This window comes from Enterobacter sp. I4, assembly GCF_022669095.1.
Classification (GTDB): domain Bacteria; phylum Pseudomonadota; class Gammaproteobacteria; order Enterobacterales; family Enterobacteriaceae; genus Enterobacter; species Enterobacter pasteurii.
In genome coordinates, this window is record NZ_JALBUO010000002.1 from 402,758 (window position 1) to 518,100 (window position 115,343).

The 115,343-nt window shown below is 56.7% G+C and carries 106 protein-coding genes, 3 tRNA genes, 2 pseudogenes, 1 riboswitch and 1 other annotated feature (2 of these 113 running past the window's edge); of the genes and pseudogenes, 53 read left to right on the forward strand and 58 right to left on the reverse strand.

The genetic code is table 11. The features are described 5' to 3' along the window. From sgrR to thiQ, 4 genes are all read left to right on the forward strand, one after another. On the forward strand, positions 1–525 hold the final stretch of the coding sequence (sgrR, locus tag MOQ06_RS14205; RefSeq protein ID WP_242173628.1) for an HTH-type transcriptional regulator SgrR. The gene continues 1,131 nt to the left of window position 1, outside the view; only the last 525 of its 1,656 coding nucleotides appear in the window; its start codon lies beyond the left edge, outside the window; it ends in the stop codon at positions 523–525. Positions 526–561: 36 nt separating this feature from the next. Next, positions 562–662, forward strand: a riboswitch (TPP riboswitch). A 31-nt stretch (positions 663–693) separates the two neighbouring features. After that, positions 694–1,677, forward strand: a complete 984-nt coding sequence (gene thiB / locus MOQ06_RS14210; RefSeq protein ID WP_242173630.1) for a thiamine ABC transporter substrate binding subunit — start codon at positions 694–696, stop codon at positions 1,675–1,677. Continuing rightward, positions 1,653–3,263, forward strand: a complete 1,611-nt coding sequence (thiP, locus tag MOQ06_RS14215; protein ID WP_242173632.1) for a thiamine/thiamine pyrophosphate ABC transporter permease ThiP — start codon at positions 1,653–1,655, stop codon at positions 3,261–3,263. The genes thiB and thiP overlap by 25 nt, the downstream gene beginning before the upstream one ends. Further along, positions 3,247–3,948 carry a thiamine ABC transporter ATP-binding protein ThiQ gene (gene thiQ, locus MOQ06_RS14220; RefSeq protein ID WP_242173634.1) on the forward strand — a complete coding sequence of 234 codons (702 nt, stop codon included), beginning with the start codon at positions 3,247–3,249 and terminating at the stop codon, positions 3,946–3,948. The genes thiP and thiQ overlap by 17 nt, the downstream gene beginning before the upstream one ends. Before the next feature lie 31 nt (positions 3,949–3,979). Here thiQ and MOQ06_RS14225 read toward each other — a convergent pair whose 3' ends face one another. Together MOQ06_RS14225 and araC are read right to left on the reverse strand one after the other, a co-directional pair. Continuing rightward, positions 3,980–4,747 (reverse strand): DedA family protein, encoded by a 768-nt coding sequence (locus MOQ06_RS14225; RefSeq protein ID WP_242173635.1) that lies wholly within the window; start codon positions 4,745–4,747, stop codon positions 3,980–3,982. A 128-nt stretch (positions 4,748–4,875) separates the two neighbouring features. Then, entirely contained in the window at positions 4,876–5,721 is an 846-nt protein-coding gene (gene araC, locus MOQ06_RS14230) for an arabinose operon transcriptional regulator AraC (RefSeq protein ID WP_176608722.1), read from the reverse strand. 337 nt (positions 5,722–6,058) lie between these two features. Here araC and araB point away from each other — a divergent pair, with 337 nt between their 5' ends. The 6 genes from araB (at position 6,059) to rluA (ending at position 16,161) form a co-directional block, all read left to right on the forward strand. Continuing rightward, complete coding sequence (gene araB, locus MOQ06_RS14235) at positions 6,059–7,768, forward strand: ribulokinase (protein WP_242173638.1); 1,710 nt, start codon at positions 6,059–6,061, stop codon at positions 7,766–7,768. 10 nt (positions 7,769–7,778) lie between these two features. Beyond that, the gene (gene araA / locus MOQ06_RS14240; protein ID WP_242174434.1) at positions 7,779–9,281 is read left to right on the forward strand and encodes an L-arabinose isomerase; all 1,503 of its coding nucleotides are present in this window, start codon (positions 7,779–7,781) and stop codon (positions 9,279–9,281) included. Positions 9,282–9,328: 47 nt separating this feature from the next. After that, positions 9,329–10,024 (forward strand): L-ribulose-5-phosphate 4-epimerase, encoded by a 696-nt coding sequence (araD, locus tag MOQ06_RS14245; RefSeq protein WP_242173640.1) that lies wholly within the window; start codon positions 9,329–9,331, stop codon positions 10,022–10,024. Between the two features lie 73 nt (positions 10,025–10,097). Beyond that, entirely contained in the window at positions 10,098–12,455 is a 2,358-nt protein-coding gene (polB, locus tag MOQ06_RS14250; protein ID WP_242173642.1) for a DNA polymerase II, read from the forward strand. A 127-nt stretch (positions 12,456–12,582) separates the two neighbouring features. Further along, on the forward strand, positions 12,583–15,489 hold the full coding sequence (gene rapA, locus MOQ06_RS14255; protein WP_176608726.1) for an RNA polymerase-associated protein RapA: 2,907 nt from the start codon (positions 12,583–12,585) through the stop codon (positions 15,487–15,489). A gap of 12 nt (positions 15,490–15,501) precedes the next feature. Beyond that, the gene (gene rluA, locus MOQ06_RS14260; protein ID WP_242173645.1) at positions 15,502–16,161 is read left to right on the forward strand and encodes a bifunctional tRNA pseudouridine(32) synthase/23S rRNA pseudouridine(746) synthase RluA; all 660 of its coding nucleotides are present in this window, start codon (positions 15,502–15,504) and stop codon (positions 16,159–16,161) included. 31 nt (positions 16,162–16,192) lie between these two features. Here rluA and djlA read toward each other — a convergent pair whose 3' ends face one another. Further along, positions 16,193–17,008: a co-chaperone DjlA gene (gene djlA, locus MOQ06_RS14265; RefSeq protein ID WP_176608728.1), complete on the reverse strand. Its 816-nt coding sequence runs from the start codon at positions 17,006–17,008 to the stop codon at positions 16,193–16,195. A 239-nt stretch (positions 17,009–17,247) separates the two neighbouring features. Between djlA and lptD the strand changes: the two genes are divergently transcribed. The 6 genes from lptD to apaH are packed head-to-tail and all read left to right on the forward strand — an operon-like array spanning position 17,248 to position 23,992. Next, positions 17,248–19,614 (forward strand): LPS assembly protein LptD, encoded by a 2,367-nt coding sequence (lptD, locus tag MOQ06_RS14270; RefSeq protein ID WP_242173647.1) that lies wholly within the window; start codon positions 17,248–17,250, stop codon positions 19,612–19,614. Positions 19,615–19,667: 53 nt separating this feature from the next. Next, the gene (surA, locus tag MOQ06_RS14275) at positions 19,668–20,954 is read left to right on the forward strand and encodes a peptidylprolyl isomerase SurA (protein ID WP_148420052.1); all 1,287 of its coding nucleotides are present in this window, start codon (positions 19,668–19,670) and stop codon (positions 20,952–20,954) included. Further along, a complete protein-coding gene (pdxA, locus tag MOQ06_RS14280) occupies positions 20,951–21,940 on the forward strand; it encodes a 4-hydroxythreonine-4-phosphate dehydrogenase PdxA (RefSeq protein ID WP_176611137.1) in 990 nt (329 codons plus the stop codon). Before surA ends, pdxA begins: the two co-directional genes overlap by 4 nt. Beyond that, entirely contained in the window at positions 21,937–22,758 is an 822-nt protein-coding gene (gene rsmA / locus MOQ06_RS14285) for a 16S rRNA (adenine(1518)-N(6)/adenine(1519)-N(6))-dimethyltransferase RsmA (protein ID WP_148420050.1), read from the forward strand. The genes pdxA and rsmA overlap by 4 nt, the downstream gene beginning before the upstream one ends. A gap of 3 nt (positions 22,759–22,761) precedes the next feature. Continuing rightward, positions 22,762–23,139, forward strand: coding sequence for a Co2+/Mg2+ efflux protein ApaG (apaG, locus tag MOQ06_RS14290; protein WP_003856425.1), 378 nt, complete (start codon positions 22,762–22,764; stop codon positions 23,137–23,139). A 4-nt stretch (positions 23,140–23,143) separates the two neighbouring features. After that, positions 23,144–23,992 (forward strand): bis(5'-nucleosyl)-tetraphosphatase (symmetrical) ApaH, encoded by an 849-nt coding sequence (gene apaH, locus MOQ06_RS14295; protein ID WP_148420049.1) that lies wholly within the window; start codon positions 23,144–23,146, stop codon positions 23,990–23,992. A gap of 47 nt (positions 23,993–24,039) precedes the next feature. Here the strand turns inward: apaH and folA are convergent, their stop codons facing one another. The 3 genes from folA to kefF all read right to left on the reverse strand — a co-directional run bounded on the left by folA (position 24,040) and on the right by kefF (position 27,022). After that, complete coding sequence (gene folA, locus MOQ06_RS14300) at positions 24,040–24,519, reverse strand: type 3 dihydrofolate reductase (protein WP_242173649.1); 480 nt, start codon at positions 24,517–24,519, stop codon at positions 24,040–24,042. 114 nt (positions 24,520–24,633) lie between these two features. Then, positions 24,634–26,499, reverse strand: coding sequence for a glutathione-regulated potassium-efflux system protein KefC (gene kefC, locus MOQ06_RS14305; protein WP_193354753.1), 1,866 nt, complete (start codon positions 26,497–26,499; stop codon positions 24,634–24,636). Beyond that, on the reverse strand, positions 26,492–27,022 hold the full coding sequence (kefF, locus tag MOQ06_RS14310) for a glutathione-regulated potassium-efflux system oxidoreductase KefF (protein WP_148420046.1): 531 nt from the start codon (positions 27,020–27,022) through the stop codon (positions 26,492–26,494). The genes kefC and kefF overlap by 8 nt, the downstream gene beginning before the upstream one ends. A gap of 372 nt (positions 27,023–27,394) precedes the next feature. Between kefF and MOQ06_RS14315 the strand changes: the two genes are divergently transcribed. Next, on the forward strand, positions 27,395–30,304 hold the full coding sequence (locus MOQ06_RS14315) for an autotransporter outer membrane beta-barrel domain-containing protein (protein ID WP_242173651.1): 2,910 nt from the start codon (positions 27,395–27,397) through the stop codon (positions 30,302–30,304). 48 nt (positions 30,305–30,352) lie between these two features. Here MOQ06_RS14315 and MOQ06_RS14320 read toward each other — a convergent pair whose 3' ends face one another. The 5 genes from MOQ06_RS14320 to MOQ06_RS14340 all read right to left on the reverse strand — a co-directional run bounded on the left by MOQ06_RS14320 (position 30,353) and on the right by MOQ06_RS14340 (position 37,533). Further along, positions 30,353–30,586: a YgdI/YgdR family lipoprotein gene (locus MOQ06_RS14320; protein WP_003856439.1), complete on the reverse strand. Its 234-nt coding sequence runs from the start codon at positions 30,584–30,586 to the stop codon at positions 30,353–30,355. A 139-nt stretch (positions 30,587–30,725) separates the two neighbouring features. Beyond that, positions 30,726–33,950: a carbamoyl-phosphate synthase large subunit gene (gene carB / locus MOQ06_RS14325; protein WP_193354755.1), complete on the reverse strand. Its 3,225-nt coding sequence runs from the start codon at positions 33,948–33,950 to the stop codon at positions 30,726–30,728. Positions 33,951–33,968: 18 nt separating this feature from the next. Next, the gene (gene carA / locus MOQ06_RS14330) at positions 33,969–35,117 is read right to left on the reverse strand and encodes a glutamine-hydrolyzing carbamoyl-phosphate synthase small subunit (protein WP_148420044.1); all 1,149 of its coding nucleotides are present in this window, start codon (positions 35,115–35,117) and stop codon (positions 33,969–33,971) included. Between the two features lie 454 nt (positions 35,118–35,571). After that, positions 35,572–36,393, reverse strand: coding sequence for a 4-hydroxy-tetrahydrodipicolinate reductase (dapB, locus tag MOQ06_RS14335; RefSeq protein WP_242173653.1), 822 nt, complete (start codon positions 36,391–36,393; stop codon positions 35,572–35,574). Positions 36,394–36,525: 132 nt separating this feature from the next. Then, on the reverse strand, positions 36,526–37,533 hold the full coding sequence (locus MOQ06_RS14340) for a LacI family DNA-binding transcriptional regulator (RefSeq protein WP_242173655.1): 1,008 nt from the start codon (positions 37,531–37,533) through the stop codon (positions 36,526–36,528). 187 nt (positions 37,534–37,720) lie between these two features. Between MOQ06_RS14340 and MOQ06_RS14345 the strand changes: the two genes are divergently transcribed. The 5 genes from MOQ06_RS14345 to MOQ06_RS14365 are packed head-to-tail and all read left to right on the forward strand — an operon-like array spanning position 37,721 to position 42,025. Continuing rightward, positions 37,721–39,463 carry a class I mannose-6-phosphate isomerase gene (locus MOQ06_RS14345; protein WP_242173657.1) on the forward strand — a complete coding sequence of 581 codons (1,743 nt, stop codon included), beginning with the start codon at positions 37,721–37,723 and terminating at the stop codon, positions 39,461–39,463. A gap of 2 nt (positions 39,464–39,465) precedes the next feature. Beyond that, the gene (locus tag MOQ06_RS14350) at positions 39,466–39,894 is read left to right on the forward strand and encodes a PTS fructose transporter subunit IIA (RefSeq protein WP_242173659.1); all 429 of its coding nucleotides are present in this window, start codon (positions 39,466–39,468) and stop codon (positions 39,892–39,894) included. A 10-nt stretch (positions 39,895–39,904) separates the two neighbouring features. Beyond that, complete coding sequence (locus MOQ06_RS14355; RefSeq protein ID WP_242173661.1) at positions 39,905–40,399, forward strand: PTS sugar transporter subunit IIB; 495 nt, start codon at positions 39,905–39,907, stop codon at positions 40,397–40,399. Between the two features lie 10 nt (positions 40,400–40,409). Next, positions 40,410–41,207, forward strand: coding sequence for a PTS sugar transporter subunit IIC (locus tag MOQ06_RS14360; RefSeq protein ID WP_242173663.1), 798 nt, complete (start codon positions 40,410–40,412; stop codon positions 41,205–41,207). Continuing rightward, positions 41,207–42,025: a PTS system mannose/fructose/sorbose family transporter subunit IID gene (locus MOQ06_RS14365; RefSeq protein WP_242173665.1), complete on the forward strand. Its 819-nt coding sequence runs from the start codon at positions 41,207–41,209 to the stop codon at positions 42,023–42,025. The genes MOQ06_RS14360 and MOQ06_RS14365 overlap by 1 nt, the downstream gene beginning before the upstream one ends. Positions 42,026–42,052: 27 nt before the next feature. Here the strand turns inward: MOQ06_RS14365 and MOQ06_RS14370 are convergent, their stop codons facing one another. Together MOQ06_RS14370 and MOQ06_RS14375 are read right to left on the reverse strand one after the other, a co-directional pair. Continuing rightward, the gene (locus MOQ06_RS14370) at positions 42,053–42,823 is read right to left on the reverse strand and encodes a glucose-6-phosphate isomerase family protein (protein ID WP_242173666.1); all 771 of its coding nucleotides are present in this window, start codon (positions 42,821–42,823) and stop codon (positions 42,053–42,055) included. A 179-nt stretch (positions 42,824–43,002) separates the two neighbouring features. After that, a complete protein-coding gene (locus MOQ06_RS14375; protein WP_242173668.1) occupies positions 43,003–43,644 on the reverse strand; it encodes an alanyl-tRNA editing protein in 642 nt (213 codons plus the stop codon). Positions 43,645–43,736: 92 nt separating this feature from the next. On the opposite strand from MOQ06_RS14375, the gene MOQ06_RS14380 reads away from it, so the two are divergent. Next, on the forward strand, positions 43,737–44,639 hold the full coding sequence (locus tag MOQ06_RS14380; protein WP_242173670.1) for a LysR family transcriptional regulator: 903 nt from the start codon (positions 43,737–43,739) through the stop codon (positions 44,637–44,639). 20 nt (positions 44,640–44,659) lie between these two features. Here MOQ06_RS14380 and ispH read toward each other — a convergent pair whose 3' ends face one another. The 6 genes and pseudogenes from ispH to MOQ06_RS14410 form a co-directional block, all read right to left on the reverse strand. Beyond that, positions 44,660–45,610: a 4-hydroxy-3-methylbut-2-enyl diphosphate reductase gene (ispH, locus tag MOQ06_RS14385; RefSeq protein ID WP_148420040.1), complete on the reverse strand. Its 951-nt coding sequence runs from the start codon at positions 45,608–45,610 to the stop codon at positions 44,660–44,662. A 1-nt stretch (position 45,611) separates the two neighbouring features. Further along, the gene (fkpB, locus tag MOQ06_RS14390; RefSeq protein WP_242173672.1) at positions 45,612–46,061 is read right to left on the reverse strand and encodes an FKBP-type peptidyl-prolyl cis-trans isomerase; all 450 of its coding nucleotides are present in this window, start codon (positions 46,059–46,061) and stop codon (positions 45,612–45,614) included. 96 nt (positions 46,062–46,157) lie between these two features. Further along, positions 46,158–46,658 (reverse strand): signal peptidase II, encoded by a 501-nt coding sequence (gene lspA / locus MOQ06_RS14395; RefSeq protein WP_063867426.1) that lies wholly within the window; start codon positions 46,656–46,658, stop codon positions 46,158–46,160. After that, the gene (gene ileS / locus MOQ06_RS14400; RefSeq protein ID WP_242173674.1) at positions 46,658–49,474 is read right to left on the reverse strand and encodes an isoleucine--tRNA ligase; all 2,817 of its coding nucleotides are present in this window, start codon (positions 49,472–49,474) and stop codon (positions 46,658–46,660) included. The genes lspA and ileS overlap by 1 nt, the downstream gene beginning before the upstream one ends. Before the next feature lie 45 nt (positions 49,475–49,519). Continuing rightward, on the reverse strand, positions 49,520–50,446 hold the full coding sequence (ribF, locus tag MOQ06_RS14405) for a bifunctional riboflavin kinase/FAD synthetase (RefSeq protein WP_148420037.1): 927 nt from the start codon (positions 50,444–50,446) through the stop codon (positions 49,520–49,522). 7 nt (positions 50,447–50,453) lie between these two features. Continuing rightward, positions 50,454–50,659 (reverse strand): annotated as a pseudogene (locus tag MOQ06_RS14410) (DUF2575 domain-containing protein); the annotation flags it as partial. A gap of 115 nt (positions 50,660–50,774) precedes the next feature. Between MOQ06_RS14410 and rpsT the strand changes: the two are divergent. After that, complete coding sequence (rpsT, locus tag MOQ06_RS14415; RefSeq protein WP_003856458.1) at positions 50,775–51,038, forward strand: 30S ribosomal protein S20; 264 nt, start codon at positions 50,775–50,777, stop codon at positions 51,036–51,038. Between the two features lie 58 nt (positions 51,039–51,096). On the opposite strand, the gene nhaR is transcribed toward rpsT, so the two are convergent. From nhaR to MOQ06_RS14440, 5 genes are all read right to left on the reverse strand, one after another. After that, the gene (gene nhaR, locus MOQ06_RS14420) at positions 51,097–51,996 is read right to left on the reverse strand and encodes a transcriptional activator NhaR (RefSeq protein WP_080328999.1); all 900 of its coding nucleotides are present in this window, start codon (positions 51,994–51,996) and stop codon (positions 51,097–51,099) included. Between the two features lie 57 nt (positions 51,997–52,053). Beyond that, complete coding sequence (gene nhaA / locus MOQ06_RS14425; RefSeq protein ID WP_176608740.1) at positions 52,054–53,229, reverse strand: Na+/H+ antiporter NhaA; 1,176 nt, start codon at positions 53,227–53,229, stop codon at positions 52,054–52,056. Positions 53,230–53,402: 173 nt separating this feature from the next. Then, entirely contained in the window at positions 53,403–54,548 is a 1,146-nt protein-coding gene (gene dnaJ, locus MOQ06_RS14430; RefSeq protein WP_148420034.1) for a molecular chaperone DnaJ, read from the reverse strand. A gap of 87 nt (positions 54,549–54,635) precedes the next feature. Continuing rightward, positions 54,636–56,549 (reverse strand): molecular chaperone DnaK, encoded by a 1,914-nt coding sequence (dnaK, locus tag MOQ06_RS14435; protein WP_006810169.1) that lies wholly within the window; start codon positions 56,547–56,549, stop codon positions 54,636–54,638. Continuing rightward, complete coding sequence (locus tag MOQ06_RS14440; protein ID WP_176678613.1) at positions 56,501–56,899, reverse strand: hypothetical protein; 399 nt, start codon at positions 56,897–56,899, stop codon at positions 56,501–56,503. The genes dnaK and MOQ06_RS14440 overlap by 49 nt, the downstream gene beginning before the upstream one ends. On the opposite strand from MOQ06_RS14440, the gene satP reads away from it, so the two are divergent. Beyond that, positions 56,844–57,410: an acetate uptake transporter gene (gene satP, locus MOQ06_RS14445; RefSeq protein WP_148420032.1), complete on the forward strand. Its 567-nt coding sequence runs from the start codon at positions 56,844–56,846 to the stop codon at positions 57,408–57,410. The two genes, MOQ06_RS14440 and satP, sit on opposite strands and share 56 nt — an antisense overlap. Here the strand turns inward: satP and MOQ06_RS14450 are convergent. From MOQ06_RS14450 to tal, 3 genes are all read right to left on the reverse strand, one after another. After that, the gene (locus MOQ06_RS14450) at positions 57,387–58,709 is read right to left on the reverse strand and encodes an MFS transporter (RefSeq protein ID WP_242173676.1); all 1,323 of its coding nucleotides are present in this window, start codon (positions 58,707–58,709) and stop codon (positions 57,387–57,389) included. The two genes, satP and MOQ06_RS14450, sit on opposite strands and share 24 nt — an antisense overlap. A gap of 122 nt (positions 58,710–58,831) precedes the next feature. Continuing rightward, entirely contained in the window at positions 58,832–59,419 is a 588-nt protein-coding gene (gene mog / locus MOQ06_RS14455; protein ID WP_176608742.1) for a molybdopterin adenylyltransferase, read from the reverse strand. A gap of 112 nt (positions 59,420–59,531) precedes the next feature. After that, entirely contained in the window at positions 59,532–60,485 is a 954-nt protein-coding gene (gene tal / locus MOQ06_RS14460; protein WP_148420029.1) for a transaldolase, read from the reverse strand. A gap of 262 nt (positions 60,486–60,747) precedes the next feature. Between tal and MOQ06_RS14465 the strand changes: the two genes are divergently transcribed. Further along, entirely contained in the window at positions 60,748–62,178 is a 1,431-nt protein-coding gene (locus tag MOQ06_RS14465; RefSeq protein ID WP_242173679.1) for a sodium:alanine symporter family protein, read from the forward strand. Between the two features lie 66 nt (positions 62,179–62,244). Next, entirely contained in the window at positions 62,245–63,018 is a 774-nt protein-coding gene (gene yaaA, locus MOQ06_RS14470; RefSeq protein ID WP_242173681.1) for a peroxide stress protein YaaA, read from the forward strand. A 31-nt stretch (positions 63,019–63,049) separates the two neighbouring features. Here the strand turns inward: yaaA and MOQ06_RS14475 are convergent, their stop codons facing one another. From MOQ06_RS14475 to yjjY, 7 genes are all read right to left on the reverse strand, one after another. Continuing rightward, positions 63,050–63,337, reverse strand: coding sequence for a DUF2502 domain-containing protein (locus MOQ06_RS14475; RefSeq protein WP_242173685.1), 288 nt, complete (start codon positions 63,335–63,337; stop codon positions 63,050–63,052). Positions 63,338–63,581: 244 nt separating this feature from the next. Then, complete coding sequence (thrC, locus tag MOQ06_RS14480; protein WP_242173686.1) at positions 63,582–64,868, reverse strand: threonine synthase; 1,287 nt, start codon at positions 64,866–64,868, stop codon at positions 63,582–63,584. 3 nt (positions 64,869–64,871) lie between these two features. Next, positions 64,872–65,801, reverse strand: coding sequence for a homoserine kinase (gene thrB, locus MOQ06_RS14485; RefSeq protein WP_242173688.1), 930 nt, complete (start codon positions 65,799–65,801; stop codon positions 64,872–64,874). A gap of 1 nt (position 65,802) precedes the next feature. After that, a complete protein-coding gene (gene thrA / locus MOQ06_RS14490; protein WP_242173690.1) occupies positions 65,803–68,265 on the reverse strand; it encodes a bifunctional aspartate kinase/homoserine dehydrogenase I in 2,463 nt (820 codons plus the stop codon). Positions 68,266–68,290: 25 nt separating this feature from the next. Beyond that, positions 68,291–68,408: a sequence feature (Thr leader region), on the reverse strand. After that, a complete protein-coding gene (thrL, locus tag MOQ06_RS14495) occupies positions 68,347–68,415 on the reverse strand; it encodes a thr operon leader peptide (RefSeq protein ID WP_015572623.1) in 69 nt (22 codons plus the stop codon). It overlaps the preceding feature by 62 nt. A 211-nt stretch (positions 68,416–68,626) precedes the next feature. Continuing rightward, on the reverse strand, positions 68,627–69,313 hold the full coding sequence (locus tag MOQ06_RS14500; protein ID WP_148420022.1) for a tRNA/rRNA methyltransferase: 687 nt from the start codon (positions 69,311–69,313) through the stop codon (positions 68,627–68,629). Between the two features lie 399 nt (positions 69,314–69,712). Beyond that, a complete protein-coding gene (gene yjjY / locus MOQ06_RS14505) occupies positions 69,713–69,853 on the reverse strand; it encodes a protein YjjY (RefSeq protein WP_001303782.1) in 141 nt (46 codons plus the stop codon). Between the two features lie 95 nt (positions 69,854–69,948). On the opposite strand from yjjY, the gene arcA reads away from it, so the two are divergent. Next, positions 69,949–70,665, forward strand: coding sequence for a two-component system response regulator ArcA (gene arcA, locus MOQ06_RS14510; protein WP_013367683.1), 717 nt, complete (start codon positions 69,949–69,951; stop codon positions 70,663–70,665). A 49-nt stretch (positions 70,666–70,714) separates the two neighbouring features. Here arcA and creA read toward each other — a convergent pair whose 3' ends face one another. Beyond that, entirely contained in the window at positions 70,715–71,185 is a 471-nt protein-coding gene (creA, locus tag MOQ06_RS14515) for a protein CreA (RefSeq protein ID WP_148420021.1), read from the reverse strand. Positions 71,186–71,399: 214 nt separating this feature from the next. On the opposite strand from creA, the gene robA reads away from it, so the two are divergent. Then, positions 71,400–72,269 (forward strand): MDR efflux pump AcrAB transcriptional activator RobA, encoded by an 870-nt coding sequence (gene robA / locus MOQ06_RS14520; protein ID WP_148420020.1) that lies wholly within the window; start codon positions 71,400–71,402, stop codon positions 72,267–72,269. On the opposite strand, the gene gpmB is transcribed toward robA, so the two are convergent. Then, entirely contained in the window at positions 72,266–72,913 is a 648-nt protein-coding gene (gene gpmB, locus MOQ06_RS14525) for a 2,3-diphosphoglycerate-dependent phosphoglycerate mutase GpmB (protein WP_242173692.1), read from the reverse strand. The genes robA and gpmB overlap by 4 nt on opposite strands. A 49-nt stretch (positions 72,914–72,962) precedes the next feature. Between gpmB and yjjX the strand changes: the two genes are divergently transcribed. Continuing rightward, complete coding sequence (yjjX, locus tag MOQ06_RS14530) at positions 72,963–73,478, forward strand: inosine/xanthosine triphosphatase (RefSeq protein ID WP_242173693.1); 516 nt, start codon at positions 72,963–72,965, stop codon at positions 73,476–73,478. Here yjjX and trpR read toward each other — a convergent pair. Then, the gene (trpR, locus tag MOQ06_RS14535) at positions 73,469–73,798 is read right to left on the reverse strand and encodes a trp operon repressor (RefSeq protein ID WP_176608751.1); all 330 of its coding nucleotides are present in this window, start codon (positions 73,796–73,798) and stop codon (positions 73,469–73,471) included. The two genes, yjjX and trpR, sit on opposite strands and share 10 nt — an antisense overlap. 55 nt (positions 73,799–73,853) lie before the next feature. Continuing rightward, positions 73,854–75,791, reverse strand: a complete 1,938-nt coding sequence (gene sltY, locus MOQ06_RS14540) for a murein transglycosylase (protein ID WP_242173695.1) — start codon at positions 75,789–75,791, stop codon at positions 73,854–73,856. A gap of 226 nt (positions 75,792–76,017) precedes the next feature. Between sltY and ettA the strand changes: the two genes are divergently transcribed. Then, the gene (ettA, locus tag MOQ06_RS14545; protein ID WP_006810191.1) at positions 76,018–77,685 is read left to right on the forward strand and encodes an energy-dependent translational throttle protein EttA; all 1,668 of its coding nucleotides are present in this window, start codon (positions 76,018–76,020) and stop codon (positions 77,683–77,685) included. A gap of 91 nt (positions 77,686–77,776) precedes the next feature. Here ettA and MOQ06_RS14550 read toward each other — a convergent pair whose 3' ends face one another. Beyond that, a complete protein-coding gene (locus MOQ06_RS14550; protein WP_242173697.1) occupies positions 77,777–78,676 on the reverse strand; it encodes a LysR family transcriptional regulator in 900 nt (299 codons plus the stop codon). Positions 78,677–78,784: 108 nt separating this feature from the next. Between MOQ06_RS14550 and MOQ06_RS14555 the strand changes: the two genes are divergently transcribed. Together MOQ06_RS14555 and MOQ06_RS14560 are read left to right on the forward strand one after the other, a co-directional pair. Beyond that, positions 78,785–79,786, forward strand: a complete 1,002-nt coding sequence (locus tag MOQ06_RS14555) for a zinc-binding alcohol dehydrogenase family protein (protein ID WP_242173701.1) — start codon at positions 78,785–78,787, stop codon at positions 79,784–79,786. Between the two features lie 162 nt (positions 79,787–79,948). Then, a pseudogene (locus MOQ06_RS14560) lies at positions 79,949–81,100 on the forward strand (IS481 family transposase); the annotation flags it as partial. 86 nt (positions 81,101–81,186) lie between these two features. On the opposite strand, the gene nadR reads toward MOQ06_RS14560, so the two are convergent. The 3 genes from nadR to serB are packed head-to-tail and all read right to left on the reverse strand — an operon-like array spanning position 81,187 to position 84,820. Next, positions 81,187–82,419: a multifunctional transcriptional regulator/nicotinamide-nucleotide adenylyltransferase/ribosylnicotinamide kinase NadR gene (gene nadR, locus MOQ06_RS14565; protein WP_148421962.1), complete on the reverse strand. Its 1,233-nt coding sequence runs from the start codon at positions 82,417–82,419 to the stop codon at positions 81,187–81,189. Positions 82,420–82,454: 35 nt separating this feature from the next. Next, positions 82,455–83,840, reverse strand: coding sequence for a DNA repair protein RadA (gene radA, locus MOQ06_RS14570; RefSeq protein WP_014882467.1), 1,386 nt, complete (start codon positions 83,838–83,840; stop codon positions 82,455–82,457). A gap of 11 nt (positions 83,841–83,851) precedes the next feature. Then, positions 83,852–84,820 carry a phosphoserine phosphatase gene (gene serB, locus MOQ06_RS14575; RefSeq protein ID WP_148421964.1) on the reverse strand — a complete coding sequence of 323 codons (969 nt, stop codon included), beginning with the start codon at positions 84,818–84,820 and terminating at the stop codon, positions 83,852–83,854. A 117-nt stretch (positions 84,821–84,937) separates the two neighbouring features. On the opposite strand from serB, the gene MOQ06_RS14580 reads away from it, so the two are divergent. From MOQ06_RS14580 to MOQ06_RS14590, 3 genes are all read left to right on the forward strand, one after another. Beyond that, positions 84,938–85,582: a YtjB family periplasmic protein gene (locus MOQ06_RS14580; RefSeq protein WP_148421965.1), complete on the forward strand. Its 645-nt coding sequence runs from the start codon at positions 84,938–84,940 to the stop codon at positions 85,580–85,582. Positions 85,583–85,621: 39 nt separating this feature from the next. After that, entirely contained in the window at positions 85,622–86,638 is a 1,017-nt protein-coding gene (gene lplA, locus MOQ06_RS14585; RefSeq protein ID WP_242173702.1) for a lipoate--protein ligase LplA, read from the forward strand. 152 nt (positions 86,639–86,790) lie between these two features. Next, positions 86,791–87,480, forward strand: a complete 690-nt coding sequence (locus tag MOQ06_RS14590; protein ID WP_176608757.1) for a DUF1120 domain-containing protein — start codon at positions 86,791–86,793, stop codon at positions 87,478–87,480. Between the two features lie 51 nt (positions 87,481–87,531). Here the strand turns inward: MOQ06_RS14590 and deoD are convergent, their stop codons facing one another. From deoD to deoC, 4 genes are all read right to left on the reverse strand, one after another. Continuing rightward, complete coding sequence (deoD, locus tag MOQ06_RS14595; RefSeq protein WP_032643987.1) at positions 87,532–88,254, reverse strand: purine-nucleoside phosphorylase; 723 nt, start codon at positions 88,252–88,254, stop codon at positions 87,532–87,534. 129 nt (positions 88,255–88,383) lie between these two features. Continuing rightward, the gene (gene deoB, locus MOQ06_RS14600; protein ID WP_148421971.1) at positions 88,384–89,607 is read right to left on the reverse strand and encodes a phosphopentomutase; all 1,224 of its coding nucleotides are present in this window, start codon (positions 89,605–89,607) and stop codon (positions 88,384–88,386) included. Between the two features lie 53 nt (positions 89,608–89,660). Then, the gene (deoA, locus tag MOQ06_RS14605) at positions 89,661–90,983 is read right to left on the reverse strand and encodes a thymidine phosphorylase (protein WP_242173705.1); all 1,323 of its coding nucleotides are present in this window, start codon (positions 90,981–90,983) and stop codon (positions 89,661–89,663) included. A 100-nt stretch (positions 90,984–91,083) separates the two neighbouring features. Continuing rightward, positions 91,084–91,863: a deoxyribose-phosphate aldolase gene (gene deoC, locus MOQ06_RS14610; protein ID WP_032644972.1), complete on the reverse strand. Its 780-nt coding sequence runs from the start codon at positions 91,861–91,863 to the stop codon at positions 91,084–91,086. A gap of 261 nt (positions 91,864–92,124) precedes the next feature. Here deoC and MOQ06_RS14615 point away from each other — a divergent pair, with 261 nt between their 5' ends. Further along, entirely contained in the window at positions 92,125–93,660 is a 1,536-nt protein-coding gene (locus MOQ06_RS14615; RefSeq protein WP_176608759.1) for a YjjI family glycine radical enzyme, read from the forward strand. Beyond that, complete coding sequence (locus MOQ06_RS14620) at positions 93,635–94,495, forward strand: YjjW family glycine radical enzyme activase (protein ID WP_176608760.1); 861 nt, start codon at positions 93,635–93,637, stop codon at positions 94,493–94,495. The genes MOQ06_RS14615 and MOQ06_RS14620 overlap by 26 nt, the downstream gene beginning before the upstream one ends. On the opposite strand, the gene MOQ06_RS14625 is transcribed toward MOQ06_RS14620, so the two are convergent. The 8 genes from MOQ06_RS14625 to MOQ06_RS14660 all read right to left on the reverse strand — a co-directional run bounded on the left by MOQ06_RS14625 (position 94,490) and on the right by MOQ06_RS14660 (position 100,860). Beyond that, entirely contained in the window at positions 94,490–95,272 is a 783-nt protein-coding gene (locus tag MOQ06_RS14625) for a TatD family hydrolase (protein WP_176608761.1), read from the reverse strand. The two genes, MOQ06_RS14620 and MOQ06_RS14625, sit on opposite strands and share 6 nt — an antisense overlap. Beyond that, the gene (locus tag MOQ06_RS14630; RefSeq protein WP_176608762.1) at positions 95,269–96,321 is read right to left on the reverse strand and encodes a patatin family protein; all 1,053 of its coding nucleotides are present in this window, start codon (positions 96,319–96,321) and stop codon (positions 95,269–95,271) included. Before MOQ06_RS14630 ends, MOQ06_RS14625 begins: the two co-directional genes overlap by 4 nt. A 122-nt stretch (positions 96,322–96,443) precedes the next feature. Beyond that, complete coding sequence (locus tag MOQ06_RS14635; RefSeq protein WP_003856556.1) at positions 96,444–96,605, reverse strand: DUF1328 domain-containing protein; 162 nt, start codon at positions 96,603–96,605, stop codon at positions 96,444–96,446. A 127-nt stretch (positions 96,606–96,732) separates the two neighbouring features. Beyond that, on the reverse strand, positions 96,733–97,350 hold the full coding sequence (osmY, locus tag MOQ06_RS14640) for a molecular chaperone OsmY (RefSeq protein WP_148421982.1): 618 nt from the start codon (positions 97,348–97,350) through the stop codon (positions 96,733–96,735). A 304-nt stretch (positions 97,351–97,654) separates the two neighbouring features. After that, positions 97,655–99,244: a peptide chain release factor 3 gene (gene prfC, locus MOQ06_RS14645; RefSeq protein WP_148421984.1), complete on the reverse strand. Its 1,590-nt coding sequence runs from the start codon at positions 99,242–99,244 to the stop codon at positions 97,655–97,657. A gap of 92 nt (positions 99,245–99,336) precedes the next feature. Then, the gene (yjjG, locus tag MOQ06_RS14650) at positions 99,337–100,014 is read right to left on the reverse strand and encodes a pyrimidine 5'-nucleotidase (RefSeq protein ID WP_176608764.1); all 678 of its coding nucleotides are present in this window, start codon (positions 100,012–100,014) and stop codon (positions 99,337–99,339) included. A 20-nt stretch (positions 100,015–100,034) separates the two neighbouring features. Beyond that, a complete protein-coding gene (gene rimI, locus MOQ06_RS14655) occupies positions 100,035–100,478 on the reverse strand; it encodes a ribosomal protein S18-alanine N-acetyltransferase (RefSeq protein WP_242173707.1) in 444 nt (147 codons plus the stop codon). Continuing rightward, complete coding sequence (locus MOQ06_RS14660) at positions 100,447–100,860, reverse strand: DNA polymerase III subunit psi (protein ID WP_148421989.1); 414 nt, start codon at positions 100,858–100,860, stop codon at positions 100,447–100,449. Before MOQ06_RS14660 ends, rimI begins: the two co-directional genes overlap by 32 nt. Positions 100,861–100,962: 102 nt before the next feature. Here MOQ06_RS14660 and rsmC point away from each other — a divergent pair, with 102 nt between their 5' ends. The 4 genes from rsmC to MOQ06_RS14680 all read left to right on the forward strand — a co-directional run bounded on the left by rsmC (position 100,963) and on the right by MOQ06_RS14680 (position 102,459). Then, entirely contained in the window at positions 100,963–101,991 is a 1,029-nt protein-coding gene (gene rsmC / locus MOQ06_RS14665; RefSeq protein WP_176608766.1) for a 16S rRNA (guanine(1207)-N(2))-methyltransferase RsmC, read from the forward strand. A gap of 148 nt (positions 101,992–102,139) precedes the next feature. Further along, positions 102,140–102,226: transfer RNA gene (locus MOQ06_RS14670), tRNA-Leu, on the forward strand. 28 nt (positions 102,227–102,254) lie between these two features. Then, positions 102,255–102,340 (forward strand) — tRNA-Leu (locus MOQ06_RS14675). A 32-nt stretch (positions 102,341–102,372) separates the two neighbouring features. Then, positions 102,373–102,459: transfer RNA gene (locus MOQ06_RS14680), tRNA-Leu, on the forward strand. 41 nt (positions 102,460–102,500) lie between these two features. On the opposite strand, the gene MOQ06_RS14685 is transcribed toward MOQ06_RS14680, so the two are convergent. Next, the gene (locus tag MOQ06_RS14685; RefSeq protein ID WP_176608767.1) at positions 102,501–102,731 is read right to left on the reverse strand and encodes a DUF1435 domain-containing protein; all 231 of its coding nucleotides are present in this window, start codon (positions 102,729–102,731) and stop codon (positions 102,501–102,503) included. 256 nt (positions 102,732–102,987) lie between these two features. Here MOQ06_RS14685 and MOQ06_RS14690 point away from each other — a divergent pair, with 256 nt between their 5' ends. Together MOQ06_RS14690 and fhuF are read left to right on the forward strand one after the other, a co-directional pair. Then, entirely contained in the window at positions 102,988–104,052 is a 1,065-nt protein-coding gene (locus tag MOQ06_RS14690; protein WP_193354775.1) for a GGDEF domain-containing protein, read from the forward strand. Between the two features lie 95 nt (positions 104,053–104,147). Next, complete coding sequence (fhuF, locus tag MOQ06_RS14695; RefSeq protein ID WP_176608769.1) at positions 104,148–104,936, forward strand: siderophore-iron reductase FhuF; 789 nt, start codon at positions 104,148–104,150, stop codon at positions 104,934–104,936. A 72-nt stretch (positions 104,937–105,008) separates the two neighbouring features. On the opposite strand, the gene MOQ06_RS14700 is transcribed toward fhuF, so the two are convergent. Next, positions 105,009–106,355: a PTS sugar transporter subunit IIC gene (locus MOQ06_RS14700; protein ID WP_148421998.1), complete on the reverse strand. Its 1,347-nt coding sequence runs from the start codon at positions 106,353–106,355 to the stop codon at positions 105,009–105,011. A gap of 328 nt (positions 106,356–106,683) precedes the next feature. Here MOQ06_RS14700 and MOQ06_RS14705 point away from each other — a divergent pair, with 328 nt between their 5' ends. Beyond that, a complete protein-coding gene (locus MOQ06_RS14705; RefSeq protein ID WP_242173709.1) occupies positions 106,684–107,142 on the forward strand; it encodes a YbaK/EbsC family protein in 459 nt (152 codons plus the stop codon). A 37-nt stretch (positions 107,143–107,179) separates the two neighbouring features. Here the strand turns inward: MOQ06_RS14705 and bglJ are convergent, their stop codons facing one another. Next, positions 107,180–107,815 (reverse strand): DNA-binding transcriptional activator BglJ, encoded by a 636-nt coding sequence (bglJ, locus tag MOQ06_RS14710; RefSeq protein WP_242174436.1) that lies wholly within the window; start codon positions 107,813–107,815, stop codon positions 107,180–107,182. Further along, positions 107,812–108,549 carry a LuxR C-terminal-related transcriptional regulator gene (locus MOQ06_RS14715; RefSeq protein WP_148422001.1) on the reverse strand — a complete coding sequence of 246 codons (738 nt, stop codon included), beginning with the start codon at positions 108,547–108,549 and terminating at the stop codon, positions 107,812–107,814. The genes bglJ and MOQ06_RS14715 overlap by 4 nt, the downstream gene beginning before the upstream one ends. A 389-nt stretch (positions 108,550–108,938) precedes the next feature. Here MOQ06_RS14715 and MOQ06_RS14720 point away from each other — a divergent pair, with 389 nt between their 5' ends. The 8 genes from MOQ06_RS14720 to opgB form a co-directional block, all read left to right on the forward strand. Then, positions 108,939–109,715 carry a threonine/serine exporter ThrE family protein gene (locus MOQ06_RS14720; protein ID WP_148422002.1) on the forward strand — a complete coding sequence of 259 codons (777 nt, stop codon included), beginning with the start codon at positions 108,939–108,941 and terminating at the stop codon, positions 109,713–109,715. Continuing rightward, positions 109,706–110,179 (forward strand): threonine/serine exporter, encoded by a 474-nt coding sequence (locus MOQ06_RS14725; RefSeq protein ID WP_176608772.1) that lies wholly within the window; start codon positions 109,706–109,708, stop codon positions 110,177–110,179. The genes MOQ06_RS14720 and MOQ06_RS14725 overlap by 10 nt, the downstream gene beginning before the upstream one ends. Before the next feature lie 44 nt (positions 110,180–110,223). After that, positions 110,224–110,676 carry a MarR family transcriptional regulator gene (locus tag MOQ06_RS14730; protein WP_242173711.1) on the forward strand — a complete coding sequence of 151 codons (453 nt, stop codon included), beginning with the start codon at positions 110,224–110,226 and terminating at the stop codon, positions 110,674–110,676. A gap of 84 nt (positions 110,677–110,760) precedes the next feature. Then, positions 110,761–111,189, forward strand: a complete 429-nt coding sequence (locus MOQ06_RS14735) for an organic hydroperoxide resistance protein (RefSeq protein ID WP_242173713.1) — start codon at positions 110,761–110,763, stop codon at positions 111,187–111,189. Positions 111,190–111,313: 124 nt separating this feature from the next. Next, positions 111,314–111,859, forward strand: coding sequence for a primosomal protein DnaT (gene dnaT / locus MOQ06_RS14740; RefSeq protein WP_193354779.1), 546 nt, complete (start codon positions 111,314–111,316; stop codon positions 111,857–111,859). Further along, positions 111,856–112,593, forward strand: coding sequence for a DNA replication protein DnaC (gene dnaC, locus MOQ06_RS14745; RefSeq protein ID WP_148422010.1), 738 nt, complete (start codon positions 111,856–111,858; stop codon positions 112,591–112,593). The genes dnaT and dnaC overlap by 4 nt, the downstream gene beginning before the upstream one ends. Positions 112,594–112,677: 84 nt before the next feature. Continuing rightward, complete coding sequence (locus MOQ06_RS14750; protein WP_242173715.1) at positions 112,678–113,160, forward strand: DUF2501 domain-containing protein; 483 nt, start codon at positions 112,678–112,680, stop codon at positions 113,158–113,160. A 271-nt stretch (positions 113,161–113,431) separates the two neighbouring features. Then, positions 113,432–115,343: the 5' portion of a phosphatidylglycerol--membrane-oligosaccharide glycerophosphotransferase gene (gene opgB, locus MOQ06_RS14755; RefSeq protein ID WP_242173717.1), read on the forward strand. The gene runs 380 nt beyond the window's last position; only the first 1,912 of its 2,292 coding nucleotides appear in the window; the start codon lies at positions 113,432–113,434; its stop codon lies off the right edge, out of view.

The following is a 115,343-nucleotide window of genomic DNA, read 5'->3' on the forward strand; positions in this document are numbered from 1 at the left end:
TTCCCGGCCTATGGCCTGCTCCCGCGCTGGCACCATGCTCAGCCGGTACGCAGTGAAAAACCTGCCGGGCTTGAGACCATCACCCTCAGCTACTACCGCGATCACATTGAGCACCGGTTTATCGCAAGGATCATGAGTAAGCTGCTGGCGGCCGAGGGCGTGACGCTGGCGATACAGGAAGTGGACTATGATGAATGGCACCGCGGTGACGTCGTCAGCGATATCTGGCTCAACAGCGCAAACTTCACGCTGCCGCTTGATTTCTCACTCTTTTCTCACCTGTATGAAGTGCCGCTCATTCAGCACTGCATCAACCGGGACTGGCAGCAGGACGCCGCGCGGTGGCGGGCAGGAGAAATGGATCTGGCCGCCTGGTGTCAGGAGCTGTTGGCCAGGCAGACGATCGTACCGCTGATCCACCACTGGCTGCTGATCCAGGGGCAGCGCAGCATGCGCGGCCTGCGGATGAATACCCTGGGCTGGTTTGATTTTAAATCCGCCTGGTTTGCGCCGCCGGAGCCATAACGCTTTCGTAATATTCACCAAATCATTACAATAGCGCCGTTCTCAACGGGGTGCTGCATCACTGATGTGCGCTGAGATAATACCCGTCGAACCTGATCCGGATAACGCCGGCGAAGGGATTTGAGGCTGTCTCTCAAAATCCTTTGCCACTCAACCCTGAGGTGCAAAGTGTTAAAAAACGTTCTTCCTCTGCTGGCGCTGTTTGCGCTGCCTGTTTTTGCCAAGCCCGTGCTCACGGTTTACACCTATGACTCTTTCTCCGCCGACTGGGGCCCCGGCCCGGCGGTAAAAAAAGCCTTTGAGGCCGACTGCGGCTGCGAGCTGAAGTTCGTGGCGCTGGAAGATGGCGTGTCGCTGCTTAACCGTCTGCGCATGGAAGGGAAAAACAGCAAAGCCGACGTGGTGCTCGGGCTGGATAACAACCTGCTGGAAGCCGCCACGCAAACCCGATTGTTTGCTAAAAGCGGCGTTGCGGCAGAGGCCGTTAAGGTGCCTGGCGGCTGGAAAAACGAGACTTTCGTTCCCTTTGATTACGGGTACTTTGCTTTCGTCTACGACAAAAACAAGCTGAAAAACCCGCCGAAAAGCCTGAAAGAGCTGGTCGAAAGCGACCAGAAATGGCGCGTGATTTATGAAGATCCGCGAACCAGCACCCCGGGCCTTGGCCTGCTGCTGTGGATGCAAAAGGTCTATGGGGATAAAACGGCGGAAGCGTGGCAGAAACTGGCCGCCAAAACCGTGACAGTCACCAAAGGCTGGAGCGAGGCCTACGGCCTGTTCCTGAAAGGGGAAAGCGATCTTGTACTGAGCTACACCACCTCCCCGGCCTACCACATTATTGCCGAGAAGAAAGACAATTACGCTGCCGCGAACTTTGCTGAAGGGCATTATCTGCAGGTGGAAGTGGCGGCGCGCACCGCCGCCAGCAAACAGCCGGAGCTGGCCGAAAAATTCCTGAAATTTATGGTCTCACCGGCATTCCAGAACGCCATTCCGACAGGCAACTGGATGTACCCGGTGACTGACGTTGCGCTGCCGGCGGGCTTTGAGAAGCTGAGCAAACCGCAAACCTCGCTGGAGTTTACGCCGCAGCAGGTTGCTGCCCAGCGCGCCGCATGGATAAGTGAATGGCAACGCGCCGTCAGCCGCTGATCCCCGGCTGGTTACTCCCGGGGCTGCTCGCCGCCATGCTGATGGTGGCGGTCAGCCTGGGCGCATTCCTTGCGCTGTGGTTTAACGCGCCGGAGAGCGATCTGCTCGCGCTCTGGCACGACGGCTATCTCTGGCACGTTATCCGCTTCTCCTTCTGGCAGGCGTTTCTCTCCGCGCTGCTGTCGACGATCCCGGCAATTTTTCTCGCGCGCGCCCTGTATCGACGGCGTTTTCCCGGCAGGCAGGCCCTGCTGCGCCTGTGCGCCATGACGCTGATCCTCCCCGTGCTGGTCGCGGTGTTTGGCATCCTGAGCGTATACGGCAGGCAGGGCTGGCTGGCATCCCTGTTCAGCCTGCTTGGCCTGGAGTGGACCTTCTCTCCCTACGGGCTGCAGGGCATTCTGCTGGCGCACGTTTTCTTCAACATGCCGATGGCAACGCGCCTCTTTTTGCAGGCCCTGGAAAACATTCCCGGCGAGCAGCGCCAGATTGCCGCCCAGCTCGGCATGCGCGGCTGGTCGTTCTTCCGCTTTGTCGAATGGCCCTGGCTGCGACGCCAGATTGCCCCGGTTGCCGCGCTAATCTTTATGCTCTGCTTCGCCAGCTTTGCGACCGTGCTCTCTCTCGGCGGCGGGCCGCAGGCCACCACGATTGAGCTGGCTATCTATCAGGCGTTAAGTTACGACTACGATCCTGGCCGCGCCGCGCTGCTGGCCCTCGTACAGATGATTTGCTGTCTGGCGCTGGTGTTATTGAGCCAGCGTCTGAGCAAAGCGATCCCCGCAGGAAGCAATAATATTACCGGCTGGCGCGATCCGCAGGACAGCCTGCACAGCCGCATCACGGATGTGATGCTGATCGCACTGGCCCTCCTGCTTCTGCTCCCGCCGCTGCTGGCCGTCATCTTTGATGGGCTGAATAGCAATGTGCTTTCGGTATTGCAACAGCCTGTCCTGTGGCAGGCTACGTGGACCTCGTTGCGCATCGCGCTGGCAGCCGGGCTGGTCTGCGTGCTCCTGACCATGATGCTGCTCTGGAGCAGCCGCGAGCTTTACGCGCGCCATGCCCGCAAGGCCGGACACGCGCTGGAGCTGACGGGCATGCTGATTCTGGCAATGCCCGGCATCGTGCTGGCGACCGGTTTCTTTTTACTGTTTAACAGCACCATCGGCCTGCCGGAAAGCGCCGACGGGATCGTTATCTTTACCAACGCCCTCATGGCTATCCCGTATGCGCTTAAGGTGCTGGAAAACCCGATGCGGGATGTGAACAGCCGGTATAGCGTCCTGTGTCAGTCCCTTGGGATAGCGGGCTGGCGGCGTTTGAAGGTGGTCGAGCTACGCGCCCTGAAGCGCCCGCTCGCCCAGGCGCTGGCCTTCGCCTGCGTGCTGTCGATTGGCGATTTTGGCGTAGTGGCCCTCTTTGGCAACGAAGATTTCCGCACGCTGCCGTTCTGGCTTTATCAGCAAATTGGCTCTTACCGCAGCCAGGACGGTGCCGTCACGGCGCTGCTGCTGCTGATCCTGTGCTTTGCCTTATTTACCGTTATCGAAAAACTTCCGGGGCGTGATGCTAAAACTGACTGATGTAACCTGGCTTTACGAGCACCTGCCTATGCGCTTTACCCTCTCCGTTCGCCAGGGTGAGCGAATTGCGGTGCTTGGCCCAAGCGGTGCCGGAAAAAGTACCCTGCTCAATTTAATTGCCGGTTTCTTGCAGCCTGCCAGCGGATCGATAGCAATCGATAATCGTGATTTTACCCACGCCCCTCCGGCTAAACGTCCGGTGTCGATGCTGTTTCAGGAAAACAACCTGTTCAATCACCTCACGGTGTGGCAGAACATCGCGCTGGGGATGGATCCGGGGCTGAAGCTCAATACCGCGCAGCGGCAGAAGCTGGGAGCAATCGCTGAACAAATGGGCCTGTCCACGCTTGTCGACAGGCTGCCCGGCGAACTCTCCGGCGGCCAGCGCCAGCGGGTGGCGCTGGCGCGTTGCCTGGTGCGCGAACGGCCGCTGCTGCTGCTAGACGAACCTTTCTCTGCGCTCGACCCGGCCCTGCGCCAGGAGATGCTCTCGCTGGTGGAGGAGGTTTGCCAGCGCCAGCAGATCGCGATGCTGATGGTCTCGCACAGCATTGAGGATGCCGCGCGCATCGCGCCGCGATCGGTGGTGATCGCGGAGGGGCGCATACTCTGGGATGGCAAAACGGAAGAGCTTCTTAGCGGGAAGGCAGGGGCGTCTTCACTGCTGGGCATTTCTGCGCTCTGATACCCTCTCCCCGTGGGAGAGGGAAAACACGCTAACGGCTCACCACCTTCAACAGGATCTCGCCGTACACCGGCATCAGCGGATGGCGAATCAATGCTACCAGCGCCACCACCACAACGCCCAGCGTCAGCGGGGCCAGCCACATCAGGCGAGCGCGCGGGAGATAGCGCGTCAGGCGATCGACGCTGGCTTTTGCGCTGCGCCACAGCCGCCAGCAGAGCCAGGCCGCCAGCCAGAGCAGCACCGCCGTTGCCAGCAGCAGCCACTTAAACTCACCGCTTTGCATACCGTCAGGAATATCAATGGCCGCGCCCGCGAGGATCCCCGGCAGGAAGTAGAACGGCGGCCAGAAGACGCAGCCGATGATGTTCGGCACCACGAATTTCGCGACGGGCAGATCCAGCATGCCGGCAACCATCGGCACCAGCGGACGCGTTGGCCCGACAAAACGCCCCACGAGGATAGTAAACATGCTGTGCTGGTGCAGGGCGTGCTCGGTCTTATCCAGCAGCGCTTTGTGTTTTTTCAAAAACGACCAGCGGTGGAGCGGCTTCTTAAAGCGCCAGCCCAGCCAGAAGGAGATCCAGTCCCCCAGAAAACAGCCGATCGTACCGGCCAGCCACGCCTGCCAGAAATTGACCTCACCGCTGCCAATCAGCGCTCCAAGCCCCGCCATCAGTACGGTGCCGGGCAGGATCAGCCCGACCAGCGCCAGCGATTCGAGAAACGCCACCAGAGTTACCGCGATGAGCGAATACATAACGGACTGGGTAATAAAATGTTCCAGCAATGCCTGCATAACTATTCCGGTCAGAAAACGAATCAGCGATTCTGCTTAGCGCCCTGCACCGCGTCAAGGCAACAATTGTCTGAATAGTTTACAGGGTGCTTTCTGAGTTCACCTGTATGTTTAGCTTTTTTTACCGATTATTCACATCCAGCGCGAAATTCACTGGGGCTGGCGCCGGTGCATTTTTTAAACACGCGGGAAAAATAGAGCTGATCTTCAAAGCCCACGTTGCGCCCAACGGTAGCAATCGGCATTCGGGTTGTGCTGAGCAGCAGTTTCGCCTGGCTGATGCGCTGATCCTCACGCCAGCTCAGCACGCTGACGCCAAGCTGCTGGCGAAACAGATGCGACAGGCGTGACGGCGACAGGCAGACGTGCTGGGCGACGCTGGCGATATCAAACTGGCTGTCGGCCAGGTGGTCGCTGATGTACTGACAGGCGTCACGCACGCGGTTGTCCAGCGGCGGGTTAAGCGACTCGTTGATGGCCTCCATGCGCCGCAGCAGCACCTGCTCCAGCAGGTTAATGGCCAGCAGTTCGGCATAGCGCCCGCCCGCCTGCCCCGCCTCTATAATCTGCGCGAAAAGTTCACGGAACTGTGCCAGATGCGCTTCATCCGGACGATAAAAGCCGGTATGGGCGAAAATGGCCGGCCACGACAGCCACTCCTGCCAGTAGGCGCGCGGACGGAAATAGACCCACTGGTGATACCACTCTTTGGCGTCCGGGTGTCGGCCGTAGTGGTGGATCTCCCCAGGCGGGAACAGCAGCATATCGCCGGGACGGCAGACGAATTGCCGATCGCCGTTTTTGATCACCCCCTCCCCGCGTACGGTAAGGTTCAAAATATACCCTTTCATGCCGAGCGGTCGATCGACGTAAAAATCGAGATAACCCTCGGCCTCAATTGGCGTCAGCCCCGCCACCAGATGGGCGTTAAATGAGTAGCCCGGCAGTAAGGGATCGTTTTGCGGTTCGGCCATAGATTCAGTTCTCCCAAGGGTCCTGAAGGAAACCAATTGTCCATATCGTTAAAAGCAGTATAAAAAGGGGCCGCGAAAAGATCCAAAAAGCATCACGCTTCTTTTACCTCCGCCATGTTTCAGCCTTTTCCCTTGATTTATCTGCCGACAGGGACAGATAAGCAGTAACAAAAGTGTCTATAAGTACGGCAGAAATGTCCACATTGAATATTTGCACGGCGTCACACTTTCCGTTGCTACAGCAATTTTATCCATAAGATTAGCGGATCCTGCCTGACGATTTTTGTCCCCAGTCTCTAATGTTCTTCCATACCTGTTTTCTGGATGGAGCAACACCATGGCAATTGCAATTGGCCTCGATTTTGGCAGCGACTCGGTTCGCGCGCTGGCAGTGGACTGTACGACTGGCCAGGAGATAGCAACCAGCGTTGAGTGGTACCCGCGCTGGCAAGAGGGGCGCTACTGCGATGCGCCGAATAACCAGTTCCGCCACCACCCGCGTGATTACATTGAATCTATGGAAGCGGCGATGAAAGCCGTGCTGGCTGAACTGACGGATGCCCAGCGGGCCGACGTGGTGGGGATTGGCGTCGACAGCACCGGTTCAACGCCGGCCCCGGTTGATGCCGAAGGCCGCGTGCTGGCGCTGCGCCCGGAGTTTGCCGACAACCCGAACGCCATGTTCGTGCTGTGGAAAGACCATACCGCCGTGGAAGAGGCGGAAGCCATCACCCGCCTGTGCCATCAGCCAGGCCACACCGACTACTCCCGCTACATCGGTGGGATTTACTCCAGCGAATGGTTCTGGGCCAAGATCCTTCACGTTACCCGCGCGGACGCTTCGGTTGCGCAGGCGGCGGCATCATGGATTGAGCTGTGCGACTGGGTGCCTGCCCTGCTCTCCGGCACCACCCGCCCGCAGGATATCCGCCGCGGCCGCTGTAGCGCCGGGCATAAATCCCTGTGGCATGAAAGCTGGGGCGGCCTGCCTCCAGCCGCGTTCTTCGACGAGCTCGACCCGATTATCAACAAGAACCTGACATATCCGCTGTTTACCGACACCTTCACCGCCGATATTCTGGTCGGCACGCTCTGCGAAGAGTGGGCAAAGCGCCTCGGCCTGCCGCAAAACGTGGCGATCTCCGGCGGCGCGTTTGACTGCCACATGGGCGCCGTGGGCGCGGGTGCGCAGCCCAATACGCTGGTGAAAGTGATCGGCACCTCTACATGCGACATTCTGACGGCGGATAAAACCACCGTTGGCGACCGCGCGGTGAAGGGTATCTGCGGCCAGGTTGACGGCAGCGTGGTGCCGGACTTCATCGGCCTCGAAGCCGGTCAGTCCGCTTTCGGCGACATCTACGCCTGGTTTGGCCGCGTGCTCGGCTGGCCGCTGGATCGCCTGGCGGCGGCGCATCCTGAGCTGAAAACCCAGATTGACGAGAGCAAAAAACAGCTTCTGCCGCAGCTCACGGAGGCCTGGGCAAAAAATCCGTCTCTCGACCACCTGCCGGTGGTGCTGGACTGGTTTAACGGTCGCCGCACGCCGTTTGCGAACCAGCGTCTGAAAGGGGTGATTACCGACCTCAACCTGGCGACCGACGCGCCGGCGCTGTTTGGTGGCCTGATTGCAGCCACCGCATTCGGCGCGCGCGCCATCATGGAGTGCTTCACCGAACAGGGCATCGACGTAAACAACGTGATGGCTCTGGGCGGTATCGCCCGTAAAAACCCGGTGATCATGCAGGCCTGCTGCGACGTGCTCAACCGTCCGCTGCAGATTGTGGCCTCCGATCAGTGCTGTGCGCTGGGCGCAGCGATTTTCGCGGCCGTAGCCGCAGGCGTGCATGCCGATATTCCGACCGCGCAACGGCATATGGCGAGCGCCGTCGAAACCACGCTCCAGCCGCGTGCCGGACAGGCACAACGCTTCGAACAGCTTTATCAGCGCTACCAGCAATGGGCAAAAAGCGCCGAACTTCACTATCTCCCTGTCGCCGCCCCGGCCAAACGCACCGCGGACACTACGGCAACCCTGACCCATTAAGGACACGATGATGACCATTTTTAATAATTATGAAGTGTGGTTTGTGATTGGCAGCCAGCATCTGTACGGACCGGAAGCGTTACAGCAGGTGACGAAACACGCGGAGCACGTGGTTAACGCCATGAACGCCGAAGCCAAACTGCCGTGCAAACTGGTGTTAAAGCCGCTGGGGACCACCCCGGATGAAATCACCAACATCTGCCGTGACGCCAACTACGACGACAAATGCGCCGGTCTGGTGGTGTGGCTTCACACCTTCTCACCGGCCAAAATGTGGATCAACGGCCTGGCCATCCTCAACAAGCCGCTGCTGCAGTTCCACACCCAGTTCAATGCCTCCCTGCCGTGGGACAGCATCGACATGGACTTTATGAACCTGAACCAGACCGCGCACGGCGGCCGCGAGTTCGGCTTCATCGGCGCGCGTATGCGTCAGCAGCATGCCGTCGTGACCGGCCACTGGCAGGACGGTCAGGCGCAGCAGCGTATCGGCGCCTGGATGCGTCAGGCGGTCTCTAAGCAGGATACCCGTCACCTTAAAGTGGTGCGTTTCGGCGACAACATGCGTGAAGTTGCCGTAACCGACGGCGACAAAGTGGCCGCGCAGATCAAGTTCGGCTTCTCCGTGAATACCTGGGCGGTGGGCGACCTGGTGCAGGTGGTGAATGACATCAGCGATGGCGACGTGAACGCGCTGGTAGACGAATACGAAAGCAGCTACCGCCTGACGCCTGCGGCACAAATTAACGGCGACAAGCGCCAGAACGTGCTGGACGCGGCGCGTATTGAGCTGGGCATGAAGCGCTTCCTGGAACAGGGCGGCTTCCACGCCTTTACCACAACCTTTGAAGATCTCCACGGCCTGAAGCAGCTACCGGGCCTGGCGGTACAACGCCTGATGCAGCAGGGCTACGGCTTTGCGGGCGAAGGCGACTGGAAAACTGCCGCTCTGCTTCGCATCATGAAGGTGATGTCGACCGGTCTGCAGGGCGGCACCTCCTTTATGGAGGACTATACCTACCACTTCGAGAACGGTAACGATCTGGTGCTCGGCTCGCACATGCTGGAAGTGTGCCCCTCCATCGCGGTTGAAGAGAAGCCGATCCTCGACGTACAGCACCTCGGCATCGGCGGCAAGGCGGACCCGGCTCGTCTGATCTTCAATACCCGTACCGGCCCGGCCATCAACGCCAGCCTGATCGACCTCGGCGATCGTTTCCGCCTGCTGGTGAACTGCGTCGATGCGGTTGAAACCCCGCACTCCCTGCCAAAACTGCCGGTCGCGAACGCCCTGTGGAAAGCACAGCCTGACCTGCCGACCGCGTCAGAAGCGTGGATCGTGGCGGGCGGCGCGCACCACACCGTCTTCAGCCACGCGCTGGATCTTAACGACATGCGTCAGTTCGCCGAGCTGCACGATATCGAGCTGACCGTTATCGATAACGATACCCGCCTGCCTGCCTTTAAGGACGCGCTGCGCTGGAACGAAGTCTATTACGGTTCAAAACGTTAAGTACGGAGAGCCCGGCGGCGCAGCGCTTGCCGGGCCTGGAGACAGCAATGCTAGAAGATCTTAAACGTCAGGTTCTCGAAGCCAACCTGGCGCTGCCAAAACATAACCTGGTGACGCTTACCTGGGGGAACGTCAGCGCCGTCGATCGCGAAAAAGGCGTGTTCGTGATCAAGCCTTCGGGCGTGGATTACACGGTGATGACCGAGGAAGATATGGTGGTGGTCAGCATCGAAACGGGCGAAGTGGTTGAAGGCAACAAAAAGCCCTCCTCCGATACGCCCACGCATCGCCTGCTGTACCAGTCATTCCCGACCATCGGCGGCATCGTGCATACCCATTCGCGTCACGCAACCATCTGGGCGCAGGCCGGCCAGTCCATTCCGGCCACCGGCACCACCCACGCGGACTACTTTTACGGCACCATTCCGTGCACGCGGCTGATGACCGACGCGGAGATCGGCGGCGAGTATGAATGGGAAACCGGCAACGTGATTGTCGAAACCTTCGAAAAACAGGGTATCGACGCGGCGCAAATGCCCGGCGTGCTGGTGCACTCCCACGGCCCGTTTGCCTGGGGCAAAAACGCGGAAGATGCGGTACATAACGCGATAGTGCTGGAAGAGGTCGCCTATATGGGGATCTTCTGTCGCCAGCTGGCGCCGCAGCTGCCGGATATGCAGCAGACCCTGCTAGATAAACACTACCTGCGCAAGCACGGCGCGAAGGCCTATTACGGGCAATAAACTGTATATAAACCCAGCATAAAAACGTTAACCAGGCTATAATCAGGCCTGGTTTGTTTTATGGGATAACGGCGTGGCACAGGCGCAAGAAGGCTTTTTACTGACCCGACACTGGCGGGACACCCCTCAGGGTACCGAGGTCGCGTTCTGGCTGGCCACGGATAACGGCCCGCTGCACGTTACCCTGCCGCCCCAGGAGTCCGTGGCGTTTATCCCTGAACACCACGCCGAGAAAGTAAAGCAGCTCCTGCACGGTGAAAACGGCTGGCGCCTTACTCCCCTTGAGCTGAAAGACTTCCACCGCCAGCCGGTTTATGGCCTCTACTGTCGCGCCCATCGCCAGCTGATGCGCTATGAAAAACTGCTCCGCGAAGCGGGCGTGACGCTCTATGAAGCCGACATCCGCCCGCCGGAACGTTTTCTGATGGAGCGGTTTATTACCGCCCCCGTCTGGGTGGACGGCGCTGAGCAGAACGGTGGTCTCGTGAACGCGCGCCTTAAACCTAACCCGCACTATCGCCCGCCGCTGAAGTGGGTCTCGCTGGATATCGAAACCACCCGCCACGGTGAACTGTACTGTATCGGCCTGGAGGGCTGCGGGCAGCGGGTTGTCTATATGCTCGGCCCGCCAAACGGCGACGCGTCTGCGCTGGATTTTCATCTGGAATACGTTACCAGCCGATCACAGCTCCTGGAGAAGCTTAACCTGTGGTTTGCCGAGCACGACCCGGACGTGCTGATCGGCTGGAACGTGGTGCAGTTTGACCTGCGCGTGCTGCAAAAGCATGCCGAGCGGTACCGCATTCCCCTGACGTTAGGGCGCGGGAACACGGAGCTGGAGTGGCGTGAGCACGGTTTCAAAAACGGCGTTTTCTTCGCGCAGGCCAGTGGCCGCCTGATAATTGACGGCATCGAGGCGCTGAAATCCGCCTTCTGGAACTTCTCCTCCTTCTCGCTGGAAGCGGTGGCGCAGGAGCTGCTCGATGAAGGTAAATCCATCGATAACCCCTGGGACCGGATGGACGAGATCGAGCGGCGCTTTAACGAGGATAAGCCGGCGCTCGCCACCTACAACCTGAAGGACTGCGAGCTGGTAACGCAGATTTTCCACAAAACCGAGATCATGCCGTTCCTGCTGGAGCGCGCGACGGTGAACGGTCTGGCGGTCGACAGGCACGGCGGCTCGGTAGCGGCCTTCAGCCACCTCTATTTTCCACGAATGCACCGTGCGGGCTACGTCGCCCCTAACCTCGGCGACGTGCCGCCGCAGGCCAGCCCCGGCGGTTACGTGATGGATTCACGGCCCGGGCTGTATGACTCGGTTCTGGTGCTGGACTATAAAAGCCTGTACCCGTCCATTATCCGCACGTTCCTGATCGACCCGGTGGGGCTGGTAGAGGGGATGGCGCAGCCAGACGACGCCCACAGCACCGAAGGTTTTCTTGGCGCCCGTTTTTCGCGCGAGAAACACTGCCTGCCAGAGATCGTGGGCAACATCTGGCACGGCCGCGACGAGGCAAAACGCCACGGCAACAAGCCGCTCTCGCAGGCGCTGAAGATCATTATGAACGCCTTTTACGGCGTGCTGGGAACCAGCGCCTGCCGCTTCTTTGATCCTCGCCTGGCGTCATCCATCACCATGCGCGGGCACGACATCATGCGTCAGACCAAAGCGCTGATTGAGTCCCGGGGCTATGACGTCATTTACGGCGATACCGACTCCACCTTTGTCTGGCTGAAAGCCGCCCATTCGGAAGACGACGCCGCGCGAATCGGCCGCGAGCTGGTCGCCTTCGTGAACGGCTGGTGGCGTGAAAATTTGCAAAAAGAGCGGTTAACCAGCGCGTTAGAGCTGGAGTTTGAAACCCATTTCGCCCGTTTTTTAATGCCTACCATTCGCGGCACCGACCAGGGCAGCAAGAAGCGCTACGCCGGGCTCATTCAGGAGGGCGAAACGCAGCGGATGGTCTTTAAGGGGCTGGAGACGGTGCGCACCGACTGGACGCCGCTGGCGCAGCAGTTCCAGCAGTCGCTCTACCTGCGGGTATTCCGCAACGAGCCTTACCAGGATTACGTGCGCGAGACCATCGCCAGCCTGATGGCGGGGGAGCTGGACGATCGGCTGGTCTACCGCAAGCGCCTGCGCCGCCCGCTGGCGGAATACCAGCGTAACGTGCCGCCCCACGTGCGCGCCGCGCGGCTGGCGGACGAAGAGAACGTTCGTCGGGGCCGCGCGCCGCAGTATCAGAACCGGGGGACCATCAAATACGTCTGGACAATTAACGGTCCGGAACCGGTTGATTACCAGCAGTCTCCGCTCGATTACGATCACTACCTGACGCGCCAGCTTCAGCCGGTTGCGGAGGGAATATTACCGTTCATCGACGATGACTTTGCTACACTAGTGACAGGACAACTGGGGCTATTTTGACGCGTGACGAAACCGTTGCCATCCAGTACCATAGCGCCCTTTCCATTCCCGGACCCATTTTTCGATGACCGTCTTTTTTGACGGGGTCGAACTATTGCCTGCAATTAGAGATTAGAGCCGAACAACTATGCCTTTTACACTTGGTCAACGCTGGATCAGCGATACAGAAAGCGAACTTGGATTAGGAACCGTCGTTGCCGTTGATGCGCGCATGGTTACCCTCCTTTTCCCTGCTACCGGTGAAAACCGCCTGTACGCTCGCAATGACTCCCCTGTTACCCGCGTGATGTTCAATCCGGGTGACACCGTGACCAGCCACGACGGCTGGCAACTGAAGGTTGAAGACGTAAAAGAAGAGAATGGACTGCTCGCCTACATTGGTACTCGTCTTGATACGGATGAAGCCAATGTCGTCCTGCGTGAAGTGCTGCTCGACAGCAAGCTGGTCTTCAGCAAGCCGCAGGATCGCCTGTTTGCCGGGCAAATCGACCGTATGGACCGCTTCTCCCTGCGCTACCGCGCGCGTAAGTTCCAGAGCGAACAGTACCGCATGCCGTGGAGCGGACTGCGCGGTCAGCGTACCAGCCTGATCCCCCACCAGCTGAACATCGCCCATGACGTGGGCCGTCGCCATGCGCCTCGCGTGCTGCTGGCTGACGAGGTGGGCCTGGGTAAAACCATCGAAGCAGGCATGATCCTGCACCAGCAGCTGCTCTCTGGCGCCGCCGAGCGCGTGCTGATTGTGGTTCCAGAAACGCTGCAGCATCAGTGGCTGGTTGAAATGCTGCGCCGCTTCAACCTGCGCTTCTCCCTGTTCGACGATGAGCGCTATGCCGAAGCCCAGCACGACGCGGACAACCCGTTTGAAACCGAACAGCTGGTCATCTGCTCGCTGGACTTTGTGCGCCGCAGCAAGCAGCGCCTGGAGCACCTGTGCGACGCCGAATGGGATCTGATGGTGGTCGATGAAGCGCACCATCTCGTCTGGAGCGAGGACGCGCCGAGCCGTGAATACATGGCGATTGAGCAGCTTGCCGAACGCGTGCCCGGCGTCCTGCTGCTGACCGCCACGCCGGAGCAGCTGGGGCTGGAGAGCCACTTCGCCCGTCTGCGCCTGCTCGATCCGAACCGTTTCCATGATTTTGAGCAGTTCGTTGAGGAGCAGCAAAACTACCGTCCGGTTGCGGACGCCGTCGCGCTACTGCTGGCGGGCAATCGTCTCTCTGACGAAGAGCTCAATACCCTGAGCGACCTGATCGGCGAGCAGGACATCGAGCCGCTGCTTCAGGCTGCAAACAGCGACAGCGATGACGCGGGTTCCGCGCGTAAAGAGCTGATTGACATGCTGATGGATCGCCACGGCACCAGCCGCGTGCTGTTCAGAAATACCCGCAACGGCGTAAAAGGGTTCCCGAAACGCGAACTCCACACCATCAAGCTGCCGCTGCCGACCCAGTATCAGACGGCGATTAAAGTCTCCGGCATCATGGGTGCGCGTAAAACTCAGGAAGAGCGTGCTCGCGACATGCTTTACCCGGAGCAAATTTATCAGGAATTTGAAGGCGACACCGGCACCTGGTGGAACTTCGATCCGCGCGTGGAGTGGCTGATGGGCTACCTGACCGCGCATCGTTCCCAGAAGGTGCTGGTGATCTGCGCCAAAGCCGCCACCGCGCTGCAGCTGGAACAGGTTCTGCGCGAGCGTGAAGGTATTCGCGCAGCCGTGTTCCACGAAGGCATGTCCATTGTCGAACGCGACCGCGCTGCGGCATGGTTTGGCGAAGAAGACAGCGGCGCACAGGTTCTGCTGTGTTCCGAAATCGGCTCAGAAGGCCGTAACTTCCAGTTCGCCAGCAATCTGGTGATGTTCGATCTGCCGTTTAACCCGGATCTGCTGGAGCAGCGTATCGGGCGTCTGGATCGTATCGGCCAGGCGCACGATATTCAGATCCACGTTCCGTATCTGGAAAAAACCGCCCAGTCCGTTCTGGTTCGCTGGTACCACGAAGGTCTGGATGCGTTTGAGCATACCTGCCCGACGGGCCGCACCATTTACGATCGGGTACATACGGATCTGATCGCTTATCTCGCCGCTCCGGAAAACACCGACGGTTTTGATGAGCTGATCAAATCCTGCCGCGAGAAGCACGACGCGCTAAAAGCCCAGCTGGAACAGGGCCGCGACCGTCTGCTGGAGATCCACTCCAACGGCGGCGAAAAAGCGCAGCAGCTTGCTGAAAGCATTGAAGAGCAGGATGACGATACCAGCCTGATTAGCTTCTCCATGAACCTGTTCGACATCGTCGGCATTAACCAGGACGATCGCGGCGAGAACCTGATTGTGTTGACCCCGTCCGATCACATGCTGGTTCCGGATTTCCCGGGCCTGCCGGAAGACGGCTGCACCATCACCTTTGAGCGTGATGTGGCGCTGTCCCGCGAAGACGCACAGTTCATCACCTGGGAGCACCCGCTGATCCGCAACGGTCTGGATCTGATCCTCTCCGGCGATACCGGCAGCAGCACCATCTCCCTGCTGAAGAACAAAGCGCTGCCGGTGGGGACCCTGCTGGTGGAGCTGATCTACGTTGTGGAAGCTCAGGCGCCGAAACAGCTTCAGCTTAACCGCTTCCTGCCGCCAACGCCGGTGCGTCTGCTGCTGGATAAAAACGGTACGAATCTGGCCGGTCAGGTGGAGTTTGAAAGCTTTAACCGTCAGCTGAGTGCGGTAAACCGTCACACCGGCAGCAAGCTGGTGAATGCGGTGCAGCAGGACGTGCATGCCATTCTGCAACTGGGCGAAGCCCAGGCCGAGAAAGCGGCCAGAGCGCTGATCGACGCGGCGCGCGGCGAAGCCGATGAGAAGCTCTCAGCCGAGCTGTCGCGTCTGGAAGCGCTGAAGGCGGTGAACCCGAACATTCGTGACGATGAACTGGCCGCGATTGAGAGCAACCGCCAGCAGGTGCTGGAAAGCCTGAATCAGGCGGGATGGCGTCTCGACGCCCTGCGTCTTATCGTTGTGACGCATCAGTAAGCGGAGCGCAAGATGGTAATGGAGCCCTACAATCCCCCGACGGATCCCTGGCTGGTCATTCTCTATCAGGATGAGCACATTATGGTGGTCAACAAGCCGAGCGGCCTGTTGTCCGTGCCCGGGCGCCTGGATGAGCATAAAGACAGCGTGATGACGCGTATCCAGCGTGATTATCCGCAGGCCGAGTCCGTCCATCGCCTGGATATGGCGACCAGCGGCGTGATTGTGGTGGCTCTGAATAAGCCGGCGGAACGCGAGCTGAAACGCCAGTTCCGCGAGCGTGAACCGAAAAAGCAGTACGTCGCCCGCGTGTGGGGCCATCCGGCGCAGGCGGAAGGGCTGGTGGATTTACCGCTGATTTGCGACTGGCCGAACCGGCCTAAGCAGAAGGTGTGTTATGAAACCGGCAAGGCCGCACAAACCGAGTATGAAGTGCTGGAGTACGCGCCGGATAACACCGCGCGCGTTCTCCTGAAGCCGATTACCGGGCGCTCCCACCAGCTGCGCGTGCATATGCTGGCGATGGGTCACCCTATTCTGGGCGACAGATTCTATGCGCCGGCGGAAGCGCTGGCACTCGCGCCGCGCCTGCAGCTGCATGCGCAGACGCTCACCATCACCCACCCCGCGTTTGGCAACGCGATGACGTTTAAAGCCCCGGTAGACTTCTGAAAAAATGGCCCGACGCTGTCGGGCCATTTTTTTATTTAAAACCTTTCTGCTCTTTAATCAGCTCGTAGGCTTTCTGGATTTCCTGCGCTTTCTGTTTCGCCATCTCCATCATCTCTGGCGGTAAGCCTTTCGCCACCAGCTTGTCCGGATGGTGCTCGCTCATCAGTTTACGATAGGCGCGTTTGATGGTCGTGACATCGTCAGACGGCTTCACGCCGAGCACGTTACAGGCATCTTCCAGCGTGGGACCACGCTGCGCCTGCTGCCAGCCGCCGCCGGAGGAGTGCTGCTGATATCCACCGCCAAAGTGCGCGCCGCCCTGCATCATGCGCAGGAACTGGTCGAACTGCATGCGGGATATGCCCAGCTCTTCGGCAATGACGTACAGGACGTCCCGTTCATTCGGATGCAGAGAGCCGTCCGCAAAGGCTGCCTGGATTTGAATTTCCAGAAACATCCGAATTAAATCAAAACGCCCGAAACAGATGCTACGGAACTGGCGCATTTTTTCACGCAGCGGATAGTTATCCGATTTCCCAATCCTGAACGCATTTTGCGCGGCCACGCGTGATTCGCCGTGCAGGTTCATGCGATCCATAAAGACGCTGGCAACCTGAATATCGGCCTCCGTTACGCGTCCTTTCGATTTGGTTAAGTGCCCCATCACCTCAAAGGTGGTGGAGAAAAAGAGTGACTGGCGCTCGCGCTGATTGGCAAACCAGGCCATTTTGCGGCTGCGTGCTTTATCAAACATATGGCCGATAATGAGGCCAAGAACGACGCCCCAGAATCCGGCACCCATAATAATTGCGAACGCAACGCCGATTATTTTACCCCAATACTGCATATACTCCCCGAATGGTCATGTTCCTGGCCGACGCAACGCCATCATTACAGTGGTCGCGCCACGGTCAATTGAGGGACATCGCCTATAATTTGCATTATCATACTCGTCATTCGATAGCGAGCCTAACACTCTGGCGCGCAAACGGGCAGGATTAACGCTGGTACTGCGCTGATGAGTAAGATAGTCTCTGAGCGTTTGTAAGCCGTAGCCACTGATGACGGAACAATAAAATACAACGTATGAAAAAACGTATCCCCACCCTTCTGGCCACTATGATTGGCACCGCCCTGTATAGCCAACAGGGGCTCGCAGCCGATCTCGCCTCGCAGTGTATGCTTGGCGTTCCAAGTTACAATCGCCCACTGGTGAAAGGCGATACGAATGACTTACCCGTCACCATTAATGCCGACAGCGCGAAAGGTAATTATCCAGACAATGCGACCTTTACGGGCAATGTCGATATTAACCAGGGAAACAGCCGACTGCAGGCTGACGAAGTGCAACTGCACCAGAAGCAACCCGAAGGTGCTCAGGCGCCCGTTCGTACGGTAGATGCGCTGGGTAATGTGCACTATGACGACAATCAGGTCATCCTGAAAGGTCCGAAAGCCTGGTCAAATCTGAATACAAAAGATACCAACGTCTGGGAAGGTGATTACCAGATGGTGGGTCGTCAGGGGCGCGGTACCGCAGACCTGATGAAGCAGCGTGGTGAAAACCGCTACACTATTCTTGAGAACGGCTCGTTCACTTCCTGTTTGCCTGGGTCAAATACCTGGAGCGTGGTGGGGAGCGAAGTGATCCACGACCGTGAGGAACAGGTCGCTGAGATCTGGAACGCCCGTTTTAAACTCGGCCCGGTCCCCATTTTCTATAGCCCTTACCTGCAGCTTCCCGTGGGTGACAAACGTCGTTCAGGCTTCCTGATCCCGAACGCGAAGTACAGCACGTCGAACTACTTTGAGTTTTACCTGCCGTACTACTGGAACATCGCGCCCAACATGGACGCCACGATCACGCCGCACTATATCCACAAGCGCGGCAATATCATGTGGGAGAACGAGTTCCGCTATCTGACCAAAGCGGGCGCGGGTCTGATGGAGTTCGATTATCTGCCGTCAGATAAAGTGTTCCAGGACGAGCACCCAACCGAAGGCGATAAACACCGCTGGATGTATTACTGGCAGCACGCCGGGGTGCTGAATCAGGTGTGGCGCTTCAACATTGACTACACCAAAGTCAGCGATCCGTATTACTTCAACGACTTTGACTCTAAATACGGTTCCAGTACCGATGGATACGCCACGCAGAAATTCAGCGTGGGCTACGCCATTGAGAACTTTGACGCGACGGTGTCGACCAAGCAGTTCCAGGTGTTTGATACGCAAACAAACAGCACCTATGGTGCCGAGCCGCAGCTGGACGTGAACTGGTACCAGAACGACGTCGGGCCTTTCGACACGCGCGTTTACGCTCAGGCGGTGCATTTCGTCAACACCAACTCGGATATGCCGGAATCAACGCGTCTGCATATTGAGCCGACGATCAACCTGCCATGGTCAAACGACTGGGCGAGCCTGAATACCGAAGCCAAGCTGATGGCAACCCATTACCAGCAGAAAAATCTGGACTGGTATAACAAACAAAATAAGACCAATCTTGAAGAATCGGTAAACCGTACGCTTCCGCAATTCAAGATGGACGGTAAGCTGATCTTCGAACGTGATATGGGCCTTCTCGCGGACGGATACACCCAGACGCTTGAGCCGCGCATGCAGTACCTGTACGTGCCTTATCGCGATCAGAGCAAAATTCAAAACTACGACTCGTCCTTCCTCCAGTCTGACTACAGCGGCCTGTTCCGCGACCGTACCTACGGCGGGCTTGACCGTATTGCGTCTGCTAACCAGTTGACGACCGGCGTCACAACCCGCGTTTATGATGATGCTGCCGTTGAACGTTTTAACGTTTCTGTTGGTCAAATCTACTATTTCACCGAGTCTCGTACCGGCGATGACGACATAAACTGGGAGAAAGACAACAAAACGGGCTCACTGGTTTGGGCGGGCGATACCTACTGGCGCATGACGGATCGCTGGGGTCTGCGTGGTGGGGTTCAGTACGATACGCGACTGGACAATATTGCGACGAGCAGTGCCGCTATCGAGTACCGTCGTGATGAAGATCGTATGATTCAGTTGACGTATCGTTACGCCAGCCCAGAGTATATCCAGGCGACATTACCTAAAAACAGTAGAGATACAACCTGGAATGCGCCTCAGTATAAGGAAGGTATTTCACAGGTAGGTACCGCCGCGAGCTGGCCGATTGCCGATCGTTGGTCAATCGTCGGAGCCTACTACTATGACACGAATGCCCAAAAACCTGCTGACCAGATGTTAGGTCTGCAATATAACTCCTGCTGTTACGCAGTACGTGTCGGTTACGAACGCAAACTTAACGGCTGGGATACACAAAACAGTCAGGGCAAATACGATAACGTGATTGGCTTTAACATCGAGCTGCGCGGCCTGAGTTCTAACTACGGTCTGGGCACGCAGCAGATGCTGCGCTCGAACATTCTGCCATATCGCAGTTCCTTGTAATGTGCTTGATTTACAACGTAATCCGCTTTGCGGTTAATTGAAATGGAAAAAGTATGAAGAACTGGAAAACGCTGCTACTCGGTGTCGCTATGGTTGCGAATACCAGCTTCGCGGCCCCACAGGTTGTCGATAAAGTCGCGGCCGTGGTTAACAACGGCGTCGTGCTTGAAAGTGACGTTGACGGTTTGATGAAATCTGTAAAGCTCAACTCGGGTGAAGCAGGTCAGCAACTTCCGGATGACGCTACGCTGCGCCACCAGATCCTGGAACGTCTGATCATGGATCAGATTGTCCTGCAGATGGGCCAGAAAATGGGCGTGAAGATCTCTGACGAGCAGCTCGATCAGGCGATCGCAAACATTGCTAAGCAGAACAACATTACCCTGGATCAGATGCGTAGCCGCCTGGCCTACGACGGCATCAGCTACGCCACCTACCGTAATCAGATCCGCAAAGAGATGCTGATTTCCGAAGTGCGTAACAACGAAGTTCGCCGCCGCGTCACCATCCTGCCTCAGGAAGTGGATGCGCTGGCAAAACAGGTGGGTAATCAGAACGACGCCAGCACCGAGCTGAACCTGAGCCACATCCTGATCCCGCTGCCGGAAAACCCAACCTCCGATCAGGCTGCTGAGGCGGAAAGCCAGGCACGCGCTATCGTGGAGCAGGCGCGCAACGGTGATGACTTCGGTAAGCTGGCAATCACGTATTCTGCTGACCAGCAGGCGCTGAAAGGTGGCCAGATGGGCTGGGGCCGCATTCAGGAGCTGCCATCCCTGTTTGCTCAGGCGCTGAGCACGGCGAAGAAAGGCGACATCGTCGGTCCAATCCGCTCCGGTGTTGGCTTCCACATCCTGAAGGTGAACGACCTGCGCGGCCAGAGCCAGAGCATTTCCGTTACCGAAGTTCACGCGCGTCATATCCTGCTTAAGCCGTCGCCGATCATGACTGACGATCAGGCCCGTGCGAAGCTGGAGCAGATTGCAGCTGACATCAGGAGCGGCAAAACCAGCTTTGACAAGGCGGCAAAAGAGTTCTCCCAGGATCCTGGCTCAGCTAACCAGGGCGGCGATCTCGGTTGGGCGGCTGCCGATATTTACGATCCGGCTTTCCGCGACGCGTTGATGAAGCTGAATAAAGGCCAGATGAGCGCCCCTGTGCACTCCTCCTTCGGCTGGCATCTGATTGAATTGATGGATACCCGCAACGTGGATAAAACCGATGCGGCGCAGAAAGACCGCGCTTATCGCATGCTGTTTAACCGTAAGTTCTCTGAAGAAGCGGCAACCTGGATGCAGGAACAGCGCGCCAGCGCTTATGTGAAAGTGCTGAGCAACTGATGAAACCGCATCGTGTGGCGATCACCCCCGGCGAACCCGCCGGGATTGGGCCTGACCTTGTCGTCCAGCTTGCCCAGCGCAGCTGGCCGGTAGAGCTGGTTGTCTGCGCCGATGCAGCACTGTTACAGGACCGGGCAACGTTGCTCGGTCTGCCCTTAACGCTTATCCCCTACGTCGAAGGCCAACAGCCTGCACCGCAGCAGGCGGGTACCCTCACCCTGCTTTCGGTTCCGCTTCGCGCCCCGGCTGTTCCCGGTGAGTTAAACCCTGGAAACGGCCACTACGTTGTCGAGACGCTGGCGCGCGCCTGTGACGGCTGTCTGAACGGTGAATTTGCCGCTCTGATCACCGGACCGGTGCACAAAGGGGTTATCAACGACGCGGGCATTCCGTTTACCGGGCATACCGAATTTTTCGAAGAGCGCTCGCACAGCCCGAAAGTGGTGATGATGCTGGCAACCGAAGAAATGCGCGTAGCCCTGGTGACGACTCACCTGCCCATCAAAGCGATTCCGGACGCCATTACGCCTGAACTTCTGCGCGAAATTATTGGGATTTTGCATCACGATTTGCAAACCAAATTCGGCATCCCGCAGCCCCATGTCCTCGTCTGCGGCCTGAATCCGCACGCGGGCGAAGGCGGACATATGGGAACCGAAGAGATCGACACCATCATTCCGGTGCTCGAGGAAATGCGGGCGAAGGGAATGAACCTCAGCGGGCCACTGCCTGCCGACACCCTTTTCCAGCCCAAATACCTGGATAATGCCGACGCCGTGCTCGCGATGTACCACGATCAGGGCCTGCCCGTGCTAAAATACCAGGGCTTTGGCCGCGGTGTGAACATCACCCTCGGTTTACCCTTTATTCGAACGTCCGTTGACCACGGTACTGCGCTGGATCTGGCAGGCCGGGGAAAAGCGGATGTCGGCAGTTTTATTACGGCGCTTAATCTCGCCATCAAAATGATTGTTAATACTCAATGACTAATCGAGTCCATCAGGGCCACTTAGCCCGTAAACGCTTCGGGCAAAACTTTTTAAACGATCAGTTTGTGATCGACAGTATCGTCTCTGCCATTAATCCGCAGAAAGGCCAGGCCATGGTCGAAATCGGCCCGGGTCTTGCCGCGCTGACCGAGCCGGTAGGCGAACGTCTGGACGAACTGACCGTTATCGAACTCGACCGCGATCTGGCCGCGCGTCTGCAAACGCACCCATTCCTGGGGCCAAAGCTGACGATCTATCAGCAAGATGCGATGACCATGAACTTTGGCGAACTGTCAGAAAAAATGGGCCAGCCGCTGCGCGTGTTCGGTAACCTGCCGTACAATATCTCCACCCCGCTGATGTTCCATCTGTTTAGCTATACTGATGCCATTGCCGACATGCACTTCATGTTGCAAAAAGAGGTCGTTAACCGTCTGGTTGCAGGCCCGAACAGTAAAGCGTATGGTCGTTTAAGCGTGATGGCGCAGTATTACTGCAACGTGATCCCGGTATTAGAAGTACCGCCTTCCGCGTTTACGCCACCACCAAAAGTGGATTCTGCGGTTGTGCGCCTGGTGCCGCATAAAACGATGCCGTACCCGGTGAAAGACCTGCGCGTGCTGAGCCGCATCACCACGGAAGCCTTTAACCAGCGCCGGAAAACGATTCGTAACAGCCTTGGCAATCTGTTTACCGTTGAAGTGTTAGCTGAGTTGGGCATCGACCCGGCAATGCGAGCGGAGAACATTTCCGTAGAGCAGTACTGCAAGCTGGCTAATTACATCAGCGACAATGCGCCGCCGAAGGAGAGCTAAGCCATGATTGATTCGCCCCGCGTCTGTGTTCAGGTTCAAAGCGTCTACATTGAGTCCCAATCCACACCGGATGAAGAACGTTTTGTCTTTGCTTATACCGTAACCATTCGCAACCTGGGGCGGATGCCTGTGCAGCTGCTCGGGCGCTACTGGCTTATCACCAACGGCAATGGCCGTGAAATTGAAGTCCAGGGCGAAGGTGTGGTCGGTGAACAACCTCATATCGCCCCTGGCGAAGAGTATCAGTACACCAGCGGCGCGGTGATTGAGACGCCGCTGGGTACCATGCAGGGCCATTACGAAATGGTCGATGCCGACGGTAATGCCTTCCGCATTGCCATTCCTGTGTTCCGTCTCGCCGTTCCTACACTTATTCATTAATCTAATGGCTACATATCTGATTGGCGACGTTCACGGTTGCTACGATGAACTGATCGCATTATTAAAGCAGGTCGACTTTACCCCGGGGCAGGACACGCTCTGGTTAACGGGCGATTTAGTGGCACGCGGCCCCGGCTCCCTCGATGTCCTTCGCTATGTTAAATCTCTGGGCGACAGCGTGCGGCTGGTGCTGGGTAACCACGATCTTCATCTGCTTGCCGTTTACGCCGGGATCAGCCGCAATAAGCCGAAAGATCGCGTTACCCCTCTGCTGGAGGCGCCGGATGCGGACGAATTGCTTAACTGGCTGCGCCGCCAGCCGCTGCTCCAGATTGATGAAGAGAAAAAGCTGGTGATGGCCCATGCCGGCATCACGCCTCAGTGGGATCTTGAGACAGCAAAAATCTGCGCGCGCGACGCTGAAGCGGTGCTGGCGAGCGACTCCTACCCGTTCTTCCTCGATGCCATGTACGGCGATATGCCGAACAACTGGAGCGAGGATCTCAGCGGTCTGGCGCGGCTGCGTTTTATCACCAACGCGTTTACGCGGATGCGCTACTGTTTCCCGAACGGACAGCTGGATATGTATTGCAAAGACACGCCGGAAAATGCGCCTGCGCCGCTTAAGCCGTGGTTTGCCATCCCGGGCCCCGTGGCTGATGAATACAGTATTGTATTCGGGCACTGGGCATCGCTGGAGGGGAAAGGTACGCCGGAAAATATTTATGCGCTCGACACCGGATGCTGCTGGGGCGGAGATCTAACCTGCTTACGCTGGGAAGATAAACGTTATTTTGTGCAGCCGTCCAACCGACAGCTGGATCTGGGAGAAGGCGAGGCCGTGGCCTCCTGAATAATCCGCTTCCCCTCTCCCCTGGCTGGGGTGAGGGGAACTATCGCTTAACGACGCTCCAGAATTTCGAAGCAGTAGCTGTGTGAGTTCTGCGCATCCGCGTCGTGAAATTCGCTGAACACGGACTCCCACTCGTCCGGATCGTAATCCGGGAAATGGGTATCCCCTTCCACTTCGGCATCAATATGGGTCAGATACAGCTTCTGCGCTTTCGGCAGGAACTGCTCATACACGCGTCCGCCGCCGATCACCATGATCTCTTCGGCATTACCGCAGGCGGCAATCGCTTCATCAACGGACTTAACCCACTGAACGCGATCGTCAGTGCCCGCCTGGCTACTGATAACGATATTCTTACGGCCCGGCAATGGACGACCAATCGACTCCCAGGTCAGGCGGCCCATCACTACCGGCTTGTTTAACGTAGTACGTTTAAACCATGCGAGATCGGCAGGCAGGTTCCACGGCATGGCGTTTTCCATACCGATAACGCGGTCTACCGCCAGCGCTGCAATCAGACTGATCATTGAAAATTTCCCGGATGCAAAAAATTGCCGCCACTATACGGAAAGCTTAATCTTTCGTCGACTGGCGGCAGGGTAAAGAATCAGAAATTTTTTAATATTGCTGGCAACTCCTCTTCACGCAGACGGTTTACTCTCCGGTTCATCGGCAGGATCGCCGGTATGCTTGCCCTCTTCCGTCCCTTGCCAGCCGTGACGCTGTACCAGCGACAGGTGATTACGATCCTCGTTAATAATTTCCGTCAGCATGGTGCTGGTGCGCTTAAATACCGCCGCGCGCTCGGATGCCGTACTGCTGGCCATCGCCACCATCTCTTCCACCATGTCAGTATTAAAACGACGGAACAGATCGGCACGTTCACGCGCTTCATACGCGCCAAGCCCCAGGCTTTCCAGCGCCATGCGGCCAGACTTGAGCGCACCTTCGAAGGTTTCACGCTCTGGCGCGGCCACCCCTGCCTGGCGCAGCTGGATGTAATGATCCACATCGCGCGCGCGCGAGATGATAGTCAGATGCGGGAAGTGCTCTTTGACAAGCTCTACCAGCTGCATGCTGGTCTGCGGATCGTCGATGGCGTTAATCAGCACTTCAGCCTTTGCCGCCCCCGCCGACTCGAGCAGGTCGACGCGGGTCGCATCGCCGTAAAAGACCTTCATGTCGAATTTACGCAGCGTATCAACATGGTCGGGATCGTGATCGAGGATAACCATTTTCACACCGCTGGAGAGCAGTAAACGACCGGTAATCTGTCCGAAGCGGCCGAATCCGGCAATAATGACCCGCGGCTGCTCTTCATCGATCTCATCGGCTTCGCGCTCCTGTTCGCTGCCGGTTTTTTCCAGACGCGTCAGCAGGACCAGCAGGACCGGCGTTGCGGCCATCGACAGCGCAACCGCCAGCGTCAGCGCTTTTGCCCATTCCGGATCGAGTACGTTGGCCATCTGCGCGGCACCAAAGACCACGAACGCAAATTCACTCCCCTGCCCCAGCAGCACGGCAAACCAGCGGCGCTGCGGCTTTGGCACGTTCAACGGGCGGGCAATAAGCCACAGCATACCCATTTTTATGACCAGGAAGCCCACCAGCAGAATGACGATCCGCAGGGGATGCGTCACCAGCGTACCGAAGTCGATTGACATCCCGACGCCGATGAAAAACAGCCCCAGCAGCAGCCCTTTAAACGGCTCGATATCGCTTTCCAGCGCATGGCGGTATTCGGAGCTAGCCAGTAACACCCCGGCGAGGAAGGCCCCCATCGCCATCGACAGCCCGGCCTCTTCCAGCAGCAGGCCAAAGCCAAACACCAGGAATAGCGCCACGGCGCTGAACACCTCGCGCAGGCCGGAGCGCGCCACAAAGCGCAGCAGCGGCCGCGTTACGTAACGCCCCAGCAGAATAACCAGCGCCAGCGCGCCGACCACCTTCAGCGCCGAAAGGGCAAACGCCCCCATCGTCGTCGAGGCGCCGCTGGCTGCCAGCAGCGGGATCATCGCCACCAGCGGGATTGCGGCAATATCCTGGAACAGCAGCACGGAGAAGGCGCTACGGCCCATTTGCGTCACCGTCAGGTTACGCTCGTTCATTGCCTGCATGGCAATTGCCGTTGAGGAGAGCGCCAGCGTCATGCCGATAAGCTCCGCGACTTTCCACTCCATCCCCAGCAGAATGCAGAACCCGCCGAGCAGCAGACCGCAGGCCAGCATTTGCAGAGCGCCGCCTCCAAATACCGAGGCGCGCAGTTTCCACAGGCGCTGCGGATCGAGCTCCAGGCCAATCACAAACAGCATCAGCACAACGCCAATTTCAGCGAAATGGAGAATCGCTTCTGCATCCGTGACCAGACGAAAACCCCACGGCCCGATGACGCAGCCAGCAATCAGATAGCCGAGAACCGAGCCCAGCCCCAGGCGTACCGCCACGGGCACAATCAGCGCCGCCGCGCCGAGGTAAATCAGCGCCTGTATTAGCGTATGGCTATCCATGATGCGTCTCCTGCCACTCAAGTAAGCGTTGTTTATAATGTCGAGCCTGCGCCTGGAGCGTTTCATCGTCGCAGACAAACGTGCAGTGCATGGCAAAAGGCGGGAGCCAGTTCAGGCCACAGTAGAGGGCCGTCGCCTGTAGCGGCTGTGCCAGCACGTCAAACCCCGGAAACGCGCCGATAGAAAAATGGCTTTCACCACCGCCGGTAGTGACCGCCCACATCAGGCTTTTCCCTTTTAGCGCATTGCCGTTATGACCATACGCCCAGCCGTGAGAAAAGACTTTATCGATCCACAGCTTCAGGAGCGGGGGCACGCTGTACCACTGCATGGGATGCTGCCAGATAATCAGATCGGCACGGGAGAGCGCCTCCTGTTCGGCGGCGACATCGATATTAAAGTCGGGATAAAGTTGATAGAGGGAACGTATCTCTACGTTATCAAGCGTCCTTACCTGCTCAAGCATCCGTTTATTCGCATGCGAATGGTGCGGATAAGGATGCGCGTAAATTATCAGTATCATGAATGGGCCTGTCTTCTTCTATTATTGTAGCAGTGAGTGTAGACAGTTACCTTCCCGACTGAAAGGGGTTAACGAGCGCCTTAAAGCAAAACGCAATTTTTGGCAATCGACGCCGCCATGCCATTTTGCTGGCGCGAAAGTAAAAAACGACGGACTAAATAAATTCACCCCATAAAATAAAAACAATAACTCATATAATTAACCGATATTTTTAGATTGTCTTAACTCATTATTTAACAAATCAACCTGTACATAAACCCTTGAAAAATTAATAATTTTATGCTCTGTTTTTTGAGCTCACTCTTTAACGCGGTCAATATACAATTTCACCCACGTTACCTGATGTTCCTTCTCACTCAAATGGATGTGTACATGAGCAACAAATTCTTCACATTAAATAATACAACCCAAAGTCTTGGAAAGATATTTCCTGCCTTGTTGATATGCACCCCAGCAGTTGCGTTTTCTGCAACTATTGAACAATCAACGTCTGTTCCGCAAACCTTTTCAGACGATGCTGAATACGTTATCAATAAAGACGTCACAATTACCTCCGCCGGTAGTGAAGCGGCCGTGACAGTATCAGGTTTTACCGTCACCAAAGCCACTAACCAGGGGAATATTTCCGGTACCGGAAATGGCATGGATGTTAATACTGGCGCACAACGCGTCGTTATTAATAATGACAGCGATGCGACCATTTCCTCCACGACAAAGAATGCAGTAAATATTCAGTCATTGCTCGGTGATTTTAATAATAGCGGGAGCATAATTGGCGCCGAAAATGGCATTTTTGTCAGCGAAAGCTCCTCCGCGTTAAACATTACCAATACAAGCAGTGGAGTGATTAAGGGTAAAACAGGCCTGAATTCTCAGATTGGTATTGGCATAAATAACAGCGGAACAATTATCGGAACAAACGGTGACGCCAGTACGTTTAGCGACGGCAATACCAAAATTTTAAACAGCGGCACCGTGCAGGGAACCCAGTACGGCATTCATGTAAAAAACACTGCAAAAGTCGACATCACGAATAGCGGAACCATTAGCGGTGATTCAGCCGCCATTATGTTTGCCAGCGATAAAAATAACACCCTTGTTCTTAATACTGGCTCCTCCCTCGTCGGTGACGTTATTTCCACAAATTCAACAGGGAACACCCTGACCCTGATCGGCACCGGTACGGAAGACAGTAACTTCGTTGGGCTGAATGAAGGCGAGGGCTTTGCCAGCGTCAAAATGAACGGTGAGAACTGGACGCTTACGGGCGATCTCGACATTATCGGCACCGATGATTCTCTGCAGGTGAATAGCGGTGATTTAACGCTAGCGGGTACCGTCTCTAATAGCGGTAATACCCTGGTTGCAAACGACAGCACGTTACGATTAGGCGACGGTAAAAATACCGCCAGCCTTAGCGGCGGTCTGGAAAACAACGGTACCGTTATTTTCAATCAGGGCAGCGATTTCTCCTTTGCCACCAGCATGACCGGCAGCGGTAACGTAGAGAAAGCGGATTCCAACACCCTGACGCTGACGGGTAACAACAGCTACACAGGAGATACGGTCCTGCACGGCGGCACCACGCTGGTCTCCGCCGGAGCAACGCTCGGCGTCAAAGGCAGCAACGCTACCGTCACCGTGGAAAACGGTGCAACCTTTGCCACCGCAGGCGAAGTTAACAACAACGTCGCCGTTCTTACCGGCGGTACGCTGGCAGCGTGGAATGCGATTGCGGGTAACACGACGCTAAGGGATGCCGGAGTTGATACGGTGAACGGCAACGTGACGAACGGCGGCACGCTGCTGCTCAGCGCGGCCGATCGTAGCGTTGGCAATGATTTCACGATTAACGGCGACTACACCGGTTCTGACGGCAGCCAGATTGTGATGAACAGCACTCTGGGTGAAGATGATGCGCCAACCGACCACCTCACCATTACCGGCAGCAGCTTCGGTCAGTCCGGCGTACGCATTACCAATATTGGTGGCGCAGGCGCGCAAACCGTTAACGGTATGGAAATTGTAAGCGTAGGCGGCAGTTCCGAAGCCCAGCTGACGCTGGCAGCACCGGTTGTTGCCGGCGCGTATGAATACAATCTTTATCAGCACGACGACGGCAACTGGTACCTGGAATCAAAGGCGACACCTTCTGATGAGCCTTCCGACGGCGGCGATAATACCGATGACGGCGGAAATACTGATGATGGCGGCAACGCTGATGGCGGCGGCAATACCGACGATGGTGGAAACACAGACGGCGGTGGCAATACCGATGATGGAGGTAATGCTGACGGTGGCGGCAATGCAGATGGCGACAATACCGACAACGGCGGCAGCAATACCCCGGAAGTGATGGCGCCTGAAGTAGGGGCTTACTTAGGCAACTACCTCGCCGCACAAAGCATGTTCCTGCATAAGCGCGACGATCGCGACCAGCTTACCTTCCGCAATGAAGACGATCTGAACACCTGGATGTACGTTAAGGGTCGCTATCACGAGAACGATGCCGGTGGCGACAAAGTCAGCTACGACACTACGACCACCGTTCTGCAAGTCGGCAGCGATTTCCTGAGCAAGCCAATGGATAGCGGTATCCTGCATGCCGGCGGCATGTTCGGTGCAGGCCAGGCGAAGACCCACTCGGATGCGAAACACAACGTGCGTGACGCACAGGGTAAGGTCGATGGCTTCAACGTTGGGCTCTACGCCACCTGGCAGGAAGATCAGAAGTTACGTCTGGGCAGCTACATTGATACCTGGGCCGCCTACAGCTGGTACAACAACAAAGTGACCAGCAACCGCAATGATGAAGACTACAACAGCGAAGGTTTTGCCGCGTCTGTTGAGGTCGGCCACGCGTGGGTTATCCCGTCTGAAAACGAACGTACCTGGAAGATCGAGCCGCAGGCGCAGGTGATCTACAGCTATCTCGATCAGGAAAATCACACCGATCGCGACGGCGTACGCGTAACCACGCTGGACAATGACAGCGTCTTTGGTCGTCTGGGTGTGAAATCCAGCTACTTCCAGCAGAAGGACGTTAAGGCGTGGCAGCCATACGTGGCGGTTAACTGGCTGAAAGGTGCGGGTCAGAACGACCTTGCGTTTAACGACGAGACCGTCAGCAACGATACGCCGGAAGATCGCGGTCAGTTAGAGCTGGGCGTCACCGGCAACCTGAACGAAACGACGACCATCTCCCTGCGCGCCAGCGGCGAGTGGGGTGAAAACAGCTACGCCGCTTACGGCGGTCATATCCTGTTAAACCACCGCTGGTAATCTGTCAGCATGAAGCAAAAAAGCAGTGGCTTTCGCCACTGCTTTTTTTTAGTTATCCAGCTCACCCATGGATTTAACCTGGTCACGGTTAATCTGCTCAGTTTGGCCCGTTTCGGCGTTTTTGTACGACACCAGACCGGTATCGTCATCCACCTGCGGCTTCCCGTCAGTGACAATGGTTTTACCATCGGTAGTTTTGACGGCCTGATTGGACGAACAGCCCGCTACGGTGAACATTGCAGTGGCAGCCAGAACGGAAGCGATCAGTAGTTTATTTTGCATGGTGTTTTCCCCTGCTCTCAGTTGAATTTCGTTATCGACCTAACCATTTTAGGCTAACTGACTGAAAGCGGATGAAAAACCAGAAGGTTCCGAAGATGGAAACAGAGCCCGGCAACCGAACGGTGCCGGGCAATTTGTCTTACTTGTTAATCTGGGCGTGCATTTCCTGCACCGAAATGACCTTCTCGGTGGCATCCGCATTCAGCGCCATGGCCGTTGCGAAACCGCCGTTCAGGGTGGTGTCGTAATGCACTTTGTACTGCAGCGCGCTGCGGCGAATCAGCTTGGAGTCTTCAATCGCCTGGCGGCCGGCGGTGGTGTTGATGATGTAGGTGTATTCGCCATTCTTGATGCGGTCCTGAATGTGCGGACGACCTTCATGCACCTTGTTCACCAGACGCGGGTTGATCCCCGCTTCGCCCAGCACAATCGCCGTACCGTGGGTTGCATCCAGCTCGAAGCCCTGTTTCAGCAGCTTGGCGGCCAGGTCAACCACGCGCTCTTTATCGCCTTCGCGAACGGAGAGCAGCGCACGGCCCGATTTTCTCATGGTGGAGCTACTGCCCAGCTGCGCCTTGGCGAACGCTTCTGCAAAGGTACGGCCTACGCCCATCACTTCCCCGGTAGAGCGCATTTCTGGCCCCAGCAGCGGGTCAACGCCCGGGAATTTGTTGAACGGCAGCACCACTTCTTTCACCGAGTAGTACGGCGGGATGATTTCTTTAGTCACGCCCTGCTGAGCCAGCGTCTGGCCCGCCATCACGCGCGCCGCCACCTTGGCCAGCGGAATGCCGGTTGCTTTGGAGACGAACGGAACGGTACGCGCCGCGCGCGGGTTCACTTCGATCAGGTAGACTTCGTTGTCTTTCACCGCAAACTGGACATTCATCAGGCCGCGTACCTGCAGCTCAAAGGCCAGCTTCTGCACCTGCTGGCGCATCACGTCCTGAATTTCCTGGCTCAGGGTGTACGCTGGCAGAGAACATGCAGAGTCACCGGAGTGAACGCCCGCCTGCTCGATATGTTCCATGATGCCGCCAATCAGCACCATTTCGCCGTCGCAGATGGCGTCAACGTCCACTTCAACCGCGTCGTCGAGGAAACGGTCAAGCAGCACCGGCGCATCGTTGGAGACGCTTACCGCCGTCTGGAAGTAGCGGCGCAGGTCGGCCTCGTCATAGACAATTTCCATCGCCCGGCCGCCCAGCACGTAGGATGGACGTACCACCAGCGGGTAACCAATCTCTTTCGCCTTCTCAACGGCCATTTCAATGGCCGTTACGGTGGCGTTCGCCGGCTGCTTCAGCTTCAGACGGTCAACCGCCTGCTGGAAACGCTCGCGGTCTTCCGCACGGTCAATGGCATCCGGGCTGGTGCCGATAACCGGCACGCCTGCCGCTTCCAGCGCGCGCGCCAGCTTCAGCGGAGTCTGGCCGCCGTACTGCACGATAACGCCTTTCGGCTTCTCGATGCGCACGATTTCCAGCACGTCTTCCAGGGTTACCGGCTCAAAGTAGAGGCGGTCAGACGTGTCGTAATCGGTAGACACGGTTTCCGGGTTACAGTTGACCATAATGGTCTCGTAACCGTCTTCGCGCAGCGCCAGCGAGGCGTGTACGCAGCAGTAGTCGAACTCAATGCCCTGGCCAATACGGTTTGGACCGCCGCCCAGTACCATAATCTTGTCGCGGTCGACGGAAGGGTTCGCCTCGCACTCTTCTTCATAGGTGGAGTACATGTAGGCGGTGTCGGTGGAGAACTCAGCCGCACAGGTATCCACGCGCTTGTAAACCGGGTGCAGGTCATACTGGTCGCGCAGCTTGCGGATTTCCGCTTCACGCACGCCCGCCAGCTTAGCCAGACGCGCGTCGGCGAAGCCTTTACGCTTCAGCACGCGCAGGAAGTCAGCGTCCAGGCCGTTGATGCCCAGCTCCGCGACTTTCTCTTCCAGACGCACCAGCTCTTCAATCTGCACCAGGAACCAGCGGTCGATGTTGGTCAGGTTGAATACGCCGTCGACGGACAGACCCGCGCGGAAGGCATCGGCGATGTACCAGATACGCTCTGCGCCCGCGTCTTTCAGCTCGCGGCGAATTTTGGTCAGCGCTTCCGGGTCGTCCAGGCTGACTTTCGGATCGAAGCCGGTCGCGCCCACTTCGAGGCCGCGCAGCGCTTTCTGCAGGGATTCCTGCTGCGTGCGGCCAATCGCCATTACTTCACCCACGGACTTCATCTGGGTGGTCAGACGGTCGTTCGCGCCTGCGAACTTCTCGAAGTTGAAGCGTGGAATTTTGGTCACAACGTAGTCGATGGACGGTTCGAAGGACGCAGGCGTGCGGCCACCGGTGATGTCGTTCATCAGCTCGTCGAGGGTGTAACCGACCGCCAGTTTCGCCGCCACTTTCGCAATCGGGAAGCCGGTCGCTTTAGAGGCCAGCGCGGAGGAGCGGGACACGCGCGGGTTCATTTCGATAACAATCAGACGGCCGGTTTTCGGGTTCACCGAGAACTGCACGTTAGAGCCACCGGTTTCTACGCCGATTTCACGCAGTACCGCCATCGAGGCGTTACGCATGATTTGATACTCTTTGTCGGTCAGCGTTTGCGCTGGCGCAACGGTGATGGAGTCGCCGGTGTGGATACCCATCGCATCGAAGTTTTCGATGGAGCAGACGATGATGCAGTTGTCGTTTTTATCACGCACCACCTCCATCTCGTACTCTTTCCAGCCAATCAGCGATTCATCAATCAGCAGCTCTTTGGTTGGGGAGAGATCCAGCCCGCGCTCGCAAATCTCTTCGAACTCTTCGCGGTTGTAGGCGATACCGCCGCCGGTGCCGCCCATGGTAAAGGAAGGACGGATGATGCACGGATAGCCAACTTCAGCCGCAACGGCCAGCGCTTCTTCCATGTTGTGCGCGATGCCGGAACGCGCGGTGTCGAGGCCGATTTTTTTCATCGCCACGTCGAAGCGGCGGCGGTCTTCTGCTTTATCAATCGCGTCGGCGGTTGCACCAATCATGGTCACGCCGAACTCTTCCAGCACGCCCTGACGCTCCAGCTCCAGCGCACAGTTCAGCGCCGTCTGGCCGCCCATGGTCGGCAGCACCGCGTCCGGACGCTCTTTCTCAATGATTTTACGCACCACTTCCCAGTGAATTGGCTCGATGTAGGTCGCATCGGCCATTTCCGGGTCGGTCATGATGGTCGCCGGGTTAGAGTTGACCAGGATAACGCGGTAACCCTCTTCACGCAGGGCTTTACAAGCCTGCGCGCCGGAGTAGTCAAATTCACAGGCCTGGCCGATGACAATTGGGCCAGCGCCAAGGATCAGGATGCTTTTTATGTCTGTACGTTTTGGCATGGTCTTTTCGGCTCCTGATTATTTAGCAGTCTTACGGTATTGCTCGATAAGTTCGATAAAGTGATCGAACAGCGGCGCGGCGTCGTGCGGGCCCGGGCTGGCTTCCGGGTGGCCCTGGAAGCTGAACGCTGGCTTATCGGTACGATGAATACCCTGCAGGGTGCCATCGAACAGCGATTTGTGCGTTACGCGCAGGGTAGCCGGCATTGACGCTTCGTCTACGGCGAAACCGTGGTTCTGCGCGGTAATCATCACCGTGTTGTTGTCGATATCTTTAACCGGGTGGTTGCCACCGTGGTGGCCGAACTTCATCTTGAGGGTATTCGCACCGCTCGCCAGCGCCAGTAGCTGATGGCCGAGGCAGATGCCGAATACCGGAATATCGGTTTCGAGGAAGGACTTGATGGCGGCGATTGCGTAATCGCACGGCGCCGGATCGCCAGGACCGTTTGAGAGGAAAATGCCGTCCGGGTTCATCTTCAGCACGTCTTCAGCGGACGTTTGCGCCGGCACCACCGTCAGGCGGCAGCCGCGGTCAACCAGCATGCGCAGGATGTTGCGCTTGGCACCGAAATCGTAGGCCACCACGTGGAACGGCAGCTCGCTCTCTTTTTTCGCTTCCGGCAGGTCGCCTTCCAGCGTCCAGCTCCCCTGCGTCCAGCTGTAGGCTTCCGCCGTGGTCACTTCTTTCGCCAGATCCATGCCGTTCAGGCCAGGGAAGGCTTTCGCTTTTTCCAGCGCCAGCGTCGCATCGAGGTTATCACCCGCGATGATGCAGCCGTTCTGGGCACCCTTCTCGCGCAGCAGACGCGTTAACTTACGGGTATCAATATCGGCAATCGCCACGATGTTATGGCGCTTCAGCCAGGAAGAGAGATCTTCGGTATTGCGGAAGTTGCTGGCAATCAGCGGCAGGTCGCGAATGACCAGACCCTGCGCGTGTACCTGAGAAGATTCGTCGTCAGCAGCATTGGTGCCGACATTGCCGATATGAGGATAAGTAAGAGTAACGATTTGGCGAGAATAGGAAGGATCAGTGAGGATTTCTTGATAACCGGTCATTGAAGTATTGAAAACGACTTCCCCAACCGCCGAACCCGTTGCCCCTATGGCCCGACCGATAAACTGGGTTCCGTCTTCCAGAACCAATAGCGCTGACTTAATCAAAACACCCTCCAGAGAATATTCACTCACTTTATTTGCATATTAATTCATAACCGCGTCATGAATCAATGCAAATGTGTTGCCAGCGGATTTTTGGCAAACGGCGGCATTCTGGGGATTTGCCGGGTAAAAGTCAACTCAAAACGGCTTTTTTGCTTATTCTTTTGCAGCCCTGGCTGCTGAAATACGTTTTAACGGACAAAAAGATCATGCAAATCATTCTGGAAAACGCTTGCGCGGCAGGTTTAATGAGATTTTTGAAATGAGAGCATTAAAAAGTGGACCAGATGGTCAAAATTTACATTCATTTCACACAAAAGGGAGGGAAGATTGAAGCTTATAGCAATCATGTGATTTATTTCATACCAAAATGGTAAAATAAGAGGGCAATAAATTATTGCCCTATGCAATCAACATATTACGACTGCAATAACCACATCACGATGGGTAATAACGCTTACAAATTATTGAGATCGAGGACATCTCGCATATCAAAAAGACCGTTTCCTTTTGATTTCAGCCACAAAGCGGAGCGAACCGCACCGTTGGCAAACGTCATGCGGCTGGAGGCTTTATGGGTGATCTCCACGCGCTCGCCAATATCGGCGAACATCGCCGTATGTTCGCCGACGATATCCCCGGCACGCACGGTAGCAAAACCAATTGTACCCGGCACGCGTTCACCGGTATGGCCTTCACGGGTGTAAACCGCGCACGCTTTCAAATCTTTATCCATGGCATGAGCAATCGCTTCGCCCATCGCCAGCGCCGTGCCCGAAGGGGCATCAACTTTATGACGGTGATGCGCTTCAATAATCTCAATGTCGGTATAGTCGCCCATCACCTTCGCCGCTTTCTCCAGCAGCTTCAGCATGACGTTAACGCCTACGCTAAAGTTCGCGGCGAAGACGATCGCAATCTCGTGTGACGCATCCTGAATGGCCTGTTTACCGGCGTCGTCGAAGCCCGTGGTGCCGATGACCATGCCTTTACCGTGCTGCCGACAAAATGCCAGATGCGCCAGCGTGCCTTCCGGACGGGTAAAATCGATAAACACATCAAAATCATCCTTCACCGCGTCAAGGCTGCTCTGAACGGTTACGCCCGTCCTGCCCGTGCCGGCCAGCTCACCCGCATCGGCACCCAGCAGGGATGAACCTTCACGCTCCAGCGCCGCGCCCAGCGCCACGCCGTCCATCTGTAGTGCCGCCTGAATCAGCTGGCGGCCCATACGTCCACCCGCGCCCGCAATGGCGACGCGGATCTGTGCATCATGCATAGTTATTCTCTTACGTTAAAATGATGTAAACCGTTTTCAGATTAACCAGCCTTCGCAAAGGGTGCCACTGAAAACGCCAATAATTAGAATTTAATGATAAACAGGGAGAGATATCAGTGAAAGACATGATCGTCAGCGAAAACCGCATGATTCCCGCACCACCAGCGCGGGCGGCAGGATGATCCGCTTAGCGGGCTCGTCATTCCCCTGTATGCGGCTGTACAGTAACTCCCCCGCTTTACGACCAATCTCTTTAGCCGCCACCGATACGGTGGTCAGTGCCGGCTGCACCAGAGCCGCTTCGGTAATATCATCGAAGCCGACCAGCGCGAAATCATGACCCGGTTCACGGCCCATCTTACGTAAGCTTTGCATCACCCCGAGGGCCACAATATCCTGATAGCAGATCGCAGCGCCGATCTTCGGATGCTCAAGCAGTAACGCCTCCGCTACGCGCGCGCCGTCGCTCTGGCTGGCCTGCGACGTCCTGATCCAGGCAGGATTTGGGGTCACGCCGTATTCCAGCAGCTTGCTGGTAAAGCCACCGATACGCTGGGCCCGCGAACCCGAGTTTTGGCTCCCCCCGATAAACGCAATGTTCCGATGCCCCATTCTGAGCAGATGCTCTGTCGCCATCTGCGTGCCTAAAAAGTTGTCCGTGCCGACAAAATCAAAATCCGCATCGTTCAGTGGACGAACGACCATAATAGCCGGAATATTGCGCCGCTTAAGCCCGTCAAAAAATGCCTGTGGCGTTTCGCGAGCGGCACAAAGCACCATGCCGCCCACATTGTTGCGCATCAGCGAATCAACAAACTTTTGCTGTCGCTCTGCGGACTCCTCGCTGTTGGCCAGAAAAAGCATCAGCTCGTGACGCTCCATTTCATGACTTAGCCCTGCCGTCATCTCTCCGTAAAAAGGGTTGGTGATATCGTGCAACAGCAGTCCGACCTGATTACTTCTGCGGTTACGCAAATTGGCCGCCGTCTGGTTATAGACATAGCCCGTCTCATCCAGCGCCTTTAGCACGCGCTCGCGCGTATTTTGCGAAATACGGCCTTTATTACACAGCACCATTGAGACCGTTGCCGTTGATACGCCAGCGCGCTTCGCGACGTCTGCAAGTGTAATTCCCGTCATGCTGTCTCCTTCCGTTTCACTCAAGATTAATCGAATAACCTATTTTTTGCATTTTTCCCTGTGAGTCTCTTCACATTAACGCTACCGATCGGAATCGCATTGCCGTTTATGGCGGGTTAATCGCGTTAACCACTCTTCTCAAATCAGGTTAATCGAATAACCTTAGATAACGATTATGGAGGACAAGATGACCACCTACGACAAATTCCCCACGGTGACGATCCACGGCTATGACGACAGCGTCTGGCAAGGCTGGGAGGCGATTGCCCGTATCATTGAGGCAAAAATTCACCAGCACGGCCGCACGGTACTGGTAATTGAGTGCTACCCGGGCGTTCGTATGGCCGAGCTTGAAGACAATTTGCTGCCGCGGCTACGCCCGTCGCTGACGATTAATGCCGAACAGGCGCGGCAGGACGAGCAGGCCATCCATGAGATGATTGCGCGGAACCTCACCGACGATCGCGTCTTTGGCGTGCTCTCCTGCCACCATCTCGCTGAATTTTTTGACGCCGCGCGTCTGGAGGCACAGCAAACCCAGGTGAGCCAGGGTGCTGAAGGGCCGATCGTGATTTACGGCCCCGGAGCATCGCTTATTCACCCCGGCGACGTGCTGGTATACGCCGATCTTCCCCGCTGGGAGATCCAGCAGCGCATGCGCAGCGGCGAGCTGGGAAACTGGGGGGCAGCGAATCAGCAAGAGGATATGCTTCGTCGCTACAAGCGGGCTTTTTTTGTCGAGTGGCGAGTCTTCGACCGTCACAAAACGCCGCTGCTCGGGCGCGCCGATTTTTTACTGGATACAACACAGGCAAGCCAGCCCGCGATGGTTACCGGCGAGGCCCTTCGCGCCGGGCTTAAGCAGACCACCACCCAGCCTTTTCGCGTAGTGCCCTTTTTCGATCCCGGCGTCTGGGGCGGCCAGTGGATGAAACAGCAATTCGATCTCGATCCCTCTGCACCCAATTACGCATGGTGTTTTGACTGCGTGCCCGAGGAGAACAGCCTGTTACTGCGTTTTGGGGCAGTGCGGATCGAGATCCCCTCTCAGGATCTGGTCTTGCTTGAGCCGCGCGCTCTGCTGGGCGAGAAAGTTCACGCGCGTTTCGGCGCGGAGTTCCCGATCCGTTTTGATTTCCTCGATACCATGGGTGGCCAGAACCTGAGTTTCCAGGTCCATCCTATTACCGAGTACATCCAGCAGCAGTTTGGAATGCACTATACCCAGGATGAGAGCTATTACATTCTGGAAGCCGGGCCCGATGCCGTGGTCTATCTTGGCACCAAAACGGCTACCGATCCGCAGGCGATGATGGAGGATCTCAGGCGTGCAGCGCGTGGCGAAAAACCTTTTGATGACGCCCGGTTCGTTAACCGGATCCCGGCGAAAAAACACGACCACTTCCTGATCCCCGCCGGCACGGTGCACTGCTCCGGTGCGGGTACCATGGTGCTGGAAATTAGCGCTACGCCATATATCTTCACCTTCAAACTGTGGGACTGGGGCCGTCTGGGGATGGATGGCCTGCCGCGCCCGGTCCACCTGGAACATGGCGAGAAGGTCATCGACTGGCAGCGCGACACGCAGTGGGTTCATCAACATCTGGTGAATCAGCTTGAGCCCATCGCGGAAGGAAAGCGCTGGCGCGAGGAGCGCACCGGCCTGCACGAGCGTGAATTTATCGAAACGCGCCGCCACTGGTTTAGCGAGCCCGTTGTGCATCACACCCGGGGCGGCGTAAATGTGCTGAATCTGGTAGAGGGTGACGAAGCGATAGTCGACAGCCCTACCGGCGCTTTTGAACCCTTTGTCGTTCACTACGCCGAAACCTTCATTATTCCGGCCAGCGTGGGGGAATATCGCATTTCACCGTCAGCCGGTTCTTTCAATTCTCCTCTGGCAACCATTAAAGCCTGGGTAAGGAGCTAACGATGATTCATTTTATTGTCGCGACCCACGGCCCGCTTGCCGCCGCGCTGCTGGAGAGCGGCCGGATGGTTTACGGCGACCTTCCTGCCGTGCAGGCCGTTTGCCTGAGCGAACAGGGGGGAATAGCGGGTTTTCGCCGTGATTTCTGCACCGCACTGAAAGCGGCGAGCGCCGGCGCCGACGGCGTGCTGGTGTTATGCGATATGCAAAGCGGCACGCCGTGGAACGTGGCCTGCGAGTCTGCATTCGATCCGCTCACGCAGCCACCGGTTGCCGTGGTGGCGGGCGTCAGTTTCCCGATGCTGCTGCAAACCGACGAGGTAATGATGGCGCGCGATGTTCATCTTGCTGCCACAAAGCTCATCGAACTCACGCTGCCGACGCTGGCACAGGCGAAACCGGCAGATACCGCACAGACAGACGATTTTTAAGGAACCGCATATGAGTATTTCTTTTGTACGCATTGACGATCGCGTGATCCACGGGCAGCTCATCACGCGCTGGGCCAGGGAGTTGCCCTGTGACGGTATCGTTGCCATCGACGATGCCGTTGCGGCCGATCCGCTGCTGTCGTCGGTCATGAAAGGCGCCGTTTCCGATACCAGAGTGTGGCTGTTTGATACGGCAACGGCCATAGAAAAACTGCCAAAAGTGATTGCCAGCGAGAAGCGCTATTTCGTGATCGGCAAATCGCCCGTCACGCTACGGCGCATAGAGCAGGCAGGCATTAGCCTGAAAAACAGCAACGGAAAAATTAACGTAGGGCCGATGAGCGCCCGGGCGAATGCGGTCACCATCGGCCCGAATCAGTCAGTAACGGCCGAGGAAGCGGAAGCCTTCGAGTGGCTAACCGGGCAGGGACACGCGATTGAATTTCGTCTGGTTCCCGACGCCGGTTTTTACAGCTGGCAGGACGCCAGGCAGAAGCTGAAATAAGGAGCAGACCATGATTATCGAAGCGGCGTTAATTGGCCTGCTCTGTTACCTGGGTGCCCTCAGCAGCCCTTGGCTTCTGGGGCTTACAGGCGGCTGGTATCTGATCTCCCGCCCGCTCATCTCAGGCATGCTGGTTGGCCTGATCCTGGGCGATATCAAAACAGGGATCATGATTGGCGTAGCGGTGCAGGCGGTGTATATCGCGATGGTCACGCCCGGCGGCTCGATGCCGGCAGACTTAAACTTTGTGGCGTATCCGGCCATTGCGCTGGGGATACTTTCCGGCAAAGGACCAGAGGTCGCCGTCGCGCTGGCGGCGACTATTGGTATCGCCGGAACCATCCTCTTTAACGCGATGATGGTGCTGAACTCGTTCTGGAACCATCGTGCGGATGTGGCGCTGGAACACGGCGATGAACGCGGTATTTATCTCAACAGCGTTATCTGGCCGCAGGCGATGAATTTTGTGCTGCGCTTTGTACCTACCTTTATCGCCGTCTTTTTCGGCGCGCAGTACATCAGCGGCTTTATGGACGGCCTCCCTCGCATCGTCCTTTCCACCATGAACGTGCTGGGCGGCATCCTGCCCGCCGTCGGTATTGCCATCCTGCTTAAGCAAATCATCAAAAGCTACACCATGCTCATCTACTTCCTGGTGGGCTTCGTCTGTATCGTTTTTCTGAAGCTCAATATGGTCGCGCTGGTGATCGTCGGTGCCCTGCTGGCGTTGATTCATTACAGCTATAAGCCCGAAGCACCGCGGGCCGTAACTTCAGCGCCTGTCCCTGACGACGAGGATGAATTCTGATGGAAGAACGTAAACTCACCCGCAAGGACCTGCGCCGCTGCTGGCGGGCGTGGATGATGCACAATCTCTCTTCAATGAGCTTTGAACGCCTGGCATCCTTCGGCTTCTGCATAAGCATGCTGCCGGTGGCAAAAAAACTGTATCCCGATGCGGCGCAACGCACCGAGATGCTGCGCCGCCACGCGTCGTTCTACAATACAGAGCCGCAAATAGGGGCGATCGTCAACGGTATGGCGCTGGGGCTGGAGGAGAAAAAAGCCAACGGCGAGCCTATCGACGGCGAAACCATTAACACCCTGAAGGTAGGGCTGATGGGGCCGATCGCCGGGATCGGCGATTCAATGATACCGGGAATGCTGATCCCAATCCTCCTCAGCATCGGGATGGCGCTGGCGGCTGGCGGAAATCTCCTCGGCCCGCTGTTTTACACCGTCGCCTGGCTGGCCGTTATTGTTCCGGGCTCCTGGTTTCTGTTTCTTAAAGGCTACCAGATGGGTTCAGGCTCCGTTGAGATGCTGGTCAGCAGCAGATCCACGCGGCTTCGGGAAGCGCTCTCGCTGCTGGGCGTGTTCGTTATGGGCGGCGTGGCGGCCAGCTATGTGAAGCTCGGCACCGGGCTGGAGTTCATTACCCGGGATGGGGTTAACATTCACGTGCAGCAGATGCTGGACGGTATTTTTCCTCAGCTGCTTCCGCTGACGGTGGTGCTGGGGACGTGGTATCTGATGGCCAAGCGCGGCGTGTCACCGGTAAAAGCTATGATTTTGCTGTTGATACTCGCCGCGCTGGGCGTGGCATCCGGTTTGTTTGCAGGATAAAAAAGCCGGGGCAATGCCCCGGTTTCTTTATGGATGGAAGTTATTCCACAGCTCAGGAGTTTTATCCGGCCGTGAGATAAACTGAAAGCGCGCCGGATCGTCAATAAACTGCTGATAAACTGGCGCATCCGTAATACCAAACTCTGAGTAACAGCGCGGCGTAATCATCTGCAATCGCCCCGGCCTGTAGTGGTTATTCTGCTGCCAGACAATGTGATCGCCCTGAACCAGGGGATACCACGCCAGCCCTTTTCGCGCACGCACCGCGTCATACTCGAAGCCATATTCCCGGTCACACCACGCGCCGAAGGTCAGCGGCTCATCGGGAGAAGCGGAAATGGTCGCGTGGCCCCATCCGGGCGGAACAAGCACTTTTTCACCCGGTCCCGCAAGCACCGCAAAACAGCGCCCCGGATCGTCATCAACAAACTCCTGCATGTAGACGATCGCCTTACCCTGCCAGATTTCATACAGCTCTGGCGGCGACCAGCCGCTGTGCTGGCTGATACGGTGAACGTGCCCCTGGCTGCGAACCGGCTCATCGCCGAGCGTGCCTGCGGCGCAGGTAACCACGCCAAACAGCAGCATCCGCTTTTCGAGCTCCGGCCTGTCCGCCAGGCGCGCCACGTCCATCGCGATGGCATACACCTGCTCTGGCCCTTCGCAGTCCGGATTGCGCAGCGACGGGCGGATCTGATCCAGCGTTCGGATCTCCGGCATTGGGCCAGTAACGTCGCCTCCGTAGTAAAAGCCCAACGGCTGATGTGTGATGGTTATATCCAGCCCAACGTTAAGCATGGCTGACCTCCCGTACCTGGAGGTGACGTTCAGAGGCTAACAGGCGGTATGCGGTAAGTAGAATAATGTGAGGTTTCATGTTTATCTCCGGCCCGAGGAGAACAACACGACAAGCTTACCAGATTTACCGCTTCCCCTCCTGTGAAGCCTCCCGCTCTGTCGGGTTAATCACACTCCGGCTACGCCTGCTCGTTGAGGGCGTAAGTGACCACCAGCTGTCCTTTTTTTATTTTCATCCCCGAGATCTGCATTTCACCGATTTCCGCCAGCTGGGTAACGTGCGTTCCGCCGCACGAGTAGGCCGGAAGATCGCCGAAGCGCACCGTGCGCCTGCCCGCTTCCGTTTCGGTATAACAACGCAGATTGTCGGCCTTCCAGCCGTTGATGAGGGCGATCAGGGAGCCGGCATCAGGCACTGAGGCCTGCTGCTCCCTGGCCGTAAAGGTAATCCGGCCTTCACCCGGCCAGTGGTGGGCTTTTACCGGTTGCCAGCCAAATCGCTCGCCGGCATAACCAATCAAATGGCCCGCGCTGTGCCAGCGGGAGTGACGCACGCGCGCGCTTTTATCGACCTGAATCTCCACCTCCCCTGGCGCCAGCGGTTTAGCCAGAATATGAATGAGCTGCTCCCCCCGCAGGCTCACGCTCTCCACGGCGATCCCCGCGATTAAGCCCCGATCGGCCGGCTGCCCTCCTCCCTGCGGATGGAAAAGCGTCTGATCCAGCTCGACGGCGTAGCGGCCATCAGCTTCTTCAGTGCAGCGGATCGCCTTCACCCGGGCTTCTGTCGCGTCACTGGTGTAATAAAGTCGTTCTGTCATGGTTGTTCTCCTCTGTACCCTGACAGTATATTCATCTCTTACGCATAGATAATCTGCCTTTCAAACAATGCACTCTTGCCTGGTATGCACAAATGAAACCTGCACTGCTTCCCGATCTCGCCACCTTCGTTTCCATCGTTGAACACGGTAATTTTTCAACCGCGGCCCGCATTGCGGGCGCGACCCCCTCGGCGATCAGCCGCTGTGTTTCACGCCTGGAAAAGGAGATGGGATGTAAGTTACTGAACCGCACCACGCGCAAGCTGGCACTTACCGAAACCGGAAAATCCGTTTATGAACATGCGCTGGAGATGCTGGAAGCAGCACAGCAGGCATTAGATTCCGGCAGCAGTCTGCAAACCATTGCGCAGGGAAAGCTCACACTGAGCGTGCCGAAAGCGGTGGGAAGGTTTGTGATCCATCCGCTGATACCCGCCTTTCTGGAGCGCTATCCGCAAATAGACGTCTGCCTGCGCCTGGAAGATCGCTACATGGATCTGATCGATGATGGTGTCGATCTGGCCTTACGGATCACCAACTCACCTTCTCCAGGCCTGTACGGAAAACCGCTGATGCCGGTAAGCCATATTATTTGCGCTACGCCAGAATACCTTCGTCGCGCGGGCACGCCTCAGCATCCGCAGGACCTCCTGGCGCATAGCTGTATTTCGCTCGGTGAAACCCCGGCCGATTCACGCTGGAAATTTACGCTGCAGGGGAAAACGGAGGTGGTACAGACGCACGGTCGCTACGCGGCTAACCACACGGGCGTGCGGCTTGACGCGGTTAAACGTCATGTTGGTATCGGAAGCTTACCGCTGTTTACGGCGCGTGAGGCGCTTGAAAATGGGGAAATTGTGCAGGTTCTGCCGGAGTGGAATTTCATCGGCAGCTATTCAGGTGAGCTATGGCTGCTGTGGACGCGTAACAAGCATATGCCAGCCAGAATGCGGGCTATGATTAACTATCTGAATGAAAAAATGCCAGTCACCTGATGACTGGCATTTTTTAAAGCTTATTCCACTTCACGCGCGTCGATACGCAGCTCTTTCGGGACTTCGAAGACAATATTCTCTTCCCGGCCTTCCAGCGGAACGGCTTCACCACCGCCCAGCTCCTGCAGGCGGACAATCACGTTCTGCACAAGGATATCCGGCGCGGAAGCCCCGGCGGTGACGCCAACGCAGGCCGCATTTTTCACCCACGCTTCCTGGATGTCCGTCGCGTCGTCGATTAGAAACGCCGCCTTGCCCATCCGCTGTGCCAGTTCGGCCAGACGGTTGGAGTTAGAGGAGTTTTTCGAGCCGACCACCAGCACTACGTCGGCCTGTTCAGCCAGGGCACGCACCGCTTCCTGACGGTTAGTGGTTGCGTAGCAGATATCATCTTTACGCGGCCCGACGATTTTCGGGAAACGCTGGCGCAGCGCGTCAATCACGTCCGACGTATCATCAACCGAAAGCGTGGTCTGCGTCATGAACGACAGGCGGCCTTCGTTTTTCACGTTGAGCGTCAGGACATCTTCCGGCGATTCAACCAGGTACATCCCCCCTTCCGGGTTGCTGTACTGGCCCATCGTGCCCTCGACTTCCGGGTGACCGGCGTGACCAATCAGGATCGACTCTTCACCACGACGGCTGGCGCGCGCCACTTCCATATGCACTTTCGTCACCAGCGGACAGGTAGCGTCGAATACGGTCAGATCGCGGCTTTTGGCTTCGTTACGCACTGCCTGTGACACGCCGTGCGCGGAGAAGATCAGGATAGCGCCGTCCGGCACTTCGCTGATTTGCTCGATGAAGATCGCCCCGCGCTCGCGCAGGCTGTCGACCACGTAGCGGTTATGCACCACTTCATGACGCACGTAAATCGGCGCGCCGTAAATCTCCAGCGCGTTTTCAACAATGCTGATAGCGCGGTCTACACCGGCGCAGAAGCCGCGCGGGTTAGCCAACAGGATCTGCATTTCAGGCCTCCAGTGCCGGATCGATCTCCAGCACTTCTACATCAAAATGAACGGTACGCCCGGCAAGCGGATGATTGAAGTCAACGGTAATCGAGTCGCCGTTGATTTCGCGGATCACGCCAGGCATTTCGCTGCCGTCCATAGCGGTGAAGAGCATAATCGCCCCGATTTCCGGTTCGCCCGCGTCCATAAACTCACGGCGCGAAAAGTACTGAATCAGGTCCGGGCTTGGTACGCCGAATGCCGCATCCGGCTCCAGCGAGAACGCCTTTTTTTCACCCTCTTTCAGGCCGAGAAGCTGTTGCTCCAGGCCTTCAGAGAGGGAGGTGTCGCCCAGGCGAAACAGCGCGGGTTTACCGTTGTTGCGGGTGGACTCAGCAGTGGAGCCATCGTCCAGCTTCAGCGTGAAGTGAACGAGGAGGGCGCTGTTGCTCTGTACGGATTTATACATGCAAATTGCTCGCTGGTTTTCGCCCGGCGGCGCTACGCTTGTCGGGTCTGCGATAACCGCAGGCCGGTGCAGGCGAAGCGCCGCCGGGCAGGTTTGTTACGCCTGCTCTTTCGCCGCCGGTTTAGGCAAGAAGCCTTCCAGCACGATTAACGCCGCACCGATACAAATTGCGCTATCGGCGAGGTTAAAGGTCGCGAAGTGCCAGTTGCCGACGTAGAAGTCGATCATGTCGACCACAAAGCCGTGCCACAGGCGGTCAAACAGGTTGCCCAGTGCGCCACCAATGATCAGCGCATAGGCGATATTATTCAGCTTTTGTGTTGCCTTCGAGCGGTACATCAGCACCGCCAGCACGACGCAGATACCCATTGCGATACCTGCGAAGAACCAGCGCTGCCAGCCACCGCTGTCAGCAAGGAAACTAAACGCCGCGCCGTAGTTACGTGCATAGTGCAGGTTAAGCGACGGGAACAGCGGAACCGTATCCCCCAGAGCGAAATTCTGGAGGATCAGGAACTTGCTGCCCAGATCGATAATCAGCACCACCACAACCAGCCACAGCCAGCGCAGTCCTGTTGAACAGAGAGTTTTACTCATCAGGCAAACTTACGTTTTTCGCCGTCACCGGCGACGTTGCTTACACAGCGTCCGCAGATGTCTGCGTGTTCCGCCACCTGGCCGACATCGGTAGTGTAATGCCAGCAACGCGGGCATTTCTCACCGTCGGCTTTGCTCAGCGCGACCTTCAGTCCTTTGAGCAGTTCACTCTGCTGAGCATCAGCAGAAGCATCGGCATAATCCGCAACTTTCGCACCGGAGGTCAACAGGACAAATCGTAATTCATCGCCCAGCGCCGTCAGTTTTGCCGCCAGCTCCGGTTCGGCGTACAGGGTCACTGCCGCTTCCAGGGAGCCGCCGACTTTCTTGTCAGCACGCGCCTGCTCGATAACCTTGTTCACTTCGCCACGCACCTTCAGCAGCTCGTCCCAGAAGGCGTCGTTCATCGCTTCGGTGCTGGAGAGATCGAACAGACCTTCGTACCACTCGCCGGTGAAGACATACTTCTCGCGGTCGCCTGGCAGGTAGCCCCAGATTTCATCCGCGGTGAAGGACATGATCGGCGCCATCCAGCGCACCAGCCCTTCTGCGATATGGTACAGCGCAGACTGGCAGCTACGGCGCGCCACGCTGTCCGCTTTCGCGGTGTACTGGCGGTCTTTAATGATGTCGAGGTAGAACGAGCCCATCTCGATGGAGCAGAAGCGCATCAGGCGCTGCACCACTTCATGGAAATCGTAAGACTCATATGCCTTAACGATGTCTTCCTGCGCCGCTTTCGCGCAGCCGACCGCCCAGCGATCCAGCACCACCATCTCTTCCGGCTTCACCATGTCTTTCACCGGATCGAAACCGTTCAGGTTCGCCAGCAGGAAGCGCGCGGTATTACGGATACGACGATAGCTGTCGGCAGCACGCTTCAGGATCTCGTCAGACACCGCCATTTCGCCGGTGTAGTCGGTAGACGCCACCCACAGACGCAGAATATCTGCGCCCAGCTTGTTCATCACGTCCTGCGGAGAAACGGTGTTACCGATGGACTTGGACATCTTGCGGCCCTGGCCATCAACGGTGAAGCCGTGGGTCAGAACCTGACGGTAAGGCGCTTTGCCCTTCATGGCGGTGGAGATCATCAGGGATGACATGAACCAGCCGCGGTGTTGGTCAGACCCTTCCAGATACATGTCGGCAGCGTGACCGGCGAACTCAGGGCGCACGTCAACCACGGAGGCGTGGGTTGAACCGGAGTCAAACCATACGTCCAGGGTATCGGGCACTTTCTCGTAGTTATCCGCGTCCGCGCCCAGAATGTCGCGGGCGTCGAGATCCCACCACGCCTGAATGCCGTCGATTTCGACGCGCTTCGCTACTTCTTCCATCAGCTCCAGCGTGTTTGGATGCAGTTCCTGCGTCTCTTTATGCACGAACAGAGACATCGGCACGCCCCAGGTACGCTGACGGGAGATACACCAGTCAGGACGGTTAGCCACCATGGATTCGATACGCGCCTGACCCCAGTCCGGGATCCACTGCACGCCCTTGATCTCCTTCAGAGACTGCTCGCGCAGGCCCTTCTGATCCATGCTCACGAACCACTGCGGCGTAGCGCGGAAGATGATCGGCGACTTGTGACGCCAGCAGCACGGATAGCTGTGCTGCATTTTCTCAACGTGCAGCAGCGCACCGCGCTCACGCAGCATCTCAACGATGATGTCGTTCGCCTTGAAGACGTTGATACCGTCCAGCGCCGGGTAAGTACCTGGCAGGTATGAACCGTCCGGACCAACCGGGTTAGCGATTTCCAGACCGTATTTCAGGCTGATGTTGTAGTCGTCAGGACCATGGCCACCGGCGGTATGTACCGCACCGGTACCCGCGTCCAGCGTGACGTGATCGCCCAGGATCGCCGGAACGTCGAAGTCCAGGAACGGATGTTTAAAGCGCATCAGCTCCAGCGCGTCACCTTTCACGGTGCCCAGCACGGCGTAGTCGGTGATGTTCGCGCGTTTCAACACGCTTTCAACCAGATCTTTCGCCAGAATCAGCGCACGACCTTCAACCTGCACCAGCGCATATTCGAACTCAGCGGACAGGGAGATAGCGCGGTTCGCCGGCAGGGTCCACGGGGTGGTGGTCCAGATAACCAGAGAGATCGGGCCGTTTACGCCAGGCAGGCCGAATTTACCTTTGATCGCATCCTGATCGACCGCTTCGAACGCTACGTCGATTGAAGGCGAGGTTTTGTCGTAATACTCAACTTCCGCTTCTGCCAGGGCAGAACGGCAGTCCACGCACCAGTGCACCGGCTTCGCACCTTTGTGCAGGTGTCCGTTACCGATGATTTTGCCCAGCGCACGGATGATGTTGGCTTCGGTTTTGAAGTCCATGGTCAGGTATGGGTGCGACCAGTCGCCCAGCACGCCCAGACGGATAAAGTCCGCGCGCTGGCCGTCAACCTGGGTGGCAGCGTATTCGCGGCACTTCGCGCGGAACTCTGCGGCGGTGAACTTCTCACCCGGCTTGCCAAACTCTTGTTCCACCTTCAGCTCGATTGGCAGACCGTGGCAGTCCCAGCCCGGAACGTAAGGCGAGTCATATCCCGCGAGCCCTTTGGACTTCACGATAATGTCTTTCAGAATCTTGTTTACAGAGTGACCAATATGAATGCTGCCATTCGCATATGGAGGGCCATCATGCAGAATGAAGGTTTTTTTGCCTTTTTTGGCTGCACGAATGATGCCGTACAGATCATCATCGGTCCAACGCGCCAGCATTCCCGGTTCGCGCTTGGCGAGATCGCCGCGCATCGGGAACCCTGTTTCCGGCAAATTCAGGGTTGATTTATAGTCACTCATCAGATTCTCGGTTCCGTATTTATCACGTAGGCAGTTAAGCCGGTTCTAAAGCCCAAAAAACTCGCGGGCCGTTAATTCATCTCGCGCGATTTGCGCCTTAAGTTCATCCAGCGAAGCGAATCGCTGCTCGTTGCGTATTTTTTTACGCAGTATCACATCTATATGGCGACCGTAGAGGTCCATTACAACGTCCAGTAGGTGTACTTCTAACTGTTGACGTACACCGGCAACCGTTGGACGTGTACCAATGTTGGCGACACCGTAGAAAGGCTTATCGCCCAGTCCTGCCACTTCCACCGCATACACCCCTTTCACCGGGGAGACCTGACGGCGCAGCGGTATATTCGCCGTCGGGAAACCTATCGTGCGGCCCAGCGCATCGCCATGAACCACACGGCCTGAAATCGTGAACGGATGGCCCAGCAGCGTTTCTGCCGTATCCAGTTCATCATTCGCCAGCGCCTGGCGTACCGCCGTGCTGCTGACGCGAACGCCGCCCTCGCAGAAGGTCATCGTACTGGTGACGTCAAATCCGTACTCCAGGCCAGCCTTCTGTAATAACAAGAAATCGCCCTGACGACCAGCGCCAAAGCGGAAATCATCGCCCACGGCGAGAAACTGCACGCCAAGCTGTCTGACCAACAGGTCGCTGACAAAGTTTTGTGCGGTCAGTGCGGCAAAGCGACGATCGAATCGTACGCACAGGACGTAGTCCACACCTGACTCTGCCAAATAACGTAACTTCTCGCGCAGACGGGTCAGGCGTGCGGGTGATTTTTCGCCTGCAAACAGCTCCAGCGGCTGCGGTTCGAAAATCATCACCACGACGGGCAGGCCACGCGCCTCGCCTTCTTTACGCAATCCCTGCAGCAGCGCCTGATGCCCACGATGCACGCCGTCGAAATTACCAATGGTCAGCACGCACCCGTGCGGGGCTTGACTGAGATTATGTATGCCGCGTATCAGCTTCATGACTGGCTCAAGACAGTGAAAATCGCCAAAGTATACCTTGTACAGCGGTTAAGGTTAACCGGCGATTGTTCACGCTAAACAGAAAGCCGTATGATTTCATCGCGCTGACCTTTCACAGCAAAAAAATCTGCCCGCGAACTGCGATTTTTACGCCGAAAAGCTGTATTCACGAACGACAAGCTGGTAGAATCCTGCGCCATCACTACGTAACGTAGCGTCGCCATATTAACGGCGCTTATTTGCACAAATCCATTGACAAAAGAAGGTATAGAGGGCATATTCCTCGGCCTTTGAATTGTCCACATAGATCATATTTGGGAGTTGGACCTTGGCTAATATCAAATCAGCTAAGAAACGTGCCGTTCAGTCTGAAAAGGCTCGTAAGCACAATGCAAGCCGTCGCTCTATGATGCGTACTTTCATCAAGAAAGTATACGCAGCAATCGAAGCTGGCGACAAAGCTGCAGCGCAGAACGCATTTAACGAAATGCAACCAATCGTGGATCGTCAGGCTGCTAAAGGTCTGATCCACAAAAACAAAGCAGCGCGTCATAAAGCAAACCTGACCGCGCAGATCAACAAACTGGCTTAATCGCTACTTGTTGTTGCTTGTTTGAAAGAACCCGCTTAACGCGGGTTTTTTTATGTCTTCAGAACGCCGGCGGCGTAAACAGCGCCGAGTAGTCACGGTTGCAGATACGCTGCACCGCCGGATGCTGAATCATCCTTTCGGCGAATATGGCGTGATACTCCTCCATCACGTTATCCACTCTGCCAATCTCCGTAATCTTATCGTCTGAATAGAGATCGTGTGCGTACAGCGTCGGGGCAACGAAGATAGCGTTGTGCGCCTCGCCGAAGGCTTTCATCAGCGCGGCATCGTCGAACTCGCCGAGGATTTCCACGTTCAGCCCCTGCGAGTTAAACCAGTTCAGCAGCTTACGCCCGAGCATGGAGCGTCTTCCCGGCACCAGCAGGCGGCGCTCTTCCAGACAGGCCGGGAACGGTTTTTCCGGCGGCGGATTAATGCACCAGAAGCTGACGCCGCACTCGCCAATTTTCACCGAGAACAGCCCTTCCTGCTGCGTGGAGTCGATCGGGCAGTCCGAGATAATCATATCCAGCTTGTGCTGGCTCAGCTGTTCCAGCAGCATCTCGTGAGTGGATTCGAAGCAGCGCAAATGAATCTGCTCATCTTCCACTACCGCCGCATCCAGCACGCCGCTTACCAGCCGTTTTGACAGCGCATCCGCCACGCCCACGTCAAAGAGCAGGTTGGACTCTTTGCGGTAGTTGACGATATCCAGCATCTCCTGGCTTAGGGTGAACATTTTGTCCGCGTAGCGGAAAACCAGCTCGCCCAGCTCGCTCGGCTCAATCCCGCGCCCTTTCCGCTTGAACAGTTTTCCCTGCAGGCGCTCTTCCAGGGCCTTGATTTGCCCGGTAATGGTCTGCGGCGTCAGGTAGAGCGCCTCAGCGGCTCCCACGACGGATCCCTGCTTGTAGACATGCCAGAAGTAGTAGAGATGGTTGTAGTTCAAATGAGACATCACGTTTTCACTCCCTGATAGCCGATCGGGAGAAGGCTTCCCTTCTCCCGGCTCCCGTTATGCCCGGACAGCCTGTCCGGACAGCTTAACCTTCAATAAGGTATAACCCACCACCGCGGCCAGTAACGACCCGATAAGAATGCCCAGCTTCGCCCAGACGATAAGCTCGGGCGCGTTTGCGCCAAACGCCAGCGTCGAGATAAAGATCGACATGGTAAATCCAATACCGCACAGCACGCCGACCGCCATAATCTGACTAAACGAGGTCCCGTTTGGCAATGACGCCAGCTTAAGCTTCAGCGCCAGCCAGCAGAACAGGCTGATCCCCAGCGGCTTGCCGATAAACAGCCCGGCAATAATACCCAGCGGCAGCACGGAGGTGAGCCCCTCCAGCGTAACCCCGCCAAGGGAAACGCCCGCGTTGGCAAACGCAAACAGCGGCAGGATCATAAAGCCAACCCACGGGTGAAGCACGTGTTCCAGCTGTCCGGCAGGCGATTTGCCGTCCTGCTCCTTCAGCGGGATAAAGAAACCAACGATGACGCCGGCCAGCGTGGCGTGCACGCCGGATTTCAGGACCGCCGTCCACAGCACCATGCCCACCAGAATATAGATACCGGTGCGTCGGACGTTAAAGATGTTCATCAGCGCCAGCGCCGCAATCGCCACTGCCGCCACGCTCAGCGACAGAATCGACAGCTCGCTGGTGTAGAACAGCGCGATAATCACGATAGCGCCCAGGTCATCGATAATCGCCAGCGCCATCAGGAAAATTTTGAGTGCTGCGGGGACGCGGCTTCCGAGCAAGGCCAGCACCCCAAGGGCAAACGCGATATCCGTTGCAGCCGGGATCGCCCAGCCGTCACGCGCAATCGGATCCTGCCAGGCAAACGCGAGGAACAGCAGCGCCGGCACCACCATCCCGCCAATCGCAGCGATCACCGGAAACGCCGCCCGCTGACGGCTGGCAAGCGAGCCAATCACCAGCTCACGTTTGACCTCCAGCCCCACCAGCAGGAAGAACACCGCCATCAGCGCATCGTTGATCCACAGCAGCATGTTCTTGTTAATCTCCAGCGGCCCGACCTTAAGCTCGACGGGGGTTTCCAGAAATGCGTGATAGAGATCGCGGGTCATGCCCATGTTGGCAAGCAACATGGCGGCCGCAGCAGCGATTATCAGGATAACGCCGCCGGATGCCTCACTGCTAAAGAAACGGTGTAGTAATTTCACGTTAATTCTCTCTTTTACAACAATACCTCGATAAAACCATAATATCAGCGCAAACAAATCGGTAAAAACAGATTAATATTGAAGATAAACTCAGTTTAACCGAGCATTTAATCCAGAAATAAAAAAGCCCGGAATCACTTCCGGGCTTTAAAGGATAGTAACCAGCTGGCGGTTTAGCGGGTCAAATCGTCGAAGAATTTTTTGACGCCATCGAAGAAGCTTTTGGAGCGTGGGCTGTTTTTCTCGCCCGTTGGGCCGCCAAAGCTCTCCTGTAGCTCTTTCAGCAGCTGTTTCTGCTTGTCATTCAGGCCGACCGGCGTTTCCACCACCACGCGGCATAGCAGGTCGCCCTGCGCGCCACCGCGAACGGATTTAACGCCTTTGCCGCGCATGCGGAACAGCTTGCCGGTCTGCGTTTCACCAGGCACTTTCAGGTTCACGCGCCCGTCCAGCGTCGGCACTTCGATTTCGCCGCCCAGCGCCGCCATCGCAAAGTTGATCGGCACTTCGCAGTACAGGTTGTTACCTTCACGCTCGAAAATGGCGTGCTGTTTCACCTGTACCTGAACGTACAGATCGCCTGCCGGTGCGCCGTGCTCGCCGGCTTCACCCTCGCCTGCCAGGCGGATGCGGTCGCCCGTATCAACGCCTGCCGGGATCTTAACGGACAGGGTTTTGGTTTTCTCAACGCGACCGTGACCGTGACACTTGTTGCACGGATCTTTAATCAGCGTACCGCGACCATGACAGTGTGGACAGGCCTGCTGTACCGCGAAGAAGCCCTGGCGCATCTGCACCTGACCGGAACCGTGACAGGTTGGACAGGTCTGTGGCTGAGTCCCCGCTTTCGCGCCGCTGCCGTGGCAAACGTCACACTCTTCCAGCGTCGGGATACGGATCTCTTTGGTGACGCCACGAACCGCTTCTTCCAGCGTCAGCTCCATGTTGTAGCGCAGGTCTGCGCCGCGCGCCGCGCGCTGACGACCACGGCCACCGCCGAAGATGTCGCCGAACACATCACCAAAGATATCGCTGAAATCAGCGCCGCCGCCGAAGCCGCCGCCACCAAATCCACCGCCGCCCATGCCGCCCTGTTCAAAGGCTGCGTGACCGTACTGGTCATAGGCCGCACGTTTTTGTGAATCGGTCAGGACTTCGTAGGCTTCTTTAATTTCTTTAAATTTAGCTTCAGCCTCTTTATCACCCTGATTGCGGTCCGGGTGATACTTCATGGCCAGGCGCTTATATGCCTTTTTGATTTCACGCTCTTCCGCAGTTTTCGGAACGCCTAAAATCTCGTAATAGTCTTGCTTTGCCATTGGTTTTTTTAAGCCCCTTAACATGCGAGCACGGGCGTGGAGAGTTCTCCTACGCCCGTGCCGATTAATTACCCTGCATCAGGGCGATTATTTTTTATCTTTCACTTCTTCGAACTCAGCGTCGACAACGTCGTCGTCTTTCGCGTTGTTCTGGGAAGCATCAGCGCCCGCCTGCTGCTGTGCGTGCTGCTGCTGAGCGATTTCCATCAGCTTCTGAGAAACCTGTGCCAGTTCCTGCATCTTCGCTTCGATATCCGCTTTGTCTTCGCCTTTCAGAGACGTTTCCAGCGCGCTCAGTGCAGTTTCGATAGCCGTTTTATCTTCCGCTGGCAGTTTATCGCCCGCTTCCTCAACCTGCTTACGGGTGCTGTGCAGCAGATGGTCACCCTGGTTACGGGTCTGAACCAGCTCTTCGAACTTACGGTCGGATTCCGCGTTAGCTTCGGCATCACGAACCATTTTTTCGATTTCCGCTTCGTTCAGGCCAGAAGATGCCTTGATGGTGATCTTCTGCTCTTTACCGCTGTTTTTGTCTTTCGCAGACACGTGCAGGATACCGTCAGCATCGATGTCGAAGGTCACTTCGATCTGCGGCATGCCGCGCGGTGCCGGGTTGATACCGTCCAGGTTGAACTGACCCAGAGATTTGTTATCCGCCGCACGCTTACGCTCACCCTGAATCACATGGATGGTTACCGCAGACTGGTTGTCTTCAGCGGTAGAGAACACCTGGCTGTGTTTCGTCGGGATAGTGGTGTTTTTGTTGATGAGCGGAGTCATCACACCGCCCATGGTTTCGATACCCAGAGACAGCGGGGTAACGTCCAGCAGCAGTACGTCTTTCACTTCACCCGTCAGTACACCACCCTGAACCGCAGCACCGATAGCAACCGCTTCGTCCGGGTTCACGTCTTTACGCGGCTCTTTGCCAAAGAATTCAGCTACTTTCTTCTGAACCATTGGCATACGGGTCTGACCACCTACCAGGATAACGTCCTGAATGTCAGACACGGACAGGCCAGCGTCCTGCAGTGCAACTTTCAGCGGCTCGATGGAACGGTTAACCAGGTCTTCTACCAGGCTTTCCAGTTTCGCACGGGTCACTTTAATGTTCATGTGTTTCGGACCGGTCGCGTCTGCGGTGATGTACGGCAGGTTCACGTCGGTCTGCTGAGCGGAAGACAGTTCAATCTTCGCTTTCTCAGCCGCTTCTTTCAGGCGCTGCATGGCCAGCGGGTCGTTACGCAGGTCAATGCCCTGATCTTTCTTGAACTCGTCAACGAGGTAGTTGATGAGACGAGTATCGAAGTCTTCACCACCCAGGTGGGTATCACCGTTGGTTGCCAGAACTTCGAAGGTTTTTTCGCCGTCAACGTCGTCGATTTCGATAATAGAGATATCGAAAGTACCGCCACCCAGGTCGTAAACCGCTATAGTACGGTTGCCAACTTCTTTATCCAGACCGTAAGCCAGTGCTGCTGCGGTTGGTTCGTTGATGATACGTTTTACTTCCAGACCTGCGATACGGCCAGCATCTTTAGTTGCCTGACGCTGAGCATCGTTGAAGTAGGCTGGAACGGTGATAACAGCTTCAGTTACCGGCTCACCCAGGTAATCTTCCGCGGTTTTCTTCATTTTTTTCAGTACTTCAGCAGAAATCTGCGGCGGTGCAGTTTTGGTGCCTTTCACATCAAGCCATGCATCGCCGTTATCTGCTGCGATGATTTTGTAAGGCATGATAGAAACGTCACGCTGAACTTCTTCGTCCTGGAAGCGGCGGCCAATCAGGCGTTTGATCGCAAACAGGGTGTTTTGCGGGTTTGTCACTGCCTGACGTTTAGCCGGCTGACCAACCAGAGTTTCACCATCCTGGGTATAAGCAATGATAGAAGGCGTGGTGCGATCGCCCTCGGCGTTCTCCAGCACACGTGCAGTAGTGCCATCCATAATCGCTACACAAGAGTTGGTAGTACCCAGGTCGATACCAATAATTTTACCCATCTAAACGTCTCCACTAAAAATTCAGTCAACATGTGGTTGTGTACCTGTAATAAGGGCAGAACGTGCTTTTTCAACTGCCCAGATTTGATTTTTTTCAGGTCCACACACTGCGGTTGCTTACAAGATGGGGTCGCAACGTCATCCATCAAGGGGGAGACATAAAAAATTTTTAATTTCACCCTGATGAGATCATAGACGGCGTCGATGCCGCCCATTATGATGCCGCGCCCCGTCAGGGAGAATTGACGCGGGTTTAACCATTTCACCATTTTGATGATGATTTTTTGAGGACTTATGGGCAACACTAAGTTGGCTAATCCGGCTCCGCTGGGCCTGATGGGTTTTGGCATGACCACCATTCTGCTGAACCTGCACAATATCGGGATGTTCCCGATGGACGGCATTATCCTGGCGATGGGCATTTTTTACGGCGGTATCGCACAAATCTTCGCGGGCCTGCTGGAATATAAGAAAGGCAATACCTTCGGCTTAACCGCCTTCACCTCTTACGGTTCGTTCTGGCTGACCCTGGTCGCGATTCTGCTGATGCCAAAAATGGGCCTGGCGGATGCGGCGAACGCCCACTTCCTGGGCGTGTACCTGGGCCTGTGGGGCGTGTTTACCCTGTTCATGTTCTTCGGCACGTTAAAAGGCAACCGCGCGCTCCAGTTCGTCTTCCTGAGCCTGACCGTACTGTTCGCCCTGCTGGCAGTTGGCCACCTGGCGGATAACGAAGGCATCGTTCACGTTGCCGGCTGGATTGGCCTGGTGTGCGGCGCAAGCGCTATCTACCTGGCAATGGGTGAAGTGCTGAACGAGCAGTTCGGCCGCACCATTTTACCGATTGGTGAAAAACACTGATCCCTCTGTCGTGTCCGCCTCGCGGGCACGACATCCCTCTGACTGGCGCAGCCAAATCCCCAATACCAACCCCATCAGCGATAACGCCAGCACGTACCATGCAGGCGCCAGGGGTGACACGCCCATCAGTACCGTGACCACAATCGGCGTCAGCCCACCAAAAATGGCATACGAGACGTTATAAGAGAAAGAGATCCCGGTGAAGCGAACCTCAGGCGGAAACGCGCGCACCATCACGTACGGTACGGCGCCCACCACGCCCACGCACAGCCCCACGATGCCGTACAGCAGGAACAGCTGTTCAGGATGGCTGCCCGCAAGATGGTAGAACGCCCAGCTCGACGCGGCCAGCAGCAGGCTGCCGACAATAAAGGTCACGCTGGCCCCGAAACGATCCGCCGCCAGCCCGGCGGCCAGACAGCCAAAACAGAGCATAACGGTGGCGATACTGTTCGCCTGTAGCGTCACGGCAGGGGCGAAGCCGTACTGCTTTTGCAGCCAGACCGGCGACATTAAAATCACCACCACGATACCCGCCGACAGCAGCCAGGTCAGCAGCATTGACACCACCACCGCTTTTTTATGCCGCACCACCACCGTCTTCACCGGCAGTTCCCGGGCCAGCGCCTTGCGCTGCTGCATTTCCAGGAATATCGGCGTCTCCTGCAGCCAGCGGCGCAGATACATTGCCACCAGGCCAAACGCTCCGCCCAGCAGGAACGGAATACGCCAGCCCCAGTCGTGAACGGCCTGCTGCGTCATGCTGGTATTGATGATGGTTGCGACCACGGAGCCAAGCAGGATCCCAATCGTCAGCCCTGCGGTCAGGGTTCCGCAAGCAATACCGATGCGGCGCGCAGGGACGTGCTCGGCGACAAACACCCAGGCGCCCGGCACTTCTCCGCCAATCGCCGCCCCCTGAAGAATCCGCATCAGCAGCAGCAATAGCGGGGCGATAATGCCTAATGAGTCATAGGTCGGCAGCAGGCCAATGGCCAGCGTCGGCACGGCCATCAGCAGAATACTGAGGGTAAACATCTTCTTACGCCCCACCAGATCGCCGAAGTGCGCCATCACAATACCGCCCAGCGGGCGCGCCAGGTACCCGGCGGCAAAGATGCCGAAGGTTTGCACCTGACGCAGCCATTCCGGTATATCCGCCGGGAAGAACAGTGCTCCCACCACGGCGGCGAAGAAGACGAAGATAATGAAGTCGTAAAACTCCAGCGCGCCGCCCAGGGCGGCGAGCGTAAGGGTTTTGTAGTCCTGGCGATTCAGAGGTCGGGTGTTATGTGACATAGCGAACCATTGTGCATGTATTGTGGATTATTTTTTACAGCAATCGTAAAGAAAAAATTACTATATCGTAAATCCATTTACACGCTACTGCGGCTGGCGCTAATGTCACATTTTAGTTAACTTCAGGAGATTGTCTCGCGGCGCGCGCTTTTAGGGCGAAATGCTGCTACCACCTTGTCGTCCGTTTCCACGTACGGCCCGTCGAGCAACTGTATACAATACGGTACACTCGCGAATATGCCGTGAACAATGACGCTGCCATCCTCGGCTTTTAATCCTTCCAGCGTCTCTTTGATCGACTTCGGCTGCCCCGGCAGGTTCAGGATCAGCGCCTGCTTGCGGATCACCCCGACCTGACGGGAAAGAATTGCCGTCGGGACAAAGTGTAGACCGATCTGCCGCATCTGTTCACCGAAGCCCGGCATTTCACGATCGGCGATTGCCAGCGTTGCGTCCGGCGTCACGTCGCGGCGCGCGGGGCCGGTTCCGCCGGTCGTCAGCACGAGGTGACAGCTCATCTCATCCACCAGCTCACACAGGGTCTGCTCGATGATCGGCTGCTCGTCGGGGATCAGGCGAGTCTGGATCTCGAACGGGGTGGTCAGCGCGCTGCGCAGCCATTCTTCGAGAGCAGGGATGCCTTTATCCTGATAAACACCGCTGGAGGCGCGGTCAGAAATCGACACCAGGCCGATGCGTAAGGTATTCATATCCAATTCATCCAAAAAGTACTGATTAACGGGAATGATACACGCAGAGAGGAATTTCAGACAGAGGCGGAGGGAGAAGACGCGTGACCGGCAGCCCGGTCACGCGGAATGATTACAGCAGGTCGCCGATCATTTTTTCCAGTTTTTCCTGGTCGACAGCAAACTTACGGATACCGTCCGCCAGTTTGTCTACCGCCATTGGATCCTGGTTGTGCTGCCACAGGAACTCGGATTCGGTGATGCGCTCAGGACGCGCCTTCACTTCGCCGGTGTAGGACAGCTTGCGCTCGATAGCACCTTCGCTTTCCGCCAGCTCTTTCAGCAGCGCAGGGGCGATGGTCAGGCGGTCGCAGCCCGCCAGCTCGATGATTTCACCGACGTTACGGAAGCTTGCGCCCATAACAACGGTTTCATAGCCGTGCTGCTTGTAGTATTCGTAGATTTCAGTTACGGAAATTACGCCCGGATCTTCAGACGCCGCGTACTCTTTCTTGTCGGTGTTGGCTTTGTACCAGTCCAGAATACGGCCCACGAACGGAGAAATCAGGTATACGCCTGCTTCAGCACACGCACGCGCCTGCGCGAAGGAGAACAGCAGGGTCAGGTTACAGTTGATGCCTTCTTTTTCCAGTTGCTCAGCAGCGCGAATGCCCTGCCAGGTAGAGGCCAGTTTGATCAGGATGCGGTCGTTGCTGATGCCAGCATCGTTGTACAGTTTGATCAGACGTTTTGCTTTGGCGATAGAGGCTTCGGTGTCGTAGGACAGACGTGCGTCTACTTCGGTAGAGATACGGCCAGGAACGAGTTTCAGAATTTCCAGACCGATGTTCACTGCCAGTTTGTCAGTGGCATCCACAACCTGCTGCGCGCGGTCATTGCTCTGTGCTTTCGCCCAGGTCACCGCCTCGTCGATCAGTTTGCGATACTCAGGGATCTGCGCAGCGTTAAGGATCAGAGAAGGGTTGGTTGTGGCATCCTGCGGCTGGTACAGCTTCATTGCCGCGATATCTCCGGTGTCAGCGACGACAGTGGTGAACTGACGAAGGGAGGTCAATTTATCCGTCATGATAGTGTTTCTCTTTTAACGTTCCCTGGATAATTCACACTACCGACAGCTTGCCAGCAGCGGAAAAATGACAGGTTTACTTGTTAGGGGGATGTAACCGGTCTGCCCTGATGATAACACGAGTGAGAGGCAGCGCAACCGCAGACAGTGCGCTTAGGCAGAGTATGATAAACTCAGAATATTAACAGGCTGCTAAGTAACGGCATGCCCAATCAGTGGTAGCGCTTACATATTCACGTTGGCATCAACAAGAGGGACGTTAGTGCCTGATTTCTTTTTCTTTATCAATGAAGTTCTCTGGGGTTCGATAATGATATACCTGCTTTCAGGAGCAGGTATCTGGTTTACGTGGCGCAGCGGGCTGATTCAGTTTCGCTATATCCGCAAGTTTGGCAGAAGTCTGAAAAACAGCGTCACTCCGCAACCGGGCGGTCTGACCTCCTTTCAGGCGCTCTGTACCAGCCTCGCCGCCCGCGTCGGTAGCGGTAATCTTGCCGGCGTAGCGCTGGCAATCGGCGCCGGCGGCCCGGGCGCGGTATTCTGGATGTGGGTCACGGCCATCATCGGCATGGCCACCTCCTTTGCCGAGTGCTCGCTTGCGCAGCTCTACAAAGAAAAGGACGACAGCGGTCAGTTTCGCGGCGGCCCCGCCTGGTACATGGCTCGCGGGCTGGGAATGCGCTGGATGGGCGTCCTGTTCTCGATCTTTTTGCTGATTGCCTACGGCCTTATATTCAACACCGTACAGGCAAACTCCGTCGCCCACGCGCTGCGCTTTGCCTTCAACTGTCCCGAGTGGCTGACGGGCGGCGCGCTTGCCCTTCTCACCCTGCTGACCATTGTGACCGGGCTGAAAGGGGTTGCCCGCCTGATGCAGTGGCTGGTACCCGTTATGGCGCTGCTGTGGGTGTCCACCAGCCTGCTGGTGTGCGCGATCCATATCGATGAGGTGCCTAACGTCATCGTCACCATCTTCAAAAGCGCGTTCGGCTGGCGCGAAGCGGCCTCCGGCGCGCTGGGCTACACCATTAGCCAGGCGCTCACGGCGGGCTTTCAGCGGGGGATGTTCTCAAACGAAGCGGGAATGGGCTCCACGCCGAACGCTGCCGCCACGGCCGCATCCTGGCCTCCGCACCCCGCCGCGCAGGGCATTGTGCAGATGATTGGCGTCTTCACGGACACGATTGTTATCTGCTCCGCCAGCGCGATGATAATGCTGCTGGCCGATGCCGTTCAGCAACCGTCCGGCACGGCCGGCATTCACTGGGTTCAACAGGCGCTGGTCAGCCACGTCGGCGGATGGGGTGCCGGCCTTGTCGCGCTCGTGCTGGGGCTTTTTGCCTTCAGCTCCATTGCGGTGAACTATATCTATGCCGAAAACAATCTTATCTTCCTGAACGTCAATTCCCGCCTTAGCCGCACTGTGCTTCGCGCGGGGGTGCTGGTGATGGTGATCGTCGGCTCCATGCTCAGCATGCCGATGGTCTGGCAGCTGGCGGATGTCATCATGGCGCTGATGGCCATCACCAACCTGACGGCAATCTTGCTCCTGTCGCCCGTTGTGACGCTCATCGCGCGCGATTACCTGCGGCAGCGCAAGCTCGGCGTTCCGCCCGTCTTTGACGCCTCGCGCTATCCCGAAATTGAGTCGCAACTCGCCCCCGGCACCTGGGATGATTTGCCGCGGCAATAACAGCTATCGATCAATTCAGGGCGATTTTTTGTTAAAGTCGCTCTAAATTTCCTGCAAGGACTGGATATGCTGATTCTGATTTCACCTGCAAAAACGCTCGACTACCAGAGCCCGCTCGCCACCGAGCGTTATACCCAGCCGGAACTGCTGGATTATTCACAACAGCTGATCCGCGAGGCGCGTAAGCTGTCCACCCCGCAGATCGCCTCGCTGATGGGCATCAGCGATAAACTTGCAGACCTGAACGCCACCCGCTTCCATGAGTGGCAGCCGGACTTCACGCCGGCCAACGCCCGCCAGGCGCTGCTTGCCTTCAAAGGTGACGTGTATACCGGCCTGCAGGCAGAAACGTTTAGCGAAGCGGACTTCGATTTTGCCCAGCAGCATCTGCGCATGCTGTCCGGCCTGTACGGCGTGCTGCGCCCGCTGGATCTGATGCAGCCGTATCGGCTGGAGATGGGCATCCGCCTCGAAAACGCCAAAGGCAAGGATCTGTATCATTTCTGGGGCGATATCATCACCGGGACGCTTAACGCGGCGCTCCAGGCTCAGGGCGATAACGTGGTGATTAATCTGGCCTCCGATGAGTACTTCAAATCGGTGAAGCCGAAAAAGCTGAATGCGGACATTATCAAGCCGGTGTTCCTCGACGAGAAGAACGGCAAATTCAAAGTCATCAGCTTCTACGCCAAAAAAGCGCGCGGCCTGATGAGCCGCTACATCATTCAAAACCGCCTGACGAAGCCGGAGCAGCTTACCGGATTCAACAGCGAAGGCTATTTCTTTGATGAAGCATCGTCAGGGAAAAACGAGCTGGTGTTTAAGCGCCACGAGCAGTAAAGCCAAACCCCGCCAGCTGGCGGGGTTTGCATTAATGGTGTTTGCGGTCCGGCCCCGGACGACGCTCGTCATGACGGTGATGGTCGTGACGGTCGCGACGTTCATCGTGCGGACGCCAGCGGTTATCGCGCCAGTCATAGTGTGCCTTCCACCAGTCATGGTCGCGCCAGCGGCCGCCATCCCAGTAGTGCCCGCTATTGTCCCGATCGCCAATGTGCAGTTTTACCGCAGGCACGAGGGTGATCTCGGCTGCCTGTACCGCCATGGGAACGGCCAGCATCAGTGAAAGCGCGATGAATGCAGGTTTCAGTGTAGACATCGATGACTCCTTATTCTTCTTGCCCAGCGTGGGCCGATGTAAGGAGAGTACGTGAAGGGAACGGGGGATGTTATTCTCTGCAATCCTAAACGCTAAGTGACCGCATTTATTGGGAATTTCTGCTTTTTTCCTGCTTATTTCCTCCTTAATTTCTTCACAAAAAAGCCGGGTAGCGCTGCGCTTGCCCGGCCTCTGTTCAGAGCTGATGTGGATCGGGTCAGGCGTAGCCGCCACCCAACAAAAATTATCCGCGCGTCATCATCAGCTTACGCAGCGCCGCGAAATCTGCCGGCAGCTCATGGGAGAGCAGCGGCAGGTCGGCGCGCTCGGCCAGCTCTTTTGGCAGCGGCAGCGTTTCGCCCAGAATTGCTTCCACGCTCTCTTTGAACTTGGCAGGATGCGCCGTGCCGAGGAACAGGCCATACTCCCCCGGTTGAAGACTGTCGCGCAGCGCACGGTAGGCAATCGCCGCGTGCGGCTCAGAGGTATAGCCCACCGCCTTCAGCTCGCGCATGGTCGCTTTAGTGGTTTCGTCCGTCACTGCCGCATAGCCGAGGTCGCTCAGGCGCCAGATCTTGCGGCGGAAGAGTTCTTCCACGCGCGGCCAGTTGTTTGGCTGCGACACATCCATCGCGTTGGAGAGCGTCGCCTGGGTGGCGTTTGGCGCCCACTTACCCTCCTTCAGGAAGCGCGGCACGGTGTCGTTGGCGTTGGTGGCGGCGATAAAGCGCTTCACCGGCAGACCGAGCGATTTCGCCAGCAGGCCCGCCGTCAGGTCACCGAAGTTACCGCTTGGCACGGAAACCACCAGCTGATTGCGCGCCTCCTGCGGGAGCTGGGCCACCGCCTCGAAGTAGTAGCAGATCTGCGCCAGCAGGCGGCTGATGTTGATGGAGTTGGCGGAGTTCAGCCCCAGCGCAGCCTTAAGCTCTTCATCATCGAAGGCCTGCTTCACCAGCGCCTGGCAGGCATCGAAGTCACCGTCGATCGCCACGGTTTCAATGTTGCCGCCGAGCGTGCAGAACAGTTTTTCCTGCAGCGGGCTGATTTTGCCTTTCGGATAGAGGATCACCACGCGCACGTTTTTCAGGCCGTAGAACGCATGGGCGACCGCCGCACCGGTATCGCCGGAGGTTGCGGTCAGGATGGTCACCGGTTTGTCGCCGCTGATGTGGGTCAGCATCTGCGCCATAAAGCGACCGCCGAAGTCTTTGAACGCCAGCGTAGGGCCGTGGAACAGCTCCAGACAGCCGACGTCCGGCTCCACCTGCTTAACCGGAGCCGGGAAAGCAAACGCCGCACGCACGCGCTCTTCCAGCAGCTCCTGTGGGATTTCATCCCCGATAAACGCGGAGAGAATTTTGGTGCTGCGGGTGACAAAGTCCTGCTTCAGCAGCTCATCAATGTCGGTCAGCTGAAATTCCGGCAGGTCATGGGGGAAAAACAGCCCCTGATTTTTGCCCAGCCCCTGAGTCACCGCCTGCGCGAAGCTGACCTGCTCGTTATGATCTTTAAGGTTGTAGAGTTTCATTCGTTATCCCAGTACTCGTGCGCCAGCCGTGTCCAGACGGCAAATATGAACAAAGCCTTCCTGATTTTGCAGGTAGTGTTTAGAGAGCCAGTCCGCCACGCGCTGCGCGGTGTCTGGCTTGTCGCATAAGGCAAACAGCGTCGGGCCGGAGCCAGAGATGCCGCACGCCTGCGCGCCGATATCCATAGACGCCTGTCGCGCCTCGTTAAAGCCGGGCAGCAGCTTAGTGCGGTACGGCTCGGCAATAACGTCTTTCATCAGCTTCGCCGCCAGCTGCGGCTGACGGGTATAGCAGGCGTGGATAAAGCCCGCCAGATGACGCCCGTGGGCAATGCAGTCCTGACGACGATACTGCGCGGGCAGGATCGCGCGCGCTTCGGCGGTAGAAACTTTAATTCCCGGATAGGCCAGCACCCACAGCCACTCATCAAACCCTGGCACCTGCTGGCTGATGATGCCATTTTCTTCGATCATCAGCTGCATGCCGCCGAGGAAGCAGGGGGCGACGTTATCATAATGAATGCTGCCGGAGATGCGCCCTTCCAGCTCGCCCATCAGCGCCAGCAGGCGGCTGTTATTTAACGGCTTGCCGCAATGCTCGTTCATCGCCACCAGCGCGGCGACCACCGAGCAGGCGCTGGAGCCCAGCCCGGAGCCAATCGGCATGCTTTTTTCCAGCGTCATGGTCACCGGCACGCTTTTGCCGATCTCCTGACAAAAGCGCTCCCAGCACTGATAAACGATGTTCTCGCGCGGGTCAGACGGCAGCTTGCTGGCGAAGCGGCCCACGTTATTCAGGCTGAAGCGGTCTGCCGCTTCTACCGTAACCGTATCGCCCAGCAGCGAACCATCAACCGGCGTCACCGCCGCGCCCAGCACGTCAAACCCAACGCTCATGTTAGCGCTGGAAGCCGGGGCATAAACTTTGACCATGTTAAACTCCTAACTTCCATGACAGGGTACGCAGCAGATCGGCAAACACGCCCGCCGCCGTCACATCATTCCCTGCACCATAGCCGCGAAGCACCAGCGGCAGTGGCTGATAATAGTGGCTGTAAAACGCCAGCGCGTTCTCGCCGTTTTTCACCTTGTACAGCGGATCGTTGCCGTCCACTTCGGCAATCTTCACGCGGCACACGCCATCTTCCTCAATGTTGCCAACATAGCGCAATACCTTACCTTCATCACGGGCTTTCGCAACGCGAGCGGCAAAGGCGTCGTCCAGCTGAGGGAGTTTCGCCATAAAGGCATCAACGTTCCCGCTGCCGTCAAACTCCGCCGGCAGTACCGGTTCAATCACAATGTCCGACAGCTCCAGCTCGCGGCCGGTTTCGCGCACCAGGATCAGCAGCTTGCGCGCCACGTCCATGCCGGAGAGATCGTCACGCGGGTCCGGCTCGGTGTAGCCCAGCTCGCGCGCGGCGCGGGTGGCCTCCGACAGGCTCATGCCTTCATCAAGCTTGCCGAAGATAAACGACAGGGAGCCGGAGAGAATGCCGGAGAATCGCTGCAGTTCGTCGCCCGCGTTCAGCAGGTTTTGCAGGTTCTCGATGACCGGCAGACCCGCGCCCACGTTGGTGTCGTACAGGAACTTGCGGCGGGACTTGCTCGCCGCCAGGCGCAGCTGGTGATAGTAATCCATCGACGAGGTGTTGGCCTTTTTGTTCGGCGTTACCACGTGGAACCCTTCGCGCAGGAAGTCCGCGTACTGGTCGGCAACCGCCTGGCTGGAGGTACAGTCGACGATCACCGGGTTAAGCAGGTGATACTCTTTCACCAGACGGATCAGGCGGCCCAGGTTGAACGGCTCTTTTGCCTCTTCCAGCTCCGCCTGCCAGTTTTCCAGGTTAAGGCCATGAACGTTAGTCAGCAAAGCCCTGGAGTTAGCGATACCGCAGACGCGCAGATCGATATGTTTCTTCTTAAGCCACTCCTGCTGGCGCTTCACCTGCTCCAGCAGCGCGCCGCCGACGCCGCCGACGCCAACCAGGAACAGCTCAATCACCTGATCGGTGTTGAACAGCATCTGGTGAACCACGCGCACGCCGGTGGTGGCATCATCGTTATCCACAACCACGGAAATTGAACGCTCAGACGACCCCTGCGCAATCGCCACGATATTGATATTGGCCCGCGCCAGCGCGGCAAAAAATTTGGCAGAGATACCGCGCAGGGTGCGCATGCCGTCGCCAACGACGGAGATCACGGCCAGACGCTCCTGAATGGAGAGCGGCTCCAGCAGCTCCTCTTTCAGCTCAAGGTAGAACTCTTCTTCCAGCGCGCGGCGGGCGCGCAGGCAGTCGCCCTGCGGCACGCAGAAGCTGATGCTGTATTCGGAAGAGGACTGGGTGATCAGCACGACGGAAATGCCGTTGCGGGACATGGCGGCAAACACGCGGGCTGCCATGCCGACCATGCCCTTCATCCCGGGGCCGGAGACGCTGAACATCGCCATATTGTTCAGGTTAGAAATGCCTTTCACCGGCAGGCCATCTTCATCCGAGCTGGCGCCAATCAGCGTGCCCGGCGCCTGCGGGTTACCGGTATTTTTAATCAGGCAAGGGATCTGGAACTGGGCAATCGGAGAGATGGTACGCGGGTGAAGCACTTTAGCGCCGAAGTAAGAAAGCTCCATCGCTTCCTGATACGACATCGACTTCAGCAGCCTGGCGTCCGGCACCTGACGCGGGTCACAGGTATATACGCCGTCGACGTCGGTCCAGATCTCACAGCAGTCTGCGCGTAAGCAGGCCGCCAGTACGGCAGCAGAGTAATCGGAGCCGTTACGGCCCAGCACCACCAGCTCGCCCTTCTCGTTTCCGGCGGTGAAGCCCGCCATCAGGATCATATGGTCAGACGGAATTTTGCTCGCGACAATGCGGCGAGTCGACTCGGCAATGTCGACGGTGGATTCGAGGTAGTGGCCGACCGCCAGCAGTTTTTCAACGGGATCGATTACGGTCACGCCGTGTCCGCGCGCTTCCAGCACGCCCTCCATAATGGCGATAGAGAGTTTTTCACCCCGGCAGATCAGCGCCGCGTTGATGCTGTCCGGGCACTGGCCCAGCAGGCTGATACCGTGCAGAACGTGTTTGATCTGGGCAAATTCATGTTCAACGGTGGTTTTCAGCTGCGCCAGCGGGAAGCCTGGCTGGGCGTCTGCCAGCCCCTGCAGCAGTTCTGCAAAAATACGCTCGGCGTCGCTGATGTTCGGAAGTGCATCCTGGCCACCGATGGTTTTTTCAATCATCGCCACCAGGTGGTTCGTTATTTTGGCCGGGGCAGAGAGCACGGTGGCAACCTGCCCCTGCCTGGCGTTACTTTCCAGGATATCGGCAACGCGCAGAAAACGCTCTGCATTTGCCACTGACGTACCGCCGAACTTCAACACTCGCATGGGTTCTACCTCATTTCCTTTAGCCGAAAAAAAAGCCCGCACTGTTCAGGTGCGGGCTTTTTTCTGTTTTTCCTGTACGCGTCAGCCCGCATCGTTACCTGTGGTAATGATGATGGTTGTGGTAATGGTGGTGATGCTGATGCGTTTCATGGATGTTGTGTACTCTGTCATTATTATCTGTCTGTGCTGTATTCTTTTAGGGTTAAAGGATCGGGCACCTTAAGTCAATGAATTTTTAATTCGATCACAGTTTGTGACGTTCTCACGTCCCGCTGCGCGCAGATTTATTTTCATCGGAATAACCCAGATGCAACCCCAGACATCAGCAGGAACGGCCATAATAAAAACCTATGACACTATTTTACTCGGTCAATTTTTTTTCAATATCATGCAGCAATCGGTGCAACATTGCCGTGTCGCGCTGTTCAAGTCGGCCTAAGCGCTGCTGCAGCCAGTCCACCAGTTTTTGATCGTCCGCTACGCCCAGCTGCCCAAGCAGGTTTTCCACGCGCGCGCGCAGCGCAGCCAGCTGGTTTTCATCCGTTCCCGTCACTGGCGGCTGAGAAATTTGTATTAAGGATGCTAATTGATAGCAATAGACCATGACCGCCTGCCCGAGATTTAGCGATGGATAATCCGCCACCATTGGCGCGCCCGTCAGCACGTCAGCCAGCGCCAGCTCATCGTTGGTCAGCCCGGAATCTTCGCGGCCAAAAACCAGCGCCGCTTTCTCCAGCCACTGGCTTTTCTCGCTCAGCATCGGCACCAGCTCGGCGGGCGTGGCGTAGTAATGAAACTTCGCCCGGCTGCGTGCGGTCGTGGCGACGGTAAAAGAAATATCGTGCAGCGCGTCGGCGAGCGTAGCGTAAGTGGTTATATTATCGAGAATATCCCCCGAACCGTGCGCCACCCAGCGCGCGGCAGGCTCCAGATGCGCCGTGCTGTCCACAATACGCAAATCCGTAAAACCCATGGTCTTCATGGCGCGCGCCGCAGCGCCAATATTCTCGGCTCTTGCTGGCGCCACCAGCACAATCGATAGATGCATTTATGCTCTCTTTTTAAGCAGTTAGCTGATAAAAATGTGATTCACTTCAACATATTACGCAGCACGAATTTACAAAATTGCAACACAAATCACCGAAATAGCGTTTCATAACAAATTAAAAACGCTACACTATTTTGTGACTGAACAATTAGTTAGAATGTTAACAGAACCTGATTATCCTTATGTTTTATAATGATAATGAGCCTGTGAATACTCATTCTCAATTGGATTCGTACCGTTTATCAATTAATGTCCGCAACTAGTTGGTTTATTGAAAAATTGTGACAAAGGCTAGCATTCGGCTACGATGATTTCATCAAACTGTTAACGTGCTACAATTGAACTTGATATATGTCAACGAAGCGTAGTTTTATTGGGTGTCCGGTGTCACTTAGCCTGTTATGTTGCTGTTAAAATGGTTAGGATGACAGCCGTTTTTGACACTGTCGGGTCCTGAGGAAAAGTACCCACGACCAAGCTAATGATGTTGTTGACGTTGATGGAAAGTGCATCAAGAACGCAATTACGTACTTTAGTCACGTTAGGCCGATCATGTTAATTTGCGACATGCATCAGGCAGGTCAGGGACTTTTGTACTTCCTGTTTCGATTTAGTTGGCAATTTAGGTAGCAAACATGCAGACCCCGCACATTCTTATCGTTGAAGACGAGTTGGTAACACGCAACACGTTAAAGAGCATTTTCGAAGCAGAAGGCTACGATGTCTTTGAAGCGACCGATGGCGCAGAGATGCATCAGATCCTTTCTGAAAATGATATCAACCTGGTGATTATGGATATCAACCTGCCGGGCAAAAACGGCCTTCTTCTGGCGCGCGAGCTGCGTGAACAGGCGAACGTCGCGTTGATGTTCCTGACAGGCCGTGACAACGAGGTTGATAAAATTCTTGGTCTGGAAATCGGCGCGGATGACTACATCACCAAGCCGTTCAACCCTCGCGAGTTAACCATTCGTGCACGCAACCTGCTGTCCCGTACCATGAATCTGGGCACGGTCAGCGAAGAGCGTCGTAGCGTTGAAAGCTACAAGTTCAACGGCTGGGAACTTGATATCAATAGCCGTTCGCTGATTAGCCCGAACGGTGAGCAGTATAAACTGCCGCGCAGTGAATTCCGCGCGATGCTGCACTTCTGCGAAAACCCGGGCAAAATTCAGTCCCGTGCAGAACTGCTGAAGAAAATGACCGGCCGTGAGCTGAAGCCACACGATCGTACCGTTGACGTGACCATCCGTCGTATTCGTAAGCATTTCGAATCTACGCCTGATACGCCGGAAATCATCGCCACTATCCATGGCGAAGGTTATCGTTTCTGCGGCGATCTTCAGGAGTAATCCGGCTCGTCACGCAGTAAAAAACGGCGCTTTTAGCGCCGTTTTTTTATCAGTGCCACGGCATAATCGGCACCGCGCTAATCGCGTTTTTCGGTGAGCCTTCCACCACTTTGTCCGAGTAGGCCAGATAAGCCAGGGTGTTGCGTTTCGCGTCATAAAAACGCACCACCTGCAGCTTTTTGAACACCAGCGAGGTCCGTTTCTGGAACACGACGTCGCCCTGCGCTTTGCCGTTTTTGATTTTGTCGCTTAGCTCAACCGGACCAACCTGCTGGCAGGAAATGGCCGCGTCGGAAGTGTCTTCAGCCAGCCCCAGACCGCCCTTAATGCCGCCCGTTTTCGCCCGGCTGACATAGCAGGTGACGTTTTTCACGTCCGGATCGTCAAACGCCTCCACCACAATTTTGTGGTCCGGCCCAAACATTTTAAACACGGTATCCACGGAGCCAATTTGCTCCGCCTGCGCCGCGCGCCCGGCCATCAAAGCCAGTGCCGCAAAGAGTAAAGCCTTGTATTTCATATTGTTACCATTCATAAAAATTACGCTGAGCGATTATTCAACAGGTGAGGCAAAAATGTAGCAAGATCACAGGATTAGAATATATTTGCGTATAAATCACCACAAAAAGCATTAATGCGCAAAAAAAACACTGAATGCTAAAACGTCAAAAAATGCTATTATCCGCTAACCTGTAATCAGGCACCTGCAGCAGTTTTAAGGATGAGGATAGTATATGGATCAGGCTGGAATTATTCGCGACCTGCTCACCTGGCTGGAAGGTCATCTCGACCAGCCTTTGTCACTGGATAATGTGGCGGCAAAAGCAGGCTATTCCAAGTGGCATCTGCAACGGATGTTCAAGGATGTCACCGGTCATGCTATCGGTGCCTATATTCGTGCCCGTCGTTTGTCAAAGTCTGCCGTCGCTTTGCGTCTGACCGCACGGCCGATTCTGGATATTGCCCTGCAATATCGCTTCGATTCGCAGCAAACCTTCACCCGCGCCTTTAAAAAACAGTTCTCGTTAACGCCGGCGCTCTATCGCCGCTCGCCCGACTGGAGCTCGTTTGGCATGCGTCCGCCGCTTCGTCTGGGCGAGTTTGCGATGCCAAAATATGAAATCGTCACCCTGCCGGAAACGCACCTGATCGGCACCACGCAGAGCTACGCCTGCTCTCTGGAGCAGATCTCAGAGTTCCGTCATCAGATGCGGGTTCAGTTCTGGCGCGAATTTTTAAGCCACGCCCCGGCTATTCCGCCGATTCTGTATGGCCTGAACGAAACGCACCCGAGTCAGGAAAAAGACGACGAGCAGGAGGTGTTTTACACCACCGCGCTCACCCCTGACATGGCAAATGGCTACATTCAGGGCGCTAAGCCTGTCGTGCTGGAAGGCGGCGAGTACGTCATGTTCTCCTACGAGGGCTTAGGAACGGGCGTTCAGGAGTTTATCCTGACCGTTTACGGGACCTGCATGCCAATGCTGAATCTGAATCGCCGTAAAGGTCAGGACATCGAACGCTACTATCCGGCGCAGGACGCTAAGCCGGAAGAAGGCCCTATCAATCTGCGGATGGAATTCCTTATCCCGGTACGGCGTTAACGCTGCAATTCGTCCAGCGCAGGGGCATCGAGATGCGAAATGTCCCCTGCCATCTCAACCACCCAACCCGACGCCAGCCAGGCGCTTTCCTGATAGTCGATGCGGGAAATGGAGCAGTTACGCAGACGCAATCGGCGCTCGGCATATGCCGGCAGCCCCAGAATAGTGCTCACCAGGCAACCCAGCGCGATGCCGTGACTCACCAGCAGCGGACGGCTGCCTGCCGGAAGCTTCAGGCACTCGGCCAGCGCGGCATGCATGCGCACGCTCAGCTCCTGCATGGACTCTCCCTCAGGGATACGCCCCTCTTCCGTACCGTTCACCAGCGCACGACGCCAGCCTTCTTCGGTTTCCGTCAGCGTATCGATAGGGCGTTTTTCCAGCACGCCCATGTCCAGCTCGCGCAGGCGCGGCTCGAGAGTGACGTCGCAGCCGCAGGCATCAGCGATAATGCGTGCCGTCTGCTGCGTGCGGCCTAAATCACTGGAAATAACGTGAGTGATACCCAGCGTTCTGGCGCGTTCCGCCACCTGCCACGCCTGTTGCACACCCTTCTCGGTGAGAGGACTGTCTGACTGGCCCTGAATACGTCGCTCGGCGTTCCACTGCGTTTCACCGTGGCGAACAAGGTATACCTGTAACATGCTTTTTTTCCGTTATACTGCGATGAGTTTTTTTGAATCGAGCTTAATTATGCACCATGTTGTCTCTGCTACCACCAATCCTGCCAAAATTCGGGCAATTCTAAGGGCATTTGAAGAGATCTTCGGCGAAGGATCCTGCCATATTGACGCCATCGGCGTCGAGAGCGGCGTACCGGAACAGCCGTTTGGCAGCGAGGAAACGCGCGCTGGCGCACGAAATCGCGTGGCGAATGCCAAAGCCGCCGCACCAGACGCTGACTTCTGGGTCGCGATTGAAGCGGGAATCGACGAAGGCGCAACCTTCAGCTGGGTTGTTATCGAAAGCCGCGAGCAGCGCGGTGAAGCGCGTTCAGCCACCCTGCCGCTGCCGGAAATCATTCTGAATAAAGTGCGCGAAGGCGAAGCGCTCGGGCCGGTGATGTCGCAGTACACCGGCATTGACGAGATTGGCCGTAAAGAAGGGGCAATTGGCGTCTTCACCAAAGGCGTTTTGACCCGCTCAGGCGTGTATCACCAGGCGGTAGTTTTAGCGCTGAGCCCGTTTCATAACGCGATTTATCGCTGAGCGCCCAAGAGGATCTGCTCCAGCCACTGGCGCAGCTCAACCGGCGCAGATTTCAGGCTGTTCGATCCGCGGGTGATTGTCGCAATGCCCGCGCCCAGCTCGTTTTTCAGCTCGCGCTGGCTCATTTCGCCGCGCAGCAGCTCTTCAATAATGCGTACCCGCGTGCCCAGCGCTTCGCGTTCATCGGGCGTCAGCATAAGCTGTAATAGCGGTAGATGCAGATCCTTGTCATAAGACTGGCGGAGCAACTCCACAAAACGAAGCCACTCCTGATGACGCTGTTCGGCCATTGCCGAGGAATACGGGGAATGCTGGGTCATGTTATGCTGCCTCTTGTACTCATTAACGAGTACAGCATAACACAACCCGCGCCGATCAGTAACGTCTCTGCCACTCGGCATCGCTCATCAGCGCATCTTTCTCCCCCATGAAGTGGCGGTAGTAAGCGTCATATGCCAGCACGTTCTTCACGTAGCCACGCGTTTCGGAGAACGGGATACTCTCGACGAACGCCACGGCGTCGATACGCCCTGCGCTGTTGCCAAGCCAGGTGCGCACGCGCCCCGGCCCCGCGTTGTACGCCGCTGACGCGAAGATGCGGTTATTGCCAAACTGCTGATAGACGTACTGCAGGTAGCTGGTACCGATGTTGATGTTGGTCTCCGGATCCAGCAGCTGCGACGGGCTGCTGTAGCCTGGGATATTAAACATCTTCACCGTGTGCGTCGCGGTGCCCGGCATGATCTGCATCAGGCCGCTGGCGCCTACCGGAGAACGGACTTTCGGGTTCCAGGCGCTCTCCTGACGGGCAATGGCCATCGCGTAGCTTTGCGGAATATCTTTGCCGCTGGTGTAGCGCTCAAAGAGATCGCTGTAAGCCAGCGGGAAACGCTCCTCAAGGTGATCCCACAGCTTGCCGGAGATCGTCGCCTGCACGCTTAGATCCCACCAGCGGTTATCGAACGCATAGCGGGCAAGCTGCGCTTTCTCATCCGTGGTGCGGCTGGTGACCAGATTGGCCCACTCGCTGCGCGCGGTGTTATCCAGATTCCAGTACATCAGCTCGCGAACGCGCGCCATTTCCGGCCCCTGCGTCAGCGCCGGGTTCGCGGTGGCTGGCGCTTTGTCGATCTTAAGCGTGTACGTCTCGCCCAGACGCTGCGCCGCGGCCATCGGGTAGAATCCGCGCTGCTGCATCAGGGAGTGAAGGATATCTTTGGCTTCGTCTTCACGACCGCGCTCCAGCAGCAGATCCGCCTGCCAGTAGCGCCATTCGTCTTTCTCTTTGGCGTCCATCGGCAGGCGCGCCAGCCAGGTATTCAGGCCGCGGCGGTCGCCCGTTCCCAGCGCCATACGCACGCGACGCTCGACCAGCGAGACAGAGTTTGAGCGCATGACCGCATCGTCACGCCAGCGGGCCTGCTCATCGGTGACGTCTGCTCCCATCAGTCGCCACGCCACAATGTCGCGCAGATCCTGGGTTTGATCGTCATTGAGCTGTTGGGCCTGCACCAGCTGCGGGATCATCAGCCGCGCGTTTTCCACATCATCACGCGCCACGCTGGCAAAGGCGACTGCCGCCATCTGCCGGGTAAAATCGGTCGCGCCAGTGGTGCGCGCAAACGTCAGGACGGTGTTCGGATCGTTTGCCAGGCCGATAACGGCAGAAGCAATGGTCTGATAATCCGCCGGCATTTGCCCCGCCAGCACGGTGACCAGCCGCGTGTTCCCGGCCTTCATAGCCAGGCGGATGCGTTCGAGGTAGGAGAGCGGATCCTGCTGCCCCGACGCGCGCCAGGCGCTGAAAAGCGGATCGCAGGCATTGGGCTGGCTTTTGCCCGTCAGCCACAGCTCTTTTGCGCCGGCCCACGCTTCTTCCTGCTGGCCGGTAGCCCATTTCGCGTAATAGTAATTACACTGCGCTTCCGTCGCGCCCGGCTTGTCCGGGCTGAAGGCCAGCAGGCCGCGCCAGTCTTCGCGACGGGCAAGCTCGTTCACGAACCGGGACTTCAGGGTGCGCGCAGGCGGCAGGGTCGGGTTCGCCTGAATGAAGTTGTTCACGGTGACGGTTGGTTGATTCATCAGATCGTCAGTAATCTGGCGATACTCCAGATACGGATACAGCGGATAATCCTTCAGCGTCGGCATCAGCGCCTGCACGGTATCCATCTGCCTGTTGTCCCATGCCTGCTTAATCTGGGCATAGCGGCTACGTTGTTCGTCCAGTGAATCGGCATGCACCGCCTGGCTTACCGCCATTACGCATACGCTGGCAGCCAGCAGACGCCAGACCACCCGTTTGGCTTTTTCCACAAGCTCTTCCTCATTGTTTTTCGTTAGTTGCAGCGTCTTGCCACGTCAAAGTCACATCAACTTATGCTAACCAGGCATCCCGCAACGCGCCACGTCATGGACACTTTTTTACCTTTCTTGCGCGTTTTAACACTCCCGACGTTCCTGGCTGGGATTAGGGCGTGAAAAAGGCTACACTTCGAGGCTGAAATTCATTCTCATCACGATAAAAGAGGCGAAGTCCAACGTGGCTCAATTCGTTTATACCATGCATCGTGTCGGCAAAGTTGTCCCGCCGAAACGTCATATTCTTAAAAATATCTCGCTGAGCTTCTTCCCGGGCGCAAAAATCGGTGTCCTGGGTCTCAACGGTGCCGGTAAGTCCACCCTGCTGCGCATCATGGCCGGCATCGATACAGACATCGAAGGTGAAGCCCGTCCGCAGCCAGGCATCAAGATCGGCTACCTGCCGCAGGAACCTCAGCTGAACCCGGAACACACCGTGCGTGAATCCGTTGAAGAAGCGGTGTCCGAAGTGGTTAACGCGCTGAAAGGCCTGGATGAAGTGTATGCCAAATACGCCGAGCCGGATGCGGACTTCGACAAGCTGGCCGCTCAGCAGGGCAAATACGAAGAGATTATCCAGGCACACGACGGTCACAACCTGAACGTGCAGCTTGAGCGCGCGGCTGATGCCCTGCGCCTGCCGGACTGGGATGCGAAAATCGCTAACCTCTCCGGGGGTGAGCGTCGCCGCGTGGCGCTGTGCCGCCTGCTGCTGGAAAAACCAGACATGCTGCTGCTCGACGAACCTACCAACCACCTGGATGCGGAGTCCGTAGCGTGGCTGGAACGCTTCCTGCACGACTTCGAAGGCACCGTGGTGGCGATCACCCACGACCGTTACTTCCTCGACAACGTGGCGGGCTGGATCCTGGAGCTGGACCGCGGTGAAGGTATTCCGTGGGAAGGCAACTACTCCTCCTGGCTGGAGCAGAAAGATCAGCGTCTGGCGCAGGAAGCGTCTCAGGAAGCGGCGCGTCGCAAGTCTATCGAGAAAGAGCTGGAGTGGGTGCGTCAGGGCGCGAAAGGCCGTCAGTCCAAGGGCAAAGCCCGTCTGGCGCGCTTTGAAGAGCTTAACAATACCGAATACCAGAAACGTAACGAAACCAACGAACTGTTTATTCCACCTGGAGCGCGTCTGGGGGATAAAGTGGTTGAAGTGACCAACCTGCGTAAGTCCTACGGCGACCGCCTGCTGATCGACGACCTGACCTTCTCCGTACCGAAGGGCGCTATCGTTGGGATCATCGGTCCGAACGGCGCGGGTAAATCAACCCTGTTCCGCATGATGTCCGGTCAGGAACAGCCTGACAGCGGCTCTATCACCCTGGGTGAGACCGTGAAGCTGGCGTCCGTTGACCAGTTCCGTGACGCGATGGACAACAGCAAAACCGTGTGGGAAGAAGTGTCCGGCGGTCTGGATATCATGCGTATCGGCAACACCGAGATGCCAAGCCGCGCCTACGTTGGCCGCTTTAACTTCAAGGGCACCGACCAGGGCAAACGCGTGGGCGAGCTGTCCGGCGGTGAGCGCGGTCGTCTGCACCTGGCGAAGCTGCTGCAGGTTGGCGGTAACGTCCTGCTGCTCGATGAACCAACCAACGACCTGGACATCGAAACCCTGCGCGCGCTGGAAAACGCCCTGCTGGAGTTCCCGGGCTGTGCAATGGTTATCTCGCACGACCGCTGGTTCCTGGACCGTATCGCAACCCACATCCTGGATTACCAGGACGAAGGTAAGGTAGAGTTCTTCGAAGGTAACTTCACCGAATACGAAGAGTACAAGAAACGCACGCTGGGCGCAGACGCGCTGGAGCCGAAGCGTATTAAGTACAAGCGTATCGCGAAATAAAAGCACAACGGCAACTTCGGTTGCCGTTTTTTATGTTTGTTCCCTCTCCCCGAGGAAGAGGATCAGGGTGAGGGCATCAGGCCGCACATAATTACCTTCCCACGTAGTACCGCCTCACCTCATCAAACTGCATCGCAAACTCGATATAGCTCATCAGCGCGGGCGAATTGAGCTTACGGCTCGAATAGGCCAGCCACAGGTCGTTCCCCTCCACGCTCCACGCCGGCAGCACCTTCACCAGCGCCCCCTTTTCAACCTTGTCTTCCAGCAGAAATGCGGGCAACAGCGTGATCCCCGCCCCGGCAATCGCACACTCGCGGGCGTACACCAGGTTATCGGTTAAATGCGCGTTGTCCGGCAGGTAGCGATAGTCTTCGCTCTCGCTTCGCAGCAGCCACTCAGACCAGGACCTGTGGGTAATGCAGCGATGCTCCACCAGCTGACGCGGATGGACTAACGGCTCACGACGCGCCAGATAATCGGGCGATGCCAGCATATAGCGCGGGCAGTGTCCGATCATCCGGCCAATCAGGGATGAATCCTGCGGCTTGCCGGTACGTAGCGCCACGTCAAAACCGGACTCGACCAGGTCCACCACGTCGTCAGAAATTGATACATCGAGCGAAACGTCAGGGTAGCGAAGCTGAAATTCGGCATTAAGGTGTGCCAGAAGCGTTGCGCCGATCCCCGCAGGACAGGTGATCCGCAGCCGTCCGCTGGGGTTGTCGCGCAGGCGCTGGATGGCATACTCCGCCCGCTCGCTGGCCGCCAGCATCTCGCGGCAGTGCACCAGATAATGCTCGCCGGCAAAGGTCAGGTTGATCCTGCGCGTCGTCCGATTGAGCAAGCGGATCCCCAGCTGCTGTTCAAGCTGGCTAATGCGCTGGCTGACGCTGGATTTAGGCAGCTCCGCCTTCCGGGCCGCCGCGGTAAAGCTTCCCGTCTCCGCCACCAGCGCAAACAGCGCCATATCCTGAAGCTGTTTAAACATGATTGTTCATCCTGTACGAACGCTGAGTTCTCGATTGTCCATCTTATCACGCGCGTGACCACTTAATAGACTAGTCTCAACAAAACGCATGCCATTGAGGAGCACACCATGTCCGTTAAAGCCATTGCCGTTAACCCCGCCAATCCCTCCGCTTTCATTGAAATCGCCCCGCCGATGCCGCAGCCCGGCGAGCACGATCTGCTGGTGGAAGTGAAAGCCGTCTCCGTTAACCCGGTGGATACTAAGGTGCATGCAGGCCTTGTCAAAAATGGGCTGAAAGCGCCACGTATTCTCGGGTGGGACGCCAGCGGTATCGTCAAAGCCGTTGGGGCAGGCGTCACCGGGTTCAAACCGGGCGACGAAGTGTGGTACGCGGGCGACATTACCCGTCCGGGCAGTAATACCACGCACCAGTTGATTGACGCGCGCATTGTTGGGCGCAAGCCTGCAAGCCTGGGCTGGGATGCGGCTGCCGCATTGCCGCTGACCGCGCTGACCGCCTGGGAAGGGCTGTTCGAGCGTCTGAACATTCAGGACGCCGGATCTGACAACACGCTGCTGATCGTCGGCGGTGCTGGCGGAGTGGGATCGCTGGCGATCCCGTTCGCAAAACACGGCAGCAAGGTTAAGGTGATCGCCACCGCGTCGCGGGAAGACTCCGCCCGGTGGTGTCGCGATCGCGGAGCGGATCTGGTGGTGGATTATCGCGATCTTAAAGGTGAGCTGGCAAAGCAGGGCATTAGCTTTGTGGATTACATTTTCATTCTTAATGATACCGATGGCCACTGGGATACGGTCAGCGAACTGATTGCGCCGCAGGGGCACATTTGCTCCATCGTCGAAAATGCGCATCCGCTGAACCAGGATAAGCTGAAATCTAAGTCCGCCGCGCTGCACTGGGAATTTATGTATACCCGCAGCATGTACCAGACCGCCGATATGGCGCGTCAGGGTGAGATCTTAAACGAGGTGGCGAAGCTGGTGGATAACGGCGTGGTGACAAGTTCGCTGAGCGAAACGCTGCACGGTCTGAGCGTGGAAAGCATTACCGAGGCGCACCGCAGAGTGCAGGAAGGGCATATGCGCGGGAAGGTGGTGGTTGCGTTCTGAGTGGTTTGATTCCCCTCACCCTAACCCTCTCCCCATAGGGGAGAGGGGATGTTACGGGGCCGTCTTTACCCTCTCCCCTATGGGGTGTATGGTCCGGGGACATAGTGAACACTTGTTCGGGGACATGGTAGACACTTACAACTAAGGCATAAGAACCCGCTTATGGAGTCGCTTATGCCCTGGGATGCGAGAGATACCATGTCATTACGTACCGAGTTTGTTTTGTTCGCCTCGCAGGACGGGGCGAACATCCGTTCCCTCTGCCGTCGCTTTGGCATTTCACCTGCCACCGGCTACAAGTGGCTTCACCGCTGGGCGGAGGAAGGGGCCGCGGGCCTTCAGGACCGCCCGCGCATACCGCACCATTCCCCGAACCGCTCATCTGACGACATCACTGCCCTGCTGCGTATGGCCCATGACCGCCATCAACGCTGGGGCGCGCGCAAGATAAAGCGCTGGCTCGAAGACCAGGGGCACACTATGCCCGCCTTCAGCACCGTCCATAACCTTATGGCCCGCCATGGTCTGCTGCCGGGCACTTCACCGGGCATTCCCGTCACGGGACGGTTCGAACATGACGCGCCGAACTGCCTCTGGCAGATGGATTTTAAGGGCCACTTTCCCTTTGGCGGTGGCCGCTGCCATCCGCTCACCCTGCTGGACGACCACTCCCGTTTTTCCCTGTGCCTGGCGCACTGTACCGATGAACGGCGCGAGACCGTGCAGCAGCAGCTGGTCAGCGTGTTTGAACGCTACGGCCTGCCGGACCGGATGACGATGGATAACGGCTCACCGTGGGGAGACACCACCGGCACCTGGACGGCGCTGGAGCTGTGGCTGATGCGTCTGGGTATCCGGGTGGGGCACTCCCGGCCGTATCATCCGCAGACGCAGGGTAAGCTGGAGCGTTTTCACCGCAGCCTGAAGGCAGAGGTGCTGCAGGGGAAGTGGTTCGCGAGCGGGGGTGAACTACAGCGCGCCTTCGACCACTGGCGGACGGTCTATAACCTTGAACGCCCGCATGAGGCGCTGGACATGGCGGTACCGGGCTCGCGGTATAAGCCGTCTGCACGGCAGTACAGCGGCAACACACCGCCCCCGGAATACGACGAGGGCGTGATGGTCAGGAAAGTGGATATCAGCGGAAAGCTGAGCGTGAAAGGGTTAAGTCTGAGCGCAGGCAAGGCGTTCAGGGGAGAACGGGTCGGGCTGAAGGAGATGCAGGAAGACGGCCGCTACGAGGTGTGGTGGTACAGCACGAAAGTGGGGGTGATCGACCTGAAGAAAAAGTCGATCACCATGGGTAAAGGATGTTAAAAAGTGTTCACCATGTCCCCGAACACCTGTCTACCATGTCCCCGGACCGTACAGAGGGCAGGGTGAGGGGCAAACCTGTGAATTTACCCCTGCTCCCCCATCATCTCCTTCACCAGCTCGACGCAGCGCAGGAAGCGGGTGTCGTAATCCGATGCTTCCACGTGCACAAACTCAACGTTGTTCTCATTAAGCATCTCCACCAGCATCGTCTGGAACTCTCGCCTGTCCACCGAGCTGCCCAGGCTGCGCATGCCGTCGGCCACCCATGGCGTGTTGTTTTCCAGCAGGATCACCAGGTCGAAGCGATATTCATCAATCAGCGCCTGCACAAACGGGTGCTCGCGACCTTCGTACTTTTTACAGAACGCCTGAGTGGTGACGAAATCGGTATCGATGAACGCCACTTTGTTGGCGTACTTCACGGCGAAATCAATGTACTGGGCATGGCCGAGCGCGATTTTGTCGTAGTCGGAATACTGCAATGCCATCTCGTCACCGCCGAGATGTGAGAAAACATAATCGCGGCCATACTCCCACGCGCTGGTGGTGTTGAAGATGTTCGCCAGCTTATTCACCAGCGTCGATTTTCCGCTCGACTCGCCGCCAAGAATGGCTACCGTACGCACGAAGAACGGCTTTACTTCGGTTGGAATGTAGTCCCAGTAGCGGAACGGGTTCTCGCGGATCTGCGCCCCGCTGATGTTCATGAAGGTACGCTTCGGATCGATAAGCACCGTCTCGATGCCCAGATGCTCGCGGAACTGCGGCGCGTCGGATTCTTCAGAGGTGTAGATCCAGTTAGGCGCAATGCCCTTCTCTTCCATAAACGCTTTGATGCCGTTACTCCACACGTCCCAGCCGTGCGGATACGGCTCCATGCCCTCCTCGTTAAAGGCATGAATGCGAATGTTTTTTTGATACTTAAAGGTCTGAAGCAGCCAGCGCAGACGATCCGGCACCGTGGGCTGCTGCGACATGGCGCTGTCTTCAAACAGCAGGCGATCGCGGGTTTCATCATAGCCCATGATGATGTGCAGTTCGTCCACCTGGCTACAGGCGCGCTGGATCAGGTAGATATGCCCGGTATGCAGCGGGTAGAACTTACCGAACACCACGCCGATGTTCTTTTGCATGCGTGGAAATTCAAGCCCCAGAAAGCGGTGCAGCGCTTCGAGCTTTTGCGCGCTGGGGCTTTTGATTTTGGCGTTAAGCAGTTGGCTCAGGTAGCCTTTGGTCATTCCGCTGGCGTCCGCCACCTGCTGCAGCGTGCAGCCCTTCTGGCGGATTGCGGTTTTGATGTAGTCAAATGATGACATAAATTACGGTGCCTCCTGCAAAATCGAATACGTAATTATAAGTCGTCAAAGACATTTAACGCATCTGCGAGTTTCTTAACGCCAAAGACCTGCATCCCTTCCGGGATTTTTTTCGGCACGTTGGCGGCAGGAACAATCGCGCGGCGGAAGCCATGCTTTGCCGCTTCGGAGATGCGCTCCTGGCCGCTCGGCACCGGGCGGATCTCGCCGGCCAGCCCCACTTCGCCAAACACCACCAGATCCTGCGGCAGCGGCCTGTCGCGCAGGCTGGAGACCATCGCCAGCAGCAGCGCCAGATCCGCGCTGGTCTCTGAAACCTTCACGCCGCCGACCACGTTGACGAACACGTCCTGATCCGCCATCTGCAGGCCGCCGTGGCGGTGCAGCACCGCCAGCAGGATCGCCAGACGGTTTTGCTCCAGGCCGACCGCCACGCGACGGGGGTTGCCCATCATCGAGTGATCCACCAGCGCCTGAATTTCCACGAGCAGCGGACGCGTCCCTTCCCACAGCACCATCACGGAGCTGCCGGAGGTTACCTCATCGCCACGGCTCAGGAAGATGGCCGAGGGGTTGCTGACCTCGCGAAGCCCCTGCTCGGTCATGGCAAATACGCCCAGCTCGTTCACCGCACCAAAGCGATTTTTATGGCTGCGCAGGGTACGGAAGCGGGAGTCCGCGTCGCCGTCGAGCATGACGGAGCAGTCAATACAGTGCTCAAGCACTTTCGGCCCCGCCAGCGAGCCGTCTTTGGTGACGTGGCCGACCATCACAATCGCCACGCCGCGGGTTTTGGCAAAGCGCGTCAGGTAGGCGGCGGTTTCGCGCACCTGCGCCACGCTGCCCGGCGAGGACTGAATGTCCGCCATGTGCATGACCTGAATGGAGTCGATCACCATCAGCTTCGGCTGCTCTTCTTCGGCGATCATGCAGATCTGCTCGATGCTGGTTTCCGAAAGCATATTCAGGTTGCCCGTCGGCAGGCCAAGACGATGGGCGCGCATCGCCACCTGCTGGAGCGATTCCTCGCCCGTGACGTAAAGGGTTTTCATCTGCTCGGCAAGCTTGCAGAGCGTTTGCAGCAGGAGCGTCGATTTACCCGCGCCCGGGTTACCGCCGATCAGAATGGCGCTGCCCGGCACTACGCCGCCGCCGAGCACGCGGTCAAACTCCTTGAACCCGGTGGAGAAGCGCGGCAGCGCTTCCAGGCTGATATCGGAAAGTTTTTGTACCTTCGACACGCCTGCATTGCCCGCATAGCCGCTCAGGCGTTCGTTGCGGGCCACGCTCGGCGAAGCCGCCACACCACGCACTTCGGTGATGGTGTTCCAGGCATGACAGGCGCTGCATTGCCCCTGCCAGCGCGGATAATCCGCACCACATTCATTACAGACAAATGCGCGTTTTGGAGCTTTCGCCACGGTTTACCTCGTTATTTCTGGTTAATGCTGCCGGAGAGAATGCAGAACACCCCCATCAGATCGGCATGACGTACAGTGACTTCCGTCTTTTCATTCACTTTCGGCTTAGCATGGTAGGCAATGCCAAGACCGGCAACTTTAATCATCGGCAGATCGTTCGCGCCATCGCCGATGGCGACGGTCTGCTCGACCGGAATCTCATATTTCTGCGCCAGACGCGTCAGTGTGTTGGCTTTGTACTGCGCGTCCACGATGTCGCCGGTGACCTGTCCGGTCAGCCTGCCGTCCACGATCTCCAGCTCGTTAGCCACAACCGTGGTCAGGTGCAATTTTTCCCGCAGATAATCCGCGAAGAAGGTAAAGCCCCCGGAGGCGATGGCCACCTTCCAGCCCAGAGACTGGAGCTTTAATACCAGCTGCGTCAGCCCGGGCATCAGCGGCAGCTCATCGCGCACCTGACGCAGAATAGTGGCGTCGGCCCCTTTGAGGGTCGCCACGCGCTGCCTCAGGCTGGCGGTGAAATCCAGCTCGCCTCGCATCGCGCGCTCGGTGACTTCAGCAACAAGCTCACCGCTCCCCGCCAGCCTGGCGATCTCGTCGATACATTCGATCTGGATGGCGGTAGAGTCCATATCCATCACCAGCAGGCCCGGCGTTTTCAGGTGCGGGATCTTGCCGAGTGGCGCAACGTCCAGTCCAGCGTCGTGCGCCAGCCGCGTGGCGCGCTGAGTCAGGGAGCCCGCCAGGCGAATAACCTGGTAATCTTCCACGCACCAGGCGGCAACGATGACCATCGCCGCGCCGAGCGTGGTTTGATACTGGGTGAGACGTTGCTTATCCAGGCCGCGTCCATACAGCAGCCAGCCGCTACGGCCAGCGTGGTAATCCAGAGGCATCACCTCATCGCCACTTAACGAGAGCGGCAATCCTGGCCATAAAGAGACATCCGTTGGCAGGTCACACCAGGTAATGTTCGGCATTAAAGCTCCTGTAATTTGGTTCGCGCCGGAAGGTTCCAGAGGGAAAATAACGCATGAGGCTACCCTGTAACCATCACTTCTGGCAACATTAAGCCGTAAATTTTAAGCAGGTGGAATATGGCTCGCGCAAAACTGAAATTCCGGCTTCATCGCGCCGTGATTGTCCTGATCTGTCTCGCACTATTAGTGGCGCTGATGCAGGGGGCATCCTGGTTTAGCCAGAATCACCAACGGCAACGCAACCCGCAATTTGAAGAGCTGGCCCGCACCCTGGCGCGTCAGGTAACGCTCAATATTGCCCCGTCAATGCGTACCGAAACGCCGGACGAGAAGCGCATATCCCAGGTATTACGCCAGCTTACGGAAAACAGCCGCATTCTGGATGCAGGCGTGTACGATGAGCAGGGCGACCTGATCGCCCGCGCCGGTGAACATGTCGAGGTGCGCGATCGGCTGGCGCTGGACGGTAAAAAAGCCGGCGGCTATTTCAACCAGCAGATCGTCGAACCGATTCAGGGCAAGAATGGTCCGCTGGGGTATCTGCGCCTCACCCTTGATACCCACACTCTGCCCACCGAAGCCAAACAGGTGGACAATACCACCAATATTCTGCGCCTGATGCTACTCCTCTCGCTGGCAACAGGCGTGGTGCTGGCGCGCACGCTGCTCCAGGGCAAGCGCACCCGCTGGCAGCAGTCACCGTTCCTGTTGACCGCCAGCAAGTCGGTTCCCGAAGACGAAGAGAGCGAGAAGAAGGAATAGTGATAAAGTAGGCAGACGATTCGGAAAAGGAACTTTGCCATGACGACGTTACGCCTGCTTATCTCTGACTCTTACGATCCCTGGTTTAATCTCGCGGTGGAAGAGTGCATCTTCCGCCAGATGCCCGCCACGCAGCGCGTGCTGTTTCTCTGGCGCAACGCCGATACGGTGGTCATTGGCCGCGCGCAAAACCCGTGGAAAGAGTGTAATACCCGCCGCATGGAAGAGGACAACGTGCGTCTGGCGCGCCGGAGCAGCGGTGGCGGCGCGGTGTTTCACGATCTGGGAAATACCTGCTTTACCTTTATGGCAGGCAAGCCGGAGTATGACAAAACCATCTCAACGTCCATCGTCCTCAACGCGCTCAATTCGCTCGGTGTAACCGCCGAGGCCTCGGGGCGTAACGATCTGGTGGTCAAAACGCCCGACGGGGATCGCAAAGTATCGGGTTCTGCCTATCGCGAAACGATGGATCGCGGCTTCCATCACGGCACCCTGCTGCTTAACGCCGATCTGAGCCGTCTGGCGAACTACCTTAATCCCGACAGGAAAAAGCTTCAGGCCAAGGGGATCACCTCGGTGCGCGGCCGCGTGGCGAATCTGGTGGAGCTACTGCCGGGGATTACGCACGAGCAGATTTGCGATGCGATCCGCGAGGCGTTCTTTGCGCACTACGGCGAGCGCGTGGAGGCGGAAGTAATCTCTCCTGATAAAACCCCGGACCTGCCCAACTTTGCTGAAACCTTTGCCCGCCAGAGCAGCTGGGAGTGGAACTTCGGCCAGGCGCCGGCGTTCTCCCATCTGCTGGACGAGCGTTTTACCTGGGGCGGCGTGGAACTGCATTTTGACGTAGAGAAAGGCCACATCACCCGCACGCAGGTATTCACGGACAGCCTTAATCCCGCGCCGTTAGAGGCGCTGGCAGCGCGTTTGCAGGGCTGTTTGTATCGGGCGGATACGCTGCAGCAGGAGTGCGATGCGTTGACAGGTGATTTTCCCGGACAGGAAACCGAATTACGGGAATTATCGGCATGGATTACGAGGGAGGTAAAATAATTGAGAATAATAATATTCTGTAAAGGCTTTTTTAAAAAAAGCACATTTATAATGTAAATAGATTAAATAGACGGAATAGCTCAGCGCGTAAGAAAATCCTGACGCAGGGGGAACAATTAATGTTCCCTTTAATTATACGTTAAGGATGAAACGTGAAAAAAATTCTATTAGCAGCGTCTGTTATTTTAGCGATGTCGTCTGCCGCTCACGCAGCGGGAACCGCAGAATTAAAGGTTACCGGGGTATTAACCAACTCCGCGTGTACGCCCACGTTAAGCGGTGGAGGTATCGTTGATTTTGGCACGACCAATATTGGTAATATGTCTGCCACAGCGACTAACCAGCTCGGCAATAAAGATCTTTCCCTCTCCATCAGCTGCGTTGCCCCGACAAAAGTAGGCTGGAGCATTATCGACGACCGTGCAGATTCTAAACAGAACCTGATCGTCGAAAATACCGACTGGAGCGGCTCAGGTTCCGTATGGAGCAGTAATAGCCTGTTCGGCGCGGGAAAAACCGCGGGCGGCGTCAATCTGGGCGCTTATTCCGTCACGATGCAGTTGAGCAACGTCACTGCGGACGGAAAAACCACCGGTATGATTTCGGGTGCTAATTCCACAGGAAGTTATTCATGGGGCCAGATGGTGGGCGACAGCGCACCCGTTCGTAATGACGGCATAGTTTACACGGTCGCGGGTGACGCGAGCGTCGATCCGCTGGCGTTTACCAGTGCGGTATTCCCGCTGCGCGTCGCGCTGGCCGTACAGGATACGACGACGCTTGCCCTGACCGATGACACGCAGATTGACGGACAGGCAACAATCAGTCTTGTTTATCTGTAAGGTGTGAACAGTAAAAAGAGTGTAGCCAGGGCTACACTCTTTCTTTTTATATTACGCTTTGTCGCCCAGAAGAACGGATTCCAGCGCGATTTTGATCATGTCGTTGAAGGTGGTCTGACGCTCGGCAGCCGTGGTCTGCTCATGGGTACGGATGTGGTCAGACACGGTGCAGATGGTCAGCGCTTTCGCGCCAAACTCAGCCGCGACGCCGTAGATACCTGCCGCTTCCATTTCCACGCCCAGGATGCCGTATTTTTCCATCACGTCGAACATCTCGCCGCCGTCTGGTGCGTAGAACAGGTCAGCAGAGAAGATGTTACCCACGCGCGCCTCAACGCCCAGCGCTTTTGCCGCGTCAACCGCATCACGCACCATGCCGAAGTCCGCAATCGCGGCGAAGTCATGATCTTTAAAACGCATGCGGTTAACTTTCGAATCGGTGCAGGCACCCATACCGATAACGATATCGCGCAGCTTAACGTCCATGCGCACCGCGCCGCAGGAGCCGACGCGGATGATTTTCTTCACGCCGAAATCGGTGATCAGCTCTTTGGTGTAAATGGAGCAGGATGGGATACCCATGCCGTGGCCCATAACGGAAATTTTGCGGCCTTTATAGGTACCGGTGAAGCCCAGCATGCCGCGAACGTTGTTCACTTCACGCACGTCTTCAAGGAAGGTTTCTGCAATGTGCTTCGCGCGCAGCGGGTCGCCAGGCATCAATACGACGTCAGCGAAATCACCCATTTCTGCATTAATGTGAGGAGTTGCCATCTTCAGTTCCTTTTCATTTAGTATCTCCCTCTCCCTGTGGGAGAGGGTTGGGGTGAGGGCATCAGGCCGCACCCGTATCTCTCGAGGGAGAGGGTTGGGGTGAGGGCATCAGGCCGCACCCCTTGTCATTCAGAACATAGCCTTGCCATATTCCATGTCAGACGTGCCGAAGTATTTCGCAATGGTCTGGCCGATGTCTGCGAAGGTGTCACGGTGGCCCAGCGAACCTGGTTTCACTTTCGGGCCGTACACCAGCACCGGAATATGCTCGCGGGTGTGGTCGGTGCCGGTCCAGGTTGGGTCACAACCGTGATCCGCGGTCAGGATCAGAATGTCATCTTCACCCACCAGCTCCATCAGCTCCGGCAAGCGGCGGTCGAACAGCTCCAGACCGGCAGCGTAGCCTGCGACGTCGCGACGGTGGCCCCAGGAGGAGTCGAAGTCCACGAAGTTGGTGAAGACAATCGTGTTGTCGCCCGCTTCCTTCATCTCTTTGACGGTAGCGTCGAACAGCGCGTCCAGACCGGTCGCTTTCACTTTTTTGGTGATGCCGCAGTTTGCGTAGATGTCCGCGATTTTACCCACAGACACCACGTGACCGCCCTTCTCGTCGACCAGTTTTTGCAGCACGGTGGGTGCCGGTGGCTCAACGGCCAGGTCGTGGCGGTTGCCGGTACGCTGGAAGTTACCCGCTTTGTCGCCGATAAACGGACGCGCGATAACGCGGCCAATGTTGTAGCCGCCTTCGGTCAGCTCTTCACGGGCGATTTCGCACAGCTCGTAGAGTTTATCCAGACCAAACGTCTCTTCGTGGCAGGCAATCTGGAACACGGAGTCAGCAGAGGTGTAGAAAATCGGCTTGCCGGTTTTCATGTGCTCTTCGCCGAGCTGATCCAGAATCACGGTACCGGATGAGTGGCAGTTACCAAGGTAGCCCGGCAGGTTGGCACGCTTCACCAGCTTATCGAGCAGCTCCTGCGGGAAGCTGTTCTCGTGATCGGAGAAGTAGCCCCAGTCGAACAGCACCGGCACACCGGCAATTTCCCAATGACCGGACGGGGTATCTTTACCGGAAGAGAGCTCGTGCGCCCAGGCGTAAGCGCCCACCACTTCCGCGTTGCCGTCCATACCGGCTGCGATTTTACCGGTAGAGCCTTCATGCGCTTTCACCAGACCGAGGCGGGTCAGATTTGGCAGGTTCAGAGGGCCTTTACGACCGTTATCCGCTTCGCCTTTTGCACAGGCTTCCGCGATGTGACCCATGGTATCGGAACCCACGTCACCAAAACGTTCTGCATCTTCGGTTGCGCCGATGCCGAATGAGTCCAGCACCATAATAAATGCACGTTTCATAATTGTTCTCCGTACTTAGTGCTTCATAAAAATGCGATCAGATCAGTATACCGCTATTCGGTGATACGACGATAGACCGTCGGTGTGGTTTCCGGTGCTTTATCGTCAAGAGATATTGCCGCTTTCACCGCTTTCGCCGCGTCCTGCCAGCTGGCTTCGTCTTTGGCGTGGATCACCGCCAGCGGACGTTGGCCGTCAACGCTGTCGCCCAGACGGGCCATATCGGTAAAGCCAACGCTGTAATCAATGCTGTCGGACGCCTGACGACGACCGCCGCCCATTGAGACCACCGCCATGCCGAGCGCGCGGGTATCCATTGCGGAGACAAAACCTTCGCTGTCCGCGTAGACCGCTTTGCTGAGCATCGCGGTTGGCAGATATTTGGCGTAGTTTTCCACGAAGTCGGTCGGGCCTTTCTGCGCCGCCACCATACGGCCAAAAATCTCCGCCGCTTTACCGTTGTCCAGAACCGCCTGAAGCTTCGCGCGGGCTTCCGTATCGTCTTTGGCGAGCTTGCCGGAGATCAGCATCTCCACGCACAGCGCCATGGTCACGTCGAACAGGCGCGGGTTGCGGTATTCACCCGTCAGGAACTGCACGGCCTCGCGCACTTCCACGGCGTTACCGGCGCTGGATGCCAGCACCTGGTTCATGTCCGTCAGCAGTGCGGTGGTGCGCACGCCCGCGCCGTTGGAGACGCCAACGATCGCTTCAGCCAGCGCTTCAGAGAGCTCGTAGGTCGGCATAAACGCGCCGCTGCCTACCTTCACGTCCATGACCAGCGCGTCCAGACCTTCCGCCAGCTTTTTGGCGAGGATAGAGGCGGTGATCAGCGGGATGGAGTCTACGGTTGCGGTAATATCGCGGGTCGCGTAGAAACGCTTGTCTGCCGGAGCAAGCGAGCTGGTCTGGCCGATAATCGCCACACCAACGTCTTTAATAATGTCGCGGAAGCGGTTGTCGTCCGGGAAGATATCGAAGCCCGGAATGGCTTCCAGTTTGTCGAGCGTACCGCCGGTATGGCCCAGGCCACGCCCGGAGATCATCGGGATGTAGCCGCCGCAGGCTGCGACCATAGGGCCAAGCATCAGCGACGTCACGTCACCCACGCCGCCGGTGGAGTGTTTGTCCACAATCGGCCCGTTGAGGTTAAGGCTCTTCCAGTCCAGCACGGTTCCTGAATCTCGCATCGCCATGGTCAGCGACACGCGCTCAGGCATCGACATATCGTGGAAGAAAATGGTCATCGCCAGGGCAGCAATCTGCCCTTCAGAGACGGTGTTGTCGCGAATGCCGTTGATAAAGAAGCGGATCTCTTCGTCGCTCAGGGCAAGACCATCACGTTTTTTACGAATAATTTCTTGTGCGAGAAACACGGTAACCCCCATGCGGAATCGGGTGAATTGTGGCGGGCAGCGCCCGCCCTACGTTCCTGTAGGCCGGATAAGCGAATCGCCATCCGGCATTTTTTAGCTATTAGTAGCTGCTTGCGCTCTTACCGTCGCCATGGCCCAGCGCTTTCAGCAGGCTCGCCAGCAGGCTGGAGGCGCCGAAGCGGTAGTGGCGGGAGTCCGCCCACTCTGCGCCGAACAGCTCGTCGGCAATCGCCAGGAACTGCTGCGCGTCTTCAGCGGTACGCACGCCGCCAGCCGGTTTGAAGCCCACGGTTTTGGACACGCCCATATCGCGGATCACTTCCATCATGATGCGCGCGCTTTCCGGCGTGGCGTTAACCGGCACTTTACCGGTAGAGGTTTTAATGAAATCAGCCCCGGCTTTGATGGAGATTTCAGACGCTTTACGGATCAGCGCCTCTTCTTTCAGTTCGCCGGTTTCGATGATCACTTTGAGCAGCACGTTTGCCGCCGCGCACGCGTCTTTACAGGCCTTCACCAGGTCAAAACCGACCTGCTCGTTGCCGGCGATCAGCGCGCGGTACGGGAACACCACGTCAACTTCGTCTGCGCCGTAAGCAATTGCCGCACGGGTTTCTGCCAGGGCGATCTCGATGTCGTCATTGCCGTGCGGGAAGTTAGTCACGGTTGCAATGCGCACGTCCGGCGTGCCCTGCTCTTTCAGCGTCTTGCGGGCAATCGGAATAAAGCGCGGGTAGATACAAACGGCGGCGGTGTTACCCACTGGCGTTTTCGCCTGATGGCACAGGGCGATGACTTTTTCATTGGTATCGTCATCGTTCAGGGTGGTCAGGTCCATCAGCTTCAACGCGCGCAGGCTGCTTGCAGTTAAATCGGTCATAACATTCTCCAACGGCAGTGCCGTATCAATTTTACCTTGCGGGCTGTGAGTATTCTAACATTCACCCGCATCCACACTTCGACATTCATCACAGTTAATGAAAACTGCGTGCAAATTTGCATTACTGTAATGAGATCTTCTTCAAACTTTAGCGTACAGGTTGCTGACTAAAGCAGCGATACCCCCTGCCGGATCAAAAGCCCCGCCAGGCTGGCTTCCTACAATTCGTTCACCATCCGCAGAATAATCCAGGAAGTGAACATGCCCGACGCCCTGCAACAACGTTGCCAGCACATTGTGACAAGCCCGGTGTTAACCCCGGAACAAAAACGTCATTTTCTGGCGCTGGAAGCAGAGAACAATCTGCCTTACCCTGCTCTGCCAGAGGCGGCACGCGCCGCGCTGGACGAAGGATTTATCTGCGACATGTTCGAAGGCCATGCGCCCTACAAACCGCGCTACGTGCTTCCGGACTACGCTAAATTCCTGGCAAACGGCTCAGAGTGGCTGGAGCTGGAAGGGGCGAAAGATCTGGATGATGCCCTCTCGCTGCTCGCTATCCTCTACCATCATGTTCCGTCCGTCACATCGATGCCGGTCTATCTGGGCCAGCTCGATGAAATCCTCACTCCATATGTTAAAATTCTAACACAGGATGAAATCGATAGCCGAATAAAACGTTTCTGGCGCTATCTCGACAGAACCCTGCCTGATGCCTTTATGCATGCCAATATCGGCCCGGCGGATACGCCCGTTACGCGTGCCGTTTTGCGAGCGGACGCAGAGCTGAAGCAGGTCGCGCCGAACCTTACCTTTATTTACGACCCGGACGTCACCCCTGACGATCTGCTGCTGAGCGTGGCGAAAAACATTTGCGAGTGCAGTAAACCGCATATTTCCAATGGCCCGCTGAATGATAAAATTTTCACAAAAGGCCGCTATGGCGTGGTGAGCTGCTACAACTCCCTGCCGCTGGCGGGCGGCGGCAGCACGCTGGTGCGCCTTAACCTGAAAGCGATTGCAGAGCACAGCCACTCTCCCGAAGACTTTTTCGCCCGTACCCTGCCGCACTACTGTCAGCAGCAAATGGCGATCGTTAACGCGCGCTGCGATTTTTTATATGAACAATCCGGCTTCTTTGAGAATAGCTTCCTCGTAAAAGAGGGGCTGATTGATGCCGATCGTTTCGTGCCGATGTTCGGCATGTACGGGCTGGCCGAAGCGGTGAACGTGCTGTGCGAAAAAGCAGGTATTGCGGGGCGTTACGGAAAAGACGAGCAGGCCAACGCGCTGGGCTACCGCATCAGTGAACAGCTTGCGGCATTTGTTGAGAACACGCCGGTGAAGCACGGCTGGAAGCACCGCGCGATGCTGCATGCCCAGTCTGGCATCAGTTCTGATTCGGGCACCACGCCGGGGGCGCGCCTGCCTTACGGCGACGAGCCGGATCCCATCAGCCACCTGCTGGCCGTGGCGCCACATCACCAGCACTATCACTCGGGGATCAGCGATATTCTCACCCTGGATGAGACGGTCAAACGCAATCCTCAGGCGGTGGTACAGCTTTGCCTGGGGGCGTTTCGCGCCGGTATGCGCGAATTTACCGCCAACGTCGCCGGAAACGACCTGGTGCGCGTCACCGGGTATATGGTGCGGCTCTCCGATCTGGAAAAGTACCGGGAGGCCGGTTCGCGCACCAACACCACCTGGCTCGGCGAGGAGGCCGCGCGCAATACCCGCATTCTGGAACGTCAGCCACGCGTGATTAGCCATGAACAGCAGATGCGCTTTAGTTAGTCAGGTTATTCCCTTCTCCTGCGTGGACGGGCCGGGCAGCCGCCTGGCGCTGTTCCTCCAGGGCTGTAACCTGCGCTGCAAAACCTGCCACAACCCGTGGACCATCGGGCGCTGCAACGACTGCGGGGACTGCGTGCCCCGCTGCCCCCACGATGCGCTGACCATGCAGGCCGGGCGCGTCTGGTGGCAGGAGAGCGACTGCCACCAGTGCGATACCTGCCTGCGCCTGTGCCCGCGGCAGGCCACGCCGATGGCGCAACGCTTTAGCGTAGAGGAGATCCTCATCCAGGTTCGCAAGTCCGCGCCTTTTATTGAAGGCGTGACCGTCAGCGGGGGCGAGGCCACCACGCAGCTGCCGTTTGTGGTTGCGCTATTCAGCGCAATGAAGGCCGATCCGGCCCTGCGGCATCTGACGTGTCTGGTGGACAGCAACGGCCTGTTAAGCGAAACCGGCTGGCAAAAGCTGCTGCCGGTGTTTGACGGCGCGATGGTGGATCTGAAGGCCTGGGGCAATGAGCATCACCGCTTTCTGACCGGGCGCGAAAATACGCAAATCAAGCAGAGCATTCGCTGGCTGGCTGAACATCATCGTCTTGCCGAGCTGCGCCTGCTGGCGATCCCCGAGCGGTGCGATTATCTGCAAAATCTGCCTTCACTGACCGCGTTTATCCATAGCCTGGGGAATATTCCGGTGCGGATTAACGCCTTTCACGCTCACGGGGTTTACGGGGAGGCGGCGCTCTGGCGGAGCGCCACGCCGGAGGATATCGAGCCGCTGGCGCTGGCCCTGGAACAGCAGCAGATTACGGTGATCCGCCCGGCGCTGTATCTATAGCGTGATGCCGAAGACCGCACGGGTATTTTCCAGTAGCGCGCCGGCAATGACGTCCTCAGGCTCCTGGCGCAGCTCACACAGCACGTCAAAAACGCGCGCCGCCTGCTCCGGTCGGTTCGGCTGGCCCTGAAAACCATTCAGCGGCATATCGGGCGCATCCGTTTCAAGCAGCAGCGAAGACAGCGGGAGTTGCGCCATCACGTCGCGGGTTTTGCTGGCGCGCGGGTAGGTAATGGTGCCGCCGACGCCAATTTTATAGCCCAGGTCGATAAAACGCTGCGCCTGCTGAAGGCTGCCTGCGAAACCGTGCACGACGCCCCTGCGCGGCAGATCGATGCGCTTCAGGTGCATCGCCAGCTTGTCATGGGTGCGTCGGGAGTGGAGGATCGCCGGCAGGTCGTGACGTTTTGCCAGCCTGAGCTGCGCGTCCAGGATCGCCTGCTGGCGTTCAAAGTGCGGATCCTCGCGATAGAGATCGAGGCCGATCTCACCGACGGCAACCAGCTTCTCACCCGCTGCCTGCAGCGCGGCATCAAGCCTGTCGAGGTGTTCATCAAGATGGTGCTCAATCACGATCGGATGCAGCCCCAGCGCCGCATACAGCGCGTCGTGATGGCGGGCGAGCGCCAGCACGGTATCAAACCGCGCCGCTTCAATGGCGGGCACAATTATGGCTTTTACGCCTGCCTGCGCCGCCCGTTCGATGGATGATGCTTCCTCGCCGCTGAACGGCGGAAAATCAAAGTGGCAATGGGTATCAATAAAGCCGTGCCTCACGCCAGATCCTCATTATCGAGTAAGCCATCGTTCGCCTGCGGAGCATCCACCAGCGGCATCGCCACCGCGTCATTGGCCACTACCGCAGGCGGCAAAATAATACGCTTATGCCGGTGAAGCGGCGGCTGTCCGGCCAGCATTTTACCCACCGTCGCGAGGAAGTAGCGACCGCAGAGCCGCCCCGTTTTGTAGTCCATACGCAACGCCGGCAGGCGGCTGCCCAGCGCCATGCTTAGCAGCGGCCTGGGCGGATAAATTTCAAAGATGCGCAGCTTGCCCGGCGGCTTTTCAATAAAGCGCTGCATCGCGCCGTAGGTCGTTTCATGCTGTTTTGCGATATTCACCAGCGGCTGCAGGCTGCTGTCGCCCAGCCAGCGCTCCATGCGCTTAAACCACTGCGGGGTGTAATACATCTGCGAAGGCACCGTGCGGATCACCACAATAGTTTTGGCCCCACGCCGCGCGGCCTCCTGCACCGGCACCGCGTCGCTGATGCCGCCGTCAAGATAGTTAACTCCCTCCAGCAGCGCGCCGGTACGGTAGAAACCGGGGATCGCGCTTGAGGCGCGAATGATATCCAGCCAGTTCTCTTTCTGCGGCGAAAAATAGCCCGGGGAATAGTCATCGCCACGGCTGGCGCACATCCAGAACGACTTTCCGGCGTCGAACAGCCGCGACGCGGTATCCATTGCCAGCGGCATCTGGCTGGAGGTGGCATCCAGTAACCAGTCGAGATCGATCAGGTTCCCGCCGCGCACGAAGCGCACCGGGTTAAAAAATTCTTTGGACGTGGTGTAGCGCATAATAACTTTGCGCGCGTAGCCGGGCTGGTTGCAGACGTAGGCCGAAAGATTCTGCGCCCCGGCAGAAGTACCAAAATAGAGATCGAACGGGTTGAACTGCGCGCGCATAAATTCGTCGAGCACGCCAGCGGTGAAAATACCGCGCTGACCGCCCCCTTCACAGACCAGCGCAAGCTGGCCTGCATGAAACGGTTTCAACGTCAGCGGCGCAATATTGCCGAGCGTAACGGGAATTCGTTGCCCCACCTCTGCCTTCCTGTTTTCATTATTTTGATAAGACACAGTAACGCACATCCCCGCCACTTCTCAAACGAGAAAAAGCCAGTCACAAGGACTGGCTTTAGTTTGTTTAATCAATATTGCGTTTGCTACGGGCGACGTCGGCCCGTAAACAGGCTGACCAGGAACAGAATAATACCTACGACGAAGACAATTTTAGCTGCCCATGCCGCTGTACCCGCCAGTCCACCAAAGCCCAATGCGGCGGCAATTAACGCGATAACCAGAAAAATAATGCCCCAACGAAACATAAGCCTCTCCTTTACCATAGTTAATGTCGGCCGCTAAACGTGAGCGCTCAGGTCACTCACCGGCGATTTTCCAGAGTCGTTTTTATTTCGCCCGCAGGGCTAAGCCTGACGGGCGAGTGGTGTTGCTTTACTTCGTTTTCAGATCGTTTTTAACGCTTTTCACACCATCAATCGCTTTCGCAATTGACTCAGCACGATCGCTTTGTGCCTGGTTTTCTACCGTACCGGACAGCTGTACCACGCCATCGGTGGTTTCAACTTTCACCATACGGGACGGCACGATGTCGTCAGCTAACAGTTTAGCTTTGATTTCGCTGGTGGTTGCTGCATCCCCGGCATAACCCTTCACCGAAGATTCTTTACTGTCACGTACGTGCAGTTTGTCGCTGACGGAGCTTACGCCTTCAACGCCTTTGGCCACTTTCACGGCCTCTTCAGCCTGGGTCTGGCTTTCAACGAAACCACTCAGGGTGACAACTTTGTTGTCGGTTTTGACGGAAATATCGGTGCTCTTGATGGCTTCATGATCCACCAGTGCGGCTTTCACTTTTGCTGTGATAGAGCTGTCATCCATGAAATTACCGACTTTATTCATAGAGCTATCGATTTTTTCCCCTGCGGTATTAGCGGTGTTTTGCGCTTTATCCATGGTGCTGGTTTCCGCCAGAGCAGAACCGCTTACCAGGACGCTACCTAACGTTACAGCCAGCAGAGTTTTAGAAATCTTCAGTCTTGTCATATTCATCGATTTATTCCTGTGTTTTGCCCGTTATTTGGGCGACATACTTCCCTAAATCTTGGTTTTATATATTGCGAATTAACACACGGGCGAAATGGAGAACCAGTGGACATGCATTGAACAGTTAATTCATCCACGCCCGGTGCTAAACACTGAGTTAAATATAGATCACAATTACGGAGGTGCATTCAGAATTGGGGAAAAAACGAACGAATAGCGAAAAATTGCGTTGAATTAAGAACATTCCGCAAGGGTTTAATAACACAGGGATTAAAGCAGAGCACGGCGGCTGCCGTGCTCTGAGAGGGGATTAATGCTCGCGGGTTTTGCGGAACTGAACGTCAGGATAACGCTCTTGCGTCAGGTTCAGGTTAACCATGGTCGGGGCGATATAGGTCAGGTTGTCGCCGCCGTCCAACGCCAGCTGAATTTCGTTCTTACGCTTAAATTCTTCGAATTTCTTCACGTCTGAACACTCAACCCAGCGCGCGGTCGCCACGTTCACCGATTCGTAAATCGCTTCCACGTTGTACTCGCTCTTCAGGCGGGCAACGACCACGTCAAACTGAAGCACGCCCACCGCCCCAACGATCAGATCGTTGTTGGCGATTGGCCGGAACACCTGGACTGCCCCCTCTTCGGAAAGCTGTACCAGGCCTTTCAGCAGCTGCTTCTGCTTCAGCGGATCGCGCAGGCGAATGCGGCGGAACAGCTCCGGCGCGAAGTTCGGGATACCGGTGAACTTCATCATCTCGCCCTGCGTGAAGGTATCGCCGATCTGAATGGTGCCGTGGTTGTGCAGGCCAATGATGTCGCCCGGATAGGCTTCTTCCACGTGCGAACGGTCGCCCGCCATAAAGGTCAGCGCGTCGGAGATCACCACGTCTTTACCGATACGTACCTGACGCAGCTTCATGCCCTTCTCGTACTTACCGGACACCACGCGCATAAAGGCAACGCGGTCGCGGTGTTTCGGGTCCATGTTGGCCTGAATTTTAAAGACGAAGCCGGAGAACTTCTCTTCCTTCGCTTCCACTTCGCGCGTGTCGGTTTTACGCGGCATCGGCTGCGGCGCCCACTCAACCAGACCGTCGAGCATATGATCGACGCCGAAGTTACCGAGCGCGGTACCGAAGAAGACCGGGGTGATTTCACCGCTCAGGAACAGCTCTCTGTCGAACTCGTGAGACGCGCCTTTAACCAGCTCAAGCTCGTCGCGCAGCTGCGCGGCCAGCTCTTCACCGACGGCAGCGTCCAGCTCCGGGTTATCCAGACCTTTTACAATACGCACTTCCTGAATGGTGTGCCCTTTACCGGTCTGGTACAGATAGGTTTCGTCTTTATAGAGGTGGTAAACCCCTTTGAACAGCTTACCGCAGCCGATTGGCCAGGTGATTGGCGCGCAGGCAATCTTCAGCTCGTTTTCCACTTCATCCATCAGCTCCATCGGATCGCGGATGTCACGGTCGAGTTTGTTCATAAAGGTGAGGATCGGCGTATCGCGCAGGCGGGTTACTTCCATCAGCTTGCGGGTACGATCTTCAACACCTTTCGCGGCGTCGATCACCATCAGGCAGCAGTCGACCGCCGTCAGAGTACGGTAGGTATCTTCGGAGAAGTCTTCGTGACCCGGGGTGTCCAGCAGGTTCACCAGGCAGTCGTGATACGGGAACTGCATCACGGAGGTGGTAATCGAAATACCACGCTGCTTTTCCATCTCCATCCAGTCGGATTTTGCGTGCTGGCTGGAGCCACGGCCTTTCACCGTACCGGCGGTCTGGATCGCCTGTCCGAACAGCAACACCTTCTCGGTGATGGTCGTTTTACCGGCATCCGGGTGCGAGATAATGGCAAAAGTGCGGCGTTTGGCCACCTCTTGCAGATAAGGAGACAACGTCATAATCAAATCTTCTTAGGTAAGCGCGGCAGCAGGCCGCGCATCATGGAATACGAAAAATGCGGCTATTTTACCCATCAGCAGGGGGCAGGCAATCATTGTTTACACAGGAGCTGCTCCAGTTCGTTCAATGACGTAACGGTCCAGGTCGGCTCGATGCCTTCCGGCAGCACGCGACCGTGCGCGTTCAGCCAGACGGTCGACAGACCCGATCTCATACCACCAAGAATATCAGATTCTGCGGTATCCCCCACCATCAGCACGCGATCGCGGTCAGGATTTCCGGCCTGCGCCAGCGCATAATCGAAAATACGCGGATCCGGCTTCGGTACGCCTACCTCTTCGGAGATCACCAGCGCGTCGAAATGATCGCGCAGGCCGGTGCGCTCAAGGCGGATCTGCTGCAGGGCGGTAAAGCCGTTGGTGATGATCCCGAGCTTCACCTTCCCTTTCAGCGAATCCAGCAGAGAAACGGCACCGGGTAGCGGCGCGCAGATATCCGCCATTGCGTTGAGGAAGGCCTCGTTCAGCGCTCCCGGGCTGACCTTCAACCGTTCAGCCCACACGTCAAAACGCTGATGCTGAAGCTGTAACGCGGTGATGGCTCCGTTCTGGTAATCCACCCAAAGCGGTTTATTCACCGCCTGATAGTTCTGAAAATCCTCAGCGGTGAAGGTCACGCTATAGTCGAGAAACATCCGCTGCAGGCCACCGAACGAGTCAAACGTAAACAGCGTTTCGTCGGCGTCAAAGAAAATCCAGTCCCATTTCATCGTTACAACCTTATTTTTCGTTATCCAATCGGCAGAGCCATGATAATGGCGTCTTCACGTCCCTCTGCGGTGGGGTAGTAGTTACGGCGGATTGTCGCCTCGTTGAAGCCTAAGCTTTCATAGAGTGCGATGGCGGCGACATTCGACGCGCGCACCTCCAGCCACAGGGTGAAAACGTCACGGGTCTCAAGCTCGCGAATGAGGTGCTTAAGCAGTTCCCTGCCCAACCCGCGGCGTTGATAAGCAGGATCGACCGCGATATTAAACAGCGTCGCCTCGTCCAGAACGACCTGGGTTATGGCAAACGCGGCCATCGTACCGGCTACGTCCAGGCGGAGATTTAAATAGCGGTCGCCCTGATTGCTGGCAAACGTCTTTTCGCTCCACGGAAAGGCATGGGCGCGCGTTTCAATCGCGAACGCGGTGGACAGGTCAGCCGTCGTGAGGGAAGAAATCGTGTTCATATTCGCAAATTTGTTGCCATAGCGCGCAGCGCGCTTTTGGGTTGGCCTTCAGTTCATCCAGCGCCGGGGAGCTGATCTGGCTCCCTTCGAGGGGTAGCGCATCAACCGTCCCGATTCGCCAGCTGTTACAGCGGCTGTCAGGAGGAAGCATCGCGACGCTTTCGGGCGCCAGCTGTAGTACCTGATCGGCCGTCAACTTCAGGCTGCGAAGGACATCTCCGATAAGGGGGTCATTCAGGGCAGGCAGCGCTTCTGCCACCATCACCAGGCGGACATGCGCAGGGATGGAGATTGCGATTTCGCCGCGCAACGCCGTCGGGCGACGCAAAGCCCACTGGGTGATGCCCAGCTGCTGCAACTGCCAGTCTCGTCGGGATGTCATAGCGAAAACTCCTGTCTCTCAGGCGCGCAAATATAGCAAATGTGTCGAAACTGCGCCATCTACCTACTATAATCCCCGCCTGAGTTTATTGAGGAACAATTCATGTCTGCATTTACCCCGGCAAGTGAAGTCTTGCTGCGTCACAGTGATGATTTCGAAGAAAGCCGTATTCTGTTTGCCGGAGATATGCAGGATGACCTGCCCGCGCGTTTCGACTGTGCTGAAAGCCGTGCCCACACCCAATACTATCACCACTGGCAGGTGCTGAGCCGCCAGATGGGCGAGCGCGCGCGCTTTAGCCTGGCGGCGGAGCAGAGCGATATTGCTGACTGCGACACGCTGATTTACTACTGGCCGAAGAACAAACCGGAAGCCCAGTTCCAGCTGATGAACCTGCTTTCTCTGCTGCCGATCGGCTGCGATATTTTCGTTGTCGGTGAGAACCGCAGCGGCGTGCGCAGCGCAGAGCAGATGCTGGAGGAGTACGCGCCGCTGACCAAAATCGACAGCGCCCGCCGCTGCGGCCTGTATCACGGGCGTCTGGAAAAACAGACCGCCTTTGATGCCAACGCCTTCTGGGACGAGTACCAGCTTGATGGCCTGACCATTAAAACCCTGCCGGGCGTATTCAGCCGTGACGCGCTGGATACCGGCAGCAAGCTGCTGCTTTCTACCCTGACGCCACATACCAAAGGTAAGGTGCTGGACGTGGGCTGCGGCGCGGGCGTGCTTTCAACGGTTCTCGCCAGCCACTCGCCAAAAGTCCGTTTAACCCTGTGTGACGTGAGCGCCCCGGCGGTAGAGGCCAGCCGCGCCACGCTTGCAGCTAACGGCATTGAAGGCGACGTGATTGCCAGCAACGTCTTCTCCGACGTGACCGGCCGCTTTGACATGATCATCTCTAACCCACCGTTCCACGACGGAATGGAAACCAGCCTGGAAGCCGCGCAGGCGCTGATCCGCGGCGCGACCCGCCACCTCAACAGCGGCGGTGAGCTGCGTATCGTGGCAAACGCCTTCCTGGCGTACCCGAAAGTGCTAGATGAGACCTTTGGCTTCCACGAAGTGATTGCCCAGACTGGCCGCTTTAAGGTCTATCGCACCGTAATGACGCGCCAGGCGAAAAAGTAAGACTCGCCCTGCACCGGCGATGGCTGACGCTGCCATCGCCCATTTTTGCAGCAATCAAAACAACGCGCGCATTTTTCTGTTGACGTAAAGCTGAAAACATCTAGAATGCGCCTCCGTGGTTACGATACTTTTACAGTGTCGATGGTATGCGAAGGTGGCGGAATTGGTAGACGCGCTAGCTTCAGGTGTTAGTGTCCTTACGGACGTGGGGGTTCAAGTCCCCCCCCTCGCACCATAAATCACGTTGATATTGCTCGCACTGGGCGAAGGTGGCGGAATTGGTAGACGCGCTAGCTTCAGGTGTTAGTGTCCTTTGGATGTGGGGGTTCGAGTCCCCCCCCTCGCACCAACGAGGCGATATCAAAAAAGTAAGATGACTGTGCGAAGGTGGCGGAATTGGTAGACGCGCTAGCTTCAGGTGTTAGTGTCCTTACGGACGTGGGGGTTCAAGTCCCCCCCCTCGCACCAATTATCTTACATCCCTTCAGCAGCACCTCTGATTTTCCCTTTTATTTCAAACTCATCATAATCACCAGTATTGCACTGACCAGCGCAACGCATGACGGCAGCAGCACGTAATGCCGTAACTGCTTGTGCCATATCATCGCGGACGTCACCAGCAGTCCTGAAACAATCATTGCTTTCCATACATCAATGGGGAGATCGGCGAACGTCAGGCCACCGATGATGGAGCCGGGCAGCAAAATCCCCCACCCACTTCCCAGCGCTTTGCTCAACATGGTTTAACCTCTCGCATCGATAATGATAACCAATATCATATGATAGTAATTATCACTTGTCAGCATGCGAAGCAAGAAAATAGCACCGACAATTTGCTTTCCTATAATGACAGAGAATGTGTAAGGTGATAAATTGCCCACCTGTTAACTTCTCATGAGTTTTTCTGATAATAAAAATTCAATTGAGTTGCATCTATTATTACATAACAACACCTTGCTTCTTGTTTTAATTGAGTTTTAATAAAAACGCACGCATATGACATCACAAACCTGGCGGTCTTTAGTCGATAAGAAATATCAGTTATCTTTACGTTTGTTCTTATTTCTGAATGCCGCATCCGCCCTGTTCTCGGTAACAAACCCGCTGTATTCCGTTCGCGTGTTATCCGTTCCCCTGTTTGCGGTATTTATTTTCAGCTCAGGCTTACTTATCTGGCACTGGAAAAACTGCGCGCGAAAAATAAATATCCCTGTTGTTTCAGGTATTTTCGGGTTTTTATGGGCCTGGCAGATCGTCTCTAAATTTTCGTTAATTACGCACGATCACGCGAATTTTTTAATGATGGCCCTATTAACGGTGCTTTTTATAGGGTCTCTGGCGTTTGCCAGTAATATCAAGGCATTTACGCTCCATTCATTTCCCGCTTTTATTGCCTGCCTGTGGCTTAGCGATTCCGAATACTGGCTGAGAATGGCGTATTCTTTCGCCCTGCCGGTGGTGGCCATCGGCATTCATCACGTTCTTCAGCGGCGCAACGACCGTTTCGCCCAGGAACTCCTCTCCGAACTGCTGGAGGAGCGCGAAACCCTGACCGATCTCAGCATGATGGATCCGCTCACCGGCCTGTATAACCGCCGCGGGCTGCAAAGCCGGCTGGAGAATCTTCCCACCCCGGACAGCGGCGAGCACTTTGTGCTGCTGATGGATATCGACCACTTCAAAGCCTACAACGACCATTACGGCCATATGATGGGCGATCAGGCCTTGATCAGGGTCTCGGCTGCGATTCGCGACGCCGTGCGTTCACGCGATATTGTCGCCCGCTTTGGTGGAGAAGAATTTATGGTGCTGCTCAGTAATATCCCGATTGAGCAAGCGCGGCAGACGGCGGAACGCATCCGGCAGAAGGTGTACGACCTTAAGATCCCGCACATGTTTAATGAAAGCGTCGCCACCAACGTGACCATCAGTATCGGCATCGCCATGTTTGAAGGCGAAGACGTGGAAGGGGCGCTGGCGAAGGCGGATAAAGCCCTCTACGAAGCCAAGCATATGGGACGCAACAGCATATTGCTGAGCGAGGAGCTGCACACCGCCTGACGGCGCGTTCACAGAGCCAGGATAAAAGTCTTGCGCTCGGTTTTATCTATAGTTAGGATTGGCAATCATTATCATTTAGATTTGTAATCCACGCTATGGCTACTCGTACCGCACACATCGTTGAGCCCTTACTCTGGCGAGCACCGCTCTCCGCCGGGGAGACAACGCTTGCGGAAGCCATACGCGAAAAAATTGCCGTTACACGCGCCCACCTGCTGGATTTCATCAAGCTGGATGAAGCGCCTCCGCACCATGCGCTGACGCTGGCGCAGTGGCAGCGCCCTGCCGAGCTTCGCTCGCTGCTGGCAACCTATTCCGACCATATTTACCGTAATCAACCGACGCTTGCGCGGGAAAACAAACCGCTGCTCTCCCTCTGGGCGCAGTGGTACATCGGGCTGATGGTTCCCCCGGTCATGCTGGCATTGTTGACCCAGGAAACCGTGCTCGACCTGTCGTCAGAACATTTTCACGTCGAATTTCATGAAACCGGGCGCGCCGCCTGTTTCTGGATCGACGTCCATGAAGATCCGAGCGCGATTCACCTTTCCGCGCAGGCGCGTATGGAAATGCTGATCGCCAGAGCGCTGGTTCCGGTCGTTGACGCGCTGGAAGCGACGGGCGAGATCAACGGCAAGCTGATCTGGAGTAATACCGGGTATCTTATCCACTGGTATTTAACCGAGATGAAGCCGCTGCTTGGCGACGAGAAAGTGGAGGCGCTGCGCCAGAGCTGTTTCTTTGCCAGACAGCTTTCGGATGGGCGCGATAATCCTCTTTACCGCACCGTGGTCCCGCGCGAGGGGCTTCTGGTCCGTCGCACCTGCTGCCAGCGCTATCGCCTGCCGGATGTACAGCAGTGCGGCGACTGCACGCTGAAATAGTCGGGCGGGAGCGTAATCCCTCTCGTTAAACAACGCTGAAAGCGGCAACCGACGCTGCCGCTTTGCGTTTACTCAGGCAATCTGCTGATTTTCCTCTTCCGCGTTACGCTGTGCTTCTTCCGCTTCCTGCTGGAGGAGCTGTTTCTCGTACACCTTGAAGAACGGGAAGTAGATGATGGCTGAAACGCAGGCCAGCACCAGCACCAGAATAGCGGCACGGAAATCCCAACCCAGCGCCCAGGCTGCACCAACCGGAGCCGGCGCCGTCCACGGCACAACGGAAATCACGCGGCCAATCAGATCGAACTTCATCGCCGCCCACGCCAGCACGGCGTTAACCATCGGCGCCAGCAGGAAAGGAATGAAGAAGACCGGGTTCATCACAATCGGCGTACCAAAAATGACCGGTTCATTGATGTTGAAAATGCTTGGCACCACGCTCAGGCGGCCAATCGAGCGCAGGTGCGCGGAGCGGCTGCGCAGGTAGCAGAACACCAGCCCCATCGTCGCCCCTGACCCGCCGATCACGATAAAGAACGTCCAGAAGGCTTCCATGAAGATGTGCGGCAAAGGCAGGCTCGCCGCAAGCGCGGTCTGGTTCGCCCCCAGATTCGTCAGCCAGAACATTTGCAGCATCCCGGAGACAATCGCGGCGCCGTGGATCCCGGCAAACCACAGCAGGTGCCCAATCAGCACCGCCAGCAGTATCGCAGGCAGAGAGTCAGCGGCGGACACCAGCGGTTTAAAGATCGACATAATCGCCTGCGGGATCAGCATACCGAACTGCGACTGAATCAGCAGGCTCAGCGGATAGAGCGTCAGAACTACCACCAGCACCGGAATCAGCAGATCAAACGAGTTTTTGATCATCGGTGGAACCTGGTCCGGCAGGCGAATCCCGATGTTGTGTGCTTTCAGGAAACGCATCATCTCAACGCAGTAGATCGCCACCAGAATCGCGGTGAAAATACCGGTTCCGCCGAGGCTATCAACCGGCAGCGTGCCCTTGGTTTTAGGGGCTGCCACCAGCAGAAACGCCATCAGCGACAGCATCGCGCACATAAACGGATCCAGCTGATGCGTTTTAACGTAATGCTTGCCCAGGTTATAGGCGATGGCCGCGCAGATATAGAGGGACATCACGCCCATCGTCATGTCAAACGGCGTCAGAATTTGGCCTTCAAACTGCTTCGCCATATCCAGCCAGGCGCGAGCAAAGCCCCACGTGGTATCAGGCGAAAAAGGTGGGTAAGCAAACACTAACAAGAATGAGCCTACAATCATGAACGGCATCGCCGAGATAAATCCGTCACGAATAGCCATAACATGACGCTGGGAAGAGATCCGCCCGGCAATCGGACTGACGTAATTCTCAACGAAACGGAAAATCAGATTAAACGCAGCATGGTTGGCAGACATATCAGATCTCCTTTCAGACGTTCGTTTCAGGCGTGTTCACGCCACACGCTGTGCCATAAATCCACTTCACAACCTTGCCGGATCGTGTACCAGCGGTACTGCTCAAACGGATTGGTTTCATAATTAGCTCTTATTATTAGATACAGGGGAAGTTACACCCTCAGTATTAATCTCTGCATCACGCTCTGCAACCGGTTACTGTAACCGGTTTCTGTGAATGTGAAGGCGATCCAGAAATCGCCCCTGACGGATATTTGTTACTTAAGGGATATTTACAGCGACTAATTTGTTGTGACAGATTACGCAGGATATTTGTCAGGAGGAATCAATGAGTTTGCAGTCTGTACAGCAGTTTTTTGCCGACAACGCTCCGGATATAGAGATCATTGAGCTTAACCAAAGCACGGCAACCGTTGCGCTGGCTGCGGCAGCGCACAACGTTGAGCCAGGCCAAATTGCCAAGACCCTGTCGCTGAAAATTAAGAATGACGTGATTCTGGTGGTCGCCAAAGGGGATGCGCGTCTGGATAACAAAAAGCTCAAAGAGACATTCGGCGCGAAAGCCCGCATGCTCAGCAGTGATGAAGTGATTACCCTGACGGGCCATCCTGTCGGCGGCGTCTGCCCTTTCGGACTGGAGAATCCTCTTTCGGTTTATTGTGACATCACGTTAAAACAGTACGCGGAAGTGTTACCCGCAGCGGGTGCCATCCACAGTGCGGTGCGAATATCGCCCGACAGGATGGCGGAACTGACTGCGGCAAAATGGGTGGATGTCTGTATCTGAACGTTGCGCCAGAAGTGCTCTGGCGCATCACGCGTTTCTATGAGAATGACGGAACGGTGAGAGCGGAACGACGCACTTCCCGCGCGGGAAGATGCGCGAGGATATCCGCCGCATCCAGTAACCCCACGTCAGAATTGACGCCCAGCTTTACCATCGCGTTAAACTTGTGCGCGCGGATGGTTTTGATATTGCGCTCAAGCTGTGCCGCTATTTCAGGTATCGAATAGCCAGACGACATGTAACGCAGTATTGCCCGCTCCGTTGGGCTCAACATGCGGTTCTGGTTCACGCACCAGTGATTATAAATATTGTCATTCACCCGATGCGTCTCGCTGAGCAGCGTCTCAAGCTCCTCAACCAGCTGCTTCAGCGGAACCGATTTACTGATTATCCCATGCAGCTGGGACGGCGACAGATGGCTCACCAGCCTTGCTTCCATCTCATCCGAAACCAGCACGATACGCTGAACGCCGCCGTGAGTGAAGGTAAGGTCACGCAAGCAGGCCAGACAGTTTCGGCGCTCCTCACGCGCATCGGACAAAGAATAGATTACCGCAAAAAATGAGGTATCAGAGAGCGCCGCTTTAAAGCTGTCGAATCCGCTAAACAGGTGCACCTGATAATGGCGCAGGGCCGGCATCGCAAAAAGATGCTTCAGCCCCACGGCGCTCATTGAGCAGCTTTCGATGACGGCGATATGTCCTGGTGCAGTGGTTTTTTCCATTCCTCAAACTCTCCATAAGCCGACATTAAACTGAGTTCTCGCATTCCCTGGGTACTGCTAATCCAGGCGTACATATCGGCATTGCTGCGAAGCGATAAACGGCGCATGGCACTGTTTTTCTGTGCGCTGATCGTTTTATTACTTTTCTTCAGCAGCGTCGCAATTTGGTTAATTCCCCAGCCCTTGCCTAACAGACGTAAAACCTTGCGTTCAGAGTGGGTGAGCGCAATCATTTGCTCACTCTCTTCTTCAATATCGGGATTTTCCGGCATTAATAGCGTCTGGCTTATTCGCTCAGCACGTTCGCTGCCCGCGCGAATGGCGTTAATCACGCCTTCAATAGGCTCCATATCCGACAGTAAGGTGCTTTCCGGACGCATAAGTAGCTCTACCGCCAGCGGATAAAGAGGACGAGAGACGAGGAAAATCCAGTGAATATCCCTGTATTGATTCATTAATCCATAATATTGCTCAAGCGTGCCGCGCGGATTACGGTACTCCCCTGAAATATCGGCAATCACAACCCCAGCACGACGCAATTGAAGTAGCGTTAACTCCTGCATGGAACGGCAGTACGTCAACTCAAATTCCGGAAAATGGCGGGCCATTAAGCCACCCAGCCCATTTTGCATAACCGGTACTCTACTAATCACCACTCCGTGTTTACCATTCAATGGCAACATAGACCCTCCATGTCATTAATTCATTATTTAAGAACGAGCTAACCCTACGAGATAAAACATATTTGCATCCCTAAGAACAAAACGGCTTAATACTCGTAAACGATAAAAATGTCATATAGGTTAAGAAACGCCCAATACAGGCTTAATATCGCATAAAGACTATCGAAATTTAATTGAAGTTGCCTTAAAAGATCGAAAATATGAAATTAGAAATACTTAATATATTGCTTTTATAAATCCTTATTTCATATTCATTAGGCAAATAACAAGCCTGTCCCCTCCCGGCGCTGGCCACGCCACCGATCGCATAAAAGTTGATCTGGCCCAGCGCAATGGGCCCTGCACTTTGTGTTAAAAGTAAGCAATCTCTCTTCTCTTCAGGGCATTACATGCAGGCAGATCGGTCTACGCAGCGGGCTACCACGCGGCTATGTATTCAGTGCGGGCTTTTTCTCTTACAGCACGGAGCAGAAAGCGCCCTCGTCGAAGAACTTTCCACGCGCCTTGGGCTGGCGCTGGGAATGGACAGCGTCGAAAGCTCCATCTCGTCAAATGCCATTGTGCTGACCACCATTAAAGACGGGCAGTGCCTCACCTCGACCCGTAAAAATCACGACCGCGGCATTAACATGCACGTCGTAACGGAGGTGCAGCACATCGTGATCCTCGCCGAGCATAAGCTGCTCGATCTTCATGAGATTGAAAAACGTTTCAATCAAATCAAGCCGCTTCGCTACCCGCGCTGGCTGGTTGTGCTGATGGTAGGGCTTTCCTGCGCCTGTTTCTGCAAGCTCAATAACGGCGGCTGGGACGGCGCCGTCGTGACCTTCTTTGCCAGCAGCATCGCGATGTATGTCCGCCAGCTGTTAACGCACAGGCAGCTGCATCCGCAGATTAACTTCTGCATAACGGCCTTTGTGGCGACAACCGTCTCCGGCCTGCTCCTGCGCCAGCCCGTCTTCGCCAGCACGCCTACGGTTGCGATGGCCGCCAGCGTGCTGCTGCTGGTGCCGGGGTTTCCCCTCATCAACGCCGTCGCCGATATGTTTAAAGGCCATATCAACACCGGTCTTGCGCGCTGGGCGATAGCCAGCCTGCTGACGCTGGCGACCTGTATCGGGGTAGTAATGGCAATGACGATGTGGGGGTTACGCGGATGGGCGTAATTGATTTTCTGCTTGCACTGGCGCAGGACATGCTCCTGGCAGCCCTACCCGCCGCTGGATTTGCGATGGTGTTTAACGTCCCACAGCGGGCGTTACCCTGGTGCGCGCTGCTCGGCGCCATTGGCCACGGCTCGCGTATGGCGATGATGACCGCTGGCTTTAATATCGAATGGTCGACCTTTATCGCCGCCATGCTGGTCGGAAGCATTGGTATTCAATGGTCCCGCTGGTATCTGGCACACCCAAAAGTGTTCACCGTGGCGGCAGTCATTCCCATGTTTCCCGGCATTTCGGCCTATACCGCGATGATTTCCGCCGTAAAAATCAGCCACTTTGGCTACAGCGAACCGCAAATGATCCTGCTGCTGAGTAACTTCCTCAAAGCCTCGTCAATCGTGGGCGCGCTCTCCATCGGCCTGTCGATCCCCGGCCTGTGGCTTTACCGCAAGCGTCCACGCGTTTAATAAAATCGCTTGCAATTATATCGCGCACTACCTATATTCATCCCATGGACGCAAAAATGAACGACACCACCGACGCGCTACTGCTGGATAACCAGCTCTGCTTCGCCCTTTATTCGGCGAACCTGGCGCTTAACAAGCTGTACCGGCAGCTGCTGGCACCGCTGAACCTGACCTACCCGCAATATCTGGTGATGCTGGTGCTGTGGGAGCAGGATGATATTACGGTGTCAGACATCGGCGAGCGGCTGTTCCTGGATTCCGCCACGCTAACGCCCCTGCTGAAGCGCCTGGAAAGCGCAGGATTGATCCTCCGCCAGCGTTCCCGTCAGGATGAACGTCAGGTTGCCGTGACCCTGAGCGACGCGGGCCGCAAGCTGCAACAGCAGGCCGTGACCATCCCACGCGCCGTGGGTTGTGCTGCGCAGTGTGATACCGACACCATGCTGGCGCTCAAGCAACAGCTCGAACTGCTTCGCCAGCAGCTGCATCGCGCGTAAGGCTATACTTTACGCGTCTTTATTTACCTTAAAACATCGCGCGCTATTTAATAGCGCACTTAAATACAAGATGAGGAACCTGCCATGTCTTTAGAAAAAGTTGTCTACACTGCCAAAGCCAAAGCAACCGGGGGCCGCGACGGCCGCGCAACCTCTTCCGATGGCGTTCTGGACGTCAAGCTGGGCGTGCCAAAAGAGATGGGCGGCATGGGTGGCGAAGTGACTAACCCTGAACAGCTGTTCGCCGCGGGCTACTCCGCCTGCTTCCTGGGTGCGATGAAGTTCGTTGCGGCACGCGATAAATTCGCGCTGCCAAAAGACGCCTTTATTGAAGGTGAAGTCGGCATTGGCCCGCTGCCAACCGGTTTTGGTATCGAAGCGAAGCTGAACATCCACGTTGAGGGGATGGACGCATCGGAAGCCAAAAAGCTGGTGGATGCAGCGCACATTGTCTGCCCTTACTCTAACGCGACGCGCGGCAATATCGACGTGACGCTGAACATCATCGCGTAATCAGCCTCCGTGACTGTAGCCCCGGTACGCGTAGCGCTACCGGGGAAATCCTCTCCTTTCCTGCCCTCTCTCTGTGCTACCATAACCCTCAATCACGCCCGTAGTAATCAGTTGAGAAAGTGTTATGTCCTCCAGAATTCTGACCACCAGCATTGCTGGCATTGATGCCTTTATGCGCGATCCTCGCGGTGTGTTGACGCACGCCGAAGGCGGCACGCTCGCGGTATTTGCCGACAACGCCCCGGCGTTTTACGCGGTTACGCCGGAACGTCTGGCACAGCTTCTGGATATTGAAGCGCGGCTGTCGCGCCCGGCGAGTGACGTCACGCTGGACAATCAGTTTTTTGATGAACCCACCAGCACCCCGGTAGCCGTTCCGATGGGTAAATTCCCCATGTACGCCGGGTGGCAGCCGGACGCCGATTTTCAGCGCCAGGCGGCACTCTGGGGGATTGCCCTCTCGCAGCCCGCGACGCCGGAAGAGCTGGCGGCCTTTACCGCCTACTGGCAGGCTGAAGGGAAAGTATTCCATCACGTTCAGTGGCAGCAAAAGCTCGCACGAAGCCTGCAAATCAACCGCGCCAGCAGCAACGGCCAGCCAAAGCGTGATATTAATGCCTTTTCAGAACCGGATAAAAAAATCCCTGATGGATTCCGAGGTGCGAAATGAAAAACGTCGGCGACCTGATGAAGCGTTTGCAGAAGATGATGCCAGCCAACGTGAAGCCCGCCTTCACCACGGGCGAAGAGCTGCTGGCGTGGCAAAAAGAGCAGGGTGAAATCCGCGCGGCTGCCCTCGCCCGCGAAAACCGCGCGATGAAAATGCAGCGCACCTTTAACCGCTCGGGCATTCGTCCGCTGCACCAGAACTGCTCCTTCGAGAACTACAAGGTTGAGTCGCAGGGGCAGATGAACGCGCTTAGCCAGGCGCGCCAGTACGTTGATGAATTTGACGGCAACATCGCCAGCTTCATCTTTAGCGGAAAACCCGGCACCGGGAAAAATCACCTCGCGGCCGCTATCTGCAACGAGCTGCTGCTGCGCGGAAAGTCGGTGCTGATTATCACCGTGGCCGACATCATGTCCGCCATGAAGGACACCTTCAGCAACCGCGAAACCAGTGAAGAACAGCTGCTGAACGATCTGAGCAACGTAGACCTGCTGGTCATCGACGAGATCGGCGTCCAGACGGAATCCCGCTACGAAAAAGTGATCATTAACCAGATTGTCGATCGCCGTTCATCGTCGAAACGCCCAACCGGCATGCTGACGAACCACAATATCGACGAGATGACCCGGCTCCTGGGCGAGCGGGTTATGGATCGCATGAAGCTGGGCAACAGCCTGTACGTCATCTTCGACTGGGACAGCTACCGCAGCCGCGTCACCGGCAAAGAGTATTAAGATATTTCCAGGGAATACCGGTGGAGCGGAGGTATATACTGGACTCCCCTCCGGCTCAAAACGGACCTTTTCGGGTAAACCATTATGAAAAAACAGTTTCTTATCAGCGTTATTTCTGGCGTTCTGCTGGTGACGGGCGCAGCGCAGGCCGCGTCATGGCAGGAGTCGCTCTCCAGCGCAGCAGGTGAGCTAACCAAACAGAGCAGCGGCACCCAGGGCAGCCTTTCCGCGTCATCCCTCACCAGCCTGCTGGGTAACAGCTCCCAGAGCCTGAGCGCCGGTACGATGAACAACGCGGCGGGTATCCTGGAATACTGCGCGAAGCAGAAGCTGGCTTCCGTAACCGATACCGAAAACATCAAAAATCAGGTGTTGGGTAAGCTTGGCCTGGACACCCAGGAGCAGAAGGCGGACACCAACTATATGGACGGCATTCAGGGCCTGCTGAACGCGCAAAACGGCCAGCAGCTTAACCTCAGCACCCTGGGCAACTCCTCTCTGGCGAAACAGGTGAAAACCAAAGCCTGCGATCTGGTGCTGAAACAGGGCGTTAATTTCCTCTCCTGATCGCCCCCCCTTTTCGGCCCCTACACGCCCGGTTTCTCAGTTAAGTTTGAAACCGCGGCGTGAAGCGCGCCTTTTTACGCCTCGCCACCGCCTCAGCATCCGTATGCCACCATGCGACTGCTTTCAAATAAACGATTTTATAAACCAAATCCTAACAACAGCACACTTTCGTGACACTAAAATTGCAGCTATACGACATCGCAATTACATTGTCTTACCCAAAAAATAATCAGTTAGCCGGCCGAGCGTCCGGCATGATGAGGATGTGCTGTTGTCAGAGTTAATGTCCCTTGTCCTTTTTCTGGCTTCGATTGGCGTTTACGCCTGGAAAGCCGGTCGTCACACCTGGTGGTTTGTTGCCACCCTGGCGGTGCTCGGCATTTTTATTATTTTGAACATTACGCTATATGCCAGCGATTACTTTACCGGCGACGGTATTAACGACGCCGTGCTCTACACCCTCACCAACAGCCTGACCGGCGCGGGCGTTGGTAAGTACATACTTCCCGGTCTGGGACTGGTGGCCGCGCTGGTGGGTATCTTCGCCGCGCTGGCCTGGGTGCTGCGCCGTCGCCGCCACCGTCCACATCATCATGGCTACAGCCTGCTGGCGCTGTGTCTGGCGCTGGCCTCCGTCGACGCCAGCCCGGCGTTTCATCAGATTACCGAGCTGGTAAAATCTCAGTCGCGCGATGGCGATCCGGACTTTGCCGCGTATTACAAAGAGCCCTCGAAGAAGATCGATAACCCCAGGCTCAACCTGGTCTATATCTATGGCGAGAGCCTGGAGCGCACCTATTTTGATAACGAGGCTTTCCCGAACCTGACGCCAGAACTGGGCGCGCTGAAGAACGAAGGCCTCGACTTCAGCCACACCATGCAGCTGCCCGGTACGGATTACACCATTGCCGGGATGGTGGCCTCCCAGTGCGGCATTCCCCTGTTTGCCCCGTTTGAAGGAAACGCCTCCGCCTCGATGTCGAGCTTCTTCCCGCAAAACGTTTGTCTTGGCGATATCCTGAAAAACTCGGGCTATGAGAACTACTTTATGCAGGGCGCCAACCTGCGCTTTGCCGGGAAAGACGTGTTCCTGAAATCCCACGGTTTCGATCATCTTTATGGTTCAGAAGAGCTGAAAACCACCGTGGCCGATCCGGCTTACCGCAACGACTGGGGCTTTTACGACGACACCGTGCTGGATGAAGCCTGGAAGAAATTCGAGGAGCTTTCCCGCGCCGGTAAACGCTTTTCGCTGTTTGCGCTGACCGTCGACACGCACCACCCGGATGGCTTCGTCTCGCGCACCTGCAAGCGTCAGCGCTACGACATCGACGGCAAAAACAACACCTCGTTCAGCGCCGTGACCTGTAGCCAGGAGCACATCGCGGCGTTCGTTGAGAAAATCAAAGCATCGCCTTACTTCAAAAATACGGTCATCGTCGTCTCGTCAGACCATCTGGCAATGAAAAACAGCGCCTGGGACGAGCTGAGCAAGCGGGATCGCAGCAACCTGTTCTTTGTGCTGCGCGGCGACCAGCCCCGGCAGGAGGTTATCGCCACCAAACGTAACTCGATGGACAACGGCGCGACGGTGCTGGATATTCTGGGCGGCGATAACTTTATTGGCCTGGGCCGCAGCACGCTGTCGGGGCAATCCCTGTCGGAAATCTTCCTCAACATGAAGGAAAAAATCCTTGCCTGGAAGCCGGACATCATCCGTCTGTGGAACTTCCCGAAAGAGATACAGGATTTCACCATCGATCGGGATAAAAAAACGATCGCCTTTTCCGGCAGCCATTTCCGCCTGCCGCTGCTGCTGCGGGTGTCAGACAAGCGCGTCGAGCCGCTGCCTGAAAGTGAATACTCTGCGCCACTGCGCTTCCAGCTGGCGGATTTCGCCCCGCGCGATAACTTCGTCTGGGTCGACAGGTGCTACAAAATGGGGCAGCTCTGGTCGCCTCAGCTGTCACTCTCCACCGACTGGTGCGTCTCTCAGGGGCAGCTCGGCGGTGAGCAGACCGTACAACACGTCAGTAAACCAGTGTGGCAGGGTAAAACCGCGTTCAGGGATACGGTTATTGATACCGTACGCTATCAGCGCAACGTCGATCTGCTGAAGGTCGTCGACAACGATATTCGTTACAAAGCGGACAGCTTCATCTTTAACGTAGCCGGCGCGCCGG

Bases quoted from the DNA above. Each gene is read 5' to 3' on its own strand.
- MOQ06_RS14685 (WP_176608767.1), bottom strand. From the start codon at position 102,731: ATGTTGAGCAAAGCGCTGGGAAGTGGGTGGGGGATTTTGCTGCCCGGC.
- deoD (WP_032643987.1), bottom strand. From the start codon at position 88,254: ATGGCAACTCCTCACATTAATGCAGAAATGGGTGATTTCGCTGACGTC.
- dnaJ (WP_148420034.1), bottom strand. From the start codon at position 54,548: ATGGCAAAGCAAGACTATTACGAGATTTTAGGCGTTCCGAAAACTGCG.
- dnaC (WP_148422010.1), top strand. From the start codon at position 111,856: ATGAAAAACGTCGGCGACCTGATGAAGCGTTTGCAGAAGATGATGCCA.
- MOQ06_RS14615 (WP_176608759.1), top strand. From the start codon at position 92,125: ATGCCCGACGCCCTGCAACAACGTTGCCAGCACATTGTGACAAGCCCG.
- MOQ06_RS14750 (WP_242173715.1), top strand. From the start codon at position 112,678: ATGAAAAAACAGTTTCTTATCAGCGTTATTTCTGGCGTTCTGCTGGTG.
- thrB (WP_242173688.1), bottom strand. From the start codon at position 65,801: ATGGTCAAAGTTTATGCCCCGGCTTCCAGCGCTAACATGAGCGTTGGG.
- MOQ06_RS14635 (WP_003856556.1), bottom strand. From the start codon at position 96,605: ATGTTTCGTTGGGGCATTATTTTTCTGGTTATCGCGTTAATTGCCGCC.
- djlA (WP_176608728.1), bottom strand. From the start codon at position 17,008: ATGCAGTATTGGGGTAAAATAATCGGCGTTGCGTTCGCAATTATTATG.
- lplA (WP_242173702.1), top strand. From the start codon at position 85,622: ATGACGACGTTACGCCTGCTTATCTCTGACTCTTACGATCCCTGGTTT.
- arcA (WP_013367683.1), top strand. From the start codon at position 69,949: ATGCAGACCCCGCACATTCTTATCGTTGAAGACGAGTTGGTAACACGC.
- carB (WP_193354755.1), bottom strand. From the start codon at position 33,950: ATGCCAAAACGTACAGACATAAAAAGCATCCTGATCCTTGGCGCTGGC.
- MOQ06_RS14690 (WP_193354775.1), top strand. From the start codon at position 102,988: ATGACATCACAAACCTGGCGGTCTTTAGTCGATAAGAAATATCAGTTA.
- MOQ06_RS14500 (WP_148420022.1), bottom strand. From the start codon at position 69,313: ATGCATCTATCGATTGTGCTGGTGGCGCCAGCAAGAGCCGAGAATATT.
- rapA (WP_176608726.1), top strand. From the start codon at position 12,583: ATGCCTTTTACACTTGGTCAACGCTGGATCAGCGATACAGAAAGCGAA.
- MOQ06_RS14620 (WP_176608760.1), top strand. From the start codon at position 93,635: ATGAACAGCAGATGCGCTTTAGTTAGTCAGGTTATTCCCTTCTCCTGC.
- serB (WP_148421964.1), bottom strand. From the start codon at position 84,820: ATGCCGAACATTACCTGGTGTGACCTGCCAACGGATGTCTCTTTATGG.
- dnaT (WP_193354779.1), top strand. From the start codon at position 111,314: ATGTCCTCCAGAATTCTGACCACCAGCATTGCTGGCATTGATGCCTTT.
- MOQ06_RS14580 (WP_148421965.1), top strand. From the start codon at position 84,938: ATGGCTCGCGCAAAACTGAAATTCCGGCTTCATCGCGCCGTGATTGTC.
- MOQ06_RS14225 (WP_242173635.1), bottom strand. From the start codon at position 4,747: ATGCAGGCATTGCTGGAACATTTTATTACCCAGTCCGTTATGTATTCG.
- MOQ06_RS14725 (WP_176608772.1), top strand. From the start codon at position 109,706: ATGGGCGTAATTGATTTTCTGCTTGCACTGGCGCAGGACATGCTCCTG.
- rimI (WP_242173707.1), bottom strand. From the start codon at position 100,478: ATGAACACGATTTCTTCCCTCACGACGGCTGACCTGTCCACCGCGTTC.
- robA (WP_148420020.1), top strand. From the start codon at position 71,400: ATGGATCAGGCTGGAATTATTCGCGACCTGCTCACCTGGCTGGAAGGT.
- MOQ06_RS14735 (WP_242173713.1), top strand. From the start codon at position 110,761: ATGTCTTTAGAAAAAGTTGTCTACACTGCCAAAGCCAAAGCAACCGGG.
- nadR (WP_148421962.1), bottom strand. From the start codon at position 82,419: ATGTCATCATTTGACTACATCAAAACCGCAATCCGCCAGAAGGGCTGC.
- apaG (WP_003856425.1), top strand. From the start codon at position 22,762: ATGATTGATTCGCCCCGCGTCTGTGTTCAGGTTCAAAGCGTCTACATT.
- yjjG (WP_176608764.1), bottom strand. From the start codon at position 100,014: ATGAAATGGGACTGGATTTTCTTTGACGCCGACGAAACGCTGTTTACG.
- MOQ06_RS14440 (WP_176678613.1), bottom strand. From the start codon at position 56,899: ATGCCAAAACCCATCAGGCCCAGCGGAGCCGGATTAGCCAACTTAGTG.
- creA (WP_148420021.1), bottom strand. From the start codon at position 71,185: ATGAAATACAAGGCTTTACTCTTTGCGGCACTGGCTTTGATGGCCGGG.
- MOQ06_RS14720 (WP_148422002.1), top strand. From the start codon at position 108,939: ATGCAGGCAGATCGGTCTACGCAGCGGGCTACCACGCGGCTATGTATT.
- lspA (WP_063867426.1), bottom strand. From the start codon at position 46,658: ATGAGTAAAACTCTCTGTTCAACAGGACTGCGCTGGCTGTGGCTGGTT.
- MOQ06_RS14475 (WP_242173685.1), bottom strand. From the start codon at position 63,337: ATGTCTACACTGAAACCTGCATTCATCGCGCTTTCACTGATGCTGGCC.
- MOQ06_RS14550 (WP_242173697.1), bottom strand. From the start codon at position 78,676: ATGTTTAAACAGCTTCAGGATATGGCGCTGTTTGCGCTGGTGGCGGAG.
- MOQ06_RS14660 (WP_148421989.1), bottom strand. From the start codon at position 100,860: ATGACATCCCGACGAGACTGGCAGTTGCAGCAGCTGGGCATCACCCAG.
- MOQ06_RS14380 (WP_242173670.1), top strand. From the start codon at position 43,737: ATGAAACCTGCACTGCTTCCCGATCTCGCCACCTTCGTTTCCATCGTT.
- MOQ06_RS14355 (WP_242173661.1), top strand. From the start codon at position 39,905: ATGAGTATTTCTTTTGTACGCATTGACGATCGCGTGATCCACGGGCAG.
- gpmB (WP_242173692.1), bottom strand. From the start codon at position 72,913: ATGTTACAGGTATACCTTGTTCGCCACGGTGAAACGCAGTGGAACGCC.
- MOQ06_RS14555 (WP_242173701.1), top strand. From the start codon at position 78,785: ATGTCCGTTAAAGCCATTGCCGTTAACCCCGCCAATCCCTCCGCTTTC.
- ileS (WP_242173674.1), bottom strand. From the start codon at position 49,474: ATGAGTGACTATAAATCAACCCTGAATTTGCCGGAAACAGGGTTCCCG.
- rsmC (WP_176608766.1), top strand. From the start codon at position 100,963: ATGTCTGCATTTACCCCGGCAAGTGAAGTCTTGCTGCGTCACAGTGAT.
- MOQ06_RS14370 (WP_242173666.1), bottom strand. From the start codon at position 42,823: ATGCTTAACGTTGGGCTGGATATAACCATCACACATCAGCCGTTGGGC.
- tal (WP_148420029.1), bottom strand. From the start codon at position 60,485: ATGACGGATAAATTGACCTCCCTTCGTCAGTTCACCACTGTCGTCGCT.
- MOQ06_RS14350 (WP_242173659.1), top strand. From the start codon at position 39,466: ATGATTCATTTTATTGTCGCGACCCACGGCCCGCTTGCCGCCGCGCTG.
- araA (WP_242174434.1), top strand. From the start codon at position 7,779: ATGACCATTTTTAATAATTATGAAGTGTGGTTTGTGATTGGCAGCCAG.
- MOQ06_RS14730 (WP_242173711.1), top strand. From the start codon at position 110,224: ATGGACGCAAAAATGAACGACACCACCGACGCGCTACTGCTGGATAAC.
- bglJ (WP_242174436.1), bottom strand. From the start codon at position 107,815: ATGAGCGCCGTGGGGCTGAAGCATCTTTTTGCGATGCCGGCCCTGCGC.
- satP (WP_148420032.1), top strand. From the start codon at position 56,844: ATGGGCAACACTAAGTTGGCTAATCCGGCTCCGCTGGGCCTGATGGGT.
- MOQ06_RS14375 (WP_242173668.1), bottom strand. From the start codon at position 43,644: ATGACAGAACGACTTTATTACACCAGTGACGCGACAGAAGCCCGGGTG.
- yjjX (WP_242173693.1), top strand. From the start codon at position 72,963: ATGCACCATGTTGTCTCTGCTACCACCAATCCTGCCAAAATTCGGGCA.
- fkpB (WP_242173672.1), bottom strand. From the start codon at position 46,061: ATGTATAAATCCGTACAGAGCAACAGCGCCCTCCTCGTTCACTTCACG.
- nhaR (WP_080328999.1), bottom strand. From the start codon at position 51,996: ATGTCTCATTTGAACTACAACCATCTCTACTACTTCTGGCATGTCTAC.
- MOQ06_RS14320 (WP_003856439.1), bottom strand. From the start codon at position 30,586: ATGCAAAATAAACTACTGATCGCTTCCGTTCTGGCTGCCACTGCAATG.
- trpR (WP_176608751.1), bottom strand. From the start codon at position 73,798: ATGACCCAGCATTCCCCGTATTCCTCGGCAATGGCCGAACAGCGTCAT.
- MOQ06_RS14705 (WP_242173709.1), top strand. From the start codon at position 106,684: ATGAGTTTGCAGTCTGTACAGCAGTTTTTTGCCGACAACGCTCCGGAT.
- deoB (WP_148421971.1), bottom strand. From the start codon at position 89,607: ATGAAACGTGCATTTATTATGGTGCTGGACTCATTCGGCATCGGCGCA.
- MOQ06_RS14715 (WP_148422001.1), bottom strand. From the start codon at position 108,549: ATGTTGCCATTGAATGGTAAACACGGAGTGGTGATTAGTAGAGTACCG.
- araB (WP_242173638.1), top strand. From the start codon at position 6,059: ATGGCAATTGCAATTGGCCTCGATTTTGGCAGCGACTCGGTTCGCGCG.
- dnaK (WP_006810169.1), bottom strand. From the start codon at position 56,549: ATGGGTAAAATTATTGGTATCGACCTGGGTACTACCAACTCTTGTGTA.
- lptD (WP_242173647.1), top strand. From the start codon at position 17,248: ATGAAAAAACGTATCCCCACCCTTCTGGCCACTATGATTGGCACCGCC.
- surA (WP_148420052.1), top strand. From the start codon at position 19,668: ATGAAGAACTGGAAAACGCTGCTACTCGGTGTCGCTATGGTTGCGAAT.
- thrA (WP_242173690.1), bottom strand. From the start codon at position 68,265: ATGCGAGTGTTGAAGTTCGGCGGTACGTCAGTGGCAAATGCAGAGCGT.
- kefC (WP_193354753.1), bottom strand. From the start codon at position 26,499: ATGGATAGCCATACGCTAATACAGGCGCTGATTTACCTCGGCGCGGCG.
- osmY (WP_148421982.1), bottom strand. From the start codon at position 97,350: ATGAATATGACAAGACTGAAGATTTCTAAAACTCTGCTGGCTGTAACG.
- dapB (WP_242173653.1), bottom strand. From the start codon at position 36,393: ATGCATGATGCACAGATCCGCGTCGCCATTGCGGGCGCGGGTGGACGT.
- MOQ06_RS14315 (WP_242173651.1), top strand. From the start codon at position 27,395: ATGAGCAACAAATTCTTCACATTAAATAATACAACCCAAAGTCTTGGA.
- ispH (WP_148420040.1), bottom strand. From the start codon at position 45,610: ATGCAGATCCTGTTGGCTAACCCGCGCGGCTTCTGCGCCGGTGTAGAC.
- MOQ06_RS14360 (WP_242173663.1), top strand. From the start codon at position 40,410: ATGATTATCGAAGCGGCGTTAATTGGCCTGCTCTGTTACCTGGGTGCC.
- MOQ06_RS14365 (WP_242173665.1), top strand. From the start codon at position 41,207: ATGGAAGAACGTAAACTCACCCGCAAGGACCTGCGCCGCTGCTGGCGG.
- MOQ06_RS14340 (WP_242173655.1), bottom strand. From the start codon at position 37,533: ATGACGGGAATTACACTTGCAGACGTCGCGAAGCGCGCTGGCGTATCA.
- prfC (WP_148421984.1), bottom strand. From the start codon at position 99,244: ATGACGTTGTCTCCTTATCTGCAAGAGGTGGCCAAACGCCGCACTTTT.
- MOQ06_RS14345 (WP_242173657.1), top strand. From the start codon at position 37,721: ATGACCACCTACGACAAATTCCCCACGGTGACGATCCACGGCTATGAC.
- MOQ06_RS14700 (WP_148421998.1), bottom strand. From the start codon at position 106,355: ATGTCTGCCAACCATGCTGCGTTTAATCTGATTTTCCGTTTCGTTGAG.
- MOQ06_RS14450 (WP_242173676.1), bottom strand. From the start codon at position 58,709: ATGTCACATAACACCCGACCTCTGAATCGCCAGGACTACAAAACCCTT.
- thiQ (WP_242173634.1), top strand. From the start codon at position 3,247: ATGCTAAAACTGACTGATGTAACCTGGCTTTACGAGCACCTGCCTATG.
- deoC (WP_032644972.1), bottom strand. From the start codon at position 91,863: ATGACCGATTTAACTGCAAGCAGCCTGCGCGCGTTGAAGCTGATGGAC.
- rluA (WP_242173645.1), top strand. From the start codon at position 15,502: ATGGTAATGGAGCCCTACAATCCCCCGACGGATCCCTGGCTGGTCATT.
- apaH (WP_148420049.1), top strand. From the start codon at position 23,144: ATGGCTACATATCTGATTGGCGACGTTCACGGTTGCTACGATGAACTG.
- araD (WP_242173640.1), top strand. From the start codon at position 9,329: ATGCTAGAAGATCTTAAACGTCAGGTTCTCGAAGCCAACCTGGCGCTG.
- yaaA (WP_242173681.1), top strand. From the start codon at position 62,245: ATGCTGATTCTGATTTCACCTGCAAAAACGCTCGACTACCAGAGCCCG.
- fhuF (WP_176608769.1), top strand. From the start codon at position 104,148: ATGGCTACTCGTACCGCACACATCGTTGAGCCCTTACTCTGGCGAGCA.
- ribF (WP_148420037.1), bottom strand. From the start codon at position 50,446: ATGAAGCTGATACGCGGCATACATAATCTCAGTCAAGCCCCGCACGGG.
- kefF (WP_148420046.1), bottom strand. From the start codon at position 27,022: ATGATACTGATAATTTACGCGCATCCTTATCCGCACCATTCGCATGCG.
- thrC (WP_242173686.1), bottom strand. From the start codon at position 64,868: ATGAAACTCTACAACCTTAAAGATCATAACGAGCAGGTCAGCTTCGCG.
- thiP (WP_242173632.1), top strand. From the start codon at position 1,653: ATGGCAACGCGCCGTCAGCCGCTGATCCCCGGCTGGTTACTCCCGGGG.
- araC (WP_176608722.1), bottom strand. From the start codon at position 5,721: ATGGCCGAACCGCAAAACGATCCCTTACTGCCGGGCTACTCATTTAAC.
- mog (WP_176608742.1), bottom strand. From the start codon at position 59,419: ATGAATACCTTACGCATCGGCCTGGTGTCGATTTCTGACCGCGCCTCC.
- folA (WP_242173649.1), bottom strand. From the start codon at position 24,519: ATGATCAGTCTGATTGCAGCGCTGGCGGTAGACCGCGTTATCGGTATG.
- rsmA (WP_148420050.1), top strand. From the start codon at position 21,937: ATGACTAATCGAGTCCATCAGGGCCACTTAGCCCGTAAACGCTTCGGG.